The organism is Euzebya sp., from assembly GCF_964222135.1.
Taxonomy (GTDB): domain Bacteria; phylum Actinomycetota; class Nitriliruptoria; order Euzebyales; family Euzebyaceae; genus Euzebya.
Genome location: NZ_CAXQBR010000003.1, coordinates 114,037 through 224,091, shown reverse-complemented (window position 1 = coordinate 224,091; position 110,055 = coordinate 114,037). Strand labels below are relative to the sequence as shown.

At 73.7% G+C, this 110,055-nt stretch carries 113 protein-coding genes, 1 other RNA gene and 5 pseudogenes (2 of these 119 cut by a window edge); 56 read left to right on the top strand and 63 right to left on the bottom strand.

Going from position 1 to position 110,055, the window contains the following annotated elements:
• A protein-coding gene (ltrA, locus tag ACEQ2X_RS01865) for a group II intron reverse transcriptase/maturase (protein ID WP_370324032.1) crosses the window boundary here: on the bottom strand, window positions 1-847 show its 5' portion. Its footprint begins 410 nt before the window's first position; only the first 847 of its 1,257 coding nucleotides appear in the window; the start codon lies at window positions 845-847; its stop codon lies off the left edge, out of view.
• A gap of 794 nt (window positions 848-1,641) precedes the next feature.
• Between ltrA and ACEQ2X_RS01860 the strand changes: the two genes are divergently transcribed.
• From ACEQ2X_RS01860 to ACEQ2X_RS01845, 4 genes and pseudogenes are all read left to right on the top strand, one after another.
• Window positions 1,642-1,773 (top strand): hypothetical protein, encoded by a 132-nt coding sequence (locus ACEQ2X_RS01860; protein ID WP_372530532.1) that lies wholly within the window; start codon window positions 1,642-1,644, stop codon window positions 1,771-1,773.
• A gap of 24 nt (window positions 1,774-1,797) precedes the next feature.
• Window positions 1,798-2,874, top strand: a pseudogene (locus ACEQ2X_RS01855) (ISL3 family transposase); the annotation flags it as partial.
• Window positions 2,875-3,090: 216 nt separating this feature from the next.
• Complete coding sequence (locus ACEQ2X_RS01850; protein ID WP_370324030.1) at window positions 3,091-3,345, top strand: hypothetical protein; 255 nt, start codon at window positions 3,091-3,093, stop codon at window positions 3,343-3,345.
• A 2-nt stretch (window positions 3,346-3,347) separates the two neighbouring features.
• Complete coding sequence (locus ACEQ2X_RS01845) at window positions 3,348-3,632, top strand: type II toxin-antitoxin system RelE/ParE family toxin (RefSeq protein WP_370324029.1); 285 nt, start codon at window positions 3,348-3,350, stop codon at window positions 3,630-3,632.
• A 127-nt stretch (window positions 3,633-3,759) separates the two neighbouring features.
• Here the strand turns inward: ACEQ2X_RS01845 and ACEQ2X_RS01840 are convergent, their stop codons facing one another.
• The 4 genes and pseudogenes from ACEQ2X_RS01840 to ACEQ2X_RS01825 form a co-directional block, all read right to left on the bottom strand.
• Window positions 3,760-4,509: a class I SAM-dependent methyltransferase gene (locus ACEQ2X_RS01840; protein ID WP_370324028.1), complete on the bottom strand. Its 750-nt coding sequence runs from the start codon at window positions 4,507-4,509 to the stop codon at window positions 3,760-3,762.
• Window positions 4,510-4,622: 113 nt separating this feature from the next.
• Window positions 4,623-4,937: an ABC transporter permease gene (locus tag ACEQ2X_RS01835; RefSeq protein ID WP_370324027.1), complete on the bottom strand. Its 315-nt coding sequence runs from the start codon at window positions 4,935-4,937 to the stop codon at window positions 4,623-4,625.
• 29 nt (window positions 4,938-4,966) lie between these two features.
• A pseudogene (locus ACEQ2X_RS01830) lies at window positions 4,967-5,350 on the bottom strand (ABC transporter permease); the annotation flags it as partial.
• A gap of 188 nt (window positions 5,351-5,538) precedes the next feature.
• Window positions 5,539-5,874, bottom strand: a pseudogene (locus ACEQ2X_RS01825) (GGDEF domain-containing protein); the annotation flags it as partial.
• Here ACEQ2X_RS01825 and ACEQ2X_RS01820 point away from each other — a divergent pair.
• The 5 genes and pseudogenes from ACEQ2X_RS01820 to ACEQ2X_RS01800 form a co-directional block, all read left to right on the top strand.
• Window positions 5,813-6,019, top strand: a pseudogene (locus ACEQ2X_RS01820) (hypothetical protein); the annotation flags it as partial. The pseudogenes ACEQ2X_RS01825 and ACEQ2X_RS01820 overlap by 62 nt on opposite strands.
• A 30-nt stretch (window positions 6,020-6,049) precedes the next feature.
• Complete coding sequence (locus tag ACEQ2X_RS01815; protein ID WP_370324026.1) at window positions 6,050-7,096, top strand: NAD-binding protein; 1,047 nt, start codon at window positions 6,050-6,052, stop codon at window positions 7,094-7,096.
• A complete protein-coding gene (locus tag ACEQ2X_RS01810) occupies window positions 7,015-7,725 on the top strand; it encodes a response regulator (protein ID WP_370324024.1) in 711 nt (236 codons plus the stop codon). The genes ACEQ2X_RS01815 and ACEQ2X_RS01810 overlap by 82 nt, the downstream gene beginning before the upstream one ends.
• Before the next feature lie 545 nt (window positions 7,726-8,270).
• Window positions 8,271-9,194: a universal stress protein gene (locus tag ACEQ2X_RS01805; RefSeq protein ID WP_370324023.1), complete on the top strand. Its 924-nt coding sequence runs from the start codon at window positions 8,271-8,273 to the stop codon at window positions 9,192-9,194.
• Window positions 9,191-10,447: an alpha/beta hydrolase gene (locus ACEQ2X_RS01800; protein WP_370324022.1), complete on the top strand. Its 1,257-nt coding sequence runs from the start codon at window positions 9,191-9,193 to the stop codon at window positions 10,445-10,447. Before ACEQ2X_RS01805 ends, ACEQ2X_RS01800 begins: the two co-directional genes overlap by 4 nt.
• Here ACEQ2X_RS01800 and ACEQ2X_RS01795 read toward each other — a convergent pair.
• Window positions 10,444-11,025 (bottom strand): hemerythrin domain-containing protein, encoded by a 582-nt coding sequence (locus ACEQ2X_RS01795; protein WP_370324021.1) that lies wholly within the window; start codon window positions 11,023-11,025, stop codon window positions 10,444-10,446. The two genes, ACEQ2X_RS01800 and ACEQ2X_RS01795, sit on opposite strands and share 4 nt — an antisense overlap.
• 120 nt (window positions 11,026-11,145) lie before the next feature.
• Between ACEQ2X_RS01795 and ACEQ2X_RS01790 the strand changes: the two genes are divergently transcribed.
• Together ACEQ2X_RS01790 and ACEQ2X_RS01785 are read left to right on the top strand one after the other, a co-directional pair.
• Entirely contained in the window at window positions 11,146-12,948 is a 1,803-nt protein-coding gene (locus ACEQ2X_RS01790) for a DUF294 nucleotidyltransferase-like domain-containing protein (RefSeq protein WP_370324020.1), read from the top strand.
• Window positions 12,949-12,951: 3 nt separating this feature from the next.
• Entirely contained in the window at window positions 12,952-13,566 is a 615-nt protein-coding gene (locus tag ACEQ2X_RS01785; RefSeq protein WP_370324019.1) for an exonuclease domain-containing protein, read from the top strand.
• Between the two features lie 18 nt (window positions 13,567-13,584).
• Here the strand turns inward: ACEQ2X_RS01785 and ACEQ2X_RS01780 are convergent, their stop codons facing one another.
• Together ACEQ2X_RS01780 and ACEQ2X_RS01775 are read right to left on the bottom strand one after the other, a co-directional pair.
• Window positions 13,585-14,532: a cation diffusion facilitator family transporter gene (locus tag ACEQ2X_RS01780; protein WP_370324018.1), complete on the bottom strand. Its 948-nt coding sequence runs from the start codon at window positions 14,530-14,532 to the stop codon at window positions 13,585-13,587.
• On the bottom strand, window positions 14,525-14,896 hold the full coding sequence (locus ACEQ2X_RS01775; protein ID WP_370324017.1) for an ArsR/SmtB family transcription factor: 372 nt from the start codon (window positions 14,894-14,896) through the stop codon (window positions 14,525-14,527). The genes ACEQ2X_RS01780 and ACEQ2X_RS01775 overlap by 8 nt, the downstream gene beginning before the upstream one ends.
• 91 nt (window positions 14,897-14,987) lie before the next feature.
• On the opposite strand from ACEQ2X_RS01775, the gene ACEQ2X_RS01770 reads away from it, so the two are divergent.
• A complete protein-coding gene (locus tag ACEQ2X_RS01770; protein WP_370324016.1) occupies window positions 14,988-15,971 on the top strand; it encodes a putative zinc-binding metallopeptidase in 984 nt (327 codons plus the stop codon).
• A complete protein-coding gene (locus ACEQ2X_RS01765; protein ID WP_370324015.1) occupies window positions 15,968-16,462 on the top strand; it encodes a GNAT family N-acetyltransferase in 495 nt (164 codons plus the stop codon). The genes ACEQ2X_RS01770 and ACEQ2X_RS01765 overlap by 4 nt, the downstream gene beginning before the upstream one ends.
• Window positions 16,463-16,483: 21 nt before the next feature.
• Here the strand turns inward: ACEQ2X_RS01765 and ACEQ2X_RS01760 are convergent, their stop codons facing one another.
• Window positions 16,484-17,164 (bottom strand): hypothetical protein, encoded by a 681-nt coding sequence (locus ACEQ2X_RS01760; RefSeq protein ID WP_370324014.1) that lies wholly within the window; start codon window positions 17,162-17,164, stop codon window positions 16,484-16,486.
• Here ACEQ2X_RS01760 and ACEQ2X_RS01755 point away from each other — a divergent pair.
• The 6 genes from ACEQ2X_RS01755 to ACEQ2X_RS01730 all read left to right on the top strand — a co-directional run bounded on the left by ACEQ2X_RS01755 (window position 17,163) and on the right by ACEQ2X_RS01730 (window position 25,814).
• Window positions 17,163-18,629, top strand: a complete 1,467-nt coding sequence (locus ACEQ2X_RS01755) for a choice-of-anchor B family protein (RefSeq protein WP_370324013.1) — start codon at window positions 17,163-17,165, stop codon at window positions 18,627-18,629. The two genes, ACEQ2X_RS01760 and ACEQ2X_RS01755, sit on opposite strands and share 2 nt — an antisense overlap.
• 506 nt (window positions 18,630-19,135) lie before the next feature.
• Entirely contained in the window at window positions 19,136-22,510 is a 3,375-nt protein-coding gene (locus tag ACEQ2X_RS01750) for a DEAD/DEAH box helicase (RefSeq protein ID WP_370324012.1), read from the top strand.
• A gap of 10 nt (window positions 22,511-22,520) precedes the next feature.
• Window positions 22,521-22,832 (top strand): hypothetical protein, encoded by a 312-nt coding sequence (locus ACEQ2X_RS01745; RefSeq protein WP_370324011.1) that lies wholly within the window; start codon window positions 22,521-22,523, stop codon window positions 22,830-22,832.
• Window positions 22,833-22,929: 97 nt separating this feature from the next.
• Window positions 22,930-24,108, top strand: coding sequence for an SPFH domain-containing protein (locus ACEQ2X_RS01740; protein WP_370324010.1), 1,179 nt, complete (start codon window positions 22,930-22,932; stop codon window positions 24,106-24,108).
• A gap of 3 nt (window positions 24,109-24,111) precedes the next feature.
• Window positions 24,112-25,305 (top strand): hypothetical protein, encoded by a 1,194-nt coding sequence (locus ACEQ2X_RS01735; protein ID WP_370324009.1) that lies wholly within the window; start codon window positions 24,112-24,114, stop codon window positions 25,303-25,305.
• 2 nt (window positions 25,306-25,307) lie between these two features.
• Window positions 25,308-25,814: a hypothetical protein gene (locus ACEQ2X_RS01730; protein ID WP_370324008.1), complete on the top strand. Its 507-nt coding sequence runs from the start codon at window positions 25,308-25,310 to the stop codon at window positions 25,812-25,814.
• Window positions 25,815-25,835: 21 nt separating this feature from the next.
• Here the strand turns inward: ACEQ2X_RS01730 and ACEQ2X_RS01725 are convergent, their stop codons facing one another.
• Window positions 25,836-27,026: an aromatic amino acid transaminase gene (locus tag ACEQ2X_RS01725; protein ID WP_370324007.1), complete on the bottom strand. Its 1,191-nt coding sequence runs from the start codon at window positions 27,024-27,026 to the stop codon at window positions 25,836-25,838.
• Window positions 27,027-27,085: 59 nt separating this feature from the next.
• On the opposite strand from ACEQ2X_RS01725, the gene ACEQ2X_RS01720 reads away from it, so the two are divergent.
• The 3 genes from ACEQ2X_RS01720 (at window position 27,086) to ACEQ2X_RS01710 (ending at window position 29,635) form a co-directional block, all read left to right on the top strand.
• Window positions 27,086-27,952, top strand: a complete 867-nt coding sequence (locus ACEQ2X_RS01720) for a DUF1206 domain-containing protein (protein WP_370324006.1) — start codon at window positions 27,086-27,088, stop codon at window positions 27,950-27,952.
• A gap of 121 nt (window positions 27,953-28,073) precedes the next feature.
• Window positions 28,074-28,730 carry a hypothetical protein gene (locus tag ACEQ2X_RS01715; RefSeq protein WP_370324005.1) on the top strand — a complete coding sequence of 219 codons (657 nt, stop codon included), beginning with the start codon at window positions 28,074-28,076 and terminating at the stop codon, window positions 28,728-28,730.
• 62 nt (window positions 28,731-28,792) lie between these two features.
• Window positions 28,793-29,635 (top strand): DUF3097 family protein, encoded by an 843-nt coding sequence (locus ACEQ2X_RS01710; protein ID WP_370324004.1) that lies wholly within the window; start codon window positions 28,793-28,795, stop codon window positions 29,633-29,635.
• On the opposite strand, the gene ACEQ2X_RS01705 is transcribed toward ACEQ2X_RS01710, so the two are convergent.
• Complete coding sequence (locus ACEQ2X_RS01705) at window positions 29,632-30,342, bottom strand: histidine phosphatase family protein (protein WP_370324003.1); 711 nt, start codon at window positions 30,340-30,342, stop codon at window positions 29,632-29,634. The genes ACEQ2X_RS01710 and ACEQ2X_RS01705 overlap by 4 nt on opposite strands.
• A gap of 31 nt (window positions 30,343-30,373) precedes the next feature.
• Complete coding sequence (locus ACEQ2X_RS01700; protein WP_370324067.1) at window positions 30,374-31,624, bottom strand: methyl-accepting chemotaxis protein; 1,251 nt, start codon at window positions 31,622-31,624, stop codon at window positions 30,374-30,376.
• Window positions 31,625-31,682: 58 nt separating this feature from the next.
• Between ACEQ2X_RS01700 and ACEQ2X_RS01695 the strand changes: the two genes are divergently transcribed.
• Window positions 31,683-32,096, top strand: coding sequence for a PaaI family thioesterase (locus tag ACEQ2X_RS01695; RefSeq protein WP_370324002.1), 414 nt, complete (start codon window positions 31,683-31,685; stop codon window positions 32,094-32,096).
• A 16-nt stretch (window positions 32,097-32,112) separates the two neighbouring features.
• On the opposite strand, the gene ACEQ2X_RS01690 is transcribed toward ACEQ2X_RS01695, so the two are convergent.
• Complete coding sequence (locus ACEQ2X_RS01690) at window positions 32,113-32,325, bottom strand: hypothetical protein (protein WP_370324001.1); 213 nt, start codon at window positions 32,323-32,325, stop codon at window positions 32,113-32,115.
• Window positions 32,326-32,415: 90 nt separating this feature from the next.
• Between ACEQ2X_RS01690 and ACEQ2X_RS01685 the strand changes: the two genes are divergently transcribed.
• Window positions 32,416-33,150 (top strand): MerR family transcriptional regulator, encoded by a 735-nt coding sequence (locus ACEQ2X_RS01685; protein WP_370324000.1) that lies wholly within the window; start codon window positions 32,416-32,418, stop codon window positions 33,148-33,150.
• 18 nt (window positions 33,151-33,168) lie between these two features.
• Here ACEQ2X_RS01685 and ACEQ2X_RS01680 read toward each other — a convergent pair whose 3' ends face one another.
• The 4 genes from ACEQ2X_RS01680 to ACEQ2X_RS01665 form a co-directional block, all read right to left on the bottom strand.
• A complete protein-coding gene (locus tag ACEQ2X_RS01680) occupies window positions 33,169-34,539 on the bottom strand; it encodes a GH1 family beta-glucosidase (protein WP_370323999.1) in 1,371 nt (456 codons plus the stop codon).
• Between the two features lie 42 nt (window positions 34,540-34,581).
• A complete protein-coding gene (locus ACEQ2X_RS01675) occupies window positions 34,582-35,415 on the bottom strand; it encodes an alpha/beta fold hydrolase (RefSeq protein ID WP_370323998.1) in 834 nt (277 codons plus the stop codon).
• Window positions 35,416-35,443: 28 nt separating this feature from the next.
• A complete protein-coding gene (locus ACEQ2X_RS01670; RefSeq protein WP_370323997.1) occupies window positions 35,444-35,911 on the bottom strand; it encodes a hypothetical protein in 468 nt (155 codons plus the stop codon).
• Between the two features lie 70 nt (window positions 35,912-35,981).
• Window positions 35,982-37,277, bottom strand: coding sequence for a dihydroorotase (locus ACEQ2X_RS01665; RefSeq protein ID WP_370323996.1), 1,296 nt, complete (start codon window positions 37,275-37,277; stop codon window positions 35,982-35,984).
• A 133-nt stretch (window positions 37,278-37,410) separates the two neighbouring features.
• On the opposite strand from ACEQ2X_RS01665, the gene ACEQ2X_RS01660 reads away from it, so the two are divergent.
• The gene (locus ACEQ2X_RS01660; RefSeq protein WP_370323995.1) at window positions 37,411-37,647 is read left to right on the top strand and encodes a hypothetical protein; all 237 of its coding nucleotides are present in this window, start codon (window positions 37,411-37,413) and stop codon (window positions 37,645-37,647) included.
• A 121-nt stretch (window positions 37,648-37,768) separates the two neighbouring features.
• On the top strand, window positions 37,769-38,002 hold the full coding sequence (locus ACEQ2X_RS01655; protein WP_370323994.1) for a hypothetical protein: 234 nt from the start codon (window positions 37,769-37,771) through the stop codon (window positions 38,000-38,002).
• 16 nt (window positions 38,003-38,018) lie between these two features.
• On the opposite strand, the gene ACEQ2X_RS01650 is transcribed toward ACEQ2X_RS01655, so the two are convergent.
• The 10 genes and pseudogenes from ACEQ2X_RS01650 to ACEQ2X_RS01605 all read right to left on the bottom strand — a co-directional run.
• On the bottom strand, window positions 38,019-38,639 hold the full coding sequence (locus ACEQ2X_RS01650; RefSeq protein WP_370323993.1) for an ATP/GTP-binding protein: 621 nt from the start codon (window positions 38,637-38,639) through the stop codon (window positions 38,019-38,021).
• On the bottom strand, window positions 38,620-38,997 hold the full coding sequence (locus tag ACEQ2X_RS01645; protein WP_370323992.1) for a DUF742 domain-containing protein: 378 nt from the start codon (window positions 38,995-38,997) through the stop codon (window positions 38,620-38,622). The genes ACEQ2X_RS01650 and ACEQ2X_RS01645 overlap by 20 nt, the downstream gene beginning before the upstream one ends.
• Entirely contained in the window at window positions 38,994-39,422 is a 429-nt protein-coding gene (locus ACEQ2X_RS01640; RefSeq protein ID WP_370323991.1) for a roadblock/LC7 domain-containing protein, read from the bottom strand. The genes ACEQ2X_RS01645 and ACEQ2X_RS01640 overlap by 4 nt, the downstream gene beginning before the upstream one ends.
• The gene (locus ACEQ2X_RS01635; protein ID WP_370323990.1) at window positions 39,419-41,764 is read right to left on the bottom strand and encodes an ATP-binding protein; all 2,346 of its coding nucleotides are present in this window, start codon (window positions 41,762-41,764) and stop codon (window positions 39,419-39,421) included. Before ACEQ2X_RS01635 ends, ACEQ2X_RS01640 begins: the two co-directional genes overlap by 4 nt.
• 56 nt (window positions 41,765-41,820) lie before the next feature.
• Complete coding sequence (locus ACEQ2X_RS01630; protein ID WP_370323989.1) at window positions 41,821-43,188, bottom strand: DUF5667 domain-containing protein; 1,368 nt, start codon at window positions 43,186-43,188, stop codon at window positions 41,821-41,823.
• Between the two features lie 64 nt (window positions 43,189-43,252).
• A complete protein-coding gene (locus tag ACEQ2X_RS01625; RefSeq protein ID WP_370323988.1) occupies window positions 43,253-44,062 on the bottom strand; it encodes a sigma-70 family RNA polymerase sigma factor in 810 nt (269 codons plus the stop codon).
• Window positions 44,063-44,120: 58 nt separating this feature from the next.
• Window positions 44,121-45,611 carry an AAA family ATPase gene (locus tag ACEQ2X_RS01620; RefSeq protein ID WP_370323987.1) on the bottom strand — a complete coding sequence of 497 codons (1,491 nt, stop codon included), beginning with the start codon at window positions 45,609-45,611 and terminating at the stop codon, window positions 44,121-44,123.
• 14 nt (window positions 45,612-45,625) lie between these two features.
• Window positions 45,626-46,225: an RdgB/HAM1 family non-canonical purine NTP pyrophosphatase gene (rdgB, locus tag ACEQ2X_RS01615; protein ID WP_370324066.1), complete on the bottom strand. Its 600-nt coding sequence runs from the start codon at window positions 46,223-46,225 to the stop codon at window positions 45,626-45,628.
• Window positions 46,226-46,236: 11 nt separating this feature from the next.
• Window positions 46,237-46,983 carry a ribonuclease PH gene (gene rph, locus ACEQ2X_RS01610; protein ID WP_370323986.1) on the bottom strand — a complete coding sequence of 249 codons (747 nt, stop codon included), beginning with the start codon at window positions 46,981-46,983 and terminating at the stop codon, window positions 46,237-46,239.
• Window positions 46,984-47,093: 110 nt separating this feature from the next.
• A pseudogene (locus ACEQ2X_RS01605) lies at window positions 47,094-47,828 on the bottom strand (MBL fold metallo-hydrolase); the annotation flags it as partial.
• Between ACEQ2X_RS01605 and ACEQ2X_RS01600 the strand changes: the two are divergent.
• The 4 genes from ACEQ2X_RS01600 (at window position 47,791) to ACEQ2X_RS01585 (ending at window position 52,841) form a co-directional block, all read left to right on the top strand.
• Window positions 47,791-49,149, top strand: a complete 1,359-nt coding sequence (locus tag ACEQ2X_RS01600; RefSeq protein WP_370323985.1) for an endonuclease domain-containing protein — start codon at window positions 47,791-47,793, stop codon at window positions 49,147-49,149. The pseudogene ACEQ2X_RS01605 and the gene ACEQ2X_RS01600 overlap by 38 nt on opposite strands.
• On the top strand, window positions 49,109-50,428 hold the full coding sequence (murD, locus tag ACEQ2X_RS01595) for a UDP-N-acetylmuramoyl-L-alanine--D-glutamate ligase (protein WP_370323984.1): 1,320 nt from the start codon (window positions 49,109-49,111) through the stop codon (window positions 50,426-50,428). The genes ACEQ2X_RS01600 and murD overlap by 41 nt, the downstream gene beginning before the upstream one ends.
• 203 nt (window positions 50,429-50,631) lie before the next feature.
• Window positions 50,632-51,291 (top strand): RNA polymerase sigma factor, encoded by a 660-nt coding sequence (locus tag ACEQ2X_RS01590; RefSeq protein WP_370323982.1) that lies wholly within the window; start codon window positions 50,632-50,634, stop codon window positions 51,289-51,291.
• Window positions 51,291-52,841, top strand: coding sequence for a hypothetical protein (locus ACEQ2X_RS01585; RefSeq protein ID WP_370323981.1), 1,551 nt, complete (start codon window positions 51,291-51,293; stop codon window positions 52,839-52,841). The genes ACEQ2X_RS01590 and ACEQ2X_RS01585 overlap by 1 nt, the downstream gene beginning before the upstream one ends.
• Before the next feature lie 15 nt (window positions 52,842-52,856).
• On the opposite strand, the gene ACEQ2X_RS01580 is transcribed toward ACEQ2X_RS01585, so the two are convergent.
• The 3 genes from ACEQ2X_RS01580 to ACEQ2X_RS01570 form a co-directional block, all read right to left on the bottom strand.
• Window positions 52,857-54,032, bottom strand: a complete 1,176-nt coding sequence (locus tag ACEQ2X_RS01580) for an acyl-CoA dehydrogenase family protein (protein WP_370323979.1) — start codon at window positions 54,030-54,032, stop codon at window positions 52,857-52,859.
• 46 nt (window positions 54,033-54,078) lie between these two features.
• Window positions 54,079-55,380, bottom strand: coding sequence for a UDP-N-acetylglucosamine 1-carboxyvinyltransferase (murA, locus tag ACEQ2X_RS01575; protein ID WP_370323978.1), 1,302 nt, complete (start codon window positions 55,378-55,380; stop codon window positions 54,079-54,081).
• Between the two features lie 68 nt (window positions 55,381-55,448).
• Window positions 55,449-56,381, bottom strand: coding sequence for a helix-turn-helix domain-containing protein (locus ACEQ2X_RS01570; RefSeq protein WP_370324065.1), 933 nt, complete (start codon window positions 56,379-56,381; stop codon window positions 55,449-55,451).
• 117 nt (window positions 56,382-56,498) lie between these two features.
• On the opposite strand from ACEQ2X_RS01570, the gene ACEQ2X_RS01565 reads away from it, so the two are divergent.
• Window positions 56,499-57,320: an alpha/beta fold hydrolase gene (locus tag ACEQ2X_RS01565; RefSeq protein ID WP_370323976.1), complete on the top strand. Its 822-nt coding sequence runs from the start codon at window positions 56,499-56,501 to the stop codon at window positions 57,318-57,320.
• A 204-nt stretch (window positions 57,321-57,524) separates the two neighbouring features.
• Here the strand turns inward: ACEQ2X_RS01565 and ACEQ2X_RS01560 are convergent, their stop codons facing one another.
• Together ACEQ2X_RS01560 and ACEQ2X_RS01555 are read right to left on the bottom strand one after the other, a co-directional pair.
• Window positions 57,525-58,730, bottom strand: a complete 1,206-nt coding sequence (locus tag ACEQ2X_RS01560) for an acyl-CoA dehydrogenase family protein (protein WP_370323975.1) — start codon at window positions 58,728-58,730, stop codon at window positions 57,525-57,527.
• 126 nt (window positions 58,731-58,856) lie between these two features.
• On the bottom strand, window positions 58,857-60,188 hold the full coding sequence (locus ACEQ2X_RS01555) for an acyl-CoA dehydrogenase family protein (RefSeq protein WP_370323973.1): 1,332 nt from the start codon (window positions 60,186-60,188) through the stop codon (window positions 58,857-58,859).
• Window positions 60,189-60,351: 163 nt separating this feature from the next.
• Here ACEQ2X_RS01555 and ACEQ2X_RS01550 point away from each other — a divergent pair, with 163 nt between their 5' ends.
• The 3 genes from ACEQ2X_RS01550 to ACEQ2X_RS01540 all read left to right on the top strand — a co-directional run bounded on the left by ACEQ2X_RS01550 (window position 60,352) and on the right by ACEQ2X_RS01540 (window position 63,978).
• Window positions 60,352-61,656, top strand: a complete 1,305-nt coding sequence (locus tag ACEQ2X_RS01550) for an acetyl-CoA C-acetyltransferase (RefSeq protein ID WP_370323972.1) — start codon at window positions 60,352-60,354, stop codon at window positions 61,654-61,656.
• Between the two features lie 79 nt (window positions 61,657-61,735).
• Window positions 61,736-63,085, top strand: coding sequence for a 3-oxoacyl-ACP reductase (locus ACEQ2X_RS01545; protein ID WP_370323971.1), 1,350 nt, complete (start codon window positions 61,736-61,738; stop codon window positions 63,083-63,085).
• 2 nt (window positions 63,086-63,087) lie between these two features.
• Window positions 63,088-63,978 carry a MaoC family dehydratase gene (locus ACEQ2X_RS01540; protein WP_370323970.1) on the top strand — a complete coding sequence of 297 codons (891 nt, stop codon included), beginning with the start codon at window positions 63,088-63,090 and terminating at the stop codon, window positions 63,976-63,978.
• Window positions 63,979-64,009: 31 nt separating this feature from the next.
• Here the strand turns inward: ACEQ2X_RS01540 and ACEQ2X_RS01535 are convergent, their stop codons facing one another.
• Together ACEQ2X_RS01535 and ACEQ2X_RS01530 are read right to left on the bottom strand one after the other, a co-directional pair.
• Window positions 64,010-64,807, bottom strand: coding sequence for an ABC transporter permease (locus ACEQ2X_RS01535; protein ID WP_370323969.1), 798 nt, complete (start codon window positions 64,805-64,807; stop codon window positions 64,010-64,012).
• A complete protein-coding gene (locus tag ACEQ2X_RS01530; protein ID WP_370323968.1) occupies window positions 64,804-65,760 on the bottom strand; it encodes an ATP-binding cassette domain-containing protein in 957 nt (318 codons plus the stop codon). The genes ACEQ2X_RS01535 and ACEQ2X_RS01530 overlap by 4 nt, the downstream gene beginning before the upstream one ends.
• Before the next feature lie 41 nt (window positions 65,761-65,801).
• Between ACEQ2X_RS01530 and ACEQ2X_RS01525 the strand changes: the two genes are divergently transcribed.
• From ACEQ2X_RS01525 to ACEQ2X_RS01515, 3 genes are all read left to right on the top strand, one after another.
• Window positions 65,802-66,566 (top strand): TetR/AcrR family transcriptional regulator, encoded by a 765-nt coding sequence (locus ACEQ2X_RS01525; protein WP_370323967.1) that lies wholly within the window; start codon window positions 65,802-65,804, stop codon window positions 66,564-66,566.
• Window positions 66,563-67,027 carry a hypothetical protein gene (locus ACEQ2X_RS01520; protein ID WP_370323966.1) on the top strand — a complete coding sequence of 155 codons (465 nt, stop codon included), beginning with the start codon at window positions 66,563-66,565 and terminating at the stop codon, window positions 67,025-67,027. The genes ACEQ2X_RS01525 and ACEQ2X_RS01520 overlap by 4 nt, the downstream gene beginning before the upstream one ends.
• Before the next feature lie 153 nt (window positions 67,028-67,180).
• Complete coding sequence (locus ACEQ2X_RS01515; RefSeq protein WP_370323965.1) at window positions 67,181-68,098, top strand: DMT family transporter; 918 nt, start codon at window positions 67,181-67,183, stop codon at window positions 68,096-68,098.
• Between the two features lie 214 nt (window positions 68,099-68,312).
• Here ACEQ2X_RS01515 and ACEQ2X_RS01510 read toward each other — a convergent pair whose 3' ends face one another.
• Genes ACEQ2X_RS01510 through selD form a run of 4 tightly spaced genes read right to left on the bottom strand, consistent with a single transcriptional unit; the run spans window position 68,313 to window position 71,137 of the window.
• Window positions 68,313-69,257 (bottom strand): PLP-dependent cysteine synthase family protein, encoded by a 945-nt coding sequence (locus ACEQ2X_RS01510; protein ID WP_370323964.1) that lies wholly within the window; start codon window positions 69,255-69,257, stop codon window positions 68,313-68,315.
• Window positions 69,258-69,269: 12 nt separating this feature from the next.
• Window positions 69,270-69,572, bottom strand: a complete 303-nt coding sequence (locus ACEQ2X_RS01505) for a ubiquitin-like small modifier protein 1 (RefSeq protein ID WP_370323963.1) — start codon at window positions 69,570-69,572, stop codon at window positions 69,270-69,272.
• A gap of 40 nt (window positions 69,573-69,612) precedes the next feature.
• Entirely contained in the window at window positions 69,613-70,065 is a 453-nt protein-coding gene (locus ACEQ2X_RS01500) for a Mov34/MPN/PAD-1 family protein (RefSeq protein WP_370323962.1), read from the bottom strand.
• Between the two features lie 22 nt (window positions 70,066-70,087).
• Entirely contained in the window at window positions 70,088-71,137 is a 1,050-nt protein-coding gene (selD, locus tag ACEQ2X_RS01495; RefSeq protein WP_370323961.1) for a selenide, water dikinase SelD, read from the bottom strand.
• A gap of 43 nt (window positions 71,138-71,180) precedes the next feature.
• Between selD and ACEQ2X_RS01490 the strand changes: the two genes are divergently transcribed.
• The 3 genes from ACEQ2X_RS01490 to ACEQ2X_RS01480 are packed head-to-tail and all read left to right on the top strand — an operon-like array spanning window position 71,181 to window position 74,456.
• Complete coding sequence (locus tag ACEQ2X_RS01490; RefSeq protein WP_370323960.1) at window positions 71,181-71,987, top strand: thioesterase family protein; 807 nt, start codon at window positions 71,181-71,183, stop codon at window positions 71,985-71,987.
• An 18-nt stretch (window positions 71,988-72,005) separates the two neighbouring features.
• Complete coding sequence (locus ACEQ2X_RS01485) at window positions 72,006-72,794, top strand: TrkA C-terminal domain-containing protein (RefSeq protein WP_370323959.1); 789 nt, start codon at window positions 72,006-72,008, stop codon at window positions 72,792-72,794.
• A gap of 48 nt (window positions 72,795-72,842) precedes the next feature.
• Window positions 72,843-74,456, top strand: coding sequence for a DEAD/DEAH box helicase (locus ACEQ2X_RS01480; RefSeq protein WP_370323958.1), 1,614 nt, complete (start codon window positions 72,843-72,845; stop codon window positions 74,454-74,456).
• On the opposite strand, the gene ACEQ2X_RS01475 is transcribed toward ACEQ2X_RS01480, so the two are convergent.
• On the bottom strand, window positions 74,441-75,574 hold the full coding sequence (locus tag ACEQ2X_RS01475; RefSeq protein ID WP_370323957.1) for an HPP family protein: 1,134 nt from the start codon (window positions 75,572-75,574) through the stop codon (window positions 74,441-74,443). The two genes, ACEQ2X_RS01480 and ACEQ2X_RS01475, sit on opposite strands and share 16 nt — an antisense overlap.
• Window positions 75,575-75,793: 219 nt before the next feature.
• On the opposite strand from ACEQ2X_RS01475, the gene ACEQ2X_RS01470 reads away from it, so the two are divergent.
• Window positions 75,794-76,300: an HNH endonuclease signature motif containing protein gene (locus ACEQ2X_RS01470; protein ID WP_370323956.1), complete on the top strand. Its 507-nt coding sequence runs from the start codon at window positions 75,794-75,796 to the stop codon at window positions 76,298-76,300.
• Between the two features lie 6 nt (window positions 76,301-76,306).
• Here the strand turns inward: ACEQ2X_RS01470 and ssrA are convergent.
• From ssrA to ftsE, 7 genes are all read right to left on the bottom strand, one after another.
• Window positions 76,307-76,664, bottom strand: a transfer-messenger RNA (tmRNA) gene (ssrA, locus tag ACEQ2X_RS01465).
• Window positions 76,665-76,767: 103 nt separating this feature from the next.
• Window positions 76,768-77,841, bottom strand: coding sequence for a class I SAM-dependent methyltransferase (locus tag ACEQ2X_RS01460; protein WP_370323955.1), 1,074 nt, complete (start codon window positions 77,839-77,841; stop codon window positions 76,768-76,770).
• Window positions 77,838-78,305 carry an SsrA-binding protein SmpB gene (smpB, locus tag ACEQ2X_RS01455; protein WP_370323954.1) on the bottom strand — a complete coding sequence of 156 codons (468 nt, stop codon included), beginning with the start codon at window positions 78,303-78,305 and terminating at the stop codon, window positions 77,838-77,840. Before smpB ends, ACEQ2X_RS01460 begins: the two co-directional genes overlap by 4 nt.
• A 28-nt stretch (window positions 78,306-78,333) precedes the next feature.
• Complete coding sequence (locus tag ACEQ2X_RS01450) at window positions 78,334-79,575, bottom strand: S41 family peptidase (protein WP_370323953.1); 1,242 nt, start codon at window positions 79,573-79,575, stop codon at window positions 78,334-78,336.
• A gap of 64 nt (window positions 79,576-79,639) precedes the next feature.
• A complete protein-coding gene (locus tag ACEQ2X_RS01445) occupies window positions 79,640-80,929 on the bottom strand; it encodes a murein hydrolase activator EnvC (protein WP_370323952.1) in 1,290 nt (429 codons plus the stop codon).
• Window positions 80,930-81,065: 136 nt separating this feature from the next.
• On the bottom strand, window positions 81,066-81,944 hold the full coding sequence (ftsX, locus tag ACEQ2X_RS01440) for a permease-like cell division protein FtsX (protein ID WP_370323951.1): 879 nt from the start codon (window positions 81,942-81,944) through the stop codon (window positions 81,066-81,068).
• A gap of 5 nt (window positions 81,945-81,949) precedes the next feature.
• On the bottom strand, window positions 81,950-82,636 hold the full coding sequence (gene ftsE / locus ACEQ2X_RS01435) for a cell division ATP-binding protein FtsE (protein ID WP_370323950.1): 687 nt from the start codon (window positions 82,634-82,636) through the stop codon (window positions 81,950-81,952).
• A gap of 154 nt (window positions 82,637-82,790) precedes the next feature.
• On the opposite strand from ftsE, the gene ACEQ2X_RS01430 reads away from it, so the two are divergent.
• Entirely contained in the window at window positions 82,791-83,465 is a 675-nt protein-coding gene (locus ACEQ2X_RS01430) for an SIMPL domain-containing protein (protein ID WP_370323949.1), read from the top strand.
• Between the two features lie 107 nt (window positions 83,466-83,572).
• Here ACEQ2X_RS01430 and ACEQ2X_RS01425 read toward each other — a convergent pair whose 3' ends face one another.
• Window positions 83,573-84,334, bottom strand: a complete 762-nt coding sequence (locus ACEQ2X_RS01425) for a deoxyribonuclease IV (protein WP_370323948.1) — start codon at window positions 84,332-84,334, stop codon at window positions 83,573-83,575.
• 91 nt (window positions 84,335-84,425) lie between these two features.
• Between ACEQ2X_RS01425 and ACEQ2X_RS01420 the strand changes: the two genes are divergently transcribed.
• Together ACEQ2X_RS01420 and ACEQ2X_RS01415 are read left to right on the top strand one after the other, a co-directional pair.
• Window positions 84,426-84,839: a DUF1992 domain-containing protein gene (locus ACEQ2X_RS01420; RefSeq protein WP_370323947.1), complete on the top strand. Its 414-nt coding sequence runs from the start codon at window positions 84,426-84,428 to the stop codon at window positions 84,837-84,839.
• A gap of 92 nt (window positions 84,840-84,931) precedes the next feature.
• A complete protein-coding gene (locus tag ACEQ2X_RS01415) occupies window positions 84,932-85,471 on the top strand; it encodes a DUF1707 domain-containing protein (protein WP_370324064.1) in 540 nt (179 codons plus the stop codon).
• 25 nt (window positions 85,472-85,496) lie between these two features.
• Here ACEQ2X_RS01415 and paaD read toward each other — a convergent pair whose 3' ends face one another.
• The 8 genes from paaD to prfB all read right to left on the bottom strand — a co-directional run bounded on the left by paaD (window position 85,497) and on the right by prfB (window position 91,987).
• Entirely contained in the window at window positions 85,497-85,988 is a 492-nt protein-coding gene (gene paaD / locus ACEQ2X_RS01410; protein WP_370324063.1) for a 1,2-phenylacetyl-CoA epoxidase subunit PaaD, read from the bottom strand.
• Entirely contained in the window at window positions 85,988-86,806 is an 819-nt protein-coding gene (gene paaC / locus ACEQ2X_RS01405) for a 1,2-phenylacetyl-CoA epoxidase subunit PaaC (protein ID WP_370323946.1), read from the bottom strand. Before paaC ends, paaD begins: the two co-directional genes overlap by 1 nt.
• On the bottom strand, window positions 86,803-87,132 hold the full coding sequence (locus ACEQ2X_RS01400; protein ID WP_370323945.1) for a hypothetical protein: 330 nt from the start codon (window positions 87,130-87,132) through the stop codon (window positions 86,803-86,805). The genes paaC and ACEQ2X_RS01400 overlap by 4 nt, the downstream gene beginning before the upstream one ends.
• Entirely contained in the window at window positions 87,132-88,091 is a 960-nt protein-coding gene (gene paaA / locus ACEQ2X_RS01395; RefSeq protein WP_370323944.1) for a 1,2-phenylacetyl-CoA epoxidase subunit PaaA, read from the bottom strand. Before paaA ends, ACEQ2X_RS01400 begins: the two co-directional genes overlap by 1 nt.
• A 303-nt stretch (window positions 88,092-88,394) precedes the next feature.
• Complete coding sequence (locus ACEQ2X_RS01390; RefSeq protein WP_370323943.1) at window positions 88,395-89,429, bottom strand: cell wall-binding repeat-containing protein; 1,035 nt, start codon at window positions 89,427-89,429, stop codon at window positions 88,395-88,397.
• A gap of 65 nt (window positions 89,430-89,494) precedes the next feature.
• Window positions 89,495-90,277: a hypothetical protein gene (locus tag ACEQ2X_RS01385; protein ID WP_370323942.1), complete on the bottom strand. Its 783-nt coding sequence runs from the start codon at window positions 90,275-90,277 to the stop codon at window positions 89,495-89,497.
• On the bottom strand, window positions 90,270-90,863 hold the full coding sequence (locus ACEQ2X_RS01380; RefSeq protein ID WP_370323941.1) for a hypothetical protein: 594 nt from the start codon (window positions 90,861-90,863) through the stop codon (window positions 90,270-90,272). Before ACEQ2X_RS01380 ends, ACEQ2X_RS01385 begins: the two co-directional genes overlap by 8 nt.
• Window positions 90,850-91,987 (bottom strand): peptide chain release factor 2 gene (prfB, locus tag ACEQ2X_RS01375; protein WP_370323940.1). Its coding sequence is split into 2 segments (ribosomal slippage): window positions 90,850-91,917 and window positions 91,919-91,987, totalling 1,137 coding nucleotides; the frame shifts between segments, so codons are not numbered across the junction. The genes ACEQ2X_RS01380 and prfB overlap by 14 nt, the downstream gene beginning before the upstream one ends.
• A 107-nt stretch (window positions 91,988-92,094) precedes the next feature.
• On the opposite strand from prfB, the gene ACEQ2X_RS01370 reads away from it, so the two are divergent.
• From ACEQ2X_RS01370 to ACEQ2X_RS01355, 4 genes are all read left to right on the top strand, one after another.
• Window positions 92,095-92,757, top strand: coding sequence for an iron dependent repressor, metal binding and dimerization domain protein (locus tag ACEQ2X_RS01370; protein ID WP_370323939.1), 663 nt, complete (start codon window positions 92,095-92,097; stop codon window positions 92,755-92,757).
• Entirely contained in the window at window positions 92,739-94,172 is a 1,434-nt protein-coding gene (locus ACEQ2X_RS01365) for an NADP-dependent malic enzyme (protein WP_370323938.1), read from the top strand. The genes ACEQ2X_RS01370 and ACEQ2X_RS01365 overlap by 19 nt, the downstream gene beginning before the upstream one ends.
• Entirely contained in the window at window positions 94,172-94,723 is a 552-nt protein-coding gene (locus tag ACEQ2X_RS01360; protein WP_370323937.1) for an NUDIX hydrolase, read from the top strand. The genes ACEQ2X_RS01365 and ACEQ2X_RS01360 overlap by 1 nt, the downstream gene beginning before the upstream one ends.
• A 61-nt stretch (window positions 94,724-94,784) precedes the next feature.
• Window positions 94,785-95,450, top strand: coding sequence for a hypothetical protein (locus tag ACEQ2X_RS01355; RefSeq protein WP_370323936.1), 666 nt, complete (start codon window positions 94,785-94,787; stop codon window positions 95,448-95,450).
• A gap of 9 nt (window positions 95,451-95,459) precedes the next feature.
• Here ACEQ2X_RS01355 and ACEQ2X_RS01350 read toward each other — a convergent pair whose 3' ends face one another.
• On the bottom strand, window positions 95,460-96,167 hold the full coding sequence (locus tag ACEQ2X_RS01350; protein ID WP_370323935.1) for an alpha/beta family hydrolase: 708 nt from the start codon (window positions 96,165-96,167) through the stop codon (window positions 95,460-95,462).
• 48 nt (window positions 96,168-96,215) lie between these two features.
• Here ACEQ2X_RS01350 and ACEQ2X_RS01345 point away from each other — a divergent pair, with 48 nt between their 5' ends.
• Window positions 96,216-96,875 (top strand): YdcF family protein, encoded by a 660-nt coding sequence (locus tag ACEQ2X_RS01345; protein ID WP_370323934.1) that lies wholly within the window; start codon window positions 96,216-96,218, stop codon window positions 96,873-96,875.
• Window positions 96,876-96,884: 9 nt separating this feature from the next.
• Here ACEQ2X_RS01345 and ACEQ2X_RS01340 read toward each other — a convergent pair whose 3' ends face one another.
• On the bottom strand, window positions 96,885-97,628 hold the full coding sequence (locus ACEQ2X_RS01340; protein ID WP_370323933.1) for an inositol monophosphatase family protein: 744 nt from the start codon (window positions 97,626-97,628) through the stop codon (window positions 96,885-96,887).
• A 70-nt stretch (window positions 97,629-97,698) separates the two neighbouring features.
• Between ACEQ2X_RS01340 and ACEQ2X_RS01335 the strand changes: the two genes are divergently transcribed.
• The gene (locus tag ACEQ2X_RS01335) at window positions 97,699-98,316 is read left to right on the top strand and encodes a GNAT family N-acetyltransferase (protein WP_370323932.1); all 618 of its coding nucleotides are present in this window, start codon (window positions 97,699-97,701) and stop codon (window positions 98,314-98,316) included.
• 11 nt (window positions 98,317-98,327) lie between these two features.
• The gene (locus tag ACEQ2X_RS01330; protein ID WP_370323931.1) at window positions 98,328-98,804 is read left to right on the top strand and encodes an AbrB family transcriptional regulator; all 477 of its coding nucleotides are present in this window, start codon (window positions 98,328-98,330) and stop codon (window positions 98,802-98,804) included.
• A gap of 2 nt (window positions 98,805-98,806) precedes the next feature.
• On the opposite strand, the gene ACEQ2X_RS01325 is transcribed toward ACEQ2X_RS01330, so the two are convergent.
• A complete protein-coding gene (locus tag ACEQ2X_RS01325; protein ID WP_370323930.1) occupies window positions 98,807-99,661 on the bottom strand; it encodes an acyl-CoA thioesterase in 855 nt (284 codons plus the stop codon).
• 43 nt (window positions 99,662-99,704) lie between these two features.
• A complete protein-coding gene (locus ACEQ2X_RS01320) occupies window positions 99,705-100,328 on the bottom strand; it encodes a VOC family protein (RefSeq protein WP_370323929.1) in 624 nt (207 codons plus the stop codon).
• 150 nt (window positions 100,329-100,478) lie between these two features.
• Between ACEQ2X_RS01320 and ACEQ2X_RS01315 the strand changes: the two genes are divergently transcribed.
• The 4 genes from ACEQ2X_RS01315 (at window position 100,479) to ACEQ2X_RS01300 (ending at window position 104,392) form a co-directional block, all read left to right on the top strand.
• Window positions 100,479-102,125, top strand: coding sequence for an alkaline phosphatase (locus ACEQ2X_RS01315; RefSeq protein ID WP_370323928.1), 1,647 nt, complete (start codon window positions 100,479-100,481; stop codon window positions 102,123-102,125).
• 21 nt (window positions 102,126-102,146) lie between these two features.
• On the top strand, window positions 102,147-102,821 hold the full coding sequence (locus ACEQ2X_RS01310) for a hypothetical protein (RefSeq protein ID WP_370323927.1): 675 nt from the start codon (window positions 102,147-102,149) through the stop codon (window positions 102,819-102,821).
• A 78-nt stretch (window positions 102,822-102,899) separates the two neighbouring features.
• Complete coding sequence (locus tag ACEQ2X_RS01305) at window positions 102,900-103,997, top strand: amidohydrolase (RefSeq protein ID WP_370323926.1); 1,098 nt, start codon at window positions 102,900-102,902, stop codon at window positions 103,995-103,997.
• Entirely contained in the window at window positions 103,994-104,392 is a 399-nt protein-coding gene (locus ACEQ2X_RS01300; protein WP_370323925.1) for a CBS domain-containing protein, read from the top strand. Before ACEQ2X_RS01305 ends, ACEQ2X_RS01300 begins: the two co-directional genes overlap by 4 nt.
• Here ACEQ2X_RS01300 and ACEQ2X_RS01295 read toward each other — a convergent pair.
• Genes ACEQ2X_RS01295 through ACEQ2X_RS01285 form a run of 3 tightly spaced genes read right to left on the bottom strand, consistent with a single transcriptional unit; the run spans window position 104,370 to window position 108,550 of the window.
• On the bottom strand, window positions 104,370-105,392 hold the full coding sequence (locus ACEQ2X_RS01295; RefSeq protein ID WP_370323924.1) for a DMT family transporter: 1,023 nt from the start codon (window positions 105,390-105,392) through the stop codon (window positions 104,370-104,372). The genes ACEQ2X_RS01300 and ACEQ2X_RS01295 overlap by 23 nt on opposite strands.
• Window positions 105,359-107,734 (bottom strand): glycoside hydrolase family 65 protein, encoded by a 2,376-nt coding sequence (locus tag ACEQ2X_RS01290; RefSeq protein WP_370323923.1) that lies wholly within the window; start codon window positions 107,732-107,734, stop codon window positions 105,359-105,361. The genes ACEQ2X_RS01295 and ACEQ2X_RS01290 overlap by 34 nt, the downstream gene beginning before the upstream one ends.
• 12 nt (window positions 107,735-107,746) lie before the next feature.
• On the bottom strand, window positions 107,747-108,550 hold the full coding sequence (locus ACEQ2X_RS01285; protein ID WP_370323922.1) for an HAD family hydrolase: 804 nt from the start codon (window positions 108,548-108,550) through the stop codon (window positions 107,747-107,749).
• 123 nt (window positions 108,551-108,673) lie between these two features.
• On the opposite strand from ACEQ2X_RS01285, the gene ACEQ2X_RS01280 reads away from it, so the two are divergent.
• The gene (locus ACEQ2X_RS01280; RefSeq protein WP_370323921.1) at window positions 108,674-109,744 is read left to right on the top strand and encodes an NAD-dependent epimerase/dehydratase family protein; all 1,071 of its coding nucleotides are present in this window, start codon (window positions 108,674-108,676) and stop codon (window positions 109,742-109,744) included.
• Here the strand turns inward: ACEQ2X_RS01280 and ACEQ2X_RS01275 are convergent.
• Window positions 109,741-110,055, bottom strand: the final stretch of a protein-coding gene (locus ACEQ2X_RS01275; protein ID WP_370323920.1) for an NAD(P)H-dependent glycerol-3-phosphate dehydrogenase. 693 nt of this gene lie beyond the right edge of the window; the window shows 315 of its 1,008 coding nt (coding positions 694-1,008); its start codon lies off the right edge, out of view; it ends in the stop codon at window positions 109,741-109,743. The two genes, ACEQ2X_RS01280 and ACEQ2X_RS01275, sit on opposite strands and share 4 nt — an antisense overlap.

Genomic DNA, 110,055 nt, shown 5'->3' with positions numbered 1-110,055 from the left:
ACGACTCGTGCTCGTGAGAGCCCGGCCGGTTGCTGCTCTTGCAGTACACGATCCGGGTCTTGTCCGGGTGCAGTTGCAGCCCGCACTCGACCAACCGCTTGCCGATGGCATCCAGCACCTGCTCGGCTTGTGCCAGGCTGGTGCAGTGGACGATGGCGTCGTCGGCGTAGCGTTCAAACGGCACCGAAGGAAAGGCCCGTCGCAGCCATACGTCAAACGCGTAGTGAAGGAACAGATTCGCCAACACGGGTGAGATCGCTGACCCTTGCGGAGTACCACGATCCCTCTGGACCAGCGTGCCGTCCGGCCGTTGCAGCGGCGCGGTTAGCCACCGCTGCACGTACAGCAAGATCCAGCGCTGGTCGGTGTGGTGGGCAACCGCGTTGAGCATCAGCTGGTGGTCGACGGAATCGAAGAACGATTTGACGTCCAGATCGATTGCCCAGTCATACTTCCAGCATCGCTGGCGACATGTGTCGAGTGCATCATGTGCACTCCGACCCGGCCGGTAGCCATAGGAGTCCTCATCAAAGATCGGTTCAACGATCTTCTCCAACTCCGCAGCGACCACCGTCTGGGCGATCCGGTCGGCCACGGTGGGCACACCTAACGGACGGATCCCTCCGCCCTGTTTGGGTATCTCCACCAGTTTGACCGGCGGGGGAAAGTAGCTCCCCGACGACAGCCGGTTCCACAACTTGTACAAGTTCCCTTTCAGGTCTTGCCCAAACTGCTGTAGCGATTGCTCATCAACGCCTGCCCCACCCCTGTTGTTCTCAACCTTTCGATAGGCCTGCCAAACGGCATGCTTTGAAACATCAAACGGCTTCAGCGTTGTCTCATTCAACGGGTTCCTCCCATCCTTGCCGGATGGTTGACCTGAACAACTCGACGAGGTAACCCATCCCCTTGGCTCCACCCGCATTACACAGGTTTCACAGCTACTACGAGATGGTCCGCCCCTGTGCCCCACTACCGGTACTCAATCCCTCACGGCCTTCCACCGCTTGAGACACTCCCTCTCAACGACTGGGTTCGCTGCGACAGATTCGCATTGTTCATCCAGTGTCGGTTCTACGGGCGACAGGTTCCCACGTTCCATGCAAGACCCAAAGTCAAGATCACGCCACCTCCATGCCGGACACCACCCACGCAATAGACAGGCACCCCATGGGCTCATCCCGAGATCCGGAAACCATCTCGGTTTTGATGTCGTCGATTTCCTTTCGACACCTCAGCAGTGGTTCGCTCGTGCTCGTCTTCTTGACTCACACCTGACCCACTCAACGGCGGGCCTTTTCCGCAACGCTCACCACCCCGGCTCTTTACCGACGCAGCTTGCGGTGGTTTGGAACCTCCCCCTGCAGGGCGGTTCCGAAGGGCCATACCTTCATGTCTTGCACAGTTCAGCATTCAGTGCATTGACGATCTCCTACACCGTCAACACCTCCTCATGCACTCGTGGCACACTTTCCGGGCGTCCTGTAGAAGTAGTCGGTCGCTGACGGGGGCAGGGGCGGTGGAGGTGCTGGTCAGCGCGACGGGGAGGCCTGGTGGCGCCTGCGGTGGGGTGCGCACGACCTGAGACACGATTCCGGGGCTTCCAGGCTCCCGAGATCGAAAGGTCATCAGGTCGTGCGCGTGACCACGGTATTCAACAAACTGCTTCGCCTCACGGGCGTGTGGGTCACCGCGGTGGACTTCACCGCCGACACCGTCGTCGTCGACGTGACGCTGAAGCGCCGACAGCTGGTCTGCCCGGAGTGTGGCTAGTCGACTCGGGCGACGCACAACACTCAGCAGCGGCCCTCGACGTGGCGGGCGTTGGACATGGGCGTCTGGCAGGTCACCATCCGCGCGACGCTGCGCCGGTTGCACTGCCGGCCCTGTGACCGGGTGATCGTCGAAGAGGTCCCCTTCGCCCGCCATCGGGCCCGGTTCACCCGGGGCTTCGACGACCTCATCGCCTGGCTGGCCCAGCGGTGCGACAAGACCGCGATCACCCAACTGTGCCGCGTCAACTGGCGGACCGTCGGCGCGGTCATCGAACGGGTCGTGGCCGACCAACTCGACGACGCCCGCCTCGATGATCTCTTCGAGATCGGCGTCGATGAGATCAGCTACCGCAAGCAACATCACTACCTGACCGTGGTCGCCAACCACCGCACCGGCCGGATCGTGTGGGCCGGCGAGGGCCGCTCGGCGGCCACCCTCGATGCGTTCTTCGACGCCCTCGGCACCGACCGCGCCCACCAGCTCACCGCCGTGTCCGTCGACATGTCACCCGCCTTCGGCAAGTCCATCCGCGGCCACACCGACGCGGTCGTCTGCTACGACCCCTTCCACGTCGTGATGTTGGCCACCAAGGCCCTGGACGTCGTTCGCCGCGAGCACTGGAACCTGCTGCGCGCCCAGGCCGGCCCGGCCGACGCCAAGCGGTTCAAGGGTGCCCGCTGGGCGTTGCTGAAACGGCCTGAGGACCTCACCGACACCCAGGCCGAGCAGCTCGCGGCGTTCAAGCGGGCCGGCGGGGCGATGTGGCGGGCCTACCAGCTCAAGGAAGCCCTCCGGGCGATCTTCGCAGACGACCTCCGTCACACCGACGTCACCGTGCTGTTGGACCGGTGGTGCGCCTGGGCGCAACGCTGCCGGCTGGCGCCGTTCGTCAAGCTGGCCCGCACCATCCGCGGCCACCGCGACGGCATCCTCGCCGCGGTCCGCCTCGGTATCACCAACGGCCGAGTCGAGGGACTGAACAACCGGGTCCGCTTGATCACCCGACGCGCCTTCGGGTTCCACTCCGCCGCAGCCGTCGCCGCCCTCGTCATGCTCTGCTGTGGCCCCATCCACATCGACCTGCCTCACTCGAAGTGACCAGATCAGCTACCTCCAACTACTGCAGGAGACCCCACTTTCCGCGGAAACGTCCGTGGCCTCGAAGATCGCTGCTAGCCCCAGGAGAGGATGTTCGGCTGGGAACGCCCCATGGCCGCGTCGATCCGCGCTGGACGGGGTCCCCACGGCGCGTCCGTCGATGGGCCGTGAGCATCCGTCTGCACAGGACGTGTCGCCGCGTGTAATCTGCGAGGCATGCCTGAAGGTCAGCGCGTCAACGTCACCCTCGACGAGGAGCGCGCTGCGAAGCTCTCGCGACTCGCCGCGCGAGTGCATGTCGCCGAAGGCACCTTGGCCCGGTCACTGCTCTCCAGCGCCATCGACGACGCTGACCCCGACCCCGACAACGTCGTGGCGCTGCTCGACGCGATCCCCGGTGCATTCGACCGTGCCCAGCTCGGTCTGCGCCAGACCGCCGAGGGCGGCACCATCCCCCTGGCCGACCTGTAGCAGTGGCTCGCGTCGAGCTCGCCGCCGCCGCGGTCGAGGACCTCACCCACCTGACGGCGGTGCTCTCCCTCCCGCAGGACACCACCGACCGGGTCCGCCGCAGCCTCGAACCGCTTGCCGACTTCCCGCGCCTCGGAGCGGAGCTCGGCGGACGCTGGGCGCCGGTGCGGTTCATCCTCGGGCCCTGGCGGTGGATGCTGATCCTCTACACGTACGAGGAAGAGGCTGACCGTGTGGTCATCGTGACCATCCAAGACGCACGGTCCGGCAGCGCCGCCAGGGGATGACGCGGCGGGAGATGCGGGCCGCACGACGCAAGACGCCGGACGGTGGTGCTGGCGGCTCACCGAGCTCGACGAGGGCGCTGCCATCGCAGGCCGCGACATCCGATGGCGGCTTGGTGGCGGCCTGCCGTCAGCGCAGGACCAGGAGGTCGAGCCAGTTGGTCCTCGGCTCGGCGGCCTCCTCACCCTCTGCCTTCACCGCGCAGCGGACCCGCTCGACGCCCTGCTCGAACTCCTGGTCGGTCAGCATGCGCAGCGTGCTGTCAGCCCGGCGCAGGACGTCGAGCTGGGCGAGGTAGTCGGCCAGGCTCGCGCTGTACGTCTCGGGCGTGGGCTCGAGCGCGTCGAGCCCGAAGCCCGCCGCGGCGAAGGCCTCGCACGCCCGGCCGACGGTCAGGTCGACGGTCGTCGCGGTCTCGGGGAACCAGCGGACGTTCTCGACCCGGTCGAGGCGGCCGGCGAAGCCCTGGCGGATCATCACCGGACCACCGGGTCGCAGGATCCGGCGGATCTCGTACGCGGCGGCCTCCAGGTCCGGGATGTGGTGGATCACGAGCGACAGCCAGACGCCGTCGACCGAGCGGTCCTCGAGGGGGATCGCGCCGGCATGGCCTTCGAGCACGGTGATGGTGGGGCGCTCGGGGATCTGCGCCCGCATCGCCGCCGACGGCTCGACGGCCACGACGTCGATGTCGAACCACTCGGCGAGCGCGACGGCGAACTGCCCGGTCCCCGCACCGACGTCAGCCACGACCGTCCCGGGTGAGGGGCGGAGGTGGCGTCGCACGGCCTCGCGCCACTCCCCCAGCCCGTCGCGCGGGATCTCTCGCACGGCCTTGTAGGCCGTGGCGGTCAGGTCGTCGTAGGGGATCCTGGCCACGGGCTGCCTCCACGGTCGAGGCAGGCGCCTGACCGTCGCCACCGCGACGCCGGCGCCCGCACACCACCACGGTACGGCGGTCCCGGACCGACCGTCGCCGCGGCCGCGTGCAGTCAGTCCCGGCGGTAGGCGCGCACGGCCGACGGCGCGGCGACCGCGACCAGGACGAGTGCCCAGACGAGCGAGCCGACCACGGAGACGCCGAGGCCGTGCTCGAGCGTCGCGGTGATCGCGTCGCCCAGCAGCAGTCCCCTGGTGGCGTCGATCCACATGGTGAGCGGTTGGACCTCGGCGATGGTGCGCAGGACGGCAGGAAGCGTGTCGACGGGGACGAAGGCGCTCGAGAGGAACGCGAGGGGCACCGCGAGGAGACCCAGTCCCTGGGCGGCCTGCGCACCCCTCGCCACCAACCCCACCCACACGAACACCCACGCGACGCCAGGCTGCAGACCGCGAGCAGGGCAAGCGCCCCCGCCAGCCCGGCGACGCCGCCGTCCACCCTGAAGCCGACGGCGGCGCCGAACAGGAAGGTGGCGGCGCCGACGGCGACCATGAGGGCGGCGTCGGCCACGACCCGGCCGGCGAGCACCGCGTGGTCGGGTGCCGGCAGGGAGCGGAGCCGGTCGTAGAGGCCGCCGGCTGCCTCCTCGGCCACCGCGACCGCGCTGCCTCCGCCCGTGAACAGCAGGCCGGCGACGACCAGGCCGGGGACCACGTAGCTGACGTACGCCACGTCGGGGAGGTCGACGGCGCCGCCGATGACGTAGCGGAACATCACCAGGAACATCAGCGCTTGGAGCAGGGCGACGCCGAGCACCTGCGGGCGGCGCAGGATCGTCAAACGGGTCCGAGGAGGTCGCCTGCGTCGTCAGGACGGGCCGACGAGTCGGTGCCCGCCGGGGCGCTTCGCGGCGTACAGCGCCGCGTCCGCCGCCGCCATCCAGGCGTCGACCGAGCCATCGACGGGCAACGGCGCGATGCCGACGCTGGCGGTGAGCGCGACATCGGGTGCGATCGCTTGGGCCGTCGCGCGACCACCTCGAGGATGCGCGACGCGATCGGCTCGGCGTCGACCAGCCGGGTGCGCGGCAGGAGCACGACGAACTCGTCGCCACCCATCCGCGCGCAGCGGTCCACGTCGCGGACGACCGTCGTGAGCGCGTCGGCGACCTCGGCGAGCAGCGCCTCGCCCGTGGCGTGCCCGTAGGTGTCGTTGACCGCCCCTCCTTCCGCGCGGTGATGTCCACGACCTGGGAGATGAAGAACCGCGGCGGCTGCGGCCACCCGCCGGCGAGGACCCGCGCTGGCGCGTCCTGGGCGACCCGATGGAGGCGCGCTGAAGGTCGCCGCGGCGAAGGTCGGCATCGACCTCGAGGCCGCCGAGGCGGCCGCGCCGCGCGTCGCCAAGGTCCCCTTCGACAGCAGCCGCAAGCGGATGACCACGATCCACTCCGACGATGGCCACCCGCGCCTGTGGTGCAAGGGCGCGCCGCGGGAGCTCCTCGGCCGCTGCACGTCAGTCCGGGTGAGCGGTCGTGTCATGCCGCTCTCCGACGACGTGCGCCGCGCCGCGGAGGCGGCCAACGACGCGAACAGCCGGGATGCCCTCCGCGTCCTCGCCGTGGCGGTGGCCGATCTCGATGAGGTCCCGGACAGCCCCGACCCGGACGTCCTCGAGCGGGACCTGACCCTGCTCGGGCTGGTCGCCCTCCTCGACCCCCCGAACGACGAGGTCGCCGAGGCCATCCGCACCTGTCGACGGGCGGGATCCGAGAGCCGGTCGGACGGGCACCTGGCTGGCGGGACGGCTGGTCGACCAGGTCACGCCGTCACGGTGCTCGATGACCGACCCCGCGTGCTCGACCGCGTGCGCGCCGCCGTGCCGGCCGCAGTCACCGTCGCCGGTGCCGGGTCGGACCCCCTGGCCCTCGAGGCGGCCGGGATCCGGACCGCCGACGTGGTCGCGGCCGTGACCGCCGTCGAAGAGGTCAACGTCCTCGCCTGCTGCCTGGCGAAGGAGGAGTTCGGCGTCCCGCGGATCGTCGACCCGGAGACCGCCTGTATGTACGTCGGTGCGATGGGGGTGGACGTCGCGCTCGACCAGGCCGAGCTGATGGCGACCCTGGTCGTCGAGGAGATGAGCCTCGGCGACATGGTCACCCTGCTCAAGTTGAGCAGGGGCCGCTACGCCCTGGTGGAGGAGCGGGTGCACGGATCGGCCCCCGCGGCCGGTCGGGCCGTGGCGGACCTGGACCTCCCCGCGCACGCCGTCCTGGTCTACGTCCTGCGGGGCACCGAGCCGCTGCTCGCCACCCCGGACCTCGTGCTGGTGCCCGGTGACGAGGTCATCGCGCGCGAAGCACCGCCCTGGCACCGCTGCACGCCCTGCCGGGGACGACCCGTTGCACCCCCGGTGGCCCCGCACGGAGTACCGGGACGGTCGTCGGGTCGGACCGGGACCTCCGACCCTGTCCACGCGGAGCAGGGGATCCCTACGGTCGGACCATGGAGAAGGCGTCACACTCCCACCGCGCGCCGATCCGGGTCTTCATCGTCGACGACCACGACCTCGTCCGGAGCGGCCTGAAGCAGCACCTCGGGTTGCACCCCGACCTCGAGGTCATCGGCGAGGCGGCCACCGCGGTCAGCGCCGTCGCCCGCATGCTCACGACCCCGCCCGACGTCGCGGTCATCGACGTCAACCTGCCGGACGGCGACGGCATCGAGGTCTGCCGGGAGGTGCGCGCCGCACGTCCCGAGGTGGCCTGCCTGATCCTGACGTCCTACGCCGATGACGAGGCCGTCGCCCAGGCCGTGCAGGCGGGGGCGGCGGGGTACGTCCTCAAGCAGGTGCACGGTTCCGACCTGGCACGCTGCATCAGGAAGGCGGCGGCGGGTGAGCCGCTGCTCGACCCACGAGCGGCGCAGCGCATACGCGGCGGCGCCCACCACGACCACGGCGAGCCCTCGCTCGCCACGCTCACGATCCAGGAACGTCGGATCCTCGAGCTGCTCGCGACCGGCATGACCAACCGCGAGATCGGTGCCGAGCTCGCCCTCGCCGAGAAGACCGTGAAGAACTACGTGTCGAACCTCCTCGGCAAGATGGGAATGGAGCGGCGCTCGGAGGCCGCGGCCTTCGCGGGCCGACTGGCTGAGCGCCGTGCGCACCACCGCCACCGGGACGACTCCCACCTGGACCCGATCCGCTACTGACCGTCGGGCGGCGGGGCACCGCGGACGACCTCGAGGTCGTGGCTCCCGTCGACCGATCCGGTGGCAGCTGGGGGACTTCGGGGACGGCGGCCGCGAGTGCCCGGTGGACGGGGAGCGCGCAGGACGCGCGCCCCGGCAGCGCCGGGCGTCGGCAGCGGTCGCCACTGCGCGTCGTGGCCGCGCACGTCGAGGGCTCGGTGATCGCTGCACCTCCAGCCGGGCCAGGACGTTGCGGACCACGTCCTCCACCAGGGCGCGGTCGTGCCGACGGCGTGGGCGGCGCGGACCCACCCGGGTCCGCCGGTCGCGGAGGATCATCGCGACGTCGGGGTGGTCCATCAGCTCCTGAGTGCCGCGGACGTGGCGACGTCCAACGTCACACCTCTCATCACAGGCGCACGACCTCGGCCGGACGGCGTCGCGGGGGCCGCGCCTGACCGGGTGATCGTCGGGGGGTTCGGCGCCGTCGCACAGGGTCCGGGGTCATCGGATGCGGGGGCCGTTCGGCCCTTCCCCGACCCGCAGGCCTGGCGGAGCATCGCCCCATGGCCACGACCGTCCTGAGGGAGTGCCCGACCTGCGGCTTGTGGTTCAGGACGACCGACGAGCTGCAGGACCACCGCGACCGCGACCACGCGCCGCGACGAGATCCCGATCCGGGGCCGAGGGGGACGATGACCCTGGCCGTCGACCCCGAGCGGGGGGCCGGACGGGCGCTCCGCGTCGCGGCGGTGCTCGCCGCCCAGGCGGGCATGTCCCTCGAGGTCGTCGCGGTGCCGCCGCTCGGCCTGGGGCGCTCGGTCACCGAGGCGTACCTCACGGCCCGGACCCACGACACCCGGCGAGAGGGCGCACCCGACGCCCACCCGGTCGTCCTGCCCCAGGGTGACGTCGCCACCGAGCTGGTCGCCCACCTCGACGAGGTCGGGGCGTCCCTGCTGTGCATGGACACCCGGTCGCGCGGCCCGGTGTCGGCGGTGGTCCTCGGCAGCACCAGCGAGGCCGTCGTCCGCCGCTCGCCCATCCCGGTTGCCCTGGTGGGACCGCGAGCTGCCCAGCCGGCAGGTCGCTACCGGTCGCTCGTGGTGGCCGTGGACGGCTCGGCCCCCGCCGACGCCGCGGTCGACGCAGCGGTCGAGCTCGCCCAGACCCTCGACGTCCCGCTGCACCTCGTGCACGTCCTCGACCCCGGGCTCGCACTGCCCGACCCGGACATCCTCGAGAGCACGTACCTCTCCCGGGTGGCCGCGCGGATCGCCCGTCCGGTCGACCACGACGTCCTGCACGACCGGCATCCCGCAGCGGCGATCGCGGCGTTCGCCGAGGACCGCCCGGCCCCGCTGATCGTCATGGGCACCCACGGGCGGAGCGACCTGCGGCGCCTGGCGGTCGGGAGCGTCGCGCTCGGCGTGGTGCGCGCGGCCGCCGCACCGGTCGTCGTCGTGCGGGGACCTGTGCCCCCGCGGTGACCACGGGCCCACCCCCGACCGACCGTGCGCACCTGGCGACCGCGGCCGAGGTCGTCATCGCCCTCCACCTCGTCGTGGTGGCGCTCACCGCCGACCTGGACGCGGCCGGCCGGGTCGTGGTCGCCGTGGTGGTGCTGGCCCCCCTCGCCGTGGCCGCGGCGCTCCGGCGCAGCGACCGGGCCGGACGGCGCGGGGTCGGCATGGTGCTGAGCGGGCTGGTCGGCACCCTCGCCGGAGCCGGCGTGGGTCCGGTCCACCTCGCCGCCGTCGGCCCCTCCCCGGCGGCGGTCCTCGGCGTCGCCGCCCTGGTCTGCGGTCTGGTCCTGCTGGTGGCGGGCGCGGTCACGGCCGTACGGGCGGTCCGCGGGTGGCGGCGGCTGTGGGCGGTGCCCATCGCCCTCGTGGTCCTGCAGGTCCTCGGCCCCTCGGTGCCGGTGGCGCTGTACGCCACCCACGTCCCGATCGCGCACGTCGAGACGACCCCACCCGCTGGCGCGCAGCGCGTCGTGGTGCCCGCCGGCGACGGGGTCGACCTGGTCGCCTGGTACACCCCCTCGCGCGACGGCGCGGCGGTGCTGCTCCGGCACGGGTCGGGGTCGGCCAGCTCGAAGGCCTCCACCACGCGCCACGCGGCCGTGCTGGCGGACCACGGGTACGGCGTCCTGGCGATGGACGCCCGCGGCCACGGCGAGAGCGGCGGCACCGCCATGGACCTCGGGTGGCACGGCGACGACGACGTCGCGGCCGGGGTGGCGTGGCTGGTCGGTCAGCCGGACGTCGACGCAGACCGGATCGCCGGCGTCGGCCTCTCGATGGGCGGTGAGGAGCTCATCGGCGCGCTGCCCGCGGTGCCGGGCCTCCGCGCGGTCGTGGCCGAGGGTGCGACCGGGCGGACCGCGGCCGACCGCCGGCACCTCGGCTTCGTCGGCCCGCAGGCGCTCGTGGACCGCATCGTGTCGGCCGTCACGTTCGGGACCGCGGACCTGCTGACCCGCGCATCCTCGCCGACGCCGCTGGCTGATGCGATCGCCGCCCTCGACGGCCGGTCGGTGCTGGTCATCGCCGGGGCACCGGAGCCGGAGGTGCTGACCGCGCGCCACCTCCACGACCTCGCGCCAGGCGACGTCGAGGTGTGGACGGTCCCCGCCGCCGGCCACATCGCGGCGCTGCAGGTCGACCCCGATGGGTGGGAGCGCACGGTCATCGGCTTCCTGGACGCGGCTCTGGTGACGCCGTCGGCGTCCCGCCCCTAGGAGCCGCGCACCCTCGCCATCGCATCGCGCGCCCGGTCGGCGATCGCGGCGAACGGGCCGACCGCCAGGTTGCCGATCGCGGACGTCGGGCTGGTCGGGTGCGGGCGCGTCGGTGCGACGCGCTCCGCAGCGCGGAAGACCCCCGCGAGGCTCTTCAGCGTGTCGGCGTCCACCGCCTGCTCGATCAAGGGGAACTCGTCGGACTCCTCGTGCTGGGCGTGGTCGATGACCTCGGCTTCGAGCTGGGCCAGCGCGGTCGCGAACTCGTCGGAGTCGACGTCCATCGACATCATCCGGTCGAGCGCGATCTCGCTGGCCTTCTCCTCCTCCAGCCGGTCCGAGACCACGTCGTCACCGCCGTCGGCCTGGCGGGTGAGGGGTCGGAGGACCTCCTGCTCGGCCGTCTCGTGGACGATCAGCAGGTGCACGAGGTCGCGGAACGCCTGGGCCCGCGCGTCACCGCTGGCGGATCCCACCCGTGCGAACCGCCTCTTGATCTCGGCGTGGTCCTCGAGGACGGCGGCCAGGACGTCGTCGGGGCGGGAGCGGGCCGTCTGCAGGTCCTCGTCGGCGGTCATGGGGTCTCCTCGGTGGGTCTCGTCTCCGGACCGCCGGCGGCGGTCCCCCACCGCCCTACCCGACGGCCGGACCCGCGGGACCGCGACGGGACGGTCGATTCCGCGATACTCCGCGTCGAGATGGACGCCGTACCGCAGGCCGGTGCGCCCGACGAGGTCGTCGAGGACCTCGTCGACCTGCTGGTGGACTGCCCCGCCTTCGCCGGGGTGCCGCGACGGGAGCTCGTCACCCTGGTGCGGGGGTCGGCGCTGTCCTACGCCGCGGCGGACCAGGCGGTCGACGACGTGACCGGGCCGGTCGTCGTCCAGCGCGGCGGGCTGCTGGTCCGCGACGACGCGGGCCTGGCCGTCGACCTGGTGGCCGCGGGCGAGTACCACCGCCCCACTGAGGGCGAGGCGCTGACCGCCGTGCAGGCCACCCTCCTGCTGCGGTTGCCCGCGGACGCCGCGGTGCACGCCTGGTCGAACCCGCCGGCCGACCTGCGGGCCGCCACCGCCCCCGGCACGCCGCGGATCGACCTGCAGACCACGCCGGTCGCCGCGATGATGAGCCGCGACGTCGCGACGGTCGGACCGGACGACACCTGCCGGGCCGCCGCCACCCTGATGACGTCGCGTCGCATCTCCTCGGTGGTCGTCGCCGGCGGATCCTGGGTCGGGATCGTCACCGACCGGGACCTCCGCGCGCTGGTGGCCTCCGGGCGCTCACCCGACGACCCGGTCAGCTCCATCGCCACGTCCCCGGTGCGGACGACCACCCCCCGCACCCCCCTCTTCGACGCGCTGGTCGAGATGCTGACCGCCGGGATCCACCACCTCCCCGTCGCCGACGGCGACGGCCTGGTCGGGATGGTCACGTCGAGCGACGTCCTGCAGACCCGCCTGCACAGCCCCCTGCACCTCCGCAAGCAGCTCGACCGGGCCACGACGGTGGAGGGGTGCGCTGCCGCCATGGGGGCGGTGCACGACGCGGTCCGCGCCCTCCGCGCCGCCGGCACCACACCGGCGCAGGTGGCCGAGGTGCTCAGCGGCCTCGCCGACCGCTGCACCGCCAAGCTGATCGACCTCGCGAGCGCGGAGCTCGGCCCACCGCCGGCCCCCTACGGCTGGATCGCGTTCGGCAGCCTCGGCCGCCGCGAGCTCGGCCTGACCGGCGACCAGGACACCGGCATGATCGTGCCCGACGGCCTCGGTGACGACGACCGAGCCTGGTTCCGGGCCCTCGCCGAACGGGTGACCGACGGCCTCGAGCGCGCCGGCTTCCCACGCTGCCGCGGTGGCGTCATGGCCACCGAGTCGGCGTGGCACGCCGACGTCAGCAGCTGGCGGCGGCGCCTGTCCGCGTTGATGGCGCGACCCACCGAGCACCACCTGATGGAGGCGGAGATCGCCTTCGACCTCCGGACGGTCGATGGCGACCTCGACGTCCTGGAGCTCCTCGGTCCGACGATCCGGGGGGCCGCGTCCCAAGGCGTCTTCCTCGGACGGCTCGCCCGGCAGGCCATCGGGCACCGGCCGCCGCTCGGGTTCATGGGCCGGTTGACCGTCGACCGCCACGGCACCCAGGCCGGCACGTTCGACCTGAAGGCCGGCGCGCTCATGCCCATCGTCGACCTGGCGCGGCTCCACGCGCTCACGCGCGGCGGTCTCGAGATCGCGACGGCCGAGCGGTTGGCCGCCGCGGTCGAGGCGGGACAGGTGTCGGCGGACCTCGGCGACGTCCTCGCGGCGGGGTACGAGCTGGCCCTCGGCATCCGCCTCGACATGGCGTTGGAGCGGCACGCCGCCGGTCTCGACCCCTCCAACCGGGTCGATCCCTCCGCCCTCCCGCCCCTGGTGCGCTCGCAGCTGAAGGAGACCTTCCGAGGGGTCAGGACCGCCCAGGAGGTCGTCCAGGCCCGCCACCGCCTGGTCGCGGGGTGACCGGTGCGACGCTGGTGGCGACGTGACCCCGACGACGACCGGGGCTGGCGGGATCTCGATCTGCTGGTCGTCGACTTCGAGACCACGGGACTGGACCCGCGGCGCGACCGGCCCCTCTCGGTCGGCTGGGTGCCGGTCCGCGGGGGGCAGGCGGTCCTCGGCGCCGCCGGCTACCAGGTCATCGACCCGGCCGGTCCGGTTCCCACCGCCTCGATCGCGGTGCACGGGCTCGTCCCGGAGGACCTGGTGGGCGCCGACGGTGCCCGCGCGGTGGGCGCGGCGCTGCGCGAGGCCCTCGACGGCCACCTGCTCGTCGCGCACGGCGCGTCGCTCGAGCTCGGCATGCTGCGGCGCTGCGACGTGGCGGTGGACCGGTCCGACGTGATCGACACGATGGGCCTCGCCCGGGCGCTGGACCGCCTGGATGGCCGACCGCCGTCGACCGATCTCCGCCTGAGCGCGGTCGCCGCCCGCCACGGGCTGCCGGTGTCCCGAGCCCACCACGCCGCCGGCGACGCCCTCACCACCGCCGGCCTGCTGCTCGCGCTCGCGACCGGGCTCGAGATGCACGGCGCAGCGACGCGCCGGGCGCTCGTGCGCCTCAGCCGGAGCAGCTGACCACCCTCGACGTCGAGGTCACCAGCTGGTCTCGGCCGGGTCCTCGCAGCGGTGGTGCTCGGCGGGCTCGACCTGGATCGTCGCATGTCCGAGGCCGTAGTGCTCCCGCATCAGGTGACGGGCGGCGTCCAGCACCCGGTGGGATGCGCCGTCGTCGCACCCGCCGGTGAGGCGGAGGTGGACCGACGCCACCTCCATCCCCGAGGTCAGCGTCCAGACGTGGAGGTCGTGGACGGCCGCGACCTCGTCCAAGTCGCCGAGGTCGTCCTCCAACCCCTCCACGTCGATGTGGGCGGGTGCGGCCTGGATCAGGATCCGCAGCGCCTTGGCGCCCAGGCGGTAGGTCCGCGGCAGCACGAACAGCCCGATGAGCACGCCGAAGATCGGGTCGGCGAGGGTGAAGCCGGTCACCTCGATGATCCCGGCGGCGATGATCACGCCGACCGACCCGAGGGTGTCGGCCATCACCTCGAGGTAGGCGCCCTCGACGTTCAGGCTCTCCGCCGCGCCGCTGCGCAGCATCGCGAAGACGACGAGGTTGACCGCGAGGCCGAGCACGGCGACGACCAGCATGGGGGTGCCGAGGACCTCGGGCGGCTCGGTGAGGCGCTGGACGGCCTCGTAGAGGATGTAGATGGCGACGCCGAACAGCAGGACGGCGTTCGCGAGCGCGGCGAGGATCTCGAGGCGGTAGAGGCCGAAGGTCCGGCTGGCCTGCCGGCTGCCGGCGTTCGCGGCCTGGATCGCGGCGAGGGCCATCCCCAGGCCGATGACGTCGGTCAGCATGTGGCCGGCGTCGCTCAAGAGGGCCAGGGAGTTGGTCAGCAGACCGCCGACGAGCTCGACGACGAAGAACGCGCCGATCAGCCCGAAGGCGATCAGCAGCCGCCGGGTGTACGCGGCGCCGCCGCGGGCCGCCCCGGCGGCGGAGCCGTGGTCGTGCCCCGCGTGCGAGCCCTCACCCACGGCGGTGTCCCCCGTCCTCGCGGAGGTGCTCGAGGGACAGGTCGAGCAGCAGGCGCACGTGGGCGTCGTCGAGCCGGTACGCCATGTGCCGACCCTCCCGGCGCTGGCGCACCACGCCGGCGGTGCGCAGCAGCCGGAGCGCGTGGGACACCGTGGACTGACCGGCGTCGACCGCCTCGGCGATCTCGCTGACCCGCAGCTCCCCCGCCTCGAGCAGCGCGTACAGGATCAGCGTGCGGGTCGGGTCGGCGAGCAGGGCGAACAGGTCCGCGACCTCGTGGGCCTCGGCGTCGCTGAGCATGCGCGACCGCACGTCGTCGACGCGGGAGGTCGCAGCGGTGGGTTCCTCGGGCAGGGCAGACATTCCGAACGCATGATGACATGTTCATGTGTTGGTGTCAGATCGTCCGCCGATCGCGTGGCGTGTCGCGCCGCGCGCGGGGTATGAAGACCCGATGCGCCCCTACACCTGCCCGACGTGCGGCCAGATGGTGTTCTTCGACGACACGGCCTGCACGGCCTGTGACACCGATCTCGGGTTCCGGCCGGAGTCCCGTGAGGTGTCGGCCGTCGGCAGCCGCGACCGGCGCTGCGCCAACCACGACGAGATCGGTTGCAGCTGGCTGGTCGCCGAGGCCGACGAGGAGCTGTGCCGCTCGTGCCGGCTGACGAGGACCCGGCCCCCGGCGGGCGACGCGGCCATGACCCTCGCGTGGGCGGAGGCGGAGCAGGCCAAGCGGATGCTGCTGTGGCAGGCGCTGGGGTTGGGGCTCGACATCGAGGGGGCGACGTTCGACCTCAAGTCCGGCGACGTCGAACCGGTCATCACCGGGCACGCCGACGGGGTGATCACGATCGACGTGCGCGAGGCCGACGACGTCGTCCGCACCCGCATGCGCGAGCGGATGGGCGAGCCCTACCGGACGATGCTCGGCCACTTCCGCCACGAGATCGGCCACTACCTGTGGATGACCCTCGTCGACGGCACCGACCACCTGGCCGGCTTCCGGGAGGTCTTCGGCGACGAGACCACCGACTACGCCGAGGCGCTCGAGGCCCACTACGGCTCCCCGGACCCCGAGGGCTGGCAGGACGGGTACGTCAGCGTCTACGCGACCGCGCATCCGTGGGAGGACTTCGCCGAGACCCTCGCCCACTACCTGCACATCCGTGACACGCTCGAGACCGCCGGCTCCTTCGGCCTGTCCGTGGACGGGGCGCACGAGGCGCTCCAGCCCGCCGGCGACGTCCCGACCAGCCGGGCGGCCGTGGACCGCATGGCGATCGAGGACCTCGTCGAGCGGTGGCTGCCCCTCACCTACGCCCTGAACGCGGTGAACCGGTCGATGGGTCGGCCGCCGCTGTACCCGTTCGTGCTGGCACCCGCGGTGATCGCGAAGCTCGGGTGGGTCCACGAGCTTGTGACCGACACGTCGTGAGCCGCGTCCTGCGGGTGGGCCCCGAGGACTGGGCCGCGGCGCGGGAGGTCCGGCTGGCTGCCCTGGTCGACTCGCCCGACGCGTTCTTCAGCACACACCAGGCCGAGGTCGCGCAGCCGGAGGCGTTCTGGCGTGGCCGTGCAGCGGACGCCGACGCCGCGACGTCCCTGTGGCTCGACGACGACGACCGGCCGCGGGGGATGATGACCGTGATCCCGCACCACGCCGACCCGTCCGACGGGCTGCTGGTCGCGGTCTGGGTCGACCCCGACGTCCGCGGCCGGGGCGCCGCCGACGAGCTGCTCGACGCGTGCACCCGCGCCGCGCGGGGGGTGGGCTACGGCCGGCTGGTGCTCGAGGTCAGCGACCAGAACCCGCGGGCGATCGCGTTCTACCGCCGCGCCGGGTTCACGCCGACGGGCCGGACCAGCCGGTTCCCGGCCCCGCGGGCGCACATCACCGAGCAGGAGCTGGCGCTGGACCTGCGCTGAGGCTCGCGACGACCCGACCGCTCAGCCGGCGGCGACCACCACCGGGTCGAGGGTCCCGGTCAGCACCAGGCGAGCTCCGACCACCGCCGCGGCGGCGACGACGACCCCGTCAGGCACCTCGAGGGGCACCTCGGTGACCCCGCCGACCACCTCGTCGAGCAGCGCGATGTCACCGGGCGGCTCGAGCCGCAGGGACGCGTCACCCCCGGCGAGGGGCACCACGACCACGTCGAGGGGGACCGCCGCCAGGCCGAGGTCGACCACCAACGCGTCGTCGGACAGGTCGATCAGGTCGGCCAGCTCCGGCGGGGCGGCCGCCCGGACCTGCGTGACGTCGAGCGCGGCGCGGAACGTCCCCTCACCCGCCACCGGGGCGTCGCCCTCGACCACCAGGTCGCGGACCTCGACCAGCAGGTCGGTGATCACCAGGTCCTGATCGGGCACGGGGACGGCGGCGGCGGTCAGCTCGAGCACGGGGATCCGACCGGTGATGGCCCGCAGCCCCCCGAAGGGCCCGCCGATGCGGGCCCGGACGTCGACCCCGACCTCGGGTTCGACCTGGGCCTCGACGGCGTCCTCGGCACGGGCGCCGGCGATCGCGTCGACGACCACGACGGCGCAGACGACCAGGGCGACCGCGGCGATCGCGATCGCGACCGTCACGACCGGGCGCCGGCGTCGTTGGGGTTGGGTGATGGTCATGGGAAACCGGTTCTACGCGCTCCTGCTGCTCCTCGCCGCTGCGGTCGGCCTGGCGGCGGCGGACGTCGCGGTCATCACGACGCCCACCGAGCGCGCCCACCAACGGGTCCACGACCTGAAGGTCGCCGACCTCGCCCGCAACGCGCCCGGGGCGATCCCCGAGCAGGCGACGGGCGCGATCCCCTGCACCGACGGGATGGCGGGAGCGTTCCCCTGCGACGGGGTGGACCTGCTCAGCTTCACGCCGCTGGCCGACCTCGGGTTCGTGAACACCGACGTCCTGTCCGGCGGCGGGGCCAGCGACATCTGGGGGTGGACGTCGCCCGACACGGGTGCGGAGTACGTCCTGCTGGGCCACACCAACGGCGTGGCCGCCGTCGACGTCAGCGACCCCACCGCGCCGGTCTACCTGGGGTCGGTCCCGAACCTGTCGCCGGTGCAGCTGATCTGGCACGACATTAAGGTCGTCGCCGACCACGCCGTGATCGCCTCGGAGTCCGCCGTCCACGGCGTGCAGGTGGTCGACCTGCGGCGACTCGACGGCATGGACGGGTCGAGCCCCCAGCTGCCGATCCTGCCCGACTCGGTGTACCCGCTGAGCGGGTCGCAGCACAACATCGTCGTCAACCCGGACGCGGAGATGGCCTACGTCGTCGGCGGCGGGCTGATCACCCAGGGGCTGCCGGCGGACCAGTGCGACAGCGGCCTGGCCATGATCGACATGTCGAACCCGCTCCTGCCGCTCCCGGCCGGCTGCTACGCCGGGTCGTCCTACGTCCACGACGCCCAGTGCCTGACCTACGAGGGGCCGGACGCCGACCACGCCGGCCGCGACCTGTGCATCGCCTTCGCGGAGGACCACGTCTCGATCGTCGACGTGACCGACCCCGCCTCGGCGGGCGAGATCAGCCGGATCGAGTACCCGGCCACCGCCTACACCCACCAGGGCTGGCTGAGCGAGGACGGCCGGTACCTGCTGTTCAACGACGAGCTCGACGAGCAGCAGTCCGCCGAGGTCACCCACACCCGCACGATGGTGTGGGACGTCACCGACCTCGACGCGCCGGTCGAGCACCTCATCGCGATGCGCGACGGGACCGACGGCAACCCCGCGACGGCGTCGATCGACCACAACAACTACACCCGCGACGGGCTGGCCTACCAGTCGAACTACACCTCCGGCCTGCGGGTGATCGACCTCGATGCCCTGGACGATCCCGACGGCCCGCGCTGGGACGAGGTCGCGTACTTCGACACCTACCCCGCCGACGACGAGGCCACGTTCAACGGCACCTGGTCGAACTACCCGTACTTCGAGTCGGGGACCGTCGCGGTGTCCGGCATCGGCGAGGGCCTCTTCCTGCTGCGGCTCCACGACGGCGTCGGCGACGGGCCGGCCGACCCGCTCGAGCCGGCCGACACCCCGCCCGCCGCCGCACCGACCCACTTCCAGCGCCCGGACTGACGGGAACCGGGACCGCCCAGCCAACGGGGGGCGTCGCGTCCACGTGGAGCAGTCGACCACGTGGGCGCGGCGTCATGTCCGCACACCCGGACGTCCATACCGGATGCCCTCCCACCCGGATGGAATCGACATCGTCGGTGCCGGTTCGTGGATGGAATCGACACCCCCGGACGGGTCCGCTGGGGCTCACGTGACCTGGAGTGGCTGCTGGGACTCATGTGGGCCCCGAGCGTGCCCTCCACCCTCCCCTGGGTGTCGAATCCATCCCACGGCGTGCGCCCACCCTCCCCCTGGATGTCGAATCCATCCCGCTGCACGCGGCACCGACCGCAGCCCCACCTGGGACGATCGCCGCACGGGTTGTAGGCTGGGTCCGACGCCTCGCGATCGTCGACCTGCGGACAGCGGGTCCGGTTGCGATCACGACAGCCGTCGTCCGGGGGTCCGGGCGTCGGCTGTGCCACGGCCGGAGCTGCGGCTGTGGGTCGAGGCGTGTCCCTCTGCAGATGGCGGAGCTGAAGGAAGCCACGATCACCACCACGATCACCCAGCCCGGCAGCGCCCTGGTGCGCTCGGACTACCAGCGGCTGGCACTGAAGCACATCGACGGTCTCGCGACCGACGACGACCTCGCGGTGCTCGAGTCCCACACCCAGGAGTGGATCAGCGCACTGCGCTACCTCCTGAAGAAGGCCGACCAGGCGCTCGAGCACGTCCGCTCGACCGTCCACGGCCCGGAGCGCCCCCTGGTGCTCGAGGACTTCGAGTCCCACCGCTCGCAGGTCGCCGCCGCCCTGGCCGAGCTGGCCGACGAGCCGCCGCCCCCGCCTCCCGGTGCGAGCGCTGACCGCCAGGCCGAGGCCGCCGACGACGACCAGGACGACACCGACGACGAGCCCGTCGGCGACACCGCCCTCCAGCTCAGCTGGGACGAGGACCAGCTGGTCGTCTGGGCGGCGGGGAACGGCGCGGCGACCGCCGAGGCCGACGAGCTCCGCGCGCGGCTGGAGGTCCTCGGGGCCGCCTCGATCCCGTGGGAGCCCCACGCCGGGGTCCCCCTGCCCGACGGCACACACGCACCGGCCCTCGCCGCACCGATCAAGTCGACCCTCGGGTGGCTGGTGTCCCTCCGGCCTGACGCGACACGACCCGACGCGACACGACCCGACGCCACCGCGCCCGCCGGCACCGACGACCGCGACCTCGGGGCCGTCGGCACCTCCGCCGCCTGGATGGCGCTGGCCTCCGCCCTCGCGGTCCGGCTGGTCGCCCAGGGGCGGATGGTGCCCCAGGTCCGCCGCACCTCGGGCAAGCAGAAGGGCCAGTCAGGTCGGAGCGACTACCAGGTCCACTGGATCCCCGCGCTGATCGACCACGACGAGTTCACCGACCTCTCCCGCGTCATGCCGGGTGCGGTCATGGCCCTGAGCCGGTCCAACGACCGCCGGGCCTTCACCGAGCACGTCGTGGCCGGGGTCGTCGACGCGATCTGCACCGACGCCGCGGCCCGGGTCGAGGTGCCCGCTCCGCCGCCGCGCCCCCGGTCGGCCACCGAGGTCGCCGAGACGATCCTCGCGCTGATGAACGGCCGGATCTTCGACGCGCCGACCCAGCGGGGCAACGAGCTCGCCAAGGGCCTGCAGACGTGGGCGAAGCACATCACCGGCACGGCGACCATCACCCTCACCCTGCAGCTCGACCCGCCCGACGAGGGGGACGCCTGGTACCTGCGGACGAGCGTGCCGGGTGGCAACCGGAAGCTCGAGCCGGTCGACGCCGCGATGTCCAACGCGTCGCAGAACCGCCGTGAGCAGATCAAGGCCGAGCTGGACCGCCTGGAGGGGATCTACGAGCCCCTCCTGCGCGGCAAGGCCGAACGCCGAGGCGAGGTGATCCTCAGCCAGGAGGAGGCGTGGGAGCTGATGACCGAGGTCGGCCCGGTGCTCGCCGCCGCCGGCTTCGACGTCCAGGTCCCGCCCCTCAGCCGGAAGAAGCCGCGGCCGGGCCTGAAGCTGACGTCGACCGACAGCCAGGAGAGCGTCGTCGGCGCCCAGCAGCTGACCTACGTCCGCTGGTCGGCGGTGTTCGGCGACGTGGAGCTGACGGCCAAGGAGATCATGGACCTCTCGAGCGAGGCCCGTCCCCTGGTCAAGGCCCACGGCCGGTGGGTCGAGCTCGACAAGGCCGACCTGCAGGCCGCCGCCGACGCGTTGGCCCAGCGCGCGGAGAAGACCCAGATGTCGGGTGCGGAGATGCTGCGCCACGCGATGGGCCTCGAGGGCTCGCCGCTGCACGGCGGCATCGCGGTGGAGGGTGAGGCGTGGGCCGTCGACCTCCTCCGCAGCGCGCGGGGGATCCCCGAGCACCCGCCGGTCAGCCCGCCGGGGTTCAACGGCGAGCTCCGCAGCTACCAGGCCGACGCGCTCGCCTGGCTGCGCTTCCTCGACGAAGCCGGCCTGGGCGGCATCCTCGCCCTGGACATGGGGTTGGGGAAGACGCCCACGCTCCTCGCGCATCTCGCGACCTCCCGCGGCGAGGACGCCCCCACCGCCGACGCGGGCCGTCCCTCGCTGGTCATCGCCCCGCCGGCGGTGCTCGGCAACTGGGCGCACGAGGCGCGGAAGTTCACCCCCGGCCTGAAGGTGCGGATCCACCACGGCCAGAACCGCCCCGGTCCGCGCGAGCTGATCCGCCAGGTCGAGGACGTCGACGTGATCCTGACGACCTACGGGACGGGGATGCGCGACGTGGACGCCCTCGAGCAGATCAGCTGGGGCAAGATCGTCCTCGACGAGGGCCAGGCCATCAAGAACCCGACCTCCGAGACCGCGCAGCAGCTGCGGCGGCTCGAGGCCCACAGCCGGATCATCCTGACCGGCACCCCGATCGAGAACGGCCTCGGGGACCTGTGGGCGCTGCTCGACTTCACCAACCCCGGGCTGGTCGGCGACCGCGCGTCGTTCGTGGCCCAGCTGTCCCGCACCGCCGAGGGGCGCTCGACGGCGGAGGAGGCGCTGCGCACCCTCAACGGCGTGCTGGTGTACCGCCGGACCAAGGCCGAGCCGGCCATCGCCGAGGAGCTGCCCGACCGGATCGACACCCTCGACCACTGCGCGATGACCCCCGAGCAGATCGGCCTGTACCAGGCCGTGCTCGACGGGCTGATGCAGGAGACCGCCGACGACGACAGCCCGAAGAAGAAGGGCGCGGTCCTCGCGGCCATCACCGCGCTCAAGCAGATCTGCAACCACCCGGCGGCGTACCTCGACGACGACGACCGGCCGCTCGAGGGCCGCTCGGGCAAGCTGACCCGGCTCAACGAGATCGTCGACAACGTCTTCGAGGCCGGCGAGCGGGTGCTGATCTTCACCCACTTCGCGTCCTGGGGCGAGAAGCTCGCCCGCTACCTGACCGACCGCACCGGGGTGCGCATCGACTGCTACCACGGCGGCCTCGCCCGCGGCGCCCGCGACCGGATCATCGAGGAGTTCCAGAGGGGCACCGGGAAGGGCGCCCTGGTCCTCAGCCTGAAGGCCGGCGGCACCGGTCTGAACCTGACCGCGGCGAGCCACGTCGTGCTGTACGACCGCTGGTGGAACCCGGCGGTCGAGGACCAGGCCCGCGACCGCGCGTGGCGCATCGGCCAGACCCGCACGGTGGTCGCCCACCGGCTGGTGTGCCCTGGCACCGTCGACGAGCGGGTCGAGGAGGTCGTCGAGGGCAAGCGCCAGATCGCCGACATGGCCCTGCCGAAGTCCTCCTCCGTCGGCGACCTCGACTCCGACCAGCTGCAGCGCGCGCTCGGCATCGACCCCGAGCTGCTGCTGACCGACGACGACGATTCCGACGTCACCGATGCCGAGGAGATGGTCGACGCATGAGGGTGCACCTGTGAGCGCCGCACGACGACGCCGGAACAAGGGCGGCGGCGGGTCGAACCGCCGGAAGGGCAAGAAGAAGCCCCAGGTCGGGTTCTGGGGTGATCCGGCGAAGCTGCCCGAGCAGCGCCGGGACGTGCGGATCAGCACCGAGCCCGCCGTGGTCCCCCACTCCCTCGGCCCCCCGCCGCTGCCGGGCCACGAGACGATCGCCGAGCACTACTTCACCGCGGTCTACGACAAGTCGGTCACCCTGTCCGGCGCGCTGGCGGCCGCCGCCGGCCTGATCGAGCCCGACGAGCTGGTCGACGAGCTCGGCGAGTAGCCCCGGGCGTCTTGCAGCCCTGTGACACCGCCGCGGGCGGAGAGTCGGTGTGCGAGAATCGGTCCACTCCACCGACTCCGCACAGAGGGGACCGAAGATGGGCCTGATGGCCAAGCTCAAGGGCGAGCTCGTCGACATCATCGAGTGGGTCGACGACTCCCGCTCGACGTTGGCGTGGCGCTTCCCGCGCTACAACAACGAGATCAAGAACGGCGCGCAGCTGATCGTCCGCGAGGGCCAGCGCGCCGTCTTCGTCTACCGGGGCCAGCTGGCGGACTCGTTCATGCCGGGCCACTACGAGCTGAAGACCGAGAACCTGCCGATCCTCTCGACCCTGCAGGGCTGGGAGCACGGCTTCAACAGCCCGTTCCGGTCCGAGGTCTACTTCATCAACACCCGGCCGATCACCGACCTGCGGTGGGGCACCGCGTCGCCGATCACGATCCGCGACCCCGACTTCGGGATGGTGCAGGTCCGCGCCAACGGGCTGTGCATGGTGAAGATCGAAGACGTCGACATCTTCCTCCGCGAGGTGATCGGCACCGATTCCGAGGTGGAGGCCGACGAGATCTCGGAGCTCCTCCGCCAGGTCATCACCACCGCGTTCAGCGAGATGGTCCTCGACACCGGCGTGGGCGCCATCGACCTGCAGGGCAAGCAGGTCGAGCTGGCCGGCAAGCTCCGCGAGCACGTCCAGGAGAAGGTCGACGACGAGTTCGGCCTGTCCATCCCGGACATCACCATGCGGATCAGCCTGCCGGACGAGATCACCCAGGCGATGACCCGCGGCGTCGCCCGCGGCGTCGAGGAGGGCGGGTACGCCCGCAACGTCGGCGACATGGACCGCTTCCAGCAGGTCCGCCAGTCCGACGCGCTGCTCGCGGCGGCGTCCAACCCCGGCGGTGGCGCCGCCGGTGATGCGCTCGGCCTCGGGCTCGGCCTCGCGATGGCCAACCAGATGAGCGGCCAGTTCGCCGGCGCGGCCCAGGCGGGTGCCCCGTCGGCGCCGCCGCCGCTCCCGGGCGCGCAGGCCTTCCACGTCGCCGTCAACGGCCAGCAGGCCGGGCCGTACACGCCCGCGCAGCTGCAGCAGGCGGTCGCTGGCGGCCAGGTGACCGCGGAGACGCTGGTGTGGAGCACCGGCATGGCGGGCTGGACGCCGGCGGGCCAGGTCCCGGCGCTGTCCAGCCTGTTCGCCGCCCCGCCGCCGCTGCCCGGCGCCGACGGCCCGCCCCCCGCGCCGCCCGCACCGCCCGCCGGTCCCGCGCCGGAGTAGGCCGTGTCGGACGACCAGCGCGGCGGCCCCCCACCCCTGCCCCCGACCGGGGTGACCGGCGCACCACCGCCGCCCCCCGCCGTCGGCGGCCCCGAGGGGCATGCCGTCATCCACCAGACCGAGGCGACCCGCACGTACCCCTGCGGCACGTGCGGCGCCAACCTCGAGTTCCACATCGGCACCCAGCGGCTGCAGTGCCCGAGCTGCGGGACCGCCCAGGACCTCGCCGAGGTGTCGGGCACCGTGGAGGAGCAGGACCTGACCAGCGCGCTCCGGGGCCTGCGGGACCGGACGGCCGAGGTGGAGGTCGTCAGCGGCGAGAAGGAGATCGTCTGCCAGAGCTGCGGCGGGCACACGACCTTCACCGGCACCTGGACCGCCCAGCGCTGCCCCTACTGCGCCACCCCGATCCAGCGCGACGACGTCCACGACGCGCCCGATCGGCTGCCCGTCGACGGGGTCCTGCCGTTCACGATCGACCGGAAGGCCGCCGAGGAGGCTCTGGGCAAGTGGGTCTCGAGCCGCTGGTTCGCGCCGAGCGAGTTCAAGGACTACAGCCGCGCCGGCTCGTTCTCGAGCGTCTACAGCGCCTACTTCACCTACGACGCGGAGACGACGACCCGCTACACCGGACAGCGCGGTGACGACCGCACCGAGACGCGCGGCAGCGGCGAGGACCGGGAGACGGTCACCGTCACCGACTGGCGGCACGTCAGCGGGACGGTGCACAACAGCTTCGACGACGTCGCCGTGGCCGCCAACGAGGGGCTGAACCCGAAGCACGTCCAGTCGCTGGAGCCCTGGCCGCTCCACCAGGTCCAGCCGTTCAGCCCGGAGTTCCTGGCCGGCCACCTCAGCCGCACCTACGACAACTCCCTCGAGGAGTGCTTCGACACCGCGAAGGACCGGATGGAGGGGACGATCGACTCCACCATCCGTCGTGACATCGGCGGTGACCACCAGCGGATCCACACCAAGGACATCCGCTGGAGCGCGCTGACCTTCAAGCACCTGCTGCTGCCGATCTGGCTGCTGACGGTGATCTACGCCGGGCAGACCTACCAGGTCATGATCAACGGGACCACCGGCGAGGTGCACGGCGAGCGGCCGTACTCGAAGGTCAAGATCGCCGCGGCCGTGGTCGTCGCGCTGATCGTCCTCGGGATCGCGGCGTTCCTCTACTTCGGGAGCAGCTAGGGGTGGGCGGCGTCCTGCTCGTCCTCCTCGCCCTCGTCGGCATCGCCGCGGTGGGTGCCCTGGTGGCGTTCCTCGTCGCGCTCGCCCGCAAGGGCCAGGAGCGGTACGAGCGCCAGGGCCAGGTCGTGCCGGGCCAGCCGAGCGAGGCGCCGGCGGAGTGGGCCGGTGCGCACTCCCGCGAGGCCAAGCTGCACCGGCGCCTCGGCGCAGCCATGCAAGCCCTCCAGGTCCAGGCCCGGTCGGCGGACGAGGACGTGACGGCCCTCGAGCTCCGCGTCGAGCTCGAGCAGCACGCCCTCGCAGTCGACCGTCGGTTGATCGCCGCGGCGGCGCTCCCGGCCGGTGAGCGGCGTGACCAGGCGCTCGCCGAGATCGAGGTCTCGGTGGCGGCGGTCGAGTCGGCGACCGCCGACCTGGCCGCCGCGTCCGGGCAGCGCGACGCGTCCGCCGACGTGCGCAGGCTCGAGGACCTCTCGGCCCGCATCAAGGGGATGACCGCCGAGGGCTGACCTCGGCGGTCCCGGTCCGGCCTACAGGACCGACGCGATGGACTCGGCCACGTAGCCGACGTTCGCCTCGGTGATGCCGGCGACGTTGATCCGGCTCGAGGGGATCAGGTAGACGCTGCGCTCGGACTGCAGCCGCTGGACCTGCTCGGGGCTGAGTCCGAGGAAGCTGAACAGCCCGCGCTCGCCGGCGATGTAGTCGAACTCGTCGGTGCCCGTGGTCTCTGCCAGCGACCGGCTCAGCAGCGCGCGCAGCCCGTTCAGGCGGTCGCGCATCGCGGTGACCTCGCCGGTCCACGACGCGGTCAGCTCGACGTCGGCGAGGATCTCCCCGACGATCGACGCGCCGTGCGCCGGCGGCATCGAGTAGAGCTCGCGAGCGATGTTGGCCATCTGCGAGGTCGCCGTCGCGGCCTGCTCGGCCGTCGCGTCGACGGTGATGGCCAGGCCGGTCCGCTCGCGGTAGAGCCCGAAGTTCTTCGACGCCGAGTAGGCGACGATCAGCTCCGGGACCCGGCGTGCCAGCATCCGCACGCCGTAGGCGTCGTCGTCGAGGCCCTCCCCCAGGCCGTGGTAGGCGAAGTCGATGAACGGGGTGAAGCCCCGCTCCTCGGCGAGGTCCCCGACGACGTCCCACTGCTCGCGGGTCAGGTCCGCGCCCGACGGGTTGTGGCAGCAGCCGTGCAGCAGCACCACCTCCCCGGGTCCGCGCTGCTTCAGCGCCTCCACCATCGCGTCGAACGAGAGCGCGTGGGCTCCGCGGTCGTAGTAGGGGTACTGCTGCATGTCGAGCCCGGCGGCCCCGAGCAGGGGGATGTGGTTCCCCCAGGTCGGCGTCGAGACCCACAGCTCGGTGTCGGCCTGCGCCCGGAGCAGCACCCCGGCGAGCACGCGCAGCGCGCCGGACCCCCCGGGGGCCTGGACCGCGCCGACGCGACCGTCGGCCAGCACCGGGTGGTCCTCACCGAAGAGGATCCGCGTGACGCCCTCGATGAAGCGGCTGTCACCGGGCGGCGACACGTAGGCCTTGGTCGTCTGCGCGGCGAGGATCCGCGCCTCCGCCTCGACCACGGCCTCGAAGACCGGCGTGTTCCCGCCCGCGTCCTTGTAGACGCCGACGCCGAGATCCACCTTGTCGGGGTTCGGGTCGTTGCGGCAGGCGACGGTGGTCCCGAGGATCGGGTCCGGCGGCAGGGGGCTCAGCTTCTCCAGCATGGGGCGAAGGGTACGTCCTCGCGCGCTTCGAGTCGGCCCTGGCGGGGCAGGTTCGCCGCATGGCCCAGACCTCGCCGACCGTGCCGTCCTCCACGACCTCGTCCGCATCGGTGGGGGATCAGGCGCAGCAGGCGGCCAACTCGCCCTGGGTGGACCGCCTGGGCCGGATGGGGTTCGCCGCCAAGGGCGTGCTCTACCTCACCATCGCTGCGATCGCCGGGTCGGTCGGGCTCGGCGGCGGCGAGTCCGAGGCGAGCCAGACCGGTGCGATCGAGCAGCTGTCCGAGCAGTCCTACGGGACGGTGATCCTGATCGTGCTGGCGGTCGGCCTGGCCGGGTACGCGCTGCTCCGCCTGGTGCACGTCGTCGCCAACCCGAGCGGCGAGTCCGGCGCCAAGGGCGTCGTGATGCGCATCAGCTACCTGGTCCGCGCGCTGATCTACGGGGGTCTGACGGTGTACGCGGTGCGCGTGCTGGTCGGATCGGGCGGAGGGTCCGGCGGTGAGTCGTCCAGTGAGCAGCAGCTGACCCAGCGGGTGCTCGAGCTGCCGTACGGCCAGTGGCTGGTCGGCGGCGCTGCCGCGGTCCTCGCCGGGGTCGCCGCGTACCAGCTGAAGAAGGCGGTCACCCGCGAGTTCATGGACCAGGTGCGGGCGCACGGGTTCCGCCGGACGGTGGCGAGCTGGTCCGGGTCGATCGGCCACGCGGCCCGCGCGGTCCTGTTCGGCACCATCGCCGTCCTGTTGGCCCAGGCGGCGGTGCAGTCGGACTCCTCGGAATCCGGGGGGTTGTCGGCAGCGTTCGGAGAGCTGTCGTCGACCGCCTTCGGGACCGGTCTGCTGACGGCCGTCGCGGTGGGCGTGGCCGGCTACGGCGTCTTCTGCCTTGCCATGGCGGCCTGGGGGACCCCGCGCACGGCGGAGTGACCGCGTGCGCCGGGTGACACCCGCATGACGCGGGGTGATCCGCTGCGGGTGATCGCGGCATCCGGGGGTCGGGGGGCGCATCATGCGCCCGCTCCACCACCGACCGTAGGAGATCACCTCCGTGAGCGACCCCCTGGCGCCACCACCCCCACCGCCGCCCGCACCCTCGGGCGGGACCAGCGCCATCGACATCATCGCCGGCATCATCCTCGGCCTGGCCGCCACGATCGCGGCGTTCGCGGCCTACCAGGGGGCCCTCGCTGACGGGAACTCCCTCGAGGGGTACACCCAGTCGACCCAGCACCTGAGCGACGCGAACTTCTTCTACAACGCCTCCTCCCAGCAGTTCGTCCGCGACCAGCAGCTGTTCACGGCCTTCGCGACGGCTGCCAACACCCCCGGCCAGGAGCAGGTCGCCGAGTACATCCGCACCGCACTGATGGACGAGAACCTGCAGGACGCCGTCGACTGGTGGGCCGCGACCGAGGACGCCGTCACCCCCTTCGACGACCTGGAGGGCAACCCGTACGTGGACGCCGCCGGCGCGGAGGCCGACGCTCAGCAGACCGCCGCCGAGGAGGCGTTCGCCGAGGGGGCGGAGGCCAACGAGGTCGGCGACCGCTTCGAGCTGGCGGGCGTGATCCTGGCCATCACCCTCTTCTTCGGCGGCATCGCGACCCTCATCGGCTCACCGAAGATCGCCTGGGTGCTGATGGGCGTCGCCGCGGTGACCCTCCTCAGCGGTGCCGGTCTGGTCGTGTCGGCGATGGGCGCCTAGCTCCCCACGACGGGTCACGGCTGCGCGATGGCGGGGCCGGTCGGGCGTACGCTGACCGGTCCATGCCACGCCGACCCCGCTACCACGCCGACGTCCTCGCCGTCCCCCCGAAGCGGCAGCCGCCGACCCGTCAGGTCGGGCTCCGGCTGGGGATCGTCCTGACCGATCGAGCGAGCGGCTTCAGCGGGACGGTCGTCGAGTACGAGTCGGGCGTCATCGTCCTCGAAGCCGCCGACGACGGCGGCCGCCGGGCGTTCGGCTACGAGCCCGACCGGTTCACCCAGGACGGCCGGCCCATCCGCCTCACGAAGGGCGGGGTGGGCATCCGCCGGCCGGCGACGATGACGTCGGCGAGCGGGGCGGTCGTCGACCGGGGCGCCGCGCCCAAGGTCGCCCGCGCCAGCCGGATCTGGGTGGAGGGGACCCACGACGCCCAGCTGCTCGAGCGCGTGTGGGGCGACGAGCTGCGCGATCTCGCCATCGTCGTCGAGCCGCTCGGCGGCGCCGATGACCTGGTCTCGGCGGTGCGGACCTTCAGGCCGGGCGGCACCCGTCGGCTCGGCGTCCTCCTCGACCACCTGGTCCCGGGGTCGAAGGAGACCCGGATCGCCGACGACGTCCGCCGGTCGCTCGACCCGACCGCGTCCCAGGCCGTGCTGGTCGACGGCCACCCCTACGTCGACGTCTGGGCCGGCGTGCGGCCACAGGTGCTCGGCATCGCCGCCTGGCCGGACGTGCCGCGCGGCCAGCCGTGGAAGGAGGGCGTGGCCGCGGCCCTCGGCGTGGCCGACCACCGCGACGTGTGGCGCCGCGCCCTTGGCGGCGTGTCGTCGTTCGCGGACCTGGAGACGCCGCTGATCGGCGCGGTCGAGCGGCTGCTCGACTTCCTCACCGTCGGGGACTAGGTGAGCGGCTGGACCGGCTTGTCGAGGTCGGTGTCGAGGTGGCCGGTGTCGTTGAAGCGGCGGAGCACCCAGCTGTCGCCGAGCACGACGATGTGGTTCAGCGACGCGTTGGCCGCCCCGACGAAGGCGAACGGTCGCGACCCGGTCGCGAGGTGGCACACCGCTCCGATCACGCCGCCGTGGACGAAGGCGACGACGCGCTCGTCGGGGTGCGCGGCGGCGATCCGCTCGATGCCGCGGCGGACGCGCGTGGAGAAGTCGGCCATCGATTCGGCGCCGGGGATGCACCCCCAGTCCTCCTGCTCGAAGACCTGCTGCATGATGGGGTCGCCGGCGCGGGCGCGGATGCGGTACTCGCCGCCCTCCCACTCCCCCAGGTGGACCTCGCGGAGCTCCGGTTCGACCGCGGGCGTCAGCCCGAGGGCGGCCGCGAGCGGCGCGGCGGTCTGCTTGGTCCGGGTCAGCGGGGTCGTGTAGATCGCGGCGATCTCCTCGTGCCGCAGCCGGTCCGCGACGGCTCGGGCCTCGCGCAGACCCTCCTCGGCCAGCGGCGGGTCGCCGTGGCCGTCCACCCGCGGGAAGTCCTCACCGGGGACGGCGGGCTGGGACTCCCCGTGGCGGACCAGCAGCAGGTCGCAGGCGCCGGGCGGCGGGCGGAAGCGGTACTGGCGGACGGGCTCGGGGGGCTCGGCTGGCTGGGCGCACATCGGCGCCCAACCTAGCCACCTGGTCGGTCGGTCAGCGCACCCCGACCAGCGGGCGCGCCACCTCGTCGGGGTTCGAGGCGGACGAGCCGCCGTCGACGTCCGGCGTCCTGGGGGGAGCGGGGAGGGCACGGCGCGGACGCCGCCCGGCCCGGCCAGCCCCCGCGCCCTGGACCACCGCGCGGAGGTCGGCGGCGATGGCGCCCAGGTCCGCCGCGGCGGTCAGGGCATCCTCGGATCCGCGCCTCGTGACGCCGGCGGCCTCCGCGACGGCGATCGCGCTGGCGGCGATGTCCCCGCTGCCCCGGGCGGCCTCGGTGACGGCGCGGGCGATCTCGTCGCTGGTCGCGGTCTGCTCCTCGACCGCCGCGGCGATCGTGGTCTGGCTGTCGGAGATCCGCTCGATGACGTCGGCGATGCGGGTGATGACGTCGACGGCCTCCTGGGTCTCGGTCTGGATCTCTGCGATCTTCGCGCCGATCCGCTCGGTGGCGCCCGCGGTCTGCTCCGCCAGCTCCTTCACCTCGTTGGCGACGACGGCGAAGCCCTTCCCGGCGTCGCCGGCGCGGGCAGCCTCGATCGTCGCGTTGAGCGCGAGGAGGTTCGTCTGCTCGGCGATCGAGGTGATCAGCTCGACGACCTCGCTGATCTCCGAGCTGGACGACCCGAGGTGGTCCATGGTCTGCGTGGCCGCCCGTGCCATCCCGACGGCCTCGATGGCCACCGCGGAGGCCTGGTTGGCGCTCTGGGCGATCTCCCGCACCGACGCGCCCATCTCCTCGGCGGAGGTCGCGACGCTGTCGACCCCCGCGCTCACCTGCCCGAGCGCCACGACGGCGGTGACGACGAGGACGCGGAGCGCGAGGGCGGCCAGCTGGTCGACGAACGCGGCGTCGACGTCGTCGACGTAGATGCCCGTGCCGATGACCCACTCCCACGCGTCGAACCCGACGGCGTAGGACAGCTTGGGCGAGGCGACGTCCTCACCCGCGCGGGGGAAGTCGTAGCCGACGAAGCCCCCGCCGGACTGCGCGACGTCGAGCAGGCGCTCGTACAGGAACCCCCCGCGGCCGTCGTCGATGCCGGACCGGTCGGTCCCCTCAGCGTCGCGGGCGGGGTCGAGGAGCACCATCACCAGGTCGGTGTCGAAGACGAAGAAGTACTCCTGCCCGCTGTAGCGCAGGCCGCGGAGCGTCTCCCTGGCACCCTCCTGCGCCGCCTCCCGGGAGAGCTCCCCGCTCTGCTCAGGTGACCACCGACCCCGTTCGTGGCTGCGGGCCGCGATCTCCTAGGCTCCTCCACCGCGCACCGACGGCCGGAGCGCGGATCAGGAGGCGGCTGACGTGGTGCGGGACATCGAGCAGGCACGGACGCTGCTGGCCGAGGGCTTCAGCGCGTGGGTCACCGAGCTCGACCTGTCGTTCGATGCGATCACCGACGAGGGGGTGGTCATGCGCATGCCGTTCTCCCCGCGGATCTGCCGGCAGGGAGGCATCGTCTGCGGCCAGGCGTTCATGGCCCTCGCCGACACCGCATCGGTGTTCGGGCTGTGGGCGGCGGCCGGGGCGCTGCGGCCCTGCACGACCGTCGACGTCTCTATCCAGATGATGCGGCCGGTGAGCGACGCCGACGTGCTGGCCGAGACGCGTCTCCTGCGGCTGGGGCGGAGCATGGCGTTCGTCGAGGTGCTGCTGCACGCCGACGGGGACGCGCGGCCCGCGGTGCACGCCACCGCGACGCTGGCGCTGACCGGCTGACCGGCTGCCGACGCGTCTAGTCGACGCGCGGGCCCAAGAGCTCCTCGATCCACATGTCGAGGCGCGCCGCCAGCGTCGCGAGCCCCGCGGTGAGGGACACCAGCACGAGGGCGTCGCGGATCGTGGTCGCCCACTCCCCCGTGTCGAGGCCCCGCTGGGCGACCACCAGCGTGATCCAGGTCGTCGCGGCGGCGAGGACGAGGCGTCCGAACGAGGTTGCGGTGGTCACGGGAGGTCTCTCCTGGGCGGGTGCGCGGAGGCGCGTCGCTGGTACGTCGGCACCGGCGGGCCGGGGGTTAGTGGTACACCATCGGGCGGCATGGCACGGAAGGACCAGCTGACGATCGACGACCTGGCCGCGACCACGGGGGTGTCGAGCCGCAGCATCCGCTACTACCAGACCCGCGGCCTGCTGCCGCCGCCGAAGGTCCGGGGCCGCCAGGGGTTCTACGACCACCGCCACGTCGACCGCCTGGGGCTGATCTCCGAGCTGCAGGAGGAGGGGCTCAACCTGCAGGCCATCGGCTGGCTGCTCGGGGGTGCCAGCGGCGTGGACTCCGACGAGCTCAGGCAGCTGAAGCGGGCGGTCCTCGACGGCTGGGTCTCGGAGGAGCCGGCGGAGATCTCCGCGAAGGACCTCGCGAAGGCGCTCGCCCAGGGCGAGTGGTCACCCGAGACCGCCGCCCGCGCCGAGCAGCTCGGTCTGCTGACGACGATCGAGGACGGCGAGTCGTTCCGCATCCTGCTGCCCAGCGTCCTCGCGGCCGGCACCGAGCTCGCCGAGATGGGACTGGACCCCGATCGGCTGCTCGACGTCCTCGAGGGGATGCGCGCGCACGCGACGGCCGTCGCGGAGGCCTACCTGCGGGTGTTCGACGAGGCGGTCCTCGCCCCGTGGGATGCCCGCGGCCGGCCGGAGGGCGAGTGGCAGCAGATCCGCGAGTTCGTCGACCGCATCCGGCCGCTCGCCGGCGAGGCGCTGCTGGCGGTGTTCCGCCAGGTGATGGCCGACCTGATCGCCGAGCAGCTCACCAGCGCCCGCCCGGTCGAGTAGCCCGGTCGAGGCCCGCCGCTAGCGGCGGGCCTTCACGGCGGCCACGACGTCGGCGTACCAGCGGGCGCTGTCCTTCGGCGTGCGGACCTGGGTGTCGTAGTCCACGTGGACGATCCCGAAGCGCTTGGAGTAGCCGAGCGCCCACTCGAAGTTGTCCATCAGCGACCAGGCCATGTAGTCGGTGATCGGCACGCCGTCCGCCGCGGCGTCGGCGACGGCGGCCAGGTGGTCCGACAGGTACGTGGTCCGGCGGGGGTCGGGCAGCCGCCCCTCGACGGGCTGGTCGTCGTCGAACGCGGCGCCGTTCTCGGTGATCGCGATCGGGATCGGACCCCACCCCTCGTGGACGCGCCGCAGCAGGTCGGCGAAGGCGCTGGCGTCGATCCGCCAGCCCATCGCGGTCGTCTCGCCCGTGGGCGGCACGGACCGGGCGGGATCGACGCAGGCGTCGGGGAACGCCACACCCTCCGGCTCGGTGGTGACCACCTCGGGGTAGTAGTAGTTCACGCCGAGCCAGTCCGGGGTCTCCCCGGCGAGGTCGCCGCTGCGGACGTCCGGTTCGGCATCACCGAGCACCGCCGACCACGCCTCGAGCGCGTCGGCCGGCACGCTGCCGCGCAGGCAGCCGTCCAGCCACCAGCGGTTGCGGATCGCGTCGAGCGCCCGGACGGCGTCCTCGTCGTCGCCGTGGATCGTGGTGACGTTCAGCACGACGCCGAGCTGGGCGGACGAGGACGCGGCGCGGACCGCCTGGCCGCCGAGGTGGTGGGCGCGCAGCAGGTTGTAGGCCGCGGCCATGGCCTTGGCGGCGTCGGTCTCGCCGGGGGCGTGCGCGCCGGCGTGGTAGCCGAGGTGGGAGGAGCACCACGGCTCGTTGAGCGTCGCCCACCGGGTCACGCGGTCACCCAGGCGCTCGACGACGACCTGGGCGTAGTCGGCGAAGCGGCCGGCGGTGTCCCGCTCCGGCCAGCCGCCGGCGTCCTCGAGCGCCTGGGGCAGGTCCCAGTGGTACAGCGTCGGGACGGGCTCGATCCCCGCGGCCAGCAGCGCGTCGACGAGCCGGTCGTAGAAGTCCAGCCCGCGCCGCTCGACCCGGCCGGCGCCCTCCGGCATGATCCGCGGCCAGGCGATCGAGAACCGGTACACCTCCATGCCGAGGTCGGCCATCAGCGCGACGTCGTCGGGCATGCGGTGGTAGTGGTCGCAGGCGACCGCCCCGGAGGACCCGTCGGCGATCGTCCCGGGCGTGGCGCAGAAGACGTCCCAGTTGGCCGGGCCCCGGCCGTCCTCGTCGACCGCACCCTCGATCTGGTAGGAGGACGTGGCGGTCCCCATGCGGATGGTGGAGGGGAGGCGGGCGGCGAGCTCGGTGGGATCCAGGATCGGCATGGCCGGCAGGCTAGCGATCGGCGGGGCGCCGGGGGCGGCCGATCAGCGCTGGTCGGACAGGAACGGGGCGACCGCGTCGAGGAACGCCTCGGGGTCGTCCAGCATCGGCAGGTGCGCCGACCCGGGCATCGTCACGAGCTGGGCGCCGGGGATGCGCTCGGCCAGGCCGGCGAACACGTGCGGCCACTCGTCCAGCTCGCCGACCACGACCAGGGTGGGCACCGCGATCTGGTCCAGGCGGTCCCAGGCCGACGGTCCCCAGCGGAGCTCGCCGACCGGCGGGGCGGTCAGGGACCGGCCGTTCATGTCCTCGAACAGGTCGCGGGCCGCACCGGCGACCCGCCCCTCCACCTCACGCGGCCCGTCCAGCCACAGGTGGGCCTCCAGGCGGTTGACCGCGTCGAGGTCCCCGGCCTCCTCCGCGGCCTCGATGGCCTCCTCGAGCGCGAGCTCGTCCGGGTGGAGGTCGTCGAGGTCGAACGGCATGCCGGTCACCGCGGGGGCGATCAGGACCAGCGCCGTGACCCGGCCGGGGTGGGCGAGGGCCGTGTCCACCGCGATGCGGCCGCCCTGGCTGTTGCCGACGAGGACCGCACGGTCGACCCCGACGGCATCCATCACGGCGACCAGGTCGTCGACGTGGCTGAACGGCTGCTCGGTGGGAGCGGGCTCCCAGGTCGACTCGCCGAACCCTCGCCGGTCGTGGGCGACCACCCGCCAGCCGTCGGCGGTCCAGGCGCCGATCGCCTGCCGCCAGACACGCCGGTCGGCCACGCCGGCGGGGAGCGCGACCAGTGCCAGCCCCTCCCCCACGTCGGTCACCGCCAGGCGGGCGCCGTCGACGTCGACGTACCTGCTGGTGGACTCGGGGGCCATCGGCGGACGATACCCCCGACGCCCCGGCTCAGGCGGCCCGCCCGACCTTCCAGGCCAGGCGCACGAAGCGCATGGGGCTGTCGGCGTCGCCGCCGTTGAACCGCGCCTCGTCGGCGGGCACGTCGAGCAGGGCGGCCACCTCACCGGCGATCCCGGCGGGGTTCGCCACGGTCACGCAGGTGGCGAGGACCATGTGGACGCCCTCGACGTCGGCGGGGAACCACCGACCGTCGAGCCACATCTCCGGGCAGGCCTTCGCGACCTTGCGGAGCGCGTGGTCGTCGAGCACGGCCTTCGGGACGCCAAGGACCACATCGTGGCCGAGGCGGCTTATCGCCGCGCCCGGCATGGTGACCGGCAGGCTCGGTCGGCGGCCCAGGGGGACCTTGGCCAGGCTCGACGCGCGGGTGCGGGCCACGATGCGCCGCACCTCGTCCTCGGTCTGCCGGCCGCGCGCCACGTAGGCACGGAGCACGTCCACGCTGCTCTCAGTCATGTCACTGACAACATCGTCACCCTGCGCGACGACTTGAGTCCCGATCCCCCGGTGGATCGGGACGATGTGGTCAGCCGAGGCGGGACATGACGACGCGCCCGTCGACGACGGTCAGCACAGGACGGCCGGTGAGGCGGTCGCCTGCGAAGGGGGTGTTCCGGGACCGGCTGGCGAGCGCATCCGGGTCGACGACCCAGGTCTCCTCGGGGTCGAGGACGCAGAGGTTGGCGGGACGCCCCGGGGCGACGGGACCGCCGTGCCGCCAGAGGCCCGCGATGGCGGCCGGTCGCGTGGAGAGGACCTCCACGGCACGCGCGGGGCTGAGCAGACCAGGACGGACCAGGTGGGTCCACACCACCGCCGCGGCGGTCTCCACCCCGAGCATCCCCGGCGGGGCGTCGGCCAGCGACGCGGCCTTGGCCTCGGGGGCGTGCGGCGCGTGGTCGGTGGCGATCGCATCGACGGTGCCGTCCGCCAGCCCCCGGCGGAGCGCGTCCACGTCGGCGGCGGTCCGCAGCGGCGGGTTCATCTTCCCGCTGGTCCCGAGCCGCGCGACGTCGCCCTCGGTCAGCACGAGGTGCTGCGGGGTGACCTCGCAGGTGACGGCCGCGCCCTCGGCGCGGGCCCGGCGGACGTGGTCCAGCGCGAGGGCGGTCGACAGGTGCAGCACGTGGTAGCGGCCGCCGGTGAGCCTGGCCAGCGCGACATCGCGGGCGACGATCACCTCCTCAGCCTCCCGTGGGCGGCCGCCCACGCCCAGGCTGCGTGCCACGAGGCCCTCGTTCACGACGCCACCCGCGACCAGCGACGCGTCCTCCGCGTGCTGGCTGACGACCATGCCGGGGAGCTGCGTGGTCGCCTCGAGGGCGGCGCGCATGATGCCGGCGTCCATCACCGCGTTGCCGTCGTCGGTGAACACCCGGACGCCGGCGGCGTGGAGGGCGCGGACGTCGACCAGCCGCTCACCCTGGCGCCCGACGGTGATCGACGCGGCCGTGTGCACCTCCACGGGGGCCGACCGGCCGATCGCGAGGACCTCCGCGACCACCGCGGGGTCGTCGATGGCCGGGCTGGTGTTGGGCATCATCACCACGGCCGTCACGCCACCCCTCGCCGCGCCCTCGGCACCGGAGGCGATGTCCTCCGCCTCGGTGCCCCCCGGCTCGCGGAAGTGGACCTGGATGTCGACCAGACCCGGCATGACCAGCAGCCCGGTGACGTCGAGGACCCGGGCGCCGGGCGGCACCTCTCCCTCCCCCGCAGCCGCGACCTGGCGCACCTCACCGGCCTGCACGAGCACGTCAGCAGCCCGCGGAGGTGACGCTGCGTCGATCAAGGTTCCACCGCGGAGCAGGGTTGTTTCCATGTGGGGAGGGTAGGAGCAAGCTGGCCGCAACGGCACGCAGGACCGTCAGCGAGGCCGTCACCCGCTCCACCCCCCGTCGTTGGGAACGACGACGCACCGCCCACCAGCTCGACCACCCGCCGGAGGCCCCGAGATGAAGTACCCCAACGGACTGGCTCACACGTTGGCTGCCTACACGGCCCTGGCGGAGCACCCGCACATCGACGACGCCGTCGACGCGCTGGTGCAGGAGATCGGCTGGGACGCGGCGTTCGCGACCCTGGCCGGCATGGAGGAGGTCCGCGCCTCGATGGGCCTGTACTCGATGGTGTGCGGCCTCTTCATCGCGGACGCCAACGCCACCACCCAGCAGCCGCCTCGCGAGCGCTGACCGCGCGCACCCGGGGACGGTCACCTGCAGGCAAAGAGTCGGCCAAGGGGTGAGGACGCGGGATGGGATCCGGGCAGGATCCGGTTGTCGCCCGCACCGACCCCCCCGAGGAGCCCTGCAGATGTCACGCCCCAACGCCCCCACGGGCGACCACTACGACTCCGGCCTGCTGGTCGGCCCCCCCGACGAGGTCACCGCGAACGCACTGGCGATGGACGTCCACGACGACGACGCCGGTGACCTGTTGATGGCGATGATCGGCTGGGATGCCGCCATCCAGAGCCTCGCGGCATCCGACCACCCCCGCGCGGGAGCGGTGATGCTCAGCCTGCTGTCCTGGCTGCTGCTCGCCTGACCGCCCTCGGCGGCGGTCAGCGGGCTCGGGCGGTCTCCGCCTTGCGCAGGGCCTGCTGGACCAGCTCGATGAGCGTCTGCTTGCAGGCGTCGCGGAGCCGGGCATCGGTGCGGACCACGGGGATCTCCCGGCTCAGCTGCAGCGCCTCGCGGACCTCGTCGAGGTCGTGCAGCAGCACACCCTCGAAGGCGTTCACGGCCACGATGAAGGGGATGCCCCGGTCCTCGAAGTAGTCGATCGGGCCGAAGGAGTCCTCGAGCCGGCGGGTGTCGACCAGCACGATCGCGCCGATCGCGCCCTTGCAGAGGTCGTCCCACATGAACCAGAACCGACCCTGTCCGGGGGTTCCGAAGAGGTAGAGGATCAGCTCGTCGGACAGGCTGATCCGGCCGAAGTCCATCGCCACGGTCGTCGAGCGCTTGCCCTGGACCTTGCTCAGGTCGTCGAGCTCCTCGGAGGCAACGGTCATGGCGGCCTCGGTCCGGAGCGGGTCGATCTCGGAGACCGAGCCGACGAACGTCGTCTTGCCCACGGCGAAGCCGCCCGCGACGACGATCTTGGTCGGCGTGGGGGCCACCCGCGTGACGTTGCGCGCACGCGCGGCCTGGCGGCTGCGGTCAGAGCGAACGTAGGCCATCCAACACCTTCTCGAGCAGGTTCGGGTCCTGACCGCCCTCAGCACCCTCCGGCGGCGGGTGCACGACCACGTAGCCGGCGTCGGCCAGGTCGGCGACGAGCACGCGGGCGACGCCGAGGGGCACGCGCAGGTGCGCGGCCAACTCGGCGACGCTGACGGTCTCCTGGGTCAGGCGGATGATGTCGCGCTTCTCGAAGGTCAGCGAGTCGAGGGCGTCGTAGCCCTCCCACGTCATCTCGACGAGGGACTCGAGCGCGAGGTCGGCGTCCACGGGCTCGGTCCGACCGCCGGTCAGCGCATAGGGCCTGGTCAGCCGCGACCAGTCCTGCGACCCACCGTCGACCGGAGGTGTGCTCATGAGGGGAGGGCTGCCTGCAGCTCGACGCGGAGAGCCGGGGTCAGCACATCGCCGACGCGGGACACGAGCAGCGCCATCTCGTAGCCGATCAGGCCGAGGTCGGCGTCGGTCGTGGTCAGCACCGACAGGATCGAGCCGTCCGAGATCGTCTGCACGAACAGGAAGCCTGCGTCCATCTCGACGATCGACTGCTTGACCGCGCCGGCGGCGAGGCAGCGGGCGGCGCCCTGGGTCAAGCTGGACAGGCCGCTCGCGATCGCCGCGAGCTGGTCCGCTGCCTCGCGGTCCAGGTTGTCGCTGAGCGCGAGGGGCAGCCCGTCGGCGCTGAGCACCAGCGTGTTGGCCACGCCGGGCACCTTCGCGGTGAAGTTCGCGACCAGCCAGTTGAGGTTGCGCGCGTCATCGCTGAGCTGGCTTGAGTTCATCGGTCGTCGTCCCGTTCGGGGGTGGGGGTACCAGCGGGGCGTGGCGCACCACCTTGCTGCGCCACCTGGTCCTCGGCAGCCTTGCGGCCCGCCTGAAGTCTGGATTGGTAGCTGGACAGCAGCGACCGCGACTCCTCCCGTGACACGGGAGCGGCGGAGGCGCTGGCCGGCTGGGCGTCCTGCGGGTTGCGCAGGCCGGCGGGCAGCGACGTCCCGCGGGCCCTGCGGGGCAGTCCGCTGCGGGTCGCCGACGGTTGGGCGTCGGTGACCGGGGCGTCGGCGACCGTGGCGTCGGCGACCGGCGAGTCCGGACGGGTGGTCACGGGGTCCGGCGCCTCAGCGGCGGGGGTCTCGGCGACGGGCGTCTCTGGGGCGGGCGTCTCTGGGGCGGGCGTCGCGGCGGCTGGCCTGCGCGGGGTCTCCGGAGGGGTGTCCGGCTGGCGCGAGGGCGGGGGCGGAGTCCGTCGCAGGTCCTCGGGGGCGGGCCGGCTGCCCTCCTCGGACGAGGGGTCGGGCGTCCGGTCACGGCCTGCCGACGTGGCGACCCCCGCTGCCGGTGCCGGTCCCGCCGCGGGGCCGTGGAGCATGCGCTCGATGTGGTCGGCGTCCGCAGCGGCGACCGGCTCGGCCGCGGGTGCGTCGGGCTGGCGCGGCGCAGGTCCCGTGACCTGGGAGCGCGAGCCGCGCCCGGCAGGCGGTGGCGCGGCGACGGCGGCGGCCGGGCGGGCTGGCTGGCTGCGCAGGTGCGCGCTGTAGGACCAGCTCATGCCGGTGCTGACCGACGCGGCGACCCGTGGGACGGTCGTGGCGCGCGTCGCCTCGGCAGGGTCGGGGGGCGCCCCGACCGCCACGGGCTCCGGTGCCGGGGCGGGGGCCGGGGCGGGACCGGCGGCGGTCGCAGCCGCCCAGCGGGAGGGCGGGGCCGTCAGCTCCGGCTCGGGGTCGAGGACCGCGGCCGCCACCGGCGTCGGCGCGTCGACAAGCTCGGCGGGGGGCGCGTCGGCCAGGACCTCCTCGTCGGCCGGACCGAGGAGCGGCGCGGGGACCTGCAGCGTCGCCGTGACGCCGACGCCCTCGGCGTTGTGCGCCAACCGGACGGGGATCCCGTGCCGGCCGGCGAGCCGGGCGACGACGTCGAGCCCGAGCCGGGAGGACTCGGTCGGCGACGTCGACGGCGGGTGGGCGAGCAGCTGGTTGTAGTGGGCGGTGCGGGCGTCGTCGAGGCCGATGCCCCGATCCACGATGCGCATCTGGTAGCCGCCGTCGTCCGTCGTCGTCCCCTGCACGACTACCCGGGAATCGGGCGGGCTGAACTCCGCGGCGTTCTCGATCAGCTCGCTGAGCAGGTGGATGAGGGCGGGGACCAGTCGGCTCTCGACCCGCCGGTCGTCATCGAACTGCAGGTCGACGCGGGTGAAGTGCTCGATCTCGCCGACGGCCGCGCGCACCACCTCGGACAGCGGCGGGTTGCCGGTCACCTTGCGCGTCGGCTCGCCGCCAGCCAGCACCAGCATCGACCCGGCCTCGCGGTTCATCCGGGTCGCCAGGTGGTCGAGCGCGAACAGCTTCTGCAGCGTCTCGGGGTCCTGCTCGGCGGCCTCCAGCTGCTCGATCACATCCAGCTGGCGCTCGATCATGGCCTGGCTGCGCCGTGCGACGGTCGCGTAGACCGAGGCCAGCTCCCGCTGCCGCTGGGCCTCGGCGGCCTCGCGGACCTCGCTCGAGGCGCGGCTGGCCGACTGCACCTCCCCCGCGCGGCTGCCTCTCCAGGAGAAGATCGGGATGGCCACCGCACCCGCGACGGCGACGACGTGGACGAACGCCCACACGGCGGGCGACTCGATGGCCGCCGGGTGGTTGTAGACGACGTCCGGCGCGAGCTGGGCCACCACCAGGTGCAGCGCGGCCTGCGCGGTGGCGACGATCGCGACCGCGATCCAGTCGCGGTAGAGCGCCACGAGGCCGATCGCGATCAGCCCGTGGAAGTGCGCTTCGATGGCCCCGCCGGACCAGATGACCAGCAGCCACGAGCACGACGCCAGACCGGCGGCGACCAGCCCGGCGCGGACCCGCGGGCCGCCGACCGCGCTCGCCGCCGCGACCAGGGCGGTCGGGACGGCCACGCCGAGGAGGGCGGTGCCGAGCTCCACCTCGCGGAACACCGCGAACAGCAGCAGGAGCGGGACGTGCACGGCGAGCAGCAACCGGAGCAGGCGGTGCCAGGTGCGGAACGCGACCGTGGTCTGGGGGGACACGTCCCCGTCCGGCGGGCCCAGCTCGCCGGAGGGCACGGCCGAGGCGGCTGTCCCCTCCTGTCGAACTGCGCTCTCCGTCTGCTGCACGAACGTCCTCCTGCGACCCGGACCGGTCCGGGTCGCGTGGTTGCCAGGCCCCGAGGCTAGTCGCCCGAGAGGATGCCAGGAAGGACCCCATCCGACGGGGTCGGTGCGACGGCGTCCCCGACGCCGTCCAGGATCCCACCCACGGCGCCGCCCACGTCCTCAACCGCATCGCCCACCCCGTCGACCGCGTCCCCCACGGCGCCGCCGACCCCCTCCACCGCACCGCCCGTGGTCCCCCCGACCGCGTCCCCGAGGCCGTCGGTCACGTCCTCGACCGCGCCGCCGACCCCGTCGATCACGTCGTCGGCGGTGCCACCGACCCCGTCCACCGCATCCCCCACGCCGTCCACCACCCCGCCGACCGAGCCGCTGCCGACCCCGTCCACCACATCACCGACGGCGTCCCCGACGCCATCCACCGCGTCGCCGACCGTCCCGCCCACACCGTCGACGGCGTCCTCGACCGCACCGCCCACACCGTCGACCGCCTCGTCGACCGCACCGCCGATCCCGCCGGTCGGGCCGCTGGACGGCCCGGTCGGGGAGGTCGGCACCGGGACGGGGCCGGGCCGGGGCGTGGGGAGGGGTGTGGAGGTCGCCGGGACGGGCGTCGCCGTCGGTGTCGCGGTCGGACGCTCGGACGCCTCGGGGTCCGTCTCGGGCGCGGACGACGGCGTCGCGGTCGGGGCAGGCGCCTCGGGGGCGACCAGGTCCGCGATGCCGTCCTCGATGCGGCCGAGGGCATCGAGCAGGGCCGTTGCGGCCACGGCGGCCGGGGCGTCGAGTTCGGCTCGCAGCGCCTCGACGCGGTCGGTCATCGCGGTGACGTCGTCGGCCAGGTCGAGGACGTGGTCGCCCATGCCGGCGCCGAGGAGGAGGTCTCCGGCAGCCTCTACGCGGTCGACGGCCTCGTCGAGGGCCGCCGCGGGGTCGCGGGCGTCGGCGGCCGCCGCCTCCGCCTCCGCCACCCGGTCGAACGCGTAGGCCATCGCCCGCTGTCCGCGGGCGACGTCGTCGAACGTCGCGGCCAGGCGGAGCTCCTCCACGCCCAGCTTCAGGCTGTACAGCAGGTCGCCGGGCTGGGCACCCTCAGCCGCGCCCGCGACGCCACCGCCGGTGGCCGCGAGCGCCGCGATGCCGGTGGTCGCCGTCGCGGCGCGCGAGTACCGCCAACGCCGGCCGGCCGCGCGCATGCGCGTCAGCAGCGCCGGCTCGGCGTGCCGCTCGCGGGCCGCCTCGACGACCCGCTCGCGGAGGGCTGCGCGGGCACCCGGATCCATCGCCGGGAGCTCGGGCGCGGACTCGCGGAGCGCCGCGGCCAGTGTCGCCAGGGCCGACAGGTCGGCCGGCACCTCGACCGCGTCCCCCTCGGGCACCTCTCCCGGCTCGAGGAGGGCCGCCAGCCGCGCGGCGTCGCCCCTCACAGCCCGACCCCTGCGCTGGCGCGCCGGGGTCGCCCCCCGGCCTGTACTGCGACCGCTGACGCGATCACAGGAACGCCTCCACGTCCACATGCTTGGCCAGCGCCTTCAGGGCGCGGTACTGCAGGGCGCGGATCGCGCCGGGCTTCTTGCCCATGACCCTGGCGGTCGCCTCGACGTCGAAGCCCTGCAGGAAGCGGTGGAACAGCACCTCGGCGTGTTCGCTCTTGAGCTGCTCGAGCGCGGCGTGGACCTGCGCCTGCAGCTCGCGCAGCTCGAGGTCCCGCTCGGGGCGGGCGTCGTAGGAGGGGCCGGAGTCCGGGCTGTCGTAGACCTCGGCCACCGGGTTCTCCATGCGGAACCGGGCCGACTTGAAGTGGTCGTGGCAGCGGTTGCGAGCGATGGCGATCAGCCAGGCGCCGAAGTCCTTGCCCTGCCAGGAGAACGAGTCGATCCGCTTCAGCGCCCGCATGAACACGTCAGCGGTGAGGTCCTCGGCGGTCTGGGCGTTGCCGACGCGGTGGTAGCAGTAGCCGTAGACGCGATCGACGTAGCGGTCGTACAGCAGGCTGAAGGCGTGCGCGTTGCCGTCCTGGGCGTCGCGGACGTGGGCGATGACGTCCGCGTCGATCAGCTCGGCCGCATCCGGGGCCGCGGCGTCCCCTCCGGGAGCGCGCGCGGTGACGGGCGCGGCGGCACCGCGGTAGGCGGCGGCCGCGAGGTGGACGGGCAGGCCACGGCCCCCGGCGGTGGCCACCGCCACCCGCAGGGTGCACAGCGACGCGATCGCCGCGAGCGACGTCTGGGCGCGGACGGACAGCCGCGCCCGGACGGATGGGGGGCGCGGCGGCTGATCCAGCGCACGACTGGACTGCATATCCGCCGATTCTCGACCGCTCAAGGCGCAGACGATATAGCTACAAATGACTAATCCGTCACCGGCCGGTCGACGCGGGCTTCGCGCGGCCCTCGGCCAGCCAACCCCGCAGCGCGGCGATCCGCTCGCGCTGGGACACCGCCAGCGGCACGACCTCGGCCGCGCAGGCGAGCAGGTCCGCGGTCGCGATGTCCCGGTCGGCGTCGAAGGCCACCACGAGGGCGTCGGCGACGACCTGGGCGAGCTCGGCGCCGACGAACCCCTCGGTCCGCGCGGCGACCGCGCCGAGGTCGAACCCCGCCGGGTCGCGACCGCTGCGGCGCACGTGGACGGCCAGGATCTCCGCCCGCTCGGCCGCCGACGGCAGGTCGAGGAAGAAGATCTCGTCGAACCGGCCCCGCCGGAGCAGCTCAGGCGGCAGGCGGGAGATGTCGTTGGCGGTGGCGACGACGAAGCAGGGCGCGGACTTCTCCGCCATCCACGTCAGCAGGGTGCCCACGACCCGGGTGGACGTCCCGGTGTCGTTGCCGCCGCTCGCGACCGCCTTCTCCAGCTCGTCGATCCAGACCACGCACGGGGCGATGGCCTCGGCCAGGCGCAGGGCGTGGCGGGCGCGGCGCTCCGATTCGCCCATGTAGGAGGAGTAGATCGCTCCGACGTCGAGGCGCAGCAGCGGCACACCCCACAGCCGGCCCACGGCCTTGGCGGTCAGCGACTTCCCGGTGCCGGGCAAGCCGATCAGCGCCACGCCCTTCGGCGCTGGCAGCCCGAACTCGCGGGCGGCAGCGCTGAACCCCCGCTCGCGCAGGCGCAGCCACTCCTTGAGCGCGTCGAGGCCGCCGACGTCCTCCGGCCCGAGGTCGGGATCGAGGTACTCCAGGGCGCCCGAGGCGGCGATCAACTGCTTCTTCTCCTCCTGCACCAGCGCCACGTCGCGGTGGTCGAGGACGCCGTCGGCCACCACGGCTCGGGTGAAGACCCGGCGGGCCTGCTCGAGGGTGAGGCCACGGGCCGATTCGACGAGGTGCTCCACCCCGGCCGGGTCGAGCTCGCGGCGGGCCCAGTGCGCCGCGAGGACGTCGCTGAGGACGGCCTGCAGCTCGTACCGGGTCGGCGGCGGCAGCTCCAGGGTCACGGTCGCGTCGACCAGCTCGGGGTGCACGACCGCACCGGCGCCGACGACGATCACGGTCGGACCGGCGGCGCTCCCCCGCTGGGCGTAGTTGCGGAGGGCCCGGCGGACCCGCGGGTCCTCCCACTCGTGGTGGAAGTCCTTCAGGATGACCAGGGAGTCCGAGCTCATCGCCCGCAGGCGGCTGAGGACGTCGTGGGCATCGGTGGCCGGTGCCATGGCGCGTCCCTCGTCGACGGAGTGGAACCCGCCTACCGCATCCCAGGTCAGGCACCGCATGCCGAGCTGACGGGCGAGCTCCGCCGCCTTGGCGACCAGCCGCTGCTCCTCCACGGTGTCCACGACCAGCAGCGGCGAGCTGGCGCGCAGGTGCACCGCCAGCTGGTCGGCGAAGGCGAGGTGGGCCCGCTCCGGCACGTCGCGGCCCCCGGTCAGCCCACGAGCTCGGCGATCACCGGCCGCAGCGCCCTGAACGCCTTGCCGCGGTGGCTGATCGCGTGCTTCTCCGCGGCGGTCATCTCCGCGGTCGTGCGGTCCTCGCCGACCGGGACGAAGACCGGGTCGTAACCGAACCCGCCGTCCCCGCGCGGCGCGTCGACGACCCTGCCCTCGAGGGCCGCCTCGACCACCTGGTGGTGACCGTCGGGCAGGGCGAGGGCCGCCGCGCACACGAACCGCGCCGTCCGGTCGGCCGGGGGCACGTCGACGAGCTGCTCGAGGAGCAGTGCGGTGTTCGCCGCGTCGGAGGGCTCGCGACCGTGCCGTGCCGCCCAGCGGGCGCTGAAGATGCCGGGGGCGCCGTCGAGCGCGTCGACGGCCAAGCCGGAGTCGTCGGCGACGCAGGGGAGCCCGGTGGCCTCGACGCCGGCGCGGGCCTTCAGCAGCGCGTTGGCCGCGAAGGTGTCGCCGGTCTCCTCCACGTCGGGCAGGTCGACGTCGTCGGCGCCGAGGAGCTCGACGTCGAGGCCGTCGAGGATGTCGCGCAGCTCGGCGACCTTGCCGGCGTTGTGCGTGGCCAGCACGACCCGGATCGTGGCCGCGGTCACGACCCCGCCGCGGCGAGGGCCTCGCGCTGGGCGGCGAACAGCCGCTCGCAGCCGACGGCCGCCAGGTCGAGGAGCGCGTCGAGCTCGGCGCGGCTGAACGGCTCGGCCTCGGCGGTGCCCTGGACCTCGATCAACCGCCCGTCGCCGGCCATCACGACGTTCATGTCGGTCTCCGCCCCGGCGTCCTCGACGTAGTCGAGGTCCAGGCGCGGCTCCCCGTCGACGATGCCGACGCTGACCGCGGCGATCTGGGTCAGCTCCGGCGCAGCGCCGATCATCCCCTCCGCCGCGGCGCGTCGCAGGCCGAGGGCGAGGGCGACCCACCCGCCGGTGATCGACGCGGTGCGGGTGCCGCCGTCGGCCTGCAGGACGTCGCAGTCGACGGTGATGGACACCGGCCCCAGCGCGTCCAGGTCCACGGCCGCCCTGAGGGACCGCCCGATCAGCCGCTGGATCTCGACGGTCCGGCCCTTCTGGCGTCCTCGGGCGGCCTCCCGCCCGGTCCGCTCCCGGGTGGCGCGGGGCAGCATCGAGTACTCGCCGGTGATCCACCCCGATCCGGAGTCGCGCAGCCAGCGGGGCACGTCGTCGGTGACGCTGGCGGCGCACAGCACGCGGGTGTCGCCCATCGCGATCTCGGCGGACCCCTCGGCGTAGCGCTGGGTGCCGGTGGCGAGGGTGAGCGGGCGCAGCACGTCGGCGGCCCGCCCGTCCGGTCTGGACGGTGCGGTGTCTGAGGGCAAAGGTCGCTCGCCATCAGGTCGGGGGCGACGATGAGCGCACCGTCGTAGGCCTGCGCGGCCTCCGCGGCCACGACGACCGGGTCGTTGTAGGGCGAGACGTGGGTGATCACCAGCCGGCGCGCGCCGGCGGCGGCGGCGGCCTGGCCGGCCTCGAGTCCCGTGTTGTGCACGTCGGCGGGGATCGGGCGCTGGGACTCGAGCCAGGTCGCGTCGCACAGGAACAGGTCGGCGTCGCGGGCCAGGTGGCTGGTGGTCGGCGTCGGCGCGGTGTCGCCGGTGAAGGCGATCACGTGGTCCCCGGCGGTGGTCCGCGACCCGAGGCACGGCAGCGGGTGGTTCATCTCGAACAGCTCGATCGAGAGCGTCCCGATCGTCAGCACCTGACCGGGGGCCGCGACCTCGAAGCGCAGGAGGTTCGCCATCTTGTCGATGGACTCCTGCGGCAGGATCGACGCGATCATCTGGTACATGTCCGCCGGCCCGTAGACCGGGATCGGACCGGGGCCGGCGGGGTGGAACCGCAGGGCGTACTGCAGCCCGTAGAGGTCCAGGAAGTGGTCGGGGTGCATGTGGCTGATCAGGATCGCGTCCAGGGCGGCCAGGTCGATCACCTTGCACAGGTTGTGCAGGACCCCCGGTCCCATGTCGAGGAGCACGTCGGTGCCGTCGTGGCTGACCAGGTAGCCCGAGCAGACCCGCTCGGCGGACGAGTGGGTGCCGGCGCTGCCGATGACGGTCAGCCTGGTCGTCACCGCGCGCACCCTACAGCGCAGCGGCCATCCGGGACGCTGATTAGGCTCCTCCCCCGTGAGCAGCGCCGGCCCCCCCTTCGACCCCGGAGCCATCGAGGCCTTCCGCTACACCGGCGTCGAGGTGGACTCCGACCGCGGGGAGCTCCGCTGCACCTACGCCCTGGACGACGCCGTGACCTTCGAGGAGGTCATCGACGTCGGCGCCGGGCAGGTCTGGACGCCGGCGGCGCACGAGGCGGCCCGGTTGGTGTACCTCCTGGCCGGCGTCTCCTACTACAAGGCGGCTGCGCCCGGCCGGATCGACCTCGGTGACACCCCGCTGCGGGATGGCGAGACCGCGTTCCTGCGCAGCTTCTACCTGGACGGCCTCGGCGAGTACGCCTACCGCAACGACCTCGACCTGTCGGGCCTCGAGATCGTCGGCGGTGCGGATGCCGGCCCGCCGGTGACGGCCGAGGTGACGCCCGGACGACCCCTCATCCCCTTCGGGGGAGGGATCGACTCGCTCGTCACCGTCGACGCCCACACCGGGCGCGACACCGACGTCACCCTCTTCGTCGTGGACCGCCGGGGTGACCGCTTCGCGGCCATCGAGGACGCCGCGGCGATCACCGGCCTGCCGATCCGGCGGGCGCACCGGACCCTCGACCCGAAGGTCCTCCGGTCCCGTGAGCTCGGCTACCGCAACGGCCACGTGCCCGTGACCGGCGTGATCTCGGCGATCGCGATCCTGTCAGCGGTGCTCGGCGGCCACGACTCGGTGGTGATGAGCAACGAGTGGTCGTCGTCGGCGGGCAACCTCGTCGTCGATGGCCGCACGGTGAACCACCAGTTCTCGAAGAGCCTCGCCTTCGAGGAGGCCCTCGCCGGCGTGCTCGGGCGGGCGGTCGAGGGCGGGCCGGCGTACCACTCCTTCCTCCGGCCCTACTCCGAGCTGCGCATCGCCCGGCGGTTCAGCCGCCTCACCCGCTTCCACGGGACCTTCCGCAGCTGCAACCGCGCCTTCCACATCGACCCGGCCCAGCGCTGGACGACGTGGTGCGGCCGCTGCGACAAGTGCTGCTTCATCGACCTGATCCTGAGCCCGTGGATGCCGCGCACCGCCTTGGAGGACGTCTTCGGCGGGGCCGAGCCGCTGGCCGACCTGACCCTCCTCGACACCTTCCGGACCCTCGTCGGGGTCGGCGGGGACGTCAAGCCGTGGGAGTGCGTCGGCGACGTCGACGAGTCGGCCGCCGCCGCGTTCCTCGCCGCCGACCGGGAGGACCGCGCGGAGACGCCGGTGCTGAGGGCCTTGGTGGCCGACCTCGGCGAGGCCGCACGCCCGTCGGCGGACGACGTCCGCCGGCTCCTCGAGCCCCTGGGACCGTCCCATGCCCCCTTCGGACTCGGTGAACCCGACGTCCTGGTCTGACCTGACCGGGGCAGCCGTCGGCCTCTGGGGCCTCGGTGCCGAGGGGCAGGCCAACCGCCGGGCGCTCGAGCGGCGCGGCATCGTCCCGGTGATCGTCGACGACGCCGGGGTCGAGGGTGCGCTGGCCACGGACCGCGGGGGGCTCGAGGCCCTGGCGCGGTGCGACGTGGTCATCGCCTCGCCGGGGATCAGCCGGTACGACCTGCGGGTCCGGTCCCTCCGCGCCGCCGGGGTCGAGGTCACCGGCGGTCTGGCGCTGTGGCTGGCCCAGGCGCCGGTGGACCGGGTCGTGTGCGTCACCGGGTCCAAGGGCAAGTCGACGACGACGTCGATCCTCGGCCACCTGCTCGCCGGCCTCGGCCACCGGGTCGTGGTGGGCGGCAACCTGGGCGTGCCGCCCTGGCTCGAGGAGGACGACGCCGACCTGTGGGTCGTCGAGGTGTCGAGCTACCAGGCCGCCGACGTCCGCACCTCCCCCGGGGTGGTGGCGGTCACGTCGCTGTCGCCGGACCACCTGACGTGGCACGACGGCGACGTCGAGACCTACTACGCCGACAAGCTCCGGCTGGCCAGCCAGCCCGGCGCGCGCGTCACGGTCGCGAACGGGCACGACCCCGCCCTGGCCGAGCGCGCGCACCTGCTCGGCCCGCAGGTCCGCTGGGTCCGCGCGGACGATGCGGTCCCGGAGTGGGTCCGCGAGCTGGGCGTGGTCGGACGGCACAACGTCGTCAACGCGCTGATCGCCGGGGTGTGCCTGGAGGAGCTCGGCGTCCGCGCCGACGAGGCGGACCTGGTCGCCGCCGCCCGCGACTTCGCCCCCCTCGAGAGCCGGCTGCGCCCGATCGGCACCGTCGACGGGGTCGAGTTCATCGACGACTCGCTGTCGACGAACGTCCTGCCGACGGCCGCGGCGGTGGACGCGATGGGATCGCGCCCGACAGCGCTGATCGCCGGCGGGTTCGACCGCGGGATCGAGTACGCGCCCTTGGCCAGCCACCTCGCCGCACGGGACGCCCCGACGTTGGTCCTGGCCATCCCGACCACCGGCGCGCGCATCGCCGACGAGATCGCAGCGCTGCCGGAGGGGGCCGGCCAGGTGGAGGTCCGCCGCTGCGCGGACCTGTCCGAGGCCGTCGCGGCCGGCTTCGACTGGGCGCGGGGGCGCGACGGCGGGGTCGTCCTCCTCTCCCCCGCGGCGGCCAGCTTCGACCACTTCCGCGACTACCGGCACCGCGCCGAGGTCTTCGCGGCGGCGATGCGGGACTGCGCAGCGGAGTAGCGGGGCGGGCGGAGCGGGCTGGTCCCACCCCTCCCGCGCACGGATCGACCAGCACGGAGGGTGAACGGCGTCGGCGCGGGGTGATCGTCCGAGGTCATGGCGACGGGCGCGCACGGATTGACCCGCGCGGAGCTCCCGCCGGATCGCGCCAGTGGTCGATCCGTGCGCGGGGGAGGTGGTGGGATCCCATAGCGTGTGACGCCGTGGCCGACGGACCGCTGCCGGACGAGCCGGCCGACGAGGAGCTGCTGGCCCGCTTCGTCGCGGGCGACGCGGACGCGTTCGGCGCGCTCGTGGCCCGCCACCGCGACCGCGTGTACGCGATCTGCTGGCGGTTCTTCCGCGACGACGCTGACGCCGAGGACGCCACGCAGGAGGCCTTCGTCGCGCTGTACCGGGGGGCGTCGTCCTTCCAGGGGACGGCGCGGTTCTCGACCTGGATGTACCGGGTGGCGACGAACACCTGCCACGACCTGCGGCGCAGGCGGGTCCGCCGACCCCAGTCCGCCGGGGTGGACGTCGACCAGGTCGGCGCGACGTCCGTCGACGAGATCGGTGGCGCGGAGCTCGACATCGACCTCGATCGCGCCCTGGCCCGCCTGCGACCCGAGCACCGGGAGGTCATCGAGCTCCACGTCCTGCGGGGCGTGCCGTACGCCGAGATCGCCGAGCGGACTGGGGTGGCGATGGGGACCGTCAAGTCGCGCATCCACCGGGCCACCGCCCAGCTGGCCGGGCTGCTGGCCACCGACGACGGGGAACACGCACGCCCTCCCGTACTTCCAACCCAGCAGGACCGCGGCGGGCTCGCCCCCGCACCCGGTGACCCGCCGGGCCGTCCACCCATCCCCCACGACCCCTGATGACGACCCCCCCCCCCTCCGATGACCTGCTGGCCGCCTGGCTCGCCGGGGACCTCGACGCCGCCGAGGACGCCGCGGTCGCCGCGCAGGTGGCCGCCGACCCGGACGTCGCCGCCCGAGCCGATCGGCTCGCCGAGGCCCTCGGGCGCCTGGCGGAGGCCGCCGCCCCCGCCCCGCAGGCAGGTCTCGCGGCGCGACTGGACGCCGTCGTCGCGGACCTGGTCGCCGGCGGTGTGGTCGCCGGCGATGTGGTGGCCGGCGGCCACAAGCGCCCCGCAGGTCGCCGCGACGGCCGTCGGCCGGGCGGGGCGGGGTCGGCGCGCCGGTCGCCCCGGCTGACCCCGGTGCTCGCGACGGTGCTGCTGGTGCTCGTGGGCTCGACGGTCGCGGTGCAGTCCTTCCGCGACGGTGGGCCGCTCGGTCCGACCGACCCCCCGACGACGGTCGGGCGGGAGTCCGATGCCGATCAGGTCGCGGGCGGCCCGGAGGAGGACGGGGCGGATGAGGACGGGGCGGATGGGGACGGGGCGGATGGGGACGGGGCGGATGGGGGCGACCTCGACGAGGTGGACCCGGACGGGGACAGCCCCTCCGGGACGGTCGAGGAGCCGCCGGGCCCCGCCACGGGGGGAGCTGGGACCGGCCCCGGGGTGCTCGACGGCGACGGCGCGACCGGTCCCGCCACGAGCGGGCCGGGGAGCACGGGTGGTGGCGGCCCGGGGGGTGGCTCGGGCGGGTCCGGCGGCGGTGGCGGCCCGGGCGGGGGCTCGGGCACGGGCGGCGGCGGGCCCTCCGGCGCACCAGGCGGCGACGGCCCAGCCGCCGGGGGACAGGGCGAGGCCACCGACGACGCCGAGGACCCGCAGGGCGGCGATGAGCCGGTCGCACCGCCTCCGGCACCCCTCCCCCGCCCGGACGACGAGCAGCCCGCCGTCGGCGGCCCCTCGGCACCTCCCGAGGCGGGCCCCGGTGCCGAAGACGAGGGCGGCGAGGAGGACGCTCCCGAGCCCAGCCCCGGCGTGGGCGGCGGTCCTGAGGAGCCCGGCGCTGCGCCGCCGCCGTCGGGAGGCGGCGCGGGTGGTGGGGACGGCCTCGACGAGGACTCGGGCGACGAGGACTCGGGCGACGAGGGCTCGGGCGACGAGGGCTCGGGCGACGAGGACACAGGCGACGCGCCACGGGCGACGTCGGTGACCGTCCGGGACAGCGGGGTGGTGCTCGATGGCGACGCCGCCGCGCGCCGGCACTTCGCCGGCCGTCCGGAGGTCCCGCCCCTGCGCGACCTCCGCGGGGCCGAGGCCGCCGCCAGGGCCGACCAGCACGCCGCCGAGACCGCCCAGGCCCCGCCGTTCGCCTCGGGGACCCGTCCTGCGGCGTGCCTCGGCGCCGTCCGCACCTCCGCCGACGTGATCGTGGCGGTCGTCGAGTCCGCCGTCGTCGGCGGGGAGCCGGCGATCGCCCACCTGGTCGTGACCAGCGGTCGGGCATCGGTCGTCGTCACCCGCAGCGCCGACTGCGCCGTGATCCTGTCGACGACCCTCGACGGCTGACGGACCTCCCGGCGGTCAGGTGAAGGCGGAGATGCCGGTGATGCCGCGCCCGACGATCAGGCTCTGCACGTCGTCGGTGCCCTCGTAGGTGAACACCGCCTCGATGTCCGCGTGGTGGCGGACGACGTGGTGGTCGAGCAGGATGCCGTTGCCGCCGAGCAGCGACCGGGCGTCAGCCAGCAGGGACCTGGCGACCCTGGCCGCCTGCATCTTCGCGAGCGCGGCGGTCGGCAGGTCGACCTCGTCGAGCTGCGCCAACCGCACGCACAGCAGCCGCAGGGACGTGAGCTCGGCGAGCATGCCCGCCAGTCGGTTCTGGACCAGCTGGAACGACCCGATCGGCTCGCCGAACTGCTCGCGGTCGGTGGCGTACGCGGCTGCCAGGTCGTAGGCGGCCTCGGCGTGGCCGAGCGCCTCCCAGGCCACCCCGGCCCGGCTGGCGGTCAGCACGCGGGAGGTGTCGGCGAACGTCCGCGCGTCGACCAGACGGTCCTCGGCGGGGATGCGGACGCCGTCGAGGGTGATGTGGCCCTGCCACACCGCCCGGTTGCCGACCTTGCCGGTGATCCGCTCCGCCGACCAGCCCGCCACGCCACCGTCCGGGCCCCGCTCTGCCCGATCGACGTCGACGACGAACCCGCCGACCTCCCCGTCGTCTTCCCGCGCCCAGACGACCGCGACGTCGGCGACGGTGCCGTTGCCGATCCAGCGCTTCGCGCCGTCGAGGACCCAGTGGTCGCCGTCACGCCGCGCCGTCGTGGCCATCGACACGATGTCCGAGCCGTGGTCGGGTTCGGTGAGGGCGAAGCAGCCGAGGCGCTCCAGGCGGGCCATCGCCGGCAGCCAGCGGTCGCGCTGCTCGGTCGAGCCGAGGTAGGCGATCGATCGCATGGCCAGGGAGGACTGGACTCCGTAGAAGGTGACCAGGCTGCCGTCGCAGCGGGCCAGCTCGGCGCTGACGACCCCGGCGGCGAGCGGCGACAGGCCCGGGCAGCCGTGCCCCTCGATCGTCCCGCCGACGATCCCGAGGTCGGCCATGCCGCGGAACAGGTCGACGGGGAACTCCCCCGCCTCCCAGATGTCCCCGATGACACCGAGGACCTCGTCCTCGCACCACGTGCGGACCCGGTCGCGCAGGGCCCGCTCCTCCTCGCCGAGCAGCCCCTCGACGTCGAACCAGTCATCGCGCATGGGCCGGGCCCTTCCCCGCCGCCCGCGCGGCGACGCGCCGCCGCCGCTAGACCCGGCGGAGGGTCAGGCCGAGGTCGGTGAGCCGCTCGAAGGGCTGGTCGTAGCCGCGCTCGAGGTGGCGGACGCCGCTGATGTGGGAGGTGCCGTCGGCCACCGCGGAGGCGATCACGCCGGAGAACCCGGCCCGCACGTCGGGGATCTCGACGTCGGCCCCGACCAGCTTCGACACGCCCCTGACCACCGCGGAGTGCTTGGCGTTGCGGTCCGCGAAGCGGCAGTGCGGCCCGCCCAGGCAGGTGTCGAACAGCTCGATCTCGCCACCCATCGCGCGGATGACGCCGGCGGGGTAGCGGACCCGGTCCTCGAACACGGTCTCGTGCAGGACGCTCATCCCCTCCGCCTGGGTCATCAGCACCAGCAGCGGGGACTGCCAGTCCGTCGCGAACCCGGGGTGGGTGTCGGTGTGGAGCGCGACGGCCCGGAGCGGCAGGTGCTGTTGGGCGGCGACGTACTCGTCGGTGATGCGGATGTCCGCGCCCATCGCCTGCAGCGTCGTCAGGGCGGTCGTCAGGGCCGACTGCGGGCAGCCCTTGACCCGGACCTGCCCGCCGGAGATCAGGCCGGCGACGAGGTAGCTGAACGCCTCGAGCCGGTCCCCCGCCAGCGTCGTCTCCGCCCCGCGGGTCCGCTCCACCCCGTCGATGACGAACCGCCGTCCCGGCTGGCGCTGGATCCGGGCGCCCATCCGCTGGAGGAAGAGGGCGAGTTCCAGCACCTCCGGCTCGGTGGCCGCGCCGGTCAGCACGGTCCGGCCCTCGGCGAGCGCGCCGGTGATCAGCACCGCCTCGGTCGCCATGACCGAGGGGTACGGCAGGTCGATGCGCGCCCCCACCAGGGGGTTGGCGCGCGCGGTGACGCCGGCGTCGGTCTCGATGACCTCCGCCCCGAAGGCCCGAAGGGCCGAGACGTGGAAGTCGATCGGCCGTCGTCCGATCTTGTCGCCGCCGGGGAGGGGCACGAACGCCTCGCCGCTGCGGTACAGCAGCGGACCGAGCATCAGGATCGAGATCCGGTTGAGGCCGGTGTACTCGACGGGCACCTCCGAGGCGATCGGACCACCCGCGTCGACGGTGATCGTGCTGCCGTCCCGCTCGACGCCGACGCCGAGGGAGCGCAGGATCGACGTGGTGATCGCCACGTCCCCCACGTCGGGGACGTTGGCGATGGTCGACGGGGTGTTGGCCAGCAGCGCCGCGACCATGTGCTTGGTGACGGCGTTCTTCGACCCGGCGACCTCCACGTCGCCGGTCAGCGGACCGGAGGGCTCGACCTCCCAGGTATCGCTCATGCGGTCGAGGGTAGGCGCTGCCGAGGTCCGGTCAGCGGAACCTCGCTGACCGGACGGGTACGTGCGGATCAGCCCGTCCCCGCCGCCGTGCCGCGCACGTCGCGCGGCGCGACGCCGTAGCGCGCCCGGAAGGCGCGGGAGAAGTGGGCCGCATCGCGGAAGCCGTGGCGGTGCGCCACGGCGGCGACGCCGCAGGTGCCGTCCGCCGCCAGGGTCCGGTGGCAGCGCTCGAGCCGCTGCTCGCGCACGTAGCGCATCACCGACGTCCCGGCGTCGGCGAACAGGACGTCCAGGTAGCGACGTGACACGCCGATGGCCGCTGCGACCCGCGCCGGGGACAGGTCGGGATCGCCCAGCTCGGCCTGGATCACGCGGGTCGCGCGTGCCCGCAGACCGGCGCGACCGGCGGCGGTGTCGGGTTCGGGCCTCCCGCCGTCGAGCGCCGTGGCGAGAAGGTCGACGACCATCGCGCCCACCTGCTCGCGCAGCGCCTCGCCCGCCTCGCCGCACGCCGCGCGCCGCCAGCCCGCACCGAGGAGGTCGAGTGCCAGCCGGCCGGCGCCACGCCGCAGGTCGAGGGCCGGCCACCCGCGGGCGTCGGCGGTCCGGAGGCGACTCGACAGGGCGGCGCCATCGATCCGGAGGCTCCAGACCTCCCCGCCGCCGAGCTGGGTGTAGCGGTACGTCGCCGCGGAGTCCCCGAGTGTGGCCTGTCCGGGTCCGGCCACGACCGCGACCCCGCCCTGCTCGCGGACGATCTCCGCCCGCTGCGGCATCGGCAGCACGAAGAAGCGGTCGGCCGCCCGCCGGACGTGCGCCGCCTCCCGCACGTACACGAGCGGTCCGCTCTCGACCCGGTACGCGCGGAGGGGCCCGAACGTCTCCCACCGCACGGATGCGTGGAAGGGCTGGTCACCCAGCCGCGCCACGCTCAGCGGGAAGCAGAGGCGCTCGAGGACCTCCGCCCACCCCGCCGTCGTGTCAGCTCGTGCGGTCTGCAGGGCGGGGAGTGTCCACCTCCCGTGCGCGGGCAGTCAAGCGCGGTGCGCGGGGGGACAAGGCCGGCGGCTCCTCGGGCACTACGGTCCCGGGACAGGAGTCGTCGAGGAGGATGCGTCGTGGAGCTGAGCAGCCGAGGGGTGGACCTGCACGTCACCGACCAGGGGTCGGGGAGGCCGCTGGTGATGATCTCCGGGTGGACCTTCGGCGCATCGGTCTTCGACCGCAACGTCGAGCGCCTCGCGGCCGGGCACCGGGTCGTCACGGTGGATCTCCGCGGCCACGGCGGCTCCGCGGGCGTCGGCCACGGCTGGGACATCCCGACCGCGGCCGCCGACGTCGCGGCGCTCCTGTCCGAGCTCGACCTCGACGGGGCCGTGCTGGTCGGCTGGTCCATGGGCGCCCAGGTCGCGGTCCACACCGCACTGTCCCACCCCGGCCTGTCCCACCCCGGGGCGCTGGCGGGGCTGGTCCTCATCGACATGACCCCGCGCGTCCTCGCGGAGGACGGGTGGCCGCACGCGGCCTTCGGCGGTCTGACCGCCGAGGCGGCCTTCGGCATCGCCGACGGGTTCCAGCGCGATCGCGAGGCCACCGGCGGCGAGCTGCTCCCGTCGTTCTTCGCCAGCCCACCGGACGAGGAGACCGCGGGGCACTTCGGGACCGACCACGGGCGGTGCCCGACCGAGGCGGTCGTGAGCTACCTCGCGTCCATGGGCGCCCAGGACCTCCGCGGGCGGGCGACGGAGATCGCCGTGCCGACGCTCGTCCTCACCGGGGCGGAGAGCGCCGTGTACCCCTCGAACCCGGGATCGTGGTGGGCCGAGGAGCTCCCCGACGCGACGTCGCAGGTCATCCCCGACGCGGGCCACGCGCTGTTCTGGGAGCAGCCCGACGCCTTCGCCGACGCGGTGGAGGGGTTCACCGCTCGGCTGGGCTGACCGGCCGCGTCCGGAGCTGACGGTCGTCGAACAGGGGTGTGCGGGGTGTAGCGGCGCCAGCCCCCACTGGAGGTCTGTCAGGTTCGTTGCGCAGGACGGAACGAAGGCGACAGACCGAGTCGGGGTCTCGCCCGCACCGCCGGAGGTCTGTCAGATTCGTTTCGCAGGACGCGACGAAGGTGACAGGCCGCAACCGGCGGCCGGTCAGCGCAGCTCCGCGCTCGTCAGCCCGAGGAGCCGTCGGGCGATGATCAGCAGCTGGATCTGCTGGGTGCCCTCGAAGATGTCGAGAATCTTCGCGTCCCGCGCCCACTTCTCGAGCAGCTCGGTCTCGCCGTAGCCCACCGGACCGCACAGCTGCACGCAGCGCAGCGCGACGTCGACGCACGTCCGGCCGGCCTTCGCCTTCGCGTAGCTGGCCTCCAGGCTGTTCGGCTTCGCGTTGTCCGCCATCCACGTCGCCTTCAGCGTGAGCAGCCGCGCGGCCTCGTAGTCGGCCTCCATCGCCAGCAGGGCCGCCGCGGCGGCGTGCTGGGCGTGACCCGGCCGGTCGTGGTCGACCTCGACGCCCGCCTCCGCGAGCAGCTCGCGGGTCCGCTCCAGGCAGGCCGCGGCGACGCCGAGGGCCATCGCCGCGACCAGCGGACGGGTGTTGTCGAAGGTCTGCATCGCCCCCGCGAACCCGGTCTCGGTCGAGATCTCCGGGCTGCCCAGCAGGTTCTCCGCGGGCACGCGGCAGTCGGTCAGGATGAACTCGGCGGTGTCGGAGGCGCGGATGCCGAGCTTGTCCTCGCTGCGGACGAACTCGAGCCCGGGGGTGCCCTTCTCGACCACGAAGCTCTTGATCGCCGCCTTCCCCTTGGACGGGTCGAGCGTCGCCCACACCACGAGCAGGTCCGCCCGCTCCCCGGCGGTGATGTAGATCTTGTTGCCGTTCAGCACGTAGTGGTCACCGTCGCGGACGGCGGTGGTGCGGATGGCGGAGGAGTCGGACCCGGCGTCGGGCTCGGTGATCGCCATCGCGGCCCACTTGCCCTTGAACCGCTCGGCCTGCTCGTCGTCGGCGACGCTCGCGATCGCGGAGTTGCCGAGCCCCTGGTTCGGGATGGTCAGCATCAGCCCCAGGTCGCCCTTGGCGGCCTCGGCGATCGAGAGGGCCGTCGACATGTTCGAGCCGTTGCGGTTCCCGTCCGTGGTCTGCACGCGCTTCACGCCGGTGGCGCCGGTGCCCGACAGCGAACCTGCCTCCTCCATGCCCGCCATGGCGGCGGCGAGCATGTCGAGCTCCTTCGCGTAGGTGTGCTCGTCGCGGTCGTAGCGCCGGCTGATGGGCCGGAGCACGTGCTCGGCGACCGCCTGGGCCTGCTCGATCACGGGCGTGAACTTCTTCGGGATCTCGAGGTTGATCATTCTCGGTCCTTCGGACGGAGGGCGGGGTGCGCCTGCGGCACGCTGTCCACTGTTCCGCCAGACCAGGCGCGTCGCGCGGTCTGGCGGGCCACGCCTCGCAGGCTCGGCGCGGCGGTCATTCCGGGATCACACGAGCAGGCCCCCGTCGACCAGGCCGGCGGCGCGCAGGTCGCGGTACCAGCGCTCCACCGGGTGCTCCTTCACGTAGCCGTGGCCGCCCAGCAGCTGGACGCCGTCGGAGCCGATCTGCATCCCCTTCTCGGTCGCCAGTTGTCGGGCCACCGCGGCGGCGGCGCCGAACGGCTTGCCCTGGTCGGCCAGGCTGGCCGCCCGATAGGTGGCCAGGCGGAGCCCCTCGAGCTCGATGGCGATGTTCGAGATCATGAACGCGACGGCCTGGCGGTGGGCGATCGGCTCGCCGAAGGCGGTCCGCTCCTTGACGTACGGGATCACGTGGTCGAGGACCGCCTGCGCGGTGCCGGTGGCGGCCGCGGCCCAGGCGATCCGTGAGCGCGCGACGACATCGCGGTAGACGGTCGGGTCGCCGTCGCCGATCACCGCCGAGCGCGGGACCCGCACGCCGGTCATCGCGAGCTCCCCGGTGGCGGCCGCGCGGACGCCCATGGTGGGCTCCGCCCGTGCGGACAGACCCTCCGCCCCGGCCTCGATGAGCACCAGGGCCGGTCCCTCCCCCTCCACCTGCACCGCCGCGCAGACCAACTCGAGGGCGGTGGCGTGGGGGACCAGCGCCTTGACGCCGTCGATGACGAGATCGTCACCGACCCGTCGGGCGGTGGTGCGCAGGGCCAGCGGGTCGAACAGCGGACGCGGCTCGGCGATCGCCAGGGCAGCCGTCGGCGGGTCGTCTCCGGCGAAAGGCGGCAGGTAGGCGGCCTGCTGGTCGGCGTCCCCGTGGAGGCTCAGGACCGAGGCCACGGCCGCGGGTGCCATGATCCCGGCGGCGAGTCCCATGTCGCCGTGGGCGAGCGCCTCCAGTGCGAGGACCCCGGTGACCGCCGACCGCTCGTCGACGACGCCGCCGACGTCGGAGGGGATGCCGAGGACCATCGCGCCGATCTCGGTCGCCATGGCCGCGAACTTGTCGGGGGTCGACTGCGCCTCGTCCGCCTCCCGGGCCATCGGCCGCAGGTGGGTCCCGGCGAAGTCGGCGAAGGTCTCGACCAGCATCTGCTGCTCATCGTCCGGCGTGAGGTCGAACAGGTCCGACCCGCGCCGCGGCGTCTGCCGGGCCGGCGCCCCCCGCACGGCCTGCGACGCACGGGCGAACTGCCGGCCCGTGGCGGTCAGGGCGGTGAACCCGCCGCGGGAGCCGGCCTGCACCCACCCCTCCACGCGCTCGCGCACGCCGAGGCGGTCGAGGACCTCGAGGCCCGCCAGGCGTCGGAGGCCGCCCAGGGCGAGGCCCATTCCGTCTGCTGCTAATGACATGTGTCGCATCCTCCGGCTGGGAAAGGCTGGTGGCAGGTCCGTTCGGCCATCGGTGTTACCAGCGGTAGGCGTTACCATAGGTTACAGCACACGGTCCTGCCATCGTCAAGTGCGCCCGCGGAGCGCGCGACCCACCGGACCACCCCTCATCCGAGAACCCAAGGAGAACGCCGTGAGCCCCACCCCCTCCCCCGCACCTCGCCAGGCCGTCATCGTCGGCGGCAACCGCATCCCGTTCGCCCGGTCGAACACGGCGTACGCGAAGGCCACGAACGCCGACATGCTGACCACCGCGATCGACGGCCTGGTCGCCCGGTTCGGCCTGGCCGGCCAGCGCCTGGGCGAGGTCGTCGGCGGCGCGGTGCTGAAGCACTCCCGCGACTTCAACCTGGTCCGCGACAGCGTGCTCGGCACCGCCCTCTCGCCCGAGACGCCCGCCTTCGACGTCCAGAAGGCCTGCGACACCTCCCTCGAGGCGACGATCGCCGTGGCCAACAAGATCCGGCTCGGCCAGATCGACGCGGGGATCGGCTGCGGCGTGGACACCACCTCCGACGCCCCGATCGCCGTCAACGAGGGGCTGCGCAAGGTCCTGATGGAGGCCAACCGCGCCAAGGGCCCGATGGACTACGTGAAGCTGCTCGGCCAGCTCCGCCCCGACCACCTGGTGCCGGAGATCCCGCAGAACTCCGAGACCCGCACCGGCATGTCGATGGGTGAGCACCAGGCGCTGACCACCGCGGCGTGGGACATCTCCCGCGAGGCGCAGGACGAGATCGCCGTCGCGAGCCACCGCAACCTCGCCGCCGCCTACGAGCGCGGGTTCTTCGACGACCTGATCACGCCCTACCTGGGCCTCGACCGGGACAACAACCTGCGGCCGGACTCGTCGATCGAGAAGCTGTCGACGCTGAAGCCCGTGTTCGGCGACCCGGAGACCGGGACGATGACCGCGGCGAACTCGACGCCGCTCACCGACGGCGCCGCCGCGGTGCTGCTGTCGACGGAGGACTGGGCCCGGGAGCGCGACCTGCCGGTCCTCGCCCGGTTCGTGGACGCGGAGTCCGACGCGGTCGACTACGTGCACGGCCACGAGGGCCTGCTGATGGCGCCGGCCTACGCCGTCCCCCGGTTGCTGGCGCGCAACGGCCTGTCCCTGCAGGACTTCGACCTCTACGAGATCCACGAGGCCTTCGCCTCGACCGTGCTGACCACGTTCGCGGCGTGGCAGGACAAGGAGTTCTGCACCCAGCGCCTGGGCCTGGACGACACCCTCGGATCCGTCGACATGGCCAAGGTGAACGTCGCCGGATCGTCCCTCGCGACCGGCCACCCCTTCGCCGCGACCGGCGCCCGCATCGTCGCGACGGCAGCCAAGCTGCTCAGCGAGCGCGACGACTGGGCGCACGGCGGACGGGCGCTGATCAGCATCTGCGCGGCGGGCGGGAACGGCTTGGTCGCGATCATCGAGAAGTAGTCGCACACACCCCCTGTGTCGGGAGACCCGTCCTCGTGACTGGTCTCCCGACACACCGCACGACGAGGAGCACCCTCTGATGGCAGACCTGTACACCCAGTTCGTCAACTCCCAGGTCGGTGAGCGGATCGCCGGCGCCCTCGGCCTGCCCAAGCCGGCGGCGCTGCGCCGGTACGAGCCCGGCCAGCCGCTGCTCGACGGCCCGCTGCTGCTGGGCGGCGACGGCCGCCTGGCCGACACCGTCGCGAAGCTGCTCGACGCGGCCGGGGTCGAGGTCCACCGGACCCCTGCCGACGCCGAGCAGACCCCGCGGTACGCGGCGCTCGTCTTCGACGCCACGCACATCACCCGGTCCGCCGACCTCGACGCCTTGCACGGCTTCTTCCACACCACCATCCGGCGGCTGGGACCCTCGGCCCGGGTCGTCGTCCTCGGCACGGTGCCGGACGCGACCGGCGACCCGGCCGAGCACGCGGCGCAGCGCAGCCTGGAGGGCTTCGTCCGGTCGATCGCGAAGGAGCTCCGCGCCGGCGGCACGGCCAACCTCGTCGAGGTCGTGCCCGGCGCGGACGCCGGCGTCGGCGGGCCCCTCCGGTTCCTGCTGAGCGGCCGATCCGCGTACGTGTCCGGCCAGCGGATCACCGTCGGGCCCTCGACCGACCACCCGCCGGTCGTGCCGGCGGACGCGAACCGCCCCCTCGACGGGAAGGTCGCGGTCGTCACGGGTGCCGCCCGCGGCATCGGCGCCGCGATCGCCCGCACGCTGGCGCGGGACGGGGCGCACGTGGTCTGCCTGGACCTCCCGTCGGCAGGTGACGCCCTGGCCGCGGTCGCGAACGGCATCGGCGGGTCAGCGCTGCAGCTCGACATCACCGACGACGACGCCGGCCAGGAGCTGATCGACCACGTCCGGAGCCGTCACGGCGGCCTGGACATCATGGTCAACAACGCCGGGATCACTCGCGACAAGACGGTGGCCGGCATGGACGAGCGGCGCTGGGACCAGGTCATCGCGGTCAACCTCACCGCGATGGAGGCGCTCGACGCCGCGCTCCTCGCCTCCGACGTCCTGCGGCCCGGTGCCCGGATCGTCTGCGTGTCCTCGATGTCCGGCATCGCCGGCAACCGCGGGCAGACCAACTACGCCGCCTCGAAGGCGGGGGTCATCGGCCACGTCGCCGCGCTGGCCCCACGGCTGGCCGAGTCCGGCGGCACGATCAACGCCGTCGCCCCCGGCTTCATCGAGACGGACATGACCGACGCGATGCCGATGGCGACCCGTGAGATCGGTCGACGGCTGAACAGCCTGTCCCAGGGCGGCCAACCGGTCGACGTGGCCGAGGCGATCGGGTTCTTCGCGGGCTCGGATGCGACGTGGGTGAACGGCACGACCCTGCGCGTCTGCGGCCAGAACCTGCTGGGGGCCTGAGCATGGCCACCCCCACCACGATCGAGCTGGACGAGGCGCCGTCACTGACCCCGATGCTGGCGAAGGCCGCGAGGGGTGCGATCCCCGGCCTGGGCGCATCGGGGGAGGGTGAGCTGCCGGCGACGACCGCGGTGCTGCGCGGCGCGACGGTCGACGTGGACCACCTCGCCGACTACGCCGAGGTGTGCGGGTACCGCCTGGGCCCGGTGCTGCCGCCCACGTACCTGCACATGCTGGGCTTCCCCCTGTCGGTGCTGCTGATGACCCGCCCGGACTTCCCCTTCGGGCTGATGGGGATGGTGCACGTCCGCAACACCATCACCCAGTCACGCCCCGTCGGGATCGACGAGGCTCGGCGTACCGGCGTGGACCTGACGGCGACGGTCGAGAACCTGCGCCCCCACCCCAAGGGGCAGCAGCTCGACAACGTCGTCGTGGCCACCGTCGACGGTGACGAGGTGTGGCGGTCGATCAGCACGTACCTCAAGCGGGGGTCCGGCGGGGACGAGCAGGCCGACGACCGCAGCGGCGCCGCCGACATCGACGTCGGCGACCTGCCGATGACCGCGCGCTGGTCCGTCCCCCGCGACATCGGGCGGCGCTACGGCGCGGTCTCGGGCGACCGGAACCCGATCCACCTGTCGGCGCTGTCGGCCAAGGCGTTCGGGTTCCCGCGCGCGATCGCGCACGGGATGTGGACCAAGGCCCGCTGCCTCGCGGCGCTCGAGGGCGTGCTGCCGTCGACCTGCACGATCGACGTCGCGTTCAAGCTGCCCCTGCTGCTGCCGTCGAGGGTCGAGTACGCGACCGCCCGCCGCGGAGACGACTGGCGCTTCGGCGTTCGCGGCACCGGCGGCAAGCCCCACCTGGCCGGGGCGGTCGTCGCCGGCTGACGCGCGGACTGCGCGCCCGCGGGTCAGCGGGTCAGCGGGTCGTGGCCCGGCGGAAGAGGACCACGCACAGGAGCAGGCCGAGCGCACCGAGGCCGGTGCACCACGCCACGGCGATGACGGCCGTCCCGGCGTCCACGCCGGTGCCGAGCAGCAGCGCCCGGAGCGTCTCGATGATCGGCGTGGTCGGTTGGTGCTCGGCGAAGGCCTGCAGGGCGGCCGGCATGGTCTCGGGCGGGACGAACGCGCTCGAGACGTAGGGCAGGAACATCGCCGCGAACGAGAACGCGCTGGCCGCCTCCGGGTCGCGGGCGACCAGGCCGAACGCCGCGGCGAGGGTGGCGATGGCGGCCATGAAGAGGGCGAGCAACCCGATCGCGGCGGTCCACGCGCCCACGCCCGCGGTGGGTCGGAACCCGATGAGCAGCGCGACGGCGACGACGATGGCGGTGGACACGAGGTTCCGGAGGACGCTCGCGACGACGTGGCCGGCGAGGACCGCCGACGCGGTGATGGGCATCGAGCGGAACCGGTCGATGATCCCGGTGGTCAGGTCCTGGGTGACGCCGACCGCGGTCCCGGCAGAGCCGAACGCGGCGCACAGGAGGACGATCCCCGGGACGACGTAGTCGACGTAGGCGCCGTCGGTCCGGATCGCCCCGCCGAAGACGTAGACGAACAGCACGAGGATGCAGACCGGCAGCATCACCGCGACGAGGAGGGCGTCCACGCTGCGGAGGGAGTGCCGCACGCCTCGCCCGACGAAGGTCGCGGCGTCGCGCGCGGCGTCGACGGGCGAGGGGCGGTGCGCCCGGGCGGTCGGCGTGGTCACGGCGCGACCTCCACGGGGGCGGCGGTGTCGGTGAGGGACAGGAAGACGTCGTCGAGGGTCGGGCGGTGCAGGTCGACGCGGCGGAGGGGGATGCCGGCGTCGGCGAGGGCGTTGAGGACCGCGCGGAGGTCCTCGGCGGTGCCGTCGGTCGCCACCTCGAGGACCTGCGTCGCCTCCTCGTAGCGGGCGGGGTGCCCGCCTCGGGCGGCCAGCACCCCGGTGGCCGTGGCGGCGTCCGCCGGGTCGGCGAGCTCGAGGCGGGCGGTCTCGGCGCCGGCGCCGGCCTTCAGGTCCGCCGGCGTCCCCTCCGCGACGACGTGGCCGCGGTCGATGACCGTGATCCGGTCCGCGAGCGCGTCGGCCTCCTCGAGGTACTGGGTCGTCAGCAGGACCGTCACGCCGCGGTCGCGCAGCGCGGTCACCGACGCCCACACCCCCCGTCGGCTGCGTGGGTCCAGCCCGGTCGTCGGCTCGTCGAGGACCAGCAGCTGCGGGTCGCCGAGCAGCCCGAGCGCGATGTCGAGCCGGCGGCGCATCCCGCCGGAGTACGTGGCGACCCGCCGGTCGGCGGCGCCGGACAGGTCGAAGGCGGCGAGCAGATCCTCCGCGCGGCGGCGGGCCGCGGTCCGGCCGAGCCGCAGGAGGCGCGCGACGAGGAGCAGGTTCTCCCGCCCGGTCAACACGTCGTCCACGGCGGCGAACTGGCCGGTCAAGCTGATCGCGGCGCGGACGGCCCAGGGGTCGGCGGCCACGTCGTGGCCGGCCACCACCACCCTTCCGCGGTCCGCCGCGAGGAGGGTGGAGAGGATGCGGACGGCCGTGGTCTTCCCCGCGCCGTTCGGACCGAGCAGGGCGACCACGCCACCCCGGGGGACGGCGAGGTGCACGTCCTCGAGGACGCGGACCTCCCCGAAGGCCTTGTGGAGGCCCTCGATCTCAACTGTGTATGCCATACACTATGTGTACTTCATACACACCTCTACGATCAACCGCCATGACGAACCCGGTGGATGGCATCCGCGAGGTGTGGCGCGCGGCCGCGTCCGGCGAGGCGCCCCGTCGCGGGCTCAGCCTCGGCCGCATCGTCGAGGCGGCCGTCGAGATCGCCGACGCCTACGGGCTCGCCGCGGTGTCCATGGCGCACGTGGCCGAGCAGCTCGGGTTCACGACGATGTCGCTGTACCGCCACGTCGGGAGCAAGGAGGAGCTCGTCCTCCACATGCAGGACGCAGCGATGGGGTGGCCCGACGACGTCCTCGACCCCGGTGCGGCGGACGGGTGGCGCGACGGCCTCGAGCGGTGGGCCCGGGCGGCGACCGCCGGTCTGCGAGCTCACCCGTGGATCATGCAGGCGATCCCCATGTTCGGGCTGCCGGCGACGCCGAACCAGCTGGCCTGGCTGGACCGCGGCCTCGGGACGATGGCCGACCTCCCGCTCCACGAGGGCGAGAAGCTCATGATCATGCTGCTGGTCGACTCCCACGTGCTCGGCGACATGCTGTTCCGCGCAGCCGATTCGCCCTCGACCACCCTGGCCGTCGAGCCGCAGCGCTACGGGGCGTTGCTGGCCGAGCTGCTCGACCCCGAGCGGTACCCGTCCCTCGCCAGGGTCATCGACGCCGGCGTGTTCGACGGTGCCGGCGAGGAGGGGGCGGAGGAGGCGACCGCCGAGGCCGATCCGGACTACGACTTCCGCCTGGCCCGCGTGCTCGACGGCATCGAGCGGTTCGTCGAGGACCGGCTCGCCGGGTCGCGGTGAGCCGCCCGACCGGCGTGGTGCCCGAGCGCCGCGCACGGCGCCTCGCACTGGCGCAGGCGCTGATGGCGGCGCTCGCCGTGGTCCTGCCGGGGGCGATCGCGATCGTCCTCGTGCCGGAGAACCCGACCGAGGGGTACGTCGCCGTGGCCCTCGGCACCGCCGTCGTGGGGTGGCAGGCCCACCGGGCGCGCACCGCTGGCTTCGTCGTCGACGAGGTCGGCGTGCACCGCATGGGCGTGGGCGGCCGCCGCGTCGCGTGGGCTGACCTCGAGGGGCTCGCCTGGCGACGGACGACCATCCCCACGAGCGCGCGCGGCCCGCAGGTCACCTTCCGGCTGGTGGCCCGCACGGCGGACGGGGAGGTCCCGCTCATGCGCACCGCCGCGTCGGCCGCGCAGCGCGCGGCGATCGACACCCGCCTGGCCGAGCTCGGCCTCGAGCCCGGCCCGGATGTGGACTGACCGGCTGCGATAGCATCGCGCGCGACATGCACCTCATGGTCCTCCCCCCTCCGGTCTCCTAGCGGAGCCCGCCCCGACACCCCCGCCGACATCCAGGCACCGGGGCCGCTCCGCGCGCGTCCGCCCGCCGCGAGCACCGGAGATCACCCCGCCATGTCACCCACCCCCGCCATCCGCCCCGTCCTGGCCGTCGTCACCGCCGCCGTCCTGTGGGGCACGTCAGGCGTCGTCGGCCGGTCCCTCAACGAATCCGGCGTGCCGCCGCTGACCGTCGCCGCGCTGCGCGTGGTGATCGCCGCCACCGTGCTGGTGGCGGTCCCCCGCCTGCGCCCCGCGGCCGCCCACCGGCTCCCGCGCCGAAGCCCCGTCGTCATCGGCGTCGGCGTCCTGCTGGCGATCTACCAGGCCACGTTCTTCGCCGCCGTCCCCCTCGTCGGGGTGACGGTCGCCACGATGGTGTCGCTCGGCGCCGCGCCGATCGTCACCGCCGCCGTCGGTCCCCTGGTCGGTGACACCCGGGCGGGCGTCGCGACCTGGACCGCGGTGCTGCTCGGCGCGCTCGGCGTCGGGCTGCTGTCCGGCGGGGGAGGGACCTCGCTCGGGTGGGCCGCCGTCGGCGGTGCCGGTCTCGCGCTGGTCGCCGGGTCGGGCTACGCCGGCGTGACCCTGCTCGGCCGCCACGCCCGCGACGCGGTCCCCGGCGCGCTCGTGACCGCGGCGTTCCCCGTCGCCGCCGTCGTGCTCCTGCCGGCCCTGGTCGGCCTCGCGGGCGCCGAGCTCGACGGGGGCGACGTCGCCGCGATCGCGTACCTGGGCACGGCCCCGACGGCGCTGGCCTACGCGCTGTTCTTCGGCGGGGTGGCCCGCATCCCGGCCGCCACCGCGAGCACGATCACGCTGCTCGAGCCGCTGACCGCCACGGTCCTCGCGGCCGCCATCTTCGGGGAGGCGCTGTCACCGGTCGGTGTGGCCGGCGCGATCCTCGTGGTCCTCGCCGGCGGGCTGGCGGTGCGGGCAGCCCTGCCGCGCCGGACGACCGCGCGCACCCCCGCGGGCGTGCCGGACCGCTGAGACCGACGGCCCGCGAGACGCCCGCGGGGCGATGACGGACTCCACAGGGCGGGGGCCCCGCCCGCGAAGCGCCCGCGGGGCGATGACGGGAGCGACCCGCCTGACCAGACCCCCGCCACGCGCCCGCGGGGCGATGACGGGAGCGACCCGCCTGACCCGACCCCCGTCCCGCGCCCGTGGGGCGATGGCGGGAGCGATCCGCGACGCCGACCGGTCAGGCCCACAGGGTGCCGGACAGCGACTCCGCGATCGCCGCGGTGTCACCCATCGCGTACGCGCCGGTGGAGAGGTACTTCCACCCGCCGTCGGGGGACACCGCGACGACCTTCGACCCCTCCGGCAGCCGGCGCGGGTCGCAGATCCGCAGGGCCACGGCCAGGGAGGCGCCCGTCGAGACGCCGGCGAAGATGCCCTCCTTGGCCGCCAGCGCCCGGGTGGCGGTCAGCGCCTTCAACGAGTCGACCTTGATCCGGCTGTCGAGGACCGCCTGGTCGAGCACCTCGGGGACGTAGCCCTCGTCGAGGTTGCGGAGGCCGTAGACGAGGTCGCCGTACTCCGGCTCGGCGGCGAAGACCTTGATGTCCGGGTCGTGCGCCTTCAACCAGCGACCGACCCCCGTCACCGTCCCACCCGTCCCCAGCCCCGCCACGAACGCCGCGACGTCGGGCAGGTCCGCGAGGATCTCTGGCGCGGTCGTCTCGTAGTGCGCCTGGGGGTTCGCCGGGTTGGCGTACTGGAACGGCATGTACACGTCGGGGTCGGCGGCCGCCAGCTCCCGCGCGACCCGCACCGAGCCGTTCGACCCCTCCTCCGCGGGTGAGTAGACGATCTCGACGCCGTACAGCTCGAGCAGCTGCGTGCGCTCGGCCGAGGTGTTCTCCGGCATCACGCAGGTCAACCGGTAGCCGCGCGGCGCGCACAGCGCGGCGAGGGCGATCCCGGTGTTGCCGCTGGTCGGCTCGAGGATGCGCGATCCACGGCGGATCCGCCCCTCGCGCTCGGCGGCGGCGAGCAGGTACGCGGCCACCCGGTCCTTCGTCGACCCGGTCGGGTTGAGCCCCTCGAGCTTCAGGTAGATCTCGTAGCCCGGTGGGGCGGTGTTCGCCAGCCGGACCAGCGGGGTCCGGCCGACGACGTCAGCGATGTCGCGCGCGAGCACCGTGCAACCCGGTCAACCCCCTGCCCCGCCGCACGCGCAGGCTCCGCCTGCGACCGCGGGGAGGAGCGACAGCTCATCCCCGTCGCGCAGCTCGGTGTCGACGCCGTCGAGGTACCGGACGTCCTCGTCGTTCAGGTACACGTTGATGAACCCGGCGAGGGACCCGTCGTCGGCGGTGATCGCGTCGGTCAGGTCGGCGTGGCGGGTGGAGAGGTCCTCGAGCAGCTCGGCGATGGTGGCGCCGTCGCCCTCGACGGACTGCGCGCCGCCGGTGTGCTTGCGCAGCACGGTGGGGATGCGGACCGTCACGGCCATGTCGGTGTCGTCCTTTCGGGGAGCTGACGAGGTGGCGAGGTTAGACGGGGCCCCGCGCGACGGCGGCGCCCCCAACGGTGAGAACTCGCTCGGTGACCTCCCCCTCGGCGATGTCGAACGCCCGCAGGACCGGATCGGGGTCCTGGAAGCTGACGATCACGGCGACGATGCCGGGCCAGTGCTGGGCCTGGTCGACGTCGGTGGGCGAGGGGAACGCCTCGGAGTGGGTGTGGCAGTGCCAGATGCCCGACCACTCGAGCCCGGCGTCGTCCATCGCCCGCATCGCGTGCAGCTGGCCCTTCGGGTCCATGCGGAACCACGTCATCGACCGGTCCGCGTTGTCGACGACCCAGTGGCCGACGACGCGGCCGTCGGCGTCGGAGGCCAGCAGGCCGCAGGTCTCGTACGGCAGGTCGGAGCGGGCGTGGGCGATGATCTCGTCCACGATCGCGCGGGGGAGATCGACGGCCCCCCGGATCGGCACCTCGGTCATGCCCGGGCAGGCTACCCGCCGCTCAGGCGACGGCGATCCGCCCCGGCCCCTCCTCCACCGCGGTCCCGATCGCCGCGGCGGGCAGGCCGGCGTCGACCAGGGCATCGAGGAGACCGCCCACCCGGTCGGGAGCGACGCCGAGCAGCAGGCCGCCCGAGGTCTGGGCGTCCGCGAGCAGCCAGCGGTCGACCTCGTCGACGTCGTCGGCGAACGTCGTGACGTCGGCCGCCCACGCGGCGTTGCGGCGGGTGCCGCCCGAGACCATCCCGTCGGCGAGCGCCTCGCGGGCACCGGGCAGGGCCGGCACGTCGGCGGCGCGCAGCTCGACGTCCACGCCGCTCGCCGCCGCCATCTTCTTCAGGTGGCCGAGGAGGCCGAAGCCGGTGACGTCGGTGGCGGCCGCCACCCGGGCACCGGCCGCCGCGTGGGCGGCGGTGTCGTTCAGCGTGCACATCGAGTCGATCGCGGCGGCCACCCAGTCGGGCTCGGACCGCTCGAACTTGACCGCGGTGGTGATCGCCCCGGTGCCGAGCGCCTTGGTGAGGACCACGACGTCCCCCTCGGACAGGGCGGCGTTGGTCATGATCCGGTCCGGGTGGACCTCCCCGACGACCGCCTGGCCGTACTTCGGCTCGGGGTCGTCGATCGAGTGCCCGCCGACGGCCAGCCACCCGCCCGCAGCAGCGGCGTCCGCCCCGCCGGCCAGGACCTCGGCCAGCACCTCGGGGCCGAGCACGTCGACGGGCCAGGCCACCAGGTTGAGGGCGAGGAGGGGGCGGCCACCCATCGCGTACACGTCGCTCGCCGCGTTGGTCGCGGCGATGCGGCCCCACGTGCGGGGGTCGTCGACCAGCGGGGTGAAGAAGTCGGTGGTCACGACCAGGGCGCGGTCGGCGTCCAGGCGCCACACCGCGGCGTCGTCGCCGGTGTCGGTGCCGACCAGGAGGTCGGGGTGGCGGGTCGGCGCCAGGCGGCCGAGGACGTCGGCCAGCTCGTCCGGTCCGATCTTGCAGCCACACCCCGCCCCGTGGCTGAACTCGGTGAGCCGCTTGGTGGTGCGCACGTCGTCCATGCCCGCGAACAGTAGTCGCCCTCGGCCCATAGGATGCCCCCGCGTGACCGCCGACTCCTTCTTCGTGCCCGAAGGCGACTCCTCCGCCGGGCGGGCCTACGCCTCGACCGTCCACACCACCGGTCCGTGGGACCCCCGCGCCCAGCACGGCGGACCCCCGACCGCGCTGATCGGCCACGTGCTCGACGCCGACCACCCCCGCGAGGGCTTCCAGACCGTCCGCGTCACCGTCGAGATCCTCCGCCCCGTGCCGGTCGCCCGCCTCCACGTCGCCACCGAGCTCCTCCGCGGCGGTCGGTCCGTCGAGCTGCTCGGGGCGACGATGACCACCGACGACGGGACGCCGGTCGCGACCGCCCGGTCGTGGCGGATCCGCACGACCGACCTGCCCCTCCACGCGGGGGTCGAGGGTGACCCGGTGACCGGCCCGGACGGGATCGAGGCGGCGGACGAGTTCTTCACCGGCATCGGCCACACCGGCTACGCCCAGGCGATGGAGGTCCGCTTCGCCGAGGGCGGCTGGAACGCGTTCGGCCCGGCGGTCGCCTGGATGCGGATGCGCCACCCGCTGGTGCCCGACGCGGCCCCCTCGCCGCTCGAGCGGGTGCTGATCGCCGCGGACTCCGGCAACGGGGTCTCCGCCCGCTTCCGCGGGCTGTTCATCAACCCCGACCTGACCGTGTACCTCACCCGCCTGCCGGAGGGCGAGTGGGTCTGCCTGCAGGCCGCCACGACCCTGACCGACCACGGCATCGGCATGGCGGCATCCGTGCTGCACGACGAGCGCGGCCCGCTCGGTCGCGGCCTGCAGTCCCTGCTGCTCGACCGCGGCGGGATCGGCCAGGGCTGAGGAGGGGAGGGACGACGCATGCTCGCAATCGGCACCCTGCTGGTCGTCCTGCTCGTCTCCCTGCTGGTGACGCGGGTGGCCTCGGTCGCCCTGGTGCTGACCGGCCTGGCACCGGACGTGGCGCGGTTCCAGGCGCGGTCGGCGTTCTCGAGCACCGGCCTGGGGACCGCAGAGGCCGAGCAGATCGTCAGCCACCCGATCCGACGGCGGATCATCTCCACGTTGATGCTCCTCGGCAACGTCGGCCTGGTCACGACCGTGGCGACGCTGTCGGTGTCCTTCGGGTCCGTCGAGCGCGACGCCGAGGCGCTCCAGCGCTTCGGGCTGCTGATCGGCGGCCTTGCGGTCCTGGCGCTGCTGGCGCGCAGCGAGGCGGTGTCGCGGTGGATGATGCGGGTGAGCGAGCGGCTGCTGCGGCGCTACACCGAGCTCGACGTCCGGGACTACCACGGGCTGCTCCACCTGGCGATGGACTACGCGATCGACCGCATCCTGGTGGTCGACGACCACTGGCTGGCGGGGCGGACGCTGGCGTCGTCCCGGCTGACCGAGGAGGGTCTGCTGGTCCTCGGCGTCGAGCGCGCGGACGGCGTGTACCTGGGCGCGCCGACGGGCGCGACGTCGATCCAGCCGGGCGACACCGTCCTGGTGTACGGCACCGCGTCTTGCCTTGCCGAGCTCCGCGATCGCCGGGCGGGTGCGGAGGGGACCGAGGCGCACCTCGACAACGTCGCGGCCAACGAGGCGCGGGTGGCGGCGGAGCAGACGATGGACCGCGCGGGCCGCTGGCGGCGCCGGCGGTCCTGACGTGGCCGGCAGCGGCGACGTCACACCCCCCGGGTAGCGTGCCCGTCCGTGACGACCGTGGCCGAACTCGCCGCCGCCGCCCTCGCCGAGCAGGACGGCGGGATGGCCCTCCCCGCGCTCGTGAAGGCGGTCAAGCGGGCCGGCGGGTCGGGGGTGTCCCGGGCCGCGGTCGAGCGCGCGCTCGCGCGGGACGGCCGCTTCCGCCGCGAGGAGGTGCTCGGCCGTGAGCTGTGGTCCGTCGACCCCGACCACGTCGAGGCCGGCGAGGGGCCCGTCCCCGTGCCGGTCGATCCCCGACGTCCCCTGGACGGCCTGGACCTGCGCGACTGGCAGGTGGACGCGTTCGCGCGGTGGGCGGCGGCGGGCTGCACGGGGGTGGTCGAGGCGGTGACCGGCACCGGCAAGACGCGCTTGGCGATCGCCGCCGTCCGCGCGTGCCTGGCGCAGGGCGGCCGCGCGCTGGTGCTCGTCCCCACGCTGGACCTGCTGGGCCAGTGGCGGCGGCAGCTCGCCGAGCACGTCGACGGCGCCCGCATCGGCCAGCTCGGCGGCGGGCACGCCGACGACCTGGGCGACCACCACGTGGTGATCGCGACGCCGCACTCGGCCGCCGCGGTCCCCATCGACCTGCCGGAAGGCGCGGTCGGGCTGCTCGTCGCCGACGAGGCACACCGCTACGGCGCGCCGACGTGGGGCGAGGCGCTGAAACCGGACTTCGCCATGCGCCTGGCGCTGACCGCGACCTACGAGCGCAACGACGACGGGCTGATCGAGGTCCTCGGCCCGTACTTCGGCGGCGTCGTCAGCGAGTACGGCTTCGCCGAGGCCGCCGCCGACGGCGTGATCGCGCCGTTCGACATCACCTTCGTGGGCGTCGACCTGACGCCGGCCGAGCGGCGTGACTACGACGCCGCCGACGCACGGGTGCGCGAGCACCGCCGCGAGCTCGTGTCCCACGGCCTGCCGAAGGCCCCCCTGGAGCTGATCGCCGCGGCGGCCGCCCTGTCGGCGGAGGCGGAGGGGCGTCCCAACACCCGCGTCCGGCGTGAGGTCGTCGCCGCGCGGGCGTTCCTGTCGGCGCTCCGCGGTCGCCGTGACGTGGCGGCGCAGGCCGGGGCGAAGCTCGACGTCGTGCGGGGCATGGCCGCGCAGCTGGCGCAGGACGGGACCCGCACGTTGGTGTTCACCGACACCGTCGACCAGGCCGAGCGGGCCGCGGCGGCACTGCGCGGCGGGGGCGTGGCCGCCGAGGAGATCCACGGCGACCTGCCCGGCGACACGCGGCGCATCCGGCTGGCGGAGTTCCGCAACGGGAACCTGCAGGCCGTCGTGGCCCCGCGCGTGCTCGACGAGGGGGTCGACGTCCCCGACGCCGAGCTGGCGGTCGTCCTCGCGGCGTTCCGCACACGACGTCAGATGATCCAACGCCTCGGCCGGGTGCTGCGGCTCAAGCCCGACGGCCGTGCCGCGGGGCTGGTCGTCGCCTACGCGATCGGGACGCGCGAGGACCCCGACCAGGGAGCCCAGGAGGACTTCCTGGCCGAGGTCATGGGGGTGGCCCGGTCGATCCGGACGGTCTCGGCTCGGGAGGGCACGTCCGGATCGCTGGCCGGGCCACGGCCCCGCTCGCGCGCGACGACGGCGGGTCAGACCATCGGGTAGGCGATGGTCACGTCGTCGACGTCCCAGGTGAGGCGGTCTGAGCGGACGGCGATGACCCCGTCCACCGCCTCGATCCGCTCGAGCAGGCCGCCGAGGCTGCTGCGACGCTCCACCGAGCCGGTCAGCACGACGATGCCGTCGGCCACCTCGGTGGTGACGTGGGGTTCGGAGAGGTCGGCGACGACCGCCCGGACGCCCTGCTCGATCGCCTCGTCCTCGCGGATGAGCGCCTTCATCACGTCGCTGCGGGTGAGCATGCCGGCGACCTCCGCGCCGCGCATCACGACCAGCCGCCCGACGCCGTGGCGGGCCATCTCGCCGGCGGCCTCGCGCAGGCTCGACTCGACCATGGTGGTCCGGGCCGGCCGTGTGCAGGCTTGGCCGACGGTCTCGGCGTCGCGGTGCCTCCACGAGCGCTCGACCTGGCCGCCGAGCCCGTAGCGGACCGGGGCGACCTTGTCGAGCAGGTCCTTCTCGCTCAGCACGCCGACCAGCCGACCGCGGTCGTTGACGACCGGCACGCCGCCGATGCGCCGGGTGAGCAGCAGGTCGGCCGCGGTGCGCAGGGACGCGTCCTCGCGCAGCGTGATCGGCTCGGGCGTCATCACGTCGCCGACGTCGAGGCCCGTGCGGGCCGGCACCGGCTCCACCGTGGTGCCGTGCCCCTCCAGCTGGTTGGCGACCCCCACCGCGAGCTCCTCGATCGTCGCCTCGGCGATGCTCGAGAGCGCGATCGCGTCGACCGCCAGACCGACGAGGGAGGCCGGTGGCTGGTAGTGCCCTAGCACCGCCACGGTGACGGTGACCCGATCGGCGTCCTCGAGCTCGACCCAGCCCTCGAAGGTCGGGAACAGCGGACCCGCAGGGCCGCGCGAGCGCCACCGCAGGGGGATCTGGACCCAGTGGCGCTGGTCGAGGACCTCCCCGACCCTCGCCTCCACCGTCCGGGCCATCCGACCCGACCGCAGGACCAGCTCGAAGGCGCCATCACCCCCCGGCTCGGCGAGCGGCCCACCGGCTGCGCGCTGCAGCAGCGGGCGGATCTCGGTGATCAGGCGCCGCCGGATGGCCTCCGGGTCGCCGTGGACGGTCCGTCGCGTGCACACCCAGCGCTCCATGGCTACCTCCTGGTCCGTGCCGGTGGAGGGGTGGTCCCTCACCGCACAGGGTGCACGCGGTCCGGTGGCACGGGCAGTGCCCGAGGTCCCACCGCCCGTGGGACCTTCGGCCCGGGACAGGCGCAGGCCGAGCCGAGCTACCGCGCGGGCAGTCGAGTTGTCCCCAGAGAGCGAGGAACTCGTCATGCGGGAGGACGGAGCTGCCCTACGGTCCACGGCATGAAGTCCTGCACGGAATGCGGACGGACGTTCCAACCCTCCAGCCGGCACTTGCGGTGCTCATCGTGCCGATCTCGCGACGACTGCGAGTGCGGTCGCCCGAAACAACGCAGCTCCGCGCAGTGCACGGAGTGCCGCGACGTCGGGGGCCGTCAGAACGGGAACTGGAAGGGCGGTGTGACCTATCACAAGAAGGGCTACGTGATGCGTCGTGCAGTCGGCCATCCCCGAGCCCGGGACACATCGCCGTACGTCTTCGAGCACATCCTGGTCATGGAGGCGCACCTCGGTCGCCATCTCGGGCCAGGTGAAGCCGTCCACCACCGGAACGGGGTGCGAGATGACAACAGGCTCGAGAACCTCGAGCTGTGGACGCGGCCGCACCCGGCCGGCATCCGTGCGGAGGACGCGGTTCGATGGGCGAAGGACATCCTTCGCCGCTACGGATCTCTTCCCACCGGGTCCACCGACACCTCCAACAGCCCTCAGATGACCTCTGACACCTGAGAGCTCTTGGAGGCGGGGGGAGTCGAACCCCCGTCCGAATGTCTCGTCCCCGAGAGCGCTACGAGCGTAGGACCGAGTGGGTTGTCGAGCTGGGGTGTCCTCGGTCCAGACACCTCCCCAGCCGTATCCCGCGATTCGATGTCCCACCCAGCCCACGGGAGCGGCTGGGCGGTGGAGCCTGGTTGCGATGCCCGGTCCCTCACCTCAGGCGGTGGTTCAGGCGGACAGGTGCTTAGTTCTTAAGCAGCCAGTGCGAAGTTGTCTTCGGCACCTAAGTGGTTGCAGAGCGGATTAACGAGGCAGCCCTACATCCTCGGCTCGCTCTCCCGCGGTCGACCGACACCCGTCGAAACCAGTCGCCCCCGTGAAGAGGGAAGATCCCTATGGAGTTGTCGCGCCTCTCGGCGCACCCACCCGGGTGCGGTGGGAGCCACTCAGGGTAGCGGCGCCGCGGCCGTCCTGCAGCGTCAGGCGGGCCGTGCGACGTAGAGGAGGTCCATCGGGTCGCCCTTCAGCTCGAAGGTCTCGACCTCGCCGAACCCGGCGTCGGCCAGCGCGGCAAGGACTCCCTCGCGGCCCCACATGGTCCCCAGCCCCTCCCCCTGCTGGGCGAGGGAGACGGTCATGCAGTGGCCGAGCGACACGCCGTACATCATGGGCGCCCACGGGAGCTCCGCGCGCTCGGCGAGGGTCGGCGGGGCGCCGCTGTCGATCATGACCAGCCGGCCGTCGTCGGCGATCACCCGCCGGGCCGCGGCGAGGGCCTCGTGGGGGTGGGCGAGGTCGTGGACCACGTCGAGGGCCGCGACCACGTCCCACGGCCCCGCGGGCGGGTCGACGGCGTCGCCGCGGACGAACGTCGTGTTGGCCAGGCCGGCGGCTGCTGCGGCGTCCACGGCTGCCGCCACCGCGGTCTCGCTGATGTCGAGGCCGACGACTTGGCTGGCCGGGAAGGCCCGGCCGATCAGCATGGCCGCGTGCCCGCGACCGCACCCGATCTCGAGGACCCGGGCACCCTCCGACAGGCGGTCGGTGAGACCGGGGACCTGGGCGAGGTAGCTGTCGACGAGCAGCGCGTCGTAGCGGTCCCCGGACAGCTGGTGCATCAGCTTGTCGGTGTCGATCAGCTGCTCGTCGTAGCCGATGCCGCCGCCCTCGGTGAACACCCGCTCGAGCAGGTCGAGGGACCGGGTCGTGGCCGTGGCGATGGTCACCATGCCCGAGAGGTTGTAGGGGGTCGGGAGGGACAGCGCCGCGGCGTGGTCGGCCGGCAGCTCGACGGTCCCCGCCTGCTCGTCGGCGACGAGGACCCCCGCGGTCACCAGCAGCTCGGCCCACTCACGGCAGTACCGCGGCTGCGTGCCGGTCGCGTCGGCGAGGTCCTCGACGGTCCGCGGCGTCGCGGTCAGCGCCTCGAGCAGGCCGAGGCGGGCGCCGAGCTCGAGAGCGGTGACGGTCATCGCGCTCGAGAGGTGGCCGACCAGCTGCCGGGCGAACTGCCCGGCGGCGCGGCGGTCGATGTCCGGCGGCACGGCGCTCACCGGGCCTTGAGCGCGCGCTCGATCTCGCGCTTGGCGGTCTTCTCCGCCTTGTCGTGGCGCTTGTCGACCGTCGTCTTGCCGACGCCCTCGCCGATCAGCACCTTCGCCTTGCCGTCCTTCCAGTACAGCTTCATCGGGACGAGGGTCCGCCCCTGCTCCTGGGTGAAGGCCGCCATGTCGCGGATCTCGTGGCTGTGGGCGAGGAGCTTGCGACGGCGCTGCGGCTCGTGGTTGTTGCGGTTGCCGAACTCGTACTCGGGGATGTCGGCCATGTACAGCCACAGCTCGCCGTCCCGCACGGTGGCGAACGCCTGGGCGATGGAGGCCTTCCCGGCCCGCAGGCTCTTCACCTCCGTCCCCTGCAGCACGATGCCGCACTCGTAGGTGGTGTCGATCGAGTAGTCGAACCGGGCACGCCGGTTGACCGCGATCGTGTTCGCGTCCGCCTTCACCTTCTTGGCCATGCCGCCAACGTAGCGGCGTGGCAGGCGGTCAGGACCCCCCGGCGGCGGGCTCGTCGGTGGCGGTCCCGGCGGCGATCAGGTCGGCCAGGACGTCCTCGGCGGAGGCGAGCATCGCCGCGGCGTCCCCGGATGCGGTGACGTCGGGCTCGACGCCGACGTCCTGGATCGAATCGCCGGAGGGGGTGAAGTACTCCGCGGTGGTGAACTTCACCCCGGCGCCCTCGGACAGGTCCTGGATGGTCTGGACGGTGCCCTTCCCGAACGTGGTCTGGCCCACGACCTCCGCGCGGTCGAGGTCCTGGAGCGCGCCGGCGACGATCTCGCTCGCCGAGGCGGAGTTGCCGTCGACCAGGACGACCAGCGGCAGGTCCGGGGCGACGGTGGTGCCGCTGACCCGGTGCTCGGTCGTGCCGAGGTTGCTCTCGACGGTGACGACCGTGCCCTCCTCGACGAACAGGCTGACCACGTCGACCGCCTCGTCGAGCAGACCACCCGGGTTGCCCCGCAGGTCGAGGACCACGCCGGGCACGCCCTGGTCGGCGAACGTCCGCAGCTCGTCGGTCAGCTGCTCGGCCGCGTGCCGGGTGAACTGGGCCAGCCCGACGTAGCCGTAGCCGGAGTCGAGGATCCGCCCGGCGACCGTCGGCAGGTCGATCTCGCGCAGGGTCAGCGTGAGCTCGCGGGGCCCGGCGTCGCCGGAGTCGAGGCCGATCGTGCGCGTCTGCCCCTCCTCCCCCGCGATGAGCTCGACGACGTCACCGGAGGTGGTCTCCTCGGTCGTCGTGTCGGTGCCGTCGACGGAGGTGATCCGCTCGCCGGCCATCACCCCGGCCTCCTCGGCAGGCGATCCGGGGATCACGCCGGTGATGTAGACCCCGTCGGTCTGCTCCTCGATGGTGACGCCGACGCCGACGAACTCGCCGTCGAGGTCGGCGTTCAGCTGCTCGTAGCGCTCCGGGTCGTAGTAGACGGCGTAGGGGTCGTCGAGGGTGCCGAGCAGGCCGTCGATGGCGCCGGACACGAGCGCGTCGGGATCGGGGTGGTCGACCGCGTCCTCGGTGATGGCCTCGTACAGCAGCTCGACGTTGGTGAACTCGTCCGGCAGGTCGGGTTCTGCTGCCTGGGCGCCGACCCGGAAGCCCATGATCCCGGTCCCCCCGATGAGGAGCATCACGATCCCGGCCGCGAGCGCCGAGGTGAACTCCCCGGAGCGGAGAGGGGAGGGGCGTGCGGCGGCGGCGCTCGGCGGCGGGGTGGTCGGCTCGTCCATCGTCTCGCCCACAAGCCTGCCAGCGCGCGACGCGCACGCCGGGGACCTTCCGATGTCTTTACCGCTAGATGTAGCCGCGCGGGTTCGTGGGCGACCCGTTGACCCGGACCTCCCAGTGCAGGTGGGGGCCGGTGGAGTAGCCGGTGGAGCCGACGTAGCCGATGACCTGGCCCGCCGAGACGCTCTGGCCCACGCTGGCTGCGAGGCTCGACTGGTGGCCGTAGAGGGTCGCGATGCCCCCGCCGTGGTCGATGATGATGCAGTTGCCGTAGCCACCCCGCCAGCCGGCGAAGATCACGGTGCCGGCGCCGGCGGCCCCGATGGGCGTGCCGGAACCGGCGGCGATGTCCATGCCGGCGTGCAGGCGGCGGGCACCGGAGATCGGGTGGACCCGGTAGCCGAACTCCGAGGAGATCCGCCCGCCGACCGGCATGATGAACCGCCCGCCGGTGGCGACGCCCGCTGACCCGCCCGGGCTCGAGGAGGTCGATCCGCCGCCGGCGGAGCCGGCCTGGGCGAGCGCCTCCTGCTGGGCGGCGGCCTCCGCCGCGGCGGCTGCGGCGGCGGCGAGCTCCTGCTCGATGCGGGCGGACTCGGCCTCGAGGTCGGCGACGAGGGCGTCCGCGGCGTCCCGGTCCGCCTCGATCCCCGCCAGGACGGTGCGCTTCTCCTCCGCCTGGGCCTCGACCTGGGCGACCACGGCGGCCTGGGCGTCGACGAGCTCGGCGACCCGGTCGCGCTCGGCCTGCGCGGCCTCGCGGTCGGCGTCCTGCTGGCCGCGGAGCCGCTCGAGCTCGGCCTCGTCCGCCTCGATGCGGCGGCGGAGGACGTCGATCTCCTCGTAACCCGCCCGGTCGCGGGACACGATCGCCTGCAGGTAGGTGCTCGCCTGCGCGAACTCCGCCGCGTTCCGGGCGTTGAAGACCGGCAGGGTCTGGTCCGCCCGGGCGGAGATGTAGGACTGGCGGACCCGGGACTCGTAGGTCTGCTCCTGGCGGTCCAGCTGGTCGCGGGTGTCGGCGAGCCGCTGCTCCGTGGCCTCGAGCTCGGCGGTCGTCGCGGCGAGGATCCGCTCCCGGTCGTCGAGCTCCCCCTGGGCGGTGGCGAGCTCGGCGCTCAACGCGTCGAGCTCGGCCTGCAGCGCCTGCTGCTCGGCGAGGATCGCGTCGAGCTGGTCGAGCTGGGCCTGCCGCTCGCCGTCGAGGCGCTCCCGTTCGGCCTCGGCCTCGTCGATCTGGGACTCGACCTCGTCGAGGTCGGACTGCGATTGGGCGTCCGCGGGCAGGGGGAGGGACGCGGGCAGCAGCACAGCCGCCAGCGCGAACGCGGTCAGGAGTCGCTGCCATGCGGGCATGGGCGTGCGACGTCGGGGGGGAAGCACCGTCATCACGGTCGCGCAACGGTAACAACTCCTGCGCCCGGAAGTGGTGAACCTCCGTACACCTCGATCGGAGGTCGAGGGTTCTAGACCGCCAGCCCCGGGAGGGGCGTCAGACGGCCAGGAAGCGGCGGAGGGCAAGCACGCTGACGACGGCGCCGACGAGGATCGAGCCGATCAGGAGGAGCGGGAAGATCGCGACGACGTCGGCGGTGCCGATGAACGGCAAGAAGCCGATCGCCTCGCGGAGGTCCCCGACGTAGAAGCGCATGCCGGCCAGCAGCAGGAGGAACGCGGCGACCGCGCCCACGCTGGCGGTGGCGACGCCCTCCATCACGAACGGCAGCCGGATGTACCAGTTCGTGGCGCCGACGAGCTTCATGATCGCGGTCTGCTCACGCCGGGCGAACGCCGTCAGTCGGATCGTGGTGGCGACCAGCGAGATGGCGGCCAGGGCGATCAGCACCGCGACGTACAGCACGAACTCGCGGATCTTGCCCATGATCGTGAAGAAGTCGTCGAGGATCTCGCGCTGGTCGCGGATCTCGTCGATGCCCGGCCGTCCGCTGAACAGCGAGGAGATGACGCCGAACTCCTCGGGGTCGGTCAGCTGGACGCGGAACGACGCCGGCAGCACGTCGGGCGAGAGGTCCTGGAGGATCAGGGGGTCGTCGGCGAACAGCTCCTGGGCGTTCGCGAACGCCTCCTCCTTCGACTCGTAGACCACGTCGGCGACCACCGGCTGGGCCCGCAGGTCGGCCTCGAGCGCCTGCTGCTGGTCCGGGGTGATCGCGTCGGCCAGGAAGATGGAGACCTCGACGTCCTCGTAGAGGACGTCCTGGGCCTTCGCGACCTGCCGCTGGACCAGCAGGCTGGCGCCCACCATGGTCACCGTCACCGTGACGGTCAGGATCGTCGCGATGGTCATGAGCAGGTTGCGGCGCAGGCCGATCCCGACCTCGCCGAACAGGTAGCGCCAGCGTGCAGGCATCGGCGCTACCCCGCGTACCCGTAGGTGCCGCGCACCTGGTCGCGGACCATGTGGCCGTTCTGCAGCTCGACGACGCGCTTGCGCATCGAGTCGACGATGTGGCTGTCGTGGGTCGCCATCAGGATCGTCGTCCCCGCCCGGTTGATCTGGTCGATCAGCTTCATGATCCCGACCGAGGTCTCGGGGTCGAGGTTCCCCGTGGGCTCGTCGCACAGCATGATCCGCGGCCGGTTGACGATGGCGCGGGCGATGGAGACGCGCTGCTGCTCACCGCCGGACAGCTCGTTCGGCATCGCGTCGTGCTTGTGGCTGAGGCCGACGACCTCGAGCGCGTCCGGCACGTCGACGCGGATCTGGGCCGGCGTGTGCCCGATGACCTCCTGGGCGAAGGCGACGTTCTCGTAGACCGTCTTCGACTCGAGCAGCTTGAAGTCCTGGAAGACGCACCCGAGCTCGCGGCGGAACGCCGGCACCCGCCAGGGCCGCATCCCGTTGAGCTTCTTGCCGGCCACGACGATCTCGCCGTCGTCGGGCTCGACGTCCTTCAGCAGCAGCTTGATGAACGTGCTCTTCCCCGACCCGGAGGCGCCGACGAGGAACACGAACTCGCCCTTGCCGATCTCGACGGAGACGTCCTCGAGGGCGTGGATGGTCTTCTTGTACGTCTTGGAGACGTGCGCGAATCGGATCATGGGGTGTGGGGCCCGGTCGGGGGAAGGGCGCGTGAGGAGGGGTGCGTGCCGGAGGGCCTCGGAGGCCGAAGGTAACACCGGGACCGCGCGCCGGCCGTCAGGCCAGCCCTGCCCGATCGTCCCCGCTCCTCCTCACCCGGCATAGGCTGCGGGCATGGCCGAGATCATCGTGCGGGGTCGGGCCGAGGCCCGGCTGGACCCGACCGAGGCGTCGCTGACCATCACGGTCCAGGCGCGGGCGGCGGGCAGCCAGTCGGAGGCGGTCGCGCTGTGCGCCCGCCGGGCGGCCGAGGTGGACGAGGCGGTGGACGCCCGTCGCGGTGGGGTCGTCCGCCGGGCGCTGACGTCCTCGGTGCGGACCGGGCCGGAGTGGGACCACACCCCCCGGCAGGGCCGCCAGCTGCGCGGGTACGTGGCCACGCGCACCACCGACCTGGCCTGCGCGCCGGACGGTGAGGCGCTGACCGCGCTCGCCGGCGACCTCGCCGCGATGGTCGACGTGCAGGTCGCCGGGCCGCGGTGGTCCGTCGCCGCCGATGCGGAGGGGTGGGACCGGATCCGCGCCGCAGCCGCGGTCGACGCGCGACGGCGTGCCGGCGCCTACGCCGAGGGGTTGGGGCTCGCGGTCGGACGGGTGGTGTGGCTGTCCGAGCCCGGTCTCCGCGGCGACGACGGACCCCAGCGGCGCGGGGCGACGTTCCAGGCCGAGGCCATGATGAGCCGGTCCGCCATGGCCGACGGCGGCGACGAGGAGCCCCTCGTGGTGCGGATCGTGCCCGAACCCGTGGCCGTGGTCGTCGAGCTGGAGGCCGCCTTCGACCTGGGCTGATCACCCGCCCGGGTCCCTGTCCACGCCTGGGTGGTGTGTCAGGCCGTCCGGATGTGCAGTTCGGCCGTTCCCGTGGCTCAACTGCACATCGTGGCGGGCGAGACGGGTCAGAGGTGTTCGCGGAGCCAGGCGATGTCGTGGGCGACGTCGGGGGTCTCGCAGATCACCGGCGCGGCGGCCGTCCGGACGGCCTCGAGGATGCGGTCGACCGGGATCTGGCCCCTGGTGAGGGACTCGTGGCGATCACGGCTGGACCCGCGCTCGTCGCGGGAGTCGTTGCAGTGGACCAGGTCGACCCGGCCCGTGATGTCGATGACCGCCTCGACCGCCTCCACGACGTCCTGGCCGGCGGACCAGGCGTGGCAGGTGTCCAGGCAGAACCCGGGACCGAGGTCACCGACGACCTCCCACAGCTGCCGGATCGACTCGAGCTCCCGCGCGACGGAGTTGTCGCCGCCGGCGGTGTTCTCGATCAGGACCGGCACCTCGGAGTCCAAGCGGTCGAGCGCCTTGCGCCACCGGTCGTACCCGGCGCTGACGTCCTCGTCGCCGGTGACCGTGCCACCGTGGACGATGACCGCGGCCGCCCCGATCGCCGCCGCGGCATCGCAGTGCTGCTGGAGGATCTTCCGCGAGGGGATCCGGATGCGGCTCTCCGCCGACGCGACGTTGACCAGGTAGGGGGCGTGGACGTAGATCGGCAGCTCGGCGGTGCGTAGCTCGTCGGCGTCGTCGCGCGCGGGCGGGGCCTTCCAGCCCTGCGGGTCGCCGAGGAAGATCTGGACGCAGTCGGCATCGATGCGAGCGGCGGTCTCGAGCGGGCGGTCCGGGCCGATGTGGGCGCCGATGGCGGGTGCAGCGGTGGACATGGCTCCATGCTGGCACGCCCCTGCGACGGCCCGCCCCGGCCTGGCTCGGCCCCCTACCGTGGCAGCCGGACCCGACGGAGGAGGCGCGGAGGTGGCTGAGCGCAGGTACGCCGGTGCCCGCTGGGAGTCCTGGATCGACCGGACGCTCCGCGAGGCGCAGGCGCGGGGGGAGTTCGACGACCTGCCCGGGGCCGGCAAGCCGATCGCCGACCTGGGCCGCCAGCGCGACGACGACTGGTGGGCGCGCCGGAAGCTCGAGGACGAGGGGCTCACCTACGTCCCCCCGGCCGTGCAGCTGCGCAAGGACGTCGAGCAGGCCCGCCTCGCGATCGACGTCGCCCGGACCGAGGAGGACGTCCGCCGGATCATCGCGGAGATCAACGAGCGCATCATCGCGGCCAACCGCCTCGGCCTGCCGGGTCCGCCCTCGACGTCGGTGCCACTCGACCTCGAACGGCACCTGGACCGGTGGCGCGCGCGCCGTGAGGGCGGCGCGGGGGCGTAGCCGACGGCGGTACTCTGCGCGCTCCGAACGACGACGTAGAACGACGACGTTGAACGACGACCCAGGAGCGACGGGCGGAGCCCGACGGGGAGATCCGCATCGGCGACCGCGACCGCCAGCAGGTCCAGGACCGGCTGCGGGAGGCCTACGGCCAGGGCGCGCTGTCGACCGACGAGTTCGAGGAGCGCCTCGACGTCGCGATGCGCGCCCGGACGCGGGCCGAGATCGCGCCGCTCGTCCGCGACCTGCCGGTCCCGGCGCCCCCTGACTCCGCTCCCGCGTCGCGGGACGCCGCACCGGTCGCCTCCTCCGGGTGGGTCGGCACGGCCGCCGGGTGGCTGGTGGCCGCCGCCGCGGTGGTCGCCATCGGACTGGGCGTCGCCTCGGCGGACTCGGTGAGCATCTTCAGCTCGTCGACCGTCACCCCGGCCCCCGGCGAGGACATCACCGTGTTCAGCGTGTTCGGCTCGACGGAGGTCGTGGTCCCCGAGGGCTCCGCAGCCGACAACGGCGCGATCGCCATCTTCGGGTCCGCCGAGTGCCAGCAGGCGTGCACCGGCGCCGCCGACGCGGACGACGTCGAGGTCGACGGTTTCGTCCTCTTCGGCTCCGTCGAGATCACCGGCGGGTAGTCGGGCGGCTGATCCGCCCGCGGGATCAGATCGGCTTGATCGCGTCGAACGGGGTCTTGCAGTCCCGGCAGGTGTGGGTGGAACGGCACGGCGCGGCCCCGAACGGGGAGTCGGCCCGGGTGTTCCGGGACCCGCACCACGGGCAGCGGACGCCCCCGATCGACAGGAGGGTCTGCCCCGACCCCGGCGGGGCGATGCCGGACTCGGCGAGCGCCTCACGGCCCTCGGCGGTGATCCGCTCGGGCCCCCAGGAGAGGTCGCGCCGCCAGCGGACCGTCGCGGCCCGCACCCCCTCCACCGCGGTGGCCGCCGCCTCGACGTCGTGGCCGATGTAGGCGGTCGCCGGGCAGCCGGTGAACGTCGGCATGACCTCGATCTCGGCCACCCCGTCGCGCACCTGCACGTCGACGACCATGCCGAGGTGCCCGATCGTGACGACCGGCATCTCCGGATCGGGGACCGCCGACACGGCATCCCGCACGGCATCGACCACGTCGACCAGCTCCGCTCCCACCATCACCAGCTGGCTCCCGGGTGCTCGCGGAACAGCGCGGTCATCTCGGCCCACATCGGCTCGAAGGCCTCGGTGTGCCGTCCGGCGCGACCCCCGAGCCCGCCGTCGAGGTCGATGGCATCCAGCGCTCCCCCCAGCCCGAAGGTGCGGTAGTCCTCGGCCAGGCGCTCGCGCCACGGGTCGACGAGCGACGACGTCGGGGCCGGCAGGGTGCCGTCGGCGACCAGCGCCTCCTCCCCCTCCACCGCCTCGAACAGCCCGCCCACCTGGCCGAGCACCGCGCGGGCAGCGGCCTCGACCCGCCCTCGCCCGTCGGCCGGGCCGTCGGCGACGCGGCTGAGCCAGGCCCGGGCGTGGGCGCGGTGCAGGCGCTCCTCGCGCAGCACCGGGCCGAGGACCCCGCTGATCGTGGCGTCGCTCGACTCGGTCAGCGCCTCGAGGCGGAGGTGGTCGAACAGGTCGTAGGCGTGCTGGCGGACGAGGGTGAAGGCCCAGTCCCCCGGCTCGGCCTCGAGGAGGGTGGCGTGGCGGTACGCCCCCGGCTGGCGCCCGAACGCGAGGGTGTCCTCGTCCTGGCCGGTCAGCTCCTCGGCGACGCCGTAGAAGATCGCCGCGTGGCCGATCTCGTCCTGGGCCAGCGAGCTGAACGCGAGGTCGGCCTCGAGGGTCGGGGCGACGCCGGTCCAGTGGCTGTGGCGGTGGCCGATCATCAGCTCGTCGTCGGCGATGCTCAGCACCAGCGCGAGGCGCGGGTCGTCGGCCTCGGACCACCCGGCGCGGGTCGCGCGGGGGACGTTGGTCATCCGCTCGGTGGTGCTCATGTCGGGACCCCCGCGCCCGGCCGCACGCCGTCGACCCGGACGCCGAGCTCGGCGATGCGCTGCTCGGCCTTGCGGCGCTTCGGCCCGAGCGGGTAGCCGGCGGAGGTGCGGTAGGACTTGTCGGTGTGGGCGATCACGTCGGCGGGGTCGGTGACGGTGACGATCTCGCCGCCGTCGTCGATCGCGCAGTTGACCCCCTCGCCGTGGCGGAAGAACGAGTGGAGGGCGAAGCCGAGCGCCATCTCGCGGTCCGGGGCGTGGACGTAGCCGACGGTCTCCCAGTCCGAGTCCTCCCGGCGGCGCTGCAGGACGGGGTAGCGGGCCATCAGGTCCGCCCGCCCGAGGCGGCGACCGGCGACTCGAGGCGTGGCAGGTCCATGACCTCGCGGGCCCAGGCGTTCGCGTCGCTCATCCAGATCCGCCAGCTCAGCCGGGTCGCGGTCATCGGTCCGTTCCCCCGGGCGACCTCCCGCAGCTCGTCCCACGACGGCTCGGTCCAGATCCAGGTGTCGGCGTCCGGGTCGTAGCGCAGGTCCGGGTCCGGGACGGTGATGCCGAGGTCCCACAGCTTCGGCACGTACCGGTCGAAGAACCGCTGGCGGAGGGTCTCGTTGGTCTCGGTCTTGATCCGCCAGAAGAGCAGCCGGTCCTTCTCGGCCGGCGTCTTGGGGCCGAAGAAGTGCATGATCGGCGTCCACCAGCGGTCGACGGCCTCCTGCAGCATCTCCCGCTGCGCGGCGGTGCCTGACGCGAGCTCGAGCAGCAGGTCCTCGCCGTGGCGCTGGTGGAAGCTCTCCTCGGCGCAGACCCGCTTCATCACGCGGGCGTACGTGGCCAGCGACGTCGTGAGCAGGGCGGTCTGGGTGATGATCGCCGCGCCGTCCACCAGCGAGCCGATCACCGCCACGTCGCCCCACGACCGTGTCGGGTAGTGGAAGACGTTGTGGAACTTGGTCCGGCCGGCCAGCAGGTCGCTCAGCATGTCCGGGCGGGGCTTGCCGAGGTCCTCGGCCACCCGGTAGATCATGTGCCCGTGGCCGACCTCGTCCTGCACCTTGGCGGTGAGGGACATCTTCCGCCGGAGGGTGGGGGCCCGGGCGATCCACTCGCGTTCGGGCAGGGCGCCCATCATCTCGGAGTTCGCGTGCATCTCGATGAACTTGATCGCGAGCTGCCGGTACTCGTCGGGCATCCAGTCGTCGGCCTCGACCTGGCCGCCGGACTGGACGTGCTCCACGAACGCGGCGGTCCGCGCCTCGAGGTCGGGGTCGGCGACGGTCGTCATTGGCCCTCCACAGGTGTTACAGGATTCCCTCGGCTCTGCGTCCAACCGTAACACGTCATCCTCGGGAAGGGGAGCGAACCGCCCTTGGGTGCGGCCACCGCTCCCACCGGCGGGCCCCGCACCCACCGCGAACGAACCGCGACCACCTGGGTGCGGCCACCGCTCCCACCGGCGGGCCCCGCACCCACCGCGAACGAACCGCGACCACCTGGGTGCGGCCACCGCTCCCACCGGCGGGCCCCGCACCCACCGCGAACCAACCGCGACCACTTCGGCGCCCATCGGTGGCGTTACCGGGCTGCGCTACCTCGCCGCGCCGATCGCCTCCAACCCCCCATCGGAGACCCGGTCGGGGGCGCCCACGACCGTGACGGCCTGCCGGCCCGACAGCGCGGCGCGGGTCGGCTCGTTCACCTCGTCGGCCGAGGGGCCGGTCAGGAGGAGGGGTCGCAGCAGGGTCGCGGCGACGGTGCCCTCGATCCAGCCGTCGTCGGTGCCCTCGACCTGCGGGTCGTCCACCCACCCCTGGACGACCGTCGCCGCGGCGGGGTCGTCGCCGAACGCCGGCGCGATGACCGCGGCGGTGTGCGCGCGGGTCGGGCCGGCCAGCCGCCCGTCGGCGCCGGCGGACTCGGCGACCGCGTCGTCGATGACCGCATCCCCGCCGAGCACCAGGACCTCGACCTCGCCGGCGGCGTCGAGGAACTCCCCGGCCGCGGGCGACAGCGCCCCGCCGTCGGTCAACAGGATCGGGACCGCGCCGTCGGCCCCGCTGGTCGCCGCGGCCAGGGCCGCCCCGGCGATCGCGTCCGGCCAGGTGCCCGCCGCCGCCAGCAGCACGGTCGCCGGGTCGCCGTACAGCGCCACGGCCTCCTCGGCGATCCGCGCCGCGGTGGCGGTCCGCTCCTCCCCGCCCAGCCGGATCGGCAGGAGCTCCAGGTCGGCGACGGCGTCCTCGACCGCCGGCGCGACCGCCGCAGTGCCGCCGGCCAGGTACACCGTCGCACCCGGCGGCAGCACGCGGACGAGCTCGTCGGCGACGGCGGCGGGCAGGGTCCCCCCCTCGCCGCCCGGCACGTAGAGGAGCGGGCCGCCGGCCAGCAGCGGGCCGGCGGCCAGGCTGTCGGCGAACGCGTCGTCGCGGCCGAGGACCGCGTGCAGGGCCGCGGTCCCGTCGGCGCCCGCGTCGTCGAAGGTGGCGGTCGAGACCGCGACGGACAGCCCGACCGGGTCGTCGCCCGCGATGCGCTGGACGGCGCCGCCAGCGCGTGCCGCCCCGGCGCTGCCGAGGGCGATGAGGACGGCGACCACGAGCAGTGCGGTGGCGCGGTTCGGCACGGGAGCTCCCGACGTCGGGGACGGATCGAGGTGACCCTAGACCCTGCAGCTGGCCGCGGTGGCGGTCAGCTCGACAGCGCGGCCCGGACCCGCTCGGCGACGGCCGGGATCCCCCCACCGACCGGGACCGCGGAGAGGGCCGCCGCGCGCTCGACGTCGAGGCCGCCCACGAGCAGGTGGTCGAGCAGCAGTGACGCCTCGACCCCGGAGGCGCCGGTCACGGTGTGGCTGTCGAGCGCGGTCACCTGGCAGTGGTCCTCGGCCAGCGCCTCGGCCACGGCCCGCGCGACCGGTGCGGTCGGGCCGGCGCCGAGGACGAGCCCGTCCCGGCCGCGGTGCAGCACCCGCTGCTCGCCGAGGACCAGCGGCGCAGGCGCCGACCCCGAGGCCGGCGTGCGCTCGGGGAGGAACAGCACGGTGGTGGTCGACGACGACAGGCCGCCGACGAGGAGGACAGGCAGGTCGTCCTCCCAGCCGGGCTGCATGACGTCGAGGGCGGCCCGGTGGGCGAGGGCCAGGTGGGCGGGGGTCTCGCTGACCGCCAGGACACCCGCCTCGGCACGGACGGCCAGCTCGACCACCTCGGGCTCGAGCACCGTGACCGCATCCCCCCCGCCCCGGACGATCCCCTCGGCGATGGACAGCCGCGCCATCAGCGGCGGGACGGTCAGGACGCGGTCAGGCCACACCTCGGCGAACCACGCCGCCGGGCCGATGTCCGCGCCGGTGATGACGACGAGGTTCGGGCGCTCCCCGGCCAGGCGCACCAGGACGTCCCCGAACGAGCCGGCCGCCGGCGGGGCGGTCCCGCCCCGGTCGTCGCGGGCACCCGCGCTCCGCTCAGCCATGGCGGACGGGGTCCTCGCGCGTCGCGAGCACGACCGCCGCGGTGTGCTCGGCCGCCGCGCTCGCGTGGTCGAGCGCGGACAGCACCGACCACGCGTCGTCGTTGTCCGCCGCGTGGACCGAGAGCCCGCAGGCGGTCAGCAGGCCGGCGGTCCGCTCAGCCGCTGAGGACGGGCCGACGACGATCGGGGTCAGCCGGACCGCCGGCAGGTCCGCGAGCACGGCCGCGGTCTCGAGGGTGCGGCCGTGCTGCAGCGCCCCCAGGCGCAGCAGGCACCAGGTGCGACCGCCCGCCGTCCGCCGGTGGCGGGTCACCGCGATGCCGTAGGCGATGCCGAGCGCCGCCGTCTCGTCCGCTCTGACCCACCCGTCACGGGCGCGGCCGACCGCACGCCCGGCCAGCACGACCGCGTCCGCCGGCGCGTGCACCCCACCGGCGACGCCGTCGTGGTGGAGCGCGGCCAGGGCCATCCCGCCCGGACCCCGCAGGCGCTCCCCCGCCGCCTGCACCTCGGTGGGCCGCACGGCGTCGAACAGGCTGCGCCGCGCGGATCCGACGACGCGGAGGTGGGCGTCAGTCGTCGCCACCGACCCCCTCCGCCGGCCCGTCGCCGCGGGCCTGCCACTGCAGGTAGGCGGTCATGAACTCGCCCAGACCACCGTCGAGGACCGCCTGGGTGTTGCCGGTCTCGTGGTTCGTCCGGTGGTCCTTCACCATCTGGTAGGGGTGCAGGACGTAGGAGCGGATCTGGCTGCCCCACTCGACCGAGCGCTGCTCGCCGCGCACCTCGGCCAGCTCCGCGGCGCGCTTCTCGCGCTCCAGCTGGGCCAGGCGGGTCTTCAGCAGCGCCATCGCCGTGGCCTTGTTCTGCAGCTGGGACCGCTCGTTCTGGCAGCTGGTGACGATGCCGGTCGGCAGGTGGGTGATCCGCACCGCCGAGTCGGTGGTGTTGACCCCCTGCCCGCCGGGGCCGGACGAGCGGTACACGTCGATCCGCAGGTCCTCGTCGTCGATCTGGACGTCCTCCTCCGCCTCGTCGAGCTCGGGGATGACGTCGACGGACGAGAAGGCCGTGTGCCGCCGGGCCTGGGAGTCGAACGGGCTGATCCGCACCAGCCGGTGCACGCCGTGCTCGCTGCGCAGCCAGCCGTACGCGCGCTGGCCGCGGACGGCGAAGGTCGCGGAGCGGATGCCGGCCTCCTCCGCCCACTGCGTCTCGTACAGCTCGACGGCGAAGCGGTGCTCCTCGGCCCAGCGGCGGAGCATCCGCCACAGCATCTCCGCCCAGTCCTGGCTGTCGGTGCCACCCGCGCCGGCGTGGACGGTGACGACCGCGTCGCGGGCGTCGTACTCACCCCCGAGCAGCACCCGGATCTCGAGCTCGGCGAAGTCGCCGCGCAGGTCCTCGAGCGCCGCCGCGACCTCGTCGGCGGAGTCCTGGTCGTCCTCCTCCTGGGCGAGGAGGTTGAGGGTCTCGAGATCCTCGAGCCGCGCGGCGAAGTCGTCGTGGACCTTCACGTCGTCCTCGACGGCCGAGAGCTCCTTCGTCACCTTCTGCGCGCGGGCCTGGTCGTCCCAGATCGAGGGGTCAGCCGCCTCGATGTGCAGCTCGGCCAGCCGTGCGCGCTTGGTGTCCAGGTCAAAGGTACTCCTTGACCTCGGCGAGCTTGCGCCGGTAGTTCGCGAGTGCGTCGGAGTGATCGGTAGCCATGTCGTCGTCGAAGGCTAGCGGGGCGGCGTCACCCCGTGCGGCGGTCCCTCGACGGGCCTCCGGTGACACCACGTGGGTAGAGTGGCCCCCACCACGAGGAGGGTCAGATGACGCCGCTCATTGATGCGACCGAGATGTACCTGCGCACCGTGTGGGAGCTGCAGGAGGAGGGGGTTCCCGCGTTGCGGGCGCGCCTGGTCGAGCGCCTCGGCGTGTCCGCGCCGGCGGTCAGCGAGACCGTGGCCCGGCTGCAGGACGACGGGCTCGTGATCCTCGACGCCGACCGGCGCGTCCAGCTGACCGAGCGGGGCCGGCACCTGGCCGCCAGCGTGATGCGCAAGCACCGCCTGGCCGAACGGCTCCTGACCGACGTGATCGGGCTCGACTACGAGCTGGTCCACACCGAGGCGTGCCGCTGGGAGCACGTCATCTCCGACGAGGTCGAGCAGCGGCTGATCCAGGTCCTCGGCGAACCCGACACCTCCCCGTACGGCAACCCCATCCCCGACGGCGACGCGACGCAGGTCTGGACCGACTACGTCACCGCCCGACAGGCCGCTGCCGCCGGTCAGAGCGGCACGATCACCCGGATCTCCGAGCGCCTGCAGTACGACGTGGACCTGATGCGCGAGCTGCACGCCGCGGGGGTGCTCCCCGGGGCGCTGGCCTCCTGCGCGGTCCAGGGCCCCGACGTGGTGCTGACCATCGACGGCGCCACGGTCACGCTGTCACCCGACGCAGCCGAGCTGGTGTGGCTGGCGACCAGCTGACCCCCCAGGCGCACGAGGTGCCCGTCGAGAGCCCGAGCGTCAGCCACACCCACGTCCTGCACATCCGCGCAGGTGCGGATCTGGGTGCGGTCGAGGCCGCCCTCGCCGCCGGGGGCGGGCAGGTCGTCACCGTGCCGGCCCTCCGCCGCCCCGCGCCCGAGGGCACGGTGGCCGTCGCCGTCCGCGCGGCGTCGGTGGACCACGCCGCCCGCCTGGTCGAGCTGGTCGCCGGGCTGGCGGACGTCGAGGTGGCCGCGGACGTCGACGTGGTCGCCGAGCGCCACGACGGCGGCAAGCTGCGGATCACGGCGACGTCGGAGGTCCGTGACCTGACCGACCTCGCGTTCGTCTACACCCCCGGCGTCGCGCGGCCGTGCCTCGACATCGCCGAGGACCCCGAGCGCGCGTACGAGTTGACCATCAAGCGGAACGCGGTGGCGGTCGTCAGCGACGGGTCGGCGGTGCTCGGCCTCGGCGACATCGGCGCGCTGGCGGCCATGCCGGTCATGGAGGGCAAGGCCATCCTGCTGCGCGACCTCGCCGGCGTGGACGCCTACCCGATCTGCCTGGACGAGCGCGACCCCGACCGGCTGGTCGACATCATCGCCGCCCTGTCGACGGGGTTCGGCGGGATCAACCTCGAGGACATCTCCGCGCCGCGCTGCTTCGAGGTCGAGGGCAAGCTCCGCCGCCGTCTCGACATCCCGGTCTTCCACGACGACCAGCACGGCACCGCGGTCGTGGTGCTCGCCGCCCTGATCAACGCCGCGGCCGTGGTCGGCAAGGACCTGGCCGACCTGCGGGTCGTCGTGCAGGGCATCGGCGCGGCGGGGATCGCGGTGGCCAACCTGCTGATGGCCGCGGGGGTGCGCGACCTCGTCGGCGTGGACCAGGACGGCATCGTCACCGCGCGCCGCAAGGAGGCGCGCGACCCGATCTTCCGCCGCTTCGGCAAGCAGACCAACCCGCGCGAGCTCACCGGGGCGAAGGAGGTCGCCCTGCGCGACGCCGACGTGTTCATCGGGCTGTCGGCGGGGAACACGCTGAGCCTGGCCCAGCTGGAGCTGATGTCGCCGGACCGGATCGTCTTCGCGATGGCGAACCCGACGCCCGAGATCGACCCGGTCCTGGCCCGCGAGCACGCCGCGGTCGTGGCCACCGGCCGCAGCGACTTCCCGAACCAGATCAACAACGTCCTGTGCTTCCCCGGCCTGTTCCGGGGGCTGCTCGACGTCCGCGCGTCCAACGTGAACGACGAGGTGTCCCTGGCGGCGTCCCGCGCGATCGCCGGGATCGTCGCCGAGGACCTGACCGCGGACTGCATCATCCCCTCCCCCCTCGACCGCCGGGTCGTCCCGGCCGTGGCGCGGGCGGTGGCCGAGACCGCGGCGCGGACCGGAGTGGCCCGGACCTGATGCCTGACCCGCGCCGCGCGGTGGTCCGCCAGCACGTCGCCTCCCTCGATCCGGTGGATGCCCGCGAGGCGGCGTCGATCGACGAGGTGCTCGCCGGGCTGGACGATCTGCGGGCTCCCTTCGACCGGGGCGACGAGCCGGCGCACGTCACCGGCAGCGCGCTGGTGCTGGGCGAGCGGGGGATCGTGCTGCTGCACCACAGGCGGCTCGGGCTGTGGGTGCAACCCGGCGGGCACGTCGATCCGGGCGAGTGGCCCCATGAGGCTGCCCTCCGGGAGGGTGAGGAGGAGACGGGCCTCGTGCTCCGCCACCCCGACGGCGGACCGCTGCTGCTGCACGTCGACGCCCACGACGGCTGCCCCGGCAGGCGCCACCTGGACCTCCGGTACGTGCTGTGGTCCGACGGGGCGGACCCGACCCCTCCCCCGGGTGAGTCACAGGCCTGCCACTGGTTCGGCTGGTCGGCCGCGGCGGACATCGCCGACCCGGGGTTGCGCGGGGTGCTCAGCCGAGCACGCGCAGTGGCGGCAGCGGGTGCGCACGCTCCGTGATCGCGGGATCTCGCAGCGGTTCGGGATGGTGTGGACGACGGCTGGGGGCCATGATGGGCAGATGTCCGAACGTCGTCTCGACGCGCTGGACCTGCCCTTGGCGGCGCCAGGTCCAGGCGCAGTGGCCCCGGCGCGTCGCGGGCGGCTCGACGAGCTGACCCCGCGGGCACGGCGGCGCCTGGCCCGACGGGCTGACGCGCTCAGACGCCGGGACGTGCTGGCCTTCGAGGACCTGGCTGCGCACCTCGACGTCTCGGTCCGCCAGCTCCGCCTGCTGGCCGACGCGTGGGCGGAGGCCGGCCGGTCGGGCTTGGCCGCGCTGGGGCCTGCGGAGGCACCGGGCGATCGCGGTCTGATGTCGCGGGCGGAGGCGCTGGTCGAGGTGTGGCGGCGGCGCCACTTCCCCCTGGACGCGCTCGAGACCTCGGTGTGGCGCAACCGGATCACGGTCTGGTGGCTGGTGCCGGGCGAGGACCGGCAGGCGGGGCTGCAGCGACACCCGCTCATGCAGCTGCGCCGGACGCCCGAGGGCCGCTGGCACCTCTACCGCCGGGCGGTGCAGGGCGAGTGGTGGCCGGTCACGGTCCGCGGACGTCGCCGTCGTCAGCCGCTGTCCGCCTGCTTGGACGTCGTGCGGGTCGACGCGCTGCACCACTTCTGGGGCATCGGCGGACCGCCGGCGGACCTGGCCACGGGCGACGGGCTGCCCGACCTCCCGACGCCGTAGCCGTCCTGCTCAGAGCTTCCCGAGCCAGTCGACCAGCACCTCCGCGGTCTCGGCGAACACCTCGTCCTCGGTGCGGCCGTCGGCCTTGCGGACGCGGAAGGAGTGGTCGGCACCGGCGAGGACGTGCACCGTGGCGATCCCCTGGGGCATGTGGGTCGCGACGCACTCGCGGAGGGTCTCGGTCGGCGCCATCGCGTCCCGGCTGCCGCACACCAGCAGCGTGGGCACGGTCAACGCCGGCCAGTGGCCCACCCGCAACCGGTCCGGCTTGCCCGGGGGGTGCAGGGGGTAGGCGATGCACGCCACGCCGGCGATGCCGAGCTCGGCGGCGTCCGCCGCGGCGACCATGCTGGCGATCCGGCCGCCCATCGAGCGGCCCCCGACGACGAGGCGTCGGTCGCCGCCGAGGTGGGGACGGAGGCCGACGATGACGTCGCGCCACGCCGACTCGAGCCGCGGCGCGGGGTCCGGCCGCTTCCGCCCCGATTCGGTGTAGGCGAAGTTGAACAGCGCGACGGCCGCGCCGGCGGCCGCGAGGTCCGTCGCGTGGCGGTGCATGTGCCGGTGGCGCATGTCGGTGCCGGCCCCGTGGGCGAGGATCACCGCCGGCGCGGACGGGTCGTCGGCCGGCCAGACCAGCGCGGTGGTCGTCTCCACCACCTGGGGAGGGGTGAGGGGCAGGGTGACCTCGACGGGGGCTGGTGGTGGGGGGGCCATGCCACCGAGCATGCCAGCGCGACGGCCGCGGGTACGGTCGGCGCCGTCGTGAAGCGATCCCGGGTGCTCCGCCGGGCCGCGATCGTGCTGCTGTGGCTGGTCGTGGCCGCGCTCGTCTACGTCCTGGTCACCTTCGGCCAGGTCTGGTGGACCGCCCGCTCCGACGGGGCCGGCCCTGCCGACGCGATCCTGGTGCTCGGCGCGGCCCAGTACGACGGCCGGCCGTCGCCGGTGTTCGAGAGCCGGTTGGACCACGCCGCGGACCTCTACGCGGCGGGTCTCGCGCCGGTCGTGGTGGTCACCGGCGGATCGGCGCCCGGGGACACGGGCAGCGAGGCGAACGCCGCGTTCGCGTACCTCCGCGGTCGGGGCGTGCCCGAGGCGGCGATCCGGCAAGAGGTGCACGGGTTGACGTCGTACGAGTCGATCGCCGCGTCAGCCCGGTTCCTGGCCGAGGAGGGCCGCCGCCGCGTCCTGCTCGTCAGCGACGGGTGGCACCTGCGTCGGAGCCGGGCGATCGCCGAGTCCGTCGGCCTGGAGGCGGCGACGTCACCGGCACCGGGATCGCCGTACTCGACGGGGGCGGCGCTGCGGCAGATGGTGCGCGAGACCGCCGGGCTGGCCGTCGGCCGGATCATCGGGTTCCGCCGCCTCGACCGGCTCGCCGACCTCTCCGCCGACGTGGCGGGCGCGGCGCCGGGCATCTGACGGGCGGCGCTACGCCAACGCGGCCAGCAGGGCGTCGTGGACCAGGCCGTTGGACGCGACCGCGGACCCGGTCGCGATCCCCGGTGTGCCGTCGAACCCGGTCAGCCGGCCACCGGCCTCGGCGATGATCACCGGGAGCGGCGCGAGGTCCCACACGGCAGCCTCGGGATCGATCATGGCCTCGACCCGCCCGGTGGCGACGAGGGAGTACCCGTACCCGTCACCCCAGGTCCGCAGGGTGAAGGGGAAGGATCGCGCCCGCTCGCGGAGGGCCTCCGGCCACCACTCCATGCCGCTCGTCATGACGTACGCGCCGGCGAGGTCACCGACGCCGGACACCCGTGCGGGGGCGTCGTCGTGGAAGCACCCCATCCCGCGACCGGCCCAGGTCGCCTCCCCCAGCCCGGGGGTGTTGATGACCCCCACGAGGGGGCCGTCGGGGTCGTCGCAGGCCACCAGGTTGGTGAACAGCGGCACCCCGTGCACGAAGGACTTCGTCCCGTCGATCGGGTCGAGGTACCAGGTGCGACCCGAGGTGCCGGGCACGTCGTCGTGCTCCTCGCCGACGATCGCGTCGTCGGGGAAGCGCTCGGCGATCAGACGGCGGAGCAGCGCCTCCGCCTCGCGGTCGGCGATCGTCACCGGGCTCCGGTCGGCCTTGAGGTCGACGTCGAGGCCGGTGCGGAAGTGGCGCATGGTCGCCGCCCCGGCCCGGCGGGCGGCGTCGACGGCGAACTCGAGGAGGTCCTGCACGGCGGAGACCCTACCGACCCGGCACGCCGCCCGAGGCCGGCGTCGGCCGTGCCGGCTACCGTCCCCCGCGATGACGATCACCGTCCGCCCGATCCGACCCTCGGAGCACGCCCGGGCCGGGGAGATCACGGTCGCCGCCTACGACGCGATCGGCGCGGTGAGCGACGACTACCGGGTCCAGCTCGCGGACGTCACCGAGCGCGTCGCCGACGGCGCCGACGTGCTGGTCGCCGTCGACGGCGTCGAGGGGGCGGACGACCGGGTGCTCGGCACGGTCACCTACGTGGACGAGGACAACCCGCACTTCGAGAACCACGGCGCCGGCGACTGCGGGTTCCGGATGCTGGCGGTCGACACCGCCGCCCAGGGCCGCGGCGCCGGCCGGCTGCTGGTGCAGGCCTGCATCGACCTGGCCGTCGCGCGCGGCCGTCGTCGGATGGCGATCTACTCCATGGAGTGGATGCCGGTCGCCCACGGCATGTACGCGGCCATGGGCTTCACCCGCCGTCCGGACCGCGACGTCGTCTTCCCGGGCGGGGTCGGGTTCGCGTTCCAGCTCGACCTGGTCCGCGACGCCGATCGGCACTTCCCGCCCCCCGGACCGGTGCCCGACGAGCCGCCGTGGTACCTCGACGCCTGGGGGATCCAGAGCCGGGCGGCTGGGGGGACGGCGCACGACCGGGCATAGGCTGCCGGCCCATGCTCGCTGCCCTCGTCGCCGGTGCGGTCACCGGCCTGTCCCTCGAACGCCTTCACGTGCCCGGCGGCCTGATCATCGGCTCGATGGTCGGGGCCGCAGCGGTGACGCTGGTCCGGGGGGAGGGCGAGCTCATCCTCCCCCAGCCGCTGGTCAGCGCGGCGTTCATCGTGCTCGGGTGCGCGATCGGGGTGACGGTGACCCGCCAGGTCGTCGGCCAGTTCCGCCAGATCGCCGTCGGCGCACTGCTGAGCGCGGTGGCGTTCATCCTGTTCGGGCTCGCCGTCGCCGTCGCGCTGCGCTGGGTCGGCCTGGCACCCGACGGGGTCGTGCTCGCGACGTCGCCCGGCGCGCTGAGCGTCATGTCGGCCGCCGGCGCCGAGCAGGGCGTCGGCGCCCAGGTGGCGGTGTTCCACACCGTCCGGGTGGTGCTGGTGATCCTCAGCCTGCCGCTGCTGATCCGCGTCGCGGAGGTCTGAGCTCAGGTCGCCCGCGCGTTCGGCCGGGTCAACCCCTCCTGGACCACGGTGGCGACGAGTGCGCCGCTGGCGGTGAAGATCTGGCCGAGGGCCAGACCGCGAGCCGATCCGGCGCTCGGCGAGCGCATGTCGTAGAGCAGCCACTCGTCGGCGCGGAAGGGGCGGTGGAACCACATCGCGTGGTCGAGCGACGCCATCCGGAAGCGGTCCTGGCCGGGGAAGTCGCCGTGGCGCGAGACGGTCGTGCCGAGCAGGGACAGGTCGCTCATGTACGTCAGCACGCAGACGTGCAGGTGGGGGGTGTCGGGGACCGGGTCGAGGGACCGGAACCACAGCTGCAGGTGGTCCGAGCGCTCGGCGGCGACCTCGTTCGGCATCCGCACGTACCGGAGGTCGATCGAGCTCCACTCGGGGAACGGCGGCTCCCAGTCGACGCCCCAGCCGGCCAGCGTCGCCTTCAGCGTCTGGAGGTCCTCGGGACCCGGGACGTCCGGCATGGGGTCGGCGTGCTCGGGGCCGGGCTCGGCGATCTGGAACGACGCGCTCAGGTGGAAGATCGCCTTGCCCTGCTGGGTGGCGACGACGCGGCGGGTGGTGAAGGACCGGCCGTCGCGGATCCGGTCGGTGGCGTAGATGATCGGGTGGCGGGGGTTGCCCGGCCGGAGGAAGTACGCGTGGAGGGAGTGGACGGGCCGGTCGTGGTCGACGGTCCGGACCGCCGCCACCAGCGCCTGGGCGGCCACGTGCCCGCCGAAGACCCGTTGCACGTCGGTCTTCGGGGCCTCGCCGCGGTACAGGTCGACGTCGAGCGTCTCGATGTCGAGCAGGGACAGCAGCGCGGAGACCGATTCAGCCATGTGACGGACAATGGTCCCACACCGGCTGTCGACCCGCGAACGGTCAGTCGTGAGACGACCGTCGGGACATCAGGGCGAGGGGCACGGTCAGCCCGAGATCGCGACCCCGGACCCTGGCGATCCGCCGGCCGGGCTGCACCGCGTCGGTCACCGGACCGAGGGCGTCGCCGAGCAGGCGGGCGGCCTCGTCCAGGTCGGCCACGGTGATCGCGAGGCCCCAGAACGCCGTCACCTCGGGTTCGGGGTCGCCGCCGGCGACGACCTCGACGAGCAGGTCGCGGTCCACCGCCGGCACGACGAAGAAGCGCATCCGCCGCGGTCCGCCGCGCGGGTCCGCCACGGTCCGCCGAGCCTGCCAGCCCAGCTCGGCGAACGCCGCGGTGGTCCGGTCGAGGTCCGCCGAGGCGATGACCAGGTGGTCGATGCCCACGGCGGTGTTGGGATGGGCCGACGGGGTGGACAGCCAGCTCTCGGCGACCTCGGCGAGGGCCAGACCGTCCACGGGCCCGTCTGGCGGCGGGTCGAGCGCCCAGCCCGTGATGCCGGCCACCGGCCCGGTGCCGGTGCAGCGGAGGGTGAGTCCTCCGAACCGCACCTCGGAGTCGGTGACGGCGAAGCCGGCCCGGGTCCAGGCCTCCGGGTCGTCTGCCACGTCGACGGCGCGCACGCAGGCGGGTCCACGGTCGGGTCGCACCGCACCACCTTCGCACGCCGAGCGGTTGCCCGACGGCAACCCGTCGGTCAGGATCCGCTCACCGCGGGCACCGACGATCGACGTCCGCGGTCGCCGCGCAGTCCCACGAGCAGAGGCCCAGACATGCTGTCCCGTCGACGGTTCCTCCACACCGGCCTGGCTGCCGGCGCCCTGGCGCTGGCGACGTCGTCGCGCGCTGCCGACGTGGCCCTCGGGCAGGCCATGGATGCGAGCGTCCCCGCGGGCGTCGCCTACGACCCGGCGCCGTTCACCCTGGGCGTCGCGAGCGGCGACCCCCTCCCCGGCTCCGTCATCCTGTGGACGCGCATCGCGCCGGAGCCGCTGCGAGGCGGCGGTGCCGGCGAGGCGCCGGTCGAGGTGGCCTGGGTCGTCGCCGAGGACCCGCGCCTGCGCCGGGTCGTGGCGTCCGGTACGACCACCGCCCGCGCGGACTTCGGCCACAGCGTCCACGTCGACGTGACCGGGCTCGAGCCCGCGACGGTCTACTTCTACGCGTTCACCGCGCTGGGGCGGCGGTCGCGGATCGGGCGGACGAGGACCGCGCCGGCACCGGGCTCGACCGACGAGGTCAGCTTCGCGTTCGTCAGCTGCCAGGCCTTCGACGCCGCCCACTACGCGGCGTACCGGGAGGTCGTGCGCCAGCGGCCCGACTTCGTCGTCCACCTGGGTGACTACATCTACGAGGGCGGCGGGCCGGACACCTCCGCGGAGCGGGCCCACGTCGGCGCCGAACCCTTCGACCTGGCCACCTACCGGACCCGCTACGCGCTGTACAAGGGCGACGTGAACCTGAAGGCCGCCCACGCGGCCGCGCCCTTCGTCGTCACCTGGGACGACCACGAGGTCGACAACAACTACCGGGGGCTCCACCCCCAGGACGAGAACGCCGCGGAGGGCAACGACTCGCCGGAGGCGTTCAGCGCGCGCCGCCAGGCCGCCTACCAGGCGTACTACGAGCACATGCCGATCCGCCTGCCCGCCGGTCCCGCGGTGGGTGGGGACATGCAGATCTACCGCTCCCTCACGTTCGGCGACGTGATCGACCTGTCGATCATCGACACGCGCCAGCACTCCTCGGACCAGCCCTCCACGGAGAACCCGACGGTGGGCGGCGATGCGCGGGATCCGTCGAGGACGATCCTCGGCGAGGCGCAGCGGGCCTGGCTCCTCGATCGGCTGTCGTCGCGGTCAGCGGCGTGGTCCTGCATCGGCAACCAGGTGCAGGTCCACCCGATCAACGTGCCGGCGGGGCTGCCCGACGTCGTGGACGACCTGATCGCGACCATCGGCGTCCCCCTCAACGGCGAACCCGGGTTGAACGGCGACTCCTGGGACGGGTTCGTGGCCGACCGCGAGCGGCTGCTCGGGCACGTCGCGGCCGAGGGGATCCCCGACGTCGTGGTGATCACCGGCGACATCCACTCCCACTGGGTGGCGGACCTGTCCACCGACTTCGGCGACCCGACCGCCCCGGTGGTCGCCACGGAGTTCGTGGGGACCTCGGTCAGCTCCGACGGGCTGCCCGCCGGGACCAACGCCGCGGTGCGGGCGCTGCTCGCCCCCACGAACCCGCACATCCGGTTCGTGGAGGGCGAGCAGCGCGGCATCGCGCTCGTGCGCGCCACCCCGGACCGATGGCGGACGACGTTCCGGACCGTCGACGACCCCCAGGACCCCACCTCGGCGATGTCGACGCTGGCGGCGTGGGAGGTCAGCCGCGGGCAGGCCGGCGCGGTCCAGGTCGGCTGACCCCGCCCCTACCCTGGGCCGATGCCCACGCCCACCGTCCCCCCGGACCTGGATGCCGTCCGCCGCCTGCTGCGCCCGGACATGGCCGCCATCCCGTCGATCCTGGCGGCGTGGCCGCGGGGAGAGGGACCGCTCGCGGACGTGCCGCTGCTCGATCCCGGCGACGTCGCGCCGCGGGCGTTCACCGAGCTCGCCGGCACGGTCAGGGTCGCGGCGACCAGCTCGACGCTCGTCACCGTCGCCGCCCTCCTCGACCTCCCGGACGGCGGTGGCGTGCTGGTCGCCGCGATGGCGTTGAACCCCCACGACCTCGCCTCGCCGCCGGACGCCGCCCGCTCGCGGGCGGCCCTCGCGGCCGCCGGCGCCCGCCGCGACGACGTCCCCGTCGAGGTCGCCGCGCTCGTCGGGCCGCTCGAGGGCGGCGGCCCGGTCGCAGGCGTCGGCGTCGTCCGGCCGCTCGTCCTGGCCGACCCGGCGAACTTCCCCCACCCGGACGACGCGACCGCGTTCGGCACGGACCTCCGCGACGCCGCGCGGGCGGCCGTCGCCGAGGACCGCGAGGTCCTCGCGGACCTCGCCGGGAGCCCGCTGCACCCCCTCCCCGGCGACCTGGCCCGCATCTGGAGCCCCCTCTTCGAGGTCACCCGTGCCGCCACCGCCGGCCTGGCCGCGCGAGGAGCCGCCAGCGGCGGCTGACGATCGCCGCGTCTGACGGTCACCGCGGCCGCCGCCGGAGCGCGACCGGGACCGGCCGAGCCGATAGGGTGCGACGTGATGTACGACGGGCCGATCATCGACGCGCACATCCACCTGTGGGATCCGCGCACCACCCCCCGGACCGCCTCACCGCTGGTGCGGGGGCTCGGGTGGAACGAGCGGCTGCTGCGCCGGGCCGCGCAGCGGCTGGTGCCCGACGCCTCGCTGGCCTTCGTCGGCCGTCCCGACCAGGTCCTCAACCCGTACCTGCCGGGCACCTGGTGGAACGAGACCGACGGCGCCGACGTCCGCGGCTTCGTCCACGTCCAGGCCGACTGGCAGTCGAAGACGGCGATGGGCCAGGTCGAGGAGACCCGCTGGCTCGAGTCCGTGTGCGGACGCGACCTGCTGGCGCTGGTGGGCAACGCCGACCTGGCGGACCCGCGCCTCGATGCGGTCCTCGACGCCCACTGCGAGGCGTCGGGGCGCTTCCGCGGCATCCGCGACTACCTGGCGCACGGCGGGGACGACGAGGGTCTGGCCAGCTTCGCCGACAGCCCGGACCGGTTGGCCCAGCACGCGTGGCGCCGCGGGTTCGACCGGCTGGGCGCGCGCGGGCTGACGTTCGACGCGTGGGCGTACGGCCACCAGCTGGACGACGTGGCCGAGCTGGTCGCCGACCACCCCGGCACCCCCGTGGTCCTGTGCCACGCCGGCAGCCCCGTCGGCGTCGGCGGGCCGTTCGCCGCCGCCGGGCGCACCGAGTCCGACCGCCAGGCCGTCCTCGACCGGTGGCGTGACGACCTCGCCGCCGTCGCCGCGCACGACCACGTGCACGTGAAGCTGAGCGGGCTGGCCATGCCGATCTCCGGGTGGGGGTGGCACGAGCGGGTCACCCCGCCGGGCGTCGAGGAGGTCGCCGACGCGCTCGGCCCCCTCGTCGAGCACGTGCTGGCCACGTTCGGCCCCAGCCGCACCATGGCGGCGTCGAACTTCCCGATGGACCGGGTGTCGCTGCGCTGGACGACCTGGTTCGACGCACTCGACCGTTTGACGGCCTCCCACCCAGAACATGATCGACGTGCGATCTTCCACGACACCGCAGCGACCTTCTACCGCATCGATCAGCCCGCGCCAGACCCCACACGGACGACACCCCCTGGAGGGGAGTCATGACGGTCAACACCACCCTCGCCCAACCGGTCAGCCGGTGCATGACCGACTGGTTCATCACCCTCGATCAGAGCCAGTCGCTCCGCCAGGCGTCGAAGGCGCTGCGCGACCGCGGCATCGGGTTGCTCCTGGTCACCGACGGCGACGAGCTGGTCGGCGTGCTCAGCGAGCGCGACATCGTCACGGCCCTGGCCGACGACGACGAGCTCGACGGTGTGAAGCTGGCCGACCGGGCGCGCGGCGACATCCTCACGATCAGCGCGACCGACACCCTGCAGACCGGCGTGGACCGCATGGTCGACGGCGGCACCCGGCACCTGGTGGTCGTCGACGACGACGGGCTCCCCGTCGGGGTGCTCAGCGCCCGCGACGTGCTCAGCGAGCTGTCGGCGCTGTGACCTCGCGGTCGGGCGCCGCGGACGGCGTCCGCTGACCGGCCTGCCGCGCCTCGGCCCGCAGCGCCCGGCCGGCGCGTGAGGTGATCGCCCCCGCGGCACCGACCACGACGACCAGCCCGCCGGCCAGGTGGGTCCAGGTCAGCGGCTCGCCGAACGCGATCAGCGCGAGCACCCCGGCGATCGCGGGCTGGGCCAGCCGCATGACCGGCGGGATGTTCGCCGGCACCCACCGCAGCGGCCAGGTCATGCCGACGTGCCCGAGCGCGCCGGGGCCACCCGCGACCGCGGTCGCGAGCAGCAGGTCGGTGCGGGTCATCCCGCCGATCGCCTCGCCCGCGAGGACGGCGTAGCCGCTCACGACGACGGCGGCGACGAGCACGACGCCCGCGAGGAAGTCGAGCACGCCGATCTCGTCGCGGCTGCGCTTGGACGCCAGGAAGAAGCCGGCGAAGAACACGACGTTGGCCGCCGCGAGCGCCATGCCGCCGGGGTTGCCCGTCGGACCCGACGAGGCACCGACCGCCAGGTACGCCCCGCCGGCGATCGCCACCAGCGACCAGGCGTAGAAGCGGCGTCCGGGCCGCTCGCGGAACACCCACCACGCGCCGAGCGCCGTGACCACCGGGGCGAGCGCCCCCATCAGGGTCACGTCGACGACGCTGGTCATCTTCACCGCCGAGAACATCATCAGCTGGTGCAGCCCGAAGCAGGCGCCACCGATCAGCGGCCACCGCCGGCGCGCCAGCCCGACCGGTCGCGGCGGCCGTCCGCCCCTCCCCCGGCGCCGCAGATCCGACGCGACGGCCAGCGAGCCGAGCAGGCCGGCGCCGATCCACAGGCGCCAGAAGCTGAAGACGGGACCGCTGACCGACGAGCCCTGCACCATGACGGGGCCGGTCGAGTACAGCACCACCCCGACCGTGACCGGGACGAGCGGGTACGCCTCGCCGGCGCGGGCGAGCCGGCTCAGTCGTGGACCTCCCGGTGGAGGTCGACCCACGTCGAGGTGATGTCGCAGGTGACCGGGGTGCCCGCGCGGAGGCGGAGCTCGCCCCCCTCGTGGAGGATGGTGACGTCGTCGCCCTCGGCAAGCGCGTAGGTGACCTGGTGGCGCTCGACCGTCACGTCGAGGCGCTGCCCGCGGACGAGCAGCGCGAACTGGAGGTCCTCCCACGACGACGGCAGGCGCGGGCGGAACGCGAGGTGCTCACCGGTGTCGGTCAGCCCACCGAAGCCGTAGACGATGCTGAGCCACACCCCGCCGGCGGCCGCCACGTGCACGCCGTGGCTCGTGTTGCCCGCGACGTCCGCGAGGTCCATGAACACGCCGTAGCGGAAGTACTCGATCGCCTTCGACGCGTTGCCGATCCGGCTGGCGATGATCGACTGCACCGACGTCGACAGCGACGAGTCGCCGGTCGTGAGCGGGTCGTAGTACTCGAAGTTCCGCTGCACGTGCGCCAGGTCGAAGCACTCGTCGCGGAGGAACATGGCCAGGACCACGTCGGCCTGCTTGGTCACCTGGTGCCGGTAGATGACCAGCGGGTGGAAGTGGAGCAGCAGCGGGTACTTCTCCCGCGGGGTCCCCTCGAAGTCCCAGCGCTGCAGCTCGAGGAAGTGGGCGTCCTGCGGCGTGACCCCGAGGTCGTCGTCGTAGGGCAGGTACATCTGGTTGGCCGCCCGCTTCCAGGTGGCGACCTCGTCGTCGCTGACGCCCGTCCGCCGCACCAGGCGCAGGTAGGCGTCGCGGTCCTCCGCGGCGAGGTGCTCCACGAGCAGCGCGGCGTCCGCCAGGTTCTTCGCCGCCATCAGGTTGGTGTAGGCGTTGTCGTCGACGACGGTCGTGTACTCGTCCGGGCCGGTGACGCCGTGGATGTGGAAGGTGTCGCCGTTCTCGGCGCGGAAGAACCCCAGCTCGGCGTACAGCCGGGCGGTCTCGACGAGGATCTCCGCGCCCTGGTCCCCCAGGAAGTCGAGGTCGCCGGCGATCCGCCCGTACTTCTCGACCGCGTAGCTGATGTCGGCGTTGATGTGGTACTGGGCGGTGCCGGCCTCGTAGTAGGCGGACGCCTCCTCCCCGGTGATCGTCCGCCACGGGAACAGCGCCCCGACCTCCCCCACCTCGATCGCCCGCTGCCGGGCGGCGTCGAGCAGGCGGTGGCGGAACCGCAGCAGGTTCCGGGCCACCCGCGGCTGGGTGTAGATCAGGAAGGGCAGGACGTAGACCTCGGTGTCCCAGAAGTAGTGGCCCTCGTAGGCGCTGCCGGTCAGGCCCTTGGCCGGGATGCCCAGGTCGTCGCTGCGCGCCGCGGCCTGGTGGATGTGGAACAGGCTCCAGCGGACCGCCTGCTGGACCGTCGCGTTGCCGCCGATGCGGACGTCCGCGGTGTCCCAGAACGCGTCCAGGGCCGACGCCTGGTCGGCGGCCGCGGCGTCCCACCCCTCGCGCACCGCCCGGTCGAGGGTCCGGTCGCAGCGGTCCGCCAGCTGGTGGGTGGCCGTGGAGTCCGAGGTGTGGAACGCCGCGAACTTCGTGATCTCGATCTTGGCGCCGGGCACCCCGTCGGCGCTGACGACGGTCTTGCCCCGGGCGGCGGTGGCCACGCTCGAGATCTCGGTGATCGTGTCGCCGGCGATCACGTGGTCGATGCCGCAGGCGAGGGTCATCCCGGACTGGGGGACCCGGTACTCGAGCACCTGCCGGGTCCCATCGCTGCGGGCGCCCTGGCACTGCAGCACCTCGTGCTCGAACCCGCGGGCGAGGCGCGGATCCCCCGCGTTGGTGCGCGAGTCGTCCTCGTTGCGCAGCTGGCTCGAGATCACGATCGGGGCGCTGCCCTCGAGGACCTCCACGGAGTACCGCAGGGCCACCAGGTGGCGGTGCACCAGCGACGTCAGCACCGCCGAGCGCACCTCCACCACCACGCCCGAGGGGAGCTGCCACACGACCCGGCGGGTCAGCTGACCCGTCCGGAAGTCGAGCCGCCGCTCGTAGTCGCGCACCTCCGCCTTGGAGAGGTTGAGGATCTCGTCGTCGACGTAGAGGTGGAAGCGGCGGGGGTCGGGCGCGGCGATGATCGTCTGCCCGGTCCGGGCGAACCCGTAGGCCTCCTCGGCGTGGACGATCGGCCACTGCTCGTGGAAGCCGTTGATCAACGTCCCGCGCTCGGCGAAGGGACGTCCCTCGTCGTGCACCGCGCGGAGGCCGAGGTAGCCGTTGGACACCGCGAAGATCGTCTCTGTGACCGCGGTGTAGCGCGGCCGGAAGCCGGTCTCGACCAGCGCCCACTCCTCGGGCGGGTAGTCGGACGTGGGCAGCCCGACGATGTCACGTTGCAGCACGGGACGGCCTCCTCAGGACGCGGTGCCGGCATCGGTGCCGGCAGCGGGATCGGCCTCGTCGAGGAGCTCGGCGAGGTCCTCGACGACGATGTCGGCCCCGTGCTCGCGGAGGGCGGTCGCGCCCTCCCCTCCCCCGTCGGTCTCGCGGTTCACGCCGATGACCAGGCCGAAGCCCCCGCCGTGCGCGGCGTCGACCCCGGCGATGGCGTCCTCGATGACCACCGCGCGGGCGGGCTCGACGCCCAGGCGCTCGGCGGCGTAGAGGAACGTGTCCGGCTCGGGCTTGCCCGGCAGGTCCTGCTCGGCGGCGACGACCCCGTCGACGACGTCCTCGAAGAGCTCGGCGATGCCTGCTGCGGAGAGCACCGGCTGCGCGTTCCGGCTCGACGACACCACGCAGGTGCGGATGCCGGCGTCGAGCAGCGTGCGGACCAGGGTGACCGAGCTCGGGTACGGCTCGACCCCCTCGGCGATCAGGCGCTGGACCACCTCGTTCTTCCGGTTCCCGAGGCCGAACGTCGTGTCGGCCTCGGGCGGGTCGGTGATCGAGCCCTCGGGCAGCACGATGCGGCGGGACTCGAGGAAGGCGCTGACACCCTCGTAGCGCGGCTTGCCGTCGACGTAGGTGCGGTAGTCCGTCGCGATCTCGAACGGGTCGAAGGGCAGTCCGTGGAGGGACGAGTACCGGCGGAGGAACTCGTCGAACATCTGCTTCCACGCGCGGGCGTGGAGGGATGCGGTGTCGGTCAGGACCCCGTCCAGGTCGAAGAGGACGGCGTCGTAGTCCGCGGCCGGTATGGAGGGGACGGTGGGCATGGCAGGTCCTGGTGGGAGGGGTCCGCGACCACCACACGGTAGCGGCGGGCCCGTTTGCCGTGGGTGGGCGGGGCGGTAGGACCGGATCCAGGACGAGGGTGTCGGACGGCGACAGGAGCACGGGTGCGGTTGGTGATCACCGGGGCGACCGGGAACGTCGGATCGAGCCTCGTCGAGCGGCTCGCCGACGAGGACCGGGTCACCGAGATCGTCGGCGTGGCGCGTCGGCGTCCGCACCGACCGGCGGCGAAGACCACGTGGGTGCAGGCCGACGTGGCCGCCGACGACCTGGCCGACGTGGTCCGCGGCGCGGACGCCGTCGTGCACCTGGCCTGGACCTTCCACCCGATCCGCGATGCGGCGCGGACGTGGCGGAACAACGCCCTCGGGTCGATCCGCGTGTTCGAGGCCGCGGCCGCCGCCGGGGTGGGCGCGCTGGTGCACGCGTCCTCGGTCGCGGCCTACTCCCCCGCCGCGGACGATGCGCCGGTGGACGAGACGTGGCCGACCCACGCCCTGCCGACCGCCGGGTACGGGCGCGAGAAGTCCTACGCCGAACGGGCCCTCGACATCGTCGAGCGCGACCACCCCGGGATGCGGGTCGTGCGGCTGCGCCCCGGGTTCATCTTCCAGCGCGCGTCGGCGTCGGAGCAGCGGCGCTACTTCGCCGGTCCGCTGGTGCCGGGCGCCCTGGCGCGCCCCGACCTGATCCCCGTCGTGCCGGACCTGCCCGGGCTGCGGTTCCAGGCGCTGCACGCCCGCGATGCGGCGGAGGCCTACCGATTGGCGCTGGTCCGCGACGTCCGGGGCGCCTTCAACATCGCCGCGGAGCCGATCCTCGACGCGGCGTCGCTCGCAGACCTCCTCGGCGCCCGCGTCGTCAGGATGCCCGCGTGGGTGCCACGTGCGCTGCTGACGGCCGCCTGGTCCCTGCGCCTGGTCCCCGCCTCGCAGGCCCTCTTCGACCTCGCCCTCAGCCTGCCGGTCATGGACACCGCGCGGGCGCGGACCGAGCTCGGGTGGGCGCCGACCGTGCCGGCTCTGGACGCGGTCAGGGAGGTCATGGCGGGCCTGCGGGAGGGCAGCGGCGGGCAGACGCCGCCGCTCGACGTCGACGGCAGCGTCACGGCCCGGCTCGACGAGATCCGCACCGGCGTGGGCGGCGTCGGCGGCGTGACGGACGACGGGCGCTAGCCGGCCTCGTGCTCGTGGCCGGGCTGGATGCGGAGGAGCCCGCGGTAGGCCTCCGCCGGGGTCCGCCCCTCGTTGACGACCGCGTCGACCTCGGCGCAGATCGGCACGTCGACACCGTGCTCGGCGGCGAGCTCCACCACGCTGCGGGCGGTCTTGACCCCCTCGGCGACCTGCCCGAGCACCTCCACCGCCTCGTCGATGGTCCGGCCCTGGGCGAGCTGCTCGCCGACTCGCCGGTTCCGCGACCGCGGGCTCATGCAGGTGGCGATCAGGTCGCCCATGCCGGTGAGGCCGGCGAAGGTGGTGGGGTC

Coding starts and splice junctions, on each gene's coding strand:
- ACEQ2X_RS01850 (WP_370324030.1), top strand. CDS start 3,091: ATGCCTGAAGGTCAGCGCGTCAACGTCACCCTCGACGAGGAGCGCGCT.
- ACEQ2X_RS01815 (WP_370324026.1), top strand. CDS start 6,050: ATGCCGCTCTCCGACGACGTGCGCCGCGCCGCGGAGGCGGCCAACGAC.
- ACEQ2X_RS01810 (WP_370324024.1), top strand. CDS start 7,015: ATGGAGAAGGCGTCACACTCCCACCGCGCGCCGATCCGGGTCTTCATC.
- ACEQ2X_RS01805 (WP_370324023.1), top strand. CDS start 8,271: ATGGCCACGACCGTCCTGAGGGAGTGCCCGACCTGCGGCTTGTGGTTC.
- ACEQ2X_RS01795 (WP_370324021.1), bottom strand. CDS start 11,025: ATGACCGCCGACGAGGACCTGCAGACGGCCCGCTCCCGCCCCGACGAC.
- ACEQ2X_RS01790 (WP_370324020.1), top strand. CDS start 11,146: ATGGACGCCGTACCGCAGGCCGGTGCGCCCGACGAGGTCGTCGAGGAC.
- ACEQ2X_RS01775 (WP_370324017.1), bottom strand. CDS start 14,896: ATGTCTGCCCTGCCCGAGGAACCCACCGCTGCGACCTCCCGCGTCGAC.
- ACEQ2X_RS01770 (WP_370324016.1), top strand. CDS start 14,988: ATGCGCCCCTACACCTGCCCGACGTGCGGCCAGATGGTGTTCTTCGAC.
- ACEQ2X_RS01755 (WP_370324013.1), top strand. CDS start 17,163: ATGGGAAACCGGTTCTACGCGCTCCTGCTGCTCCTCGCCGCTGCGGTC.
- ACEQ2X_RS01760 (WP_370324014.1), bottom strand. CDS start 17,164: ATGACCATCACCCAACCCCAACGACGCCGGCGCCCGGTCGTGACGGTC.
- ACEQ2X_RS01750 (WP_370324012.1), top strand. CDS start 19,136: ATGGCGGAGCTGAAGGAAGCCACGATCACCACCACGATCACCCAGCCC.
- ACEQ2X_RS01740 (WP_370324010.1), top strand. CDS start 22,930: ATGGGCCTGATGGCCAAGCTCAAGGGCGAGCTCGTCGACATCATCGAG.
- ACEQ2X_RS01725 (WP_370324007.1), bottom strand. CDS start 27,026: ATGCTGGAGAAGCTGAGCCCCCTGCCGCCGGACCCGATCCTCGGGACC.
- ACEQ2X_RS01720 (WP_370324006.1), top strand. CDS start 27,086: ATGGCCCAGACCTCGCCGACCGTGCCGTCCTCCACGACCTCGTCCGCA.
- ACEQ2X_RS01710 (WP_370324004.1), top strand. CDS start 28,793: ATGCCACGCCGACCCCGCTACCACGCCGACGTCCTCGCCGTCCCCCCG.
- ACEQ2X_RS01705 (WP_370324003.1), bottom strand. CDS start 30,342: ATGTGCGCCCAGCCAGCCGAGCCCCCCGAGCCCGTCCGCCAGTACCGC.
- ACEQ2X_RS01685 (WP_370324000.1), top strand. CDS start 32,416: ATGGCACGGAAGGACCAGCTGACGATCGACGACCTGGCCGCGACCACG.
- ACEQ2X_RS01680 (WP_370323999.1), bottom strand. CDS start 34,539: ATGCCGATCCTGGATCCCACCGAGCTCGCCGCCCGCCTCCCCTCCACC.
- ACEQ2X_RS01675 (WP_370323998.1), bottom strand. CDS start 35,415: ATGGCCCCCGAGTCCACCAGCAGGTACGTCGACGTCGACGGCGCCCGC.
- ACEQ2X_RS01670 (WP_370323997.1), bottom strand. CDS start 35,911: ATGACTGAGAGCAGCGTGGACGTGCTCCGTGCCTACGTGGCGCGCGGC.
- ACEQ2X_RS01665 (WP_370323996.1), bottom strand. CDS start 37,277: ATGGAAACAACCCTGCTCCGCGGTGGAACCTTGATCGACGCAGCGTCA.
- ACEQ2X_RS01660 (WP_370323995.1), top strand. CDS start 37,411: ATGAAGTACCCCAACGGACTGGCTCACACGTTGGCTGCCTACACGGCC.
- ACEQ2X_RS01655 (WP_370323994.1), top strand. CDS start 37,769: ATGTCACGCCCCAACGCCCCCACGGGCGACCACTACGACTCCGGCCTG.
- ACEQ2X_RS01650 (WP_370323993.1), bottom strand. CDS start 38,639: ATGGCCTACGTTCGCTCTGACCGCAGCCGCCAGGCCGCGCGTGCGCGC.
- ACEQ2X_RS01645 (WP_370323992.1), bottom strand. CDS start 38,997: ATGAGCACACCTCCGGTCGACGGTGGGTCGCAGGACTGGTCGCGGCTG.
- ACEQ2X_RS01640 (WP_370323991.1), bottom strand. CDS start 39,422: ATGAACTCAAGCCAGCTCAGCGATGACGCGCGCAACCTCAACTGGCTG.
- ACEQ2X_RS01625 (WP_370323988.1), bottom strand. CDS start 44,062: ATGCAGTCCAGTCGTGCGCTGGATCAGCCGCCGCGCCCCCCATCCGTC.
- murD (WP_370323984.1), top strand. CDS start 49,109: ATGCCCCCTTCGGACTCGGTGAACCCGACGTCCTGGTCTGACCTGACC.
- ACEQ2X_RS01585 (WP_370323981.1), top strand. CDS start 51,291: ATGACGACCCCCCCCCCCTCCGATGACCTGCTGGCCGCCTGGCTCGCC.
- ACEQ2X_RS01580 (WP_370323979.1), bottom strand. CDS start 54,032: ATGCGCGATGACTGGTTCGACGTCGAGGGGCTGCTCGGCGAGGAGGAG.
- murA (WP_370323978.1), bottom strand. CDS start 55,380: ATGAGCGATACCTGGGAGGTCGAGCCCTCCGGTCCGCTGACCGGCGAC.
- ACEQ2X_RS01560 (WP_370323975.1), bottom strand. CDS start 58,730: ATGATCAACCTCGAGATCCCGAAGAAGTTCACGCCCGTGATCGAGCAG.
- ACEQ2X_RS01555 (WP_370323973.1), bottom strand. CDS start 60,188: ATGCGACACATGTCATTAGCAGCAGACGGAATGGGCCTCGCCCTGGGC.
- ACEQ2X_RS01545 (WP_370323971.1), top strand. CDS start 61,736: ATGGCAGACCTGTACACCCAGTTCGTCAACTCCCAGGTCGGTGAGCGG.
- ACEQ2X_RS01540 (WP_370323970.1), top strand. CDS start 63,088: ATGGCCACCCCCACCACGATCGAGCTGGACGAGGCGCCGTCACTGACC.
- ACEQ2X_RS01530 (WP_370323968.1), bottom strand. CDS start 65,760: ATGGCATACACAGTTGAGATCGAGGGCCTCCACAAGGCCTTCGGGGAG.
- ACEQ2X_RS01525 (WP_370323967.1), top strand. CDS start 65,802: ATGACGAACCCGGTGGATGGCATCCGCGAGGTGTGGCGCGCGGCCGCG.
- ACEQ2X_RS01515 (WP_370323965.1), top strand. CDS start 67,181: ATGTCACCCACCCCCGCCATCCGCCCCGTCCTGGCCGTCGTCACCGCC.
- ACEQ2X_RS01505 (WP_370323963.1), bottom strand. CDS start 69,572: ATGGCCGTGACGGTCCGCATCCCCACCGTGCTGCGCAAGCACACCGGC.
- ACEQ2X_RS01500 (WP_370323962.1), bottom strand. CDS start 70,065: ATGACCGAGGTGCCGATCCGGGGGGCCGTCGATCTCCCCCGCGCGATC.
- selD (WP_370323961.1), bottom strand. CDS start 71,137: ATGGACGACGTGCGCACCACCAAGCGGCTCACCGAGTTCAGCCACGGG.
- ACEQ2X_RS01485 (WP_370323959.1), top strand. CDS start 72,006: ATGCTCGCAATCGGCACCCTGCTGGTCGTCCTGCTCGTCTCCCTGCTG.
- ACEQ2X_RS01475 (WP_370323957.1), bottom strand. CDS start 75,574: ATGGAGCGCTGGGTGTGCACGCGACGGACCGTCCACGGCGACCCGGAG.
- ACEQ2X_RS01470 (WP_370323956.1), top strand. CDS start 75,794: ATGAAGTCCTGCACGGAATGCGGACGGACGTTCCAACCCTCCAGCCGG.
- smpB (WP_370323954.1), bottom strand. CDS start 78,305: ATGGCCAAGAAGGTGAAGGCGGACGCGAACACGATCGCGGTCAACCGG.
- ACEQ2X_RS01450 (WP_370323953.1), bottom strand. CDS start 79,575: ATGGACGAGCCGACCACCCCGCCGCCGAGCGCCGCCGCCGCACGCCCC.
- ACEQ2X_RS01445 (WP_370323952.1), bottom strand. CDS start 80,929: ATGCCCGCATGGCAGCGACTCCTGACCGCGTTCGCGCTGGCGGCTGTG.
- ftsX (WP_370323951.1), bottom strand. CDS start 81,944: ATGCCTGCACGCTGGCGCTACCTGTTCGGCGAGGTCGGGATCGGCCTG.
- ftsE (WP_370323950.1), bottom strand. CDS start 82,636: ATGATCCGATTCGCGCACGTCTCCAAGACGTACAAGAAGACCATCCAC.
- ACEQ2X_RS01430 (WP_370323949.1), top strand. CDS start 82,791: ATGGCCGAGATCATCGTGCGGGGTCGGGCCGAGGCCCGGCTGGACCCG.
- ACEQ2X_RS01425 (WP_370323948.1), bottom strand. CDS start 84,334: ATGTCCACCGCTGCACCCGCCATCGGCGCCCACATCGGCCCGGACCGC.
- paaD (WP_370324063.1), bottom strand. CDS start 85,988: ATGGTGGGAGCGGAGCTGGTCGACGTGGTCGATGCCGTGCGGGATGCC.
- paaC (WP_370323946.1), bottom strand. CDS start 86,806: ATGAGCACCACCGAGCGGATGACCAACGTCCCCCGCGCGACCCGCGCC.
- ACEQ2X_RS01400 (WP_370323945.1), bottom strand. CDS start 87,132: ATGGCCCGCTACCCCGTCCTGCAGCGCCGCCGGGAGGACTCGGACTGG.
- paaA (WP_370323944.1), bottom strand. CDS start 88,091: ATGACGACCGTCGCCGACCCCGACCTCGAGGCGCGGACCGCCGCGTTC.
- ACEQ2X_RS01385 (WP_370323942.1), bottom strand. CDS start 90,277: ATGGCTGAGCGGAGCGCGGGTGCCCGCGACGACCGGGGCGGGACCGCC.
- ACEQ2X_RS01370 (WP_370323939.1), top strand. CDS start 92,095: ATGACGCCGCTCATTGATGCGACCGAGATGTACCTGCGCACCGTGTGG.
- ACEQ2X_RS01360 (WP_370323937.1), top strand. CDS start 94,172: ATGCCTGACCCGCGCCGCGCGGTGGTCCGCCAGCACGTCGCCTCCCTC.
- ACEQ2X_RS01355 (WP_370323936.1), top strand. CDS start 94,785: ATGTCCGAACGTCGTCTCGACGCGCTGGACCTGCCCTTGGCGGCGCCA.
- ACEQ2X_RS01350 (WP_370323935.1), bottom strand. CDS start 96,167: ATGGCCCCCCCACCACCAGCCCCCGTCGAGGTCACCCTGCCCCTCACC.
- ACEQ2X_RS01335 (WP_370323932.1), top strand. CDS start 97,699: ATGACGATCACCGTCCGCCCGATCCGACCCTCGGAGCACGCCCGGGCC.
- ACEQ2X_RS01330 (WP_370323931.1), top strand. CDS start 98,328: ATGCTCGCTGCCCTCGTCGCCGGTGCGGTCACCGGCCTGTCCCTCGAA.
- ACEQ2X_RS01325 (WP_370323930.1), bottom strand. CDS start 99,661: ATGGCTGAATCGGTCTCCGCGCTGCTGTCCCTGCTCGACATCGAGACG.
- ACEQ2X_RS01315 (WP_370323928.1), top strand. CDS start 100,479: ATGCTGTCCCGTCGACGGTTCCTCCACACCGGCCTGGCTGCCGGCGCC.
- ACEQ2X_RS01310 (WP_370323927.1), top strand. CDS start 102,147: ATGCCCACGCCCACCGTCCCCCCGGACCTGGATGCCGTCCGCCGCCTG.
- ACEQ2X_RS01305 (WP_370323926.1), top strand. CDS start 102,900: ATGTACGACGGGCCGATCATCGACGCGCACATCCACCTGTGGGATCCG.
- ACEQ2X_RS01300 (WP_370323925.1), top strand. CDS start 103,994: ATGACGGTCAACACCACCCTCGCCCAACCGGTCAGCCGGTGCATGACC.
- ACEQ2X_RS01285 (WP_370323922.1), bottom strand. CDS start 108,550: ATGCCCACCGTCCCCTCCATACCGGCCGCGGACTACGACGCCGTCCTC.